Below are 114,701 nucleotides of genomic sequence, written 5' to 3'. Positions count from 1 at the left end.
TTCCGCGGTGCAGCCGGCGAGCCGCAGCACGTGGCGGAGCTGGCGCATGTTGCCGGGGAACGGATAGGCCATCAGCTGCGCCCAGGCGTCGGGCGCGATGCGGTAGTGCGGGGCTTCCTCGTCGGCGATCTGCGCGATCACCTCGCGCTTGTCGGCGCGCTCGCGCAGCGCCGGCAGCCGCACCTCCATGCCGCGCAGCCGGTAATACAGGTCGGCGCGGAAGCTGCCGTCCTCGGCCATCGCTGCGAGGTCGCGATGGGTGGCGCTGATCAGGCGGATGTCGACCGGCACGGGTTTGAGCGCGCCGAGCGGCCACACTTCGCGGTTTTCAAGCACGCGCAACAGCCGCGTCTGCAGCGCCAGCGGCATGTCGCCGATCTCGTCGAGGAACAGCGTGCCGCCGCTCGCCTGCACGATCAGTCCCTTCGAGCCCTCGCGCCGCGCGCCGGTGAAGGCGCCGGCCTCGTAGCCGAACAGCTCGGCATCGATCAGGCTTTCCGGCATCGCCGCGCAGTTCAGCGCGACATAATTGTTGGCGGCGCGGTTGCTGGCGGCGTGGATGGCGCGCGCGAACACGTCCTTACCGGCGCCGGTCTCGCCATGCAGCAGGATCGGCAGATCGAGATTGCCGACCGTCATCAGCCGCTTCACGCCCTTGATCAGCACGGGGTCGTGGCCCGCCAGCCGGTGCAGGCCATCGAACCGTCCCGCCGGCTTGTCGCGCGACGGCGCGGGAGGCGGACGCGGCGATCGTGCGCGCAGCGGCGGCGCCACGCGGCCGTGTCCCCAGGGCGAGCCGTCGGCGCGGCGCAGCGCGACGCGCTCCTCCGAGCTCGGCGCCGCGCGCTCGTCGAGCTGGATCAGCCGCGACAGGTCGATGCCGTCGGATATCATCGCATCGGTCAGGCCGAACGCCGCCCGCGCGCTGCGGCAGGCGCCGACGACGCGGCGGTCGTCGTCATAGGCCAGCATGCCCTGTCCATCGCTGCCGGGCAGGGTGGCGATCCAGGACGCGCGATAACGCCGGCGGAAGAACGATCGTTCGATCCGCCGCGTCGCGTCGGTGGTGACCGCCAGCGCCAGCTCGTGCGCGCCGCGGCCGAGATCGCTACGGCAGGAGGAGATGTTGACGGCACCGGCGAGGCGGCCGGCATGGTCGAACAACGGCGACACCGCGCAGGTGAACATGTGCCACTGCTCGCGAAAATGCTCGTCGCCATGCACGATGATCGGCCGCTGCTCGGCCAGCGCGGTGCCGAGCCCGTTGGTGCCCTCAAAAGTCTCGGCGAAGTTGGAGCCGGTGTAGATCTTCCACTCCAGGAACATCCGCGCGTAGTCGCCTTCCGGCAGGCGGCTCACCAGCATGGTGGCGTTGGGATCGGCGAGATTGACGCAGTAGCCGGAGTCTCGCAGCAGGCGCGCGAGGTCCTCGAGCTCGGGAACCGCGACCTGGATCAATTCCTCCATCGGCTCGGCGACGTGGCGGATTTCGGCCTCGGTCAGCGTCTGCGGCGGCCCGCGCCGCGCCGGATCCAGCTTGTGATTGACCACACAGCGCCGCCACGAGGCCGCAATCCGCGACTCCGCCTCGACGCCGGCCACCTGGCTCGCCGTCGATAAAACACGGGCGACATGATTTGAGGCCGAAAGGTTGGCCATCCAGAGGTCTCCACCCTGTATTTTTGCCGAAGTCTGGCAGCCGGCGAGCGAATGTCAATTGGCCGCCGGGGTCGCGGGGGCAGGCATTTGACACCTCCGACGCGCCGAACGACGATGTCCTCCACAGGTGCAAGCAAGAAGAAGACTGGTCGCGGACGTGGACAAAGCGATGAAACTTGCGGTGATCGGACGTGGTCTGTTCGGGGCGGCGGCGGCACGCCATTTGAGCAAGATGGGCCACGAGGTTGCGCTGATCGGGCCCGATGAGCCGGCGGACTTCGCGCATCACGACGGCGTCTTCGGCAGCCATTACGACGAGGGCCGGATCACGCGCTGGTTCGATCCATACCCGTTCTGGCGGCGGATGAATCGCGCGGCGCTCTCGCGCTATGGCGAGATTGCTGCGGAAAGCGGTGTCGACTTCTATCGGGAGGCCGGCGCGCTTCACGTCGGCCGCAGCGACAGCCGCGACGTCACCTCGGTCGGCGAGATCTGTGCCGCGGACGGCATTCCTTGCGAGGCCTATCAGGATGCGCGGCTGGCGGAGCGATTTCCCTATCTCCGATCGACGGCGGCCATGCTGGGCTATTTCGAGCCGCGCGATGCCGGATACATCTCGCCGCGCCGCCTGGTGCGGGCGCAGACCATCGCGGCGGAGCGCGCCGGGGCGCGCATCATCGCCGAGCCCGCGCTGGGGATTTCGGAAAGCGGCGCCGGCGTGACTATCCGGACGCGGTCGGGCGATGTCGAGGCCGAGCGCGTCCTCGTTGCCGCGGGCGGCCACACCCAATCGCTGCTCGGCCGATCGCTGGGCTTCACCGTCTATGCGCGGACCGTGGCGCTGTTTCGGCTCGATGCGGCGGAGGTGCAGCGCCTCGCCGGCATGCCGTCGATGCGCTGCATCGGACCGAAGGGCGATAATCCCTATATCCTGCCGCCGATCGCCTATCCGGATGGCCAGACCTGGCTCAAGCTCGGCGGCGATCCCGTCGATATTCCGCTCCACAGCGAGGCTGACATCAAGGACTGGTTCAGATCGGGCGGCACGGTTGCCGTGGCTGACCGGCTGCAAGAGCAAATCCTCGCGCGCATTCGCGACCTCAGATTCGAGGAGCGCCGCGTCGTGCCGTGCATGACCACTTTCGGCAACACAGGTCTGCCGTGCATCGGGCCGCTGTCGGCGCGCGTCACCGTCGCGTTCGGCTGCTATGGCAAGAGCGCGAAGTGTTCGGACGAGCTGGGCCGCTTGGGCGGCATGGCGCTGCTCGGCGAGGTCGACGCAGAGCTCGCGCCTTGAGCGCGACGGGCGGCGATCACTTCACCTCGCCGGCCGTGAACAGCAGGAACGAACGGCCCGTCACCTTGCGGATGCTGCCGAATTCGAGCGGAGTGGCCGCCATTTCCTCCGGCGCGCTGGTATCCAGCAGCAGCGACCAGTGCGGACCCGCCGATGTCGGCGGCAGCTTGAAATCGACCTCGCCCTCATAGCTGTTGAGGATCATCAGAACCGTGTCGTCCACGCCCTGGCGCGCGATCGCGGTTTTGCGCGCGCGGCCGTCGAGCAGCACGCCGAAGCATTTGATCCAGCCGGTGGTCCAGTCGGACTGCGTCATCTCGGCGCCCGAGGTGTTGATCCAGACGATGTCGCGAATATCGAGCTGCGCGTCGCGGTCGCCGGAGAGGAAGCGGCTGCGGCGCAGGATCGGATAGTCGCGCCGCAGCTTGATCATGCGTTTGGTGAACGCGAGCTGCTTCTCGGCAGCCTCCGACAAATTCCAGTCGAACCACGAGATCTCGTTGTCCTGGCAATAGGCGTTGTTGTTGCCGCGCTGGGTGCGGCCGAATTCGTCGCCGCCGAGCAGCATCGGCGTGCCCTGCGAGGCCAGCAGCGTCGCCAACATGTTGCGCTTCTGGCGTTCGCGCAGTTTCAGAATCGCGGGATCGTCGGTCGGGCCCTCGGCGCCGCAGTTCCAGGAATGGTTGTCGGACGAGCCGTCGTTGTTGTTCTCGCCGTTGGCCTCGTTGTGCTTGTTGTTGTAGCTCGCCCAGTCGTTCAGCGTGAAGCCGTCGTGGGCGGTCATGAAGTTGACGCTCGCCCAGGTGCGGCGTCCCTCGCGGTTGAATACGTCGTGTGAGCCCAATAGCCGCGGCGCCAGCGCGCCGGGCTGCGCCTCGCCGCGCCAGAAGTCGCGCACCGTGTTGCGATACTTGTCGTTCCACTCCGCCCATCCCGGCGGGAAGCCGCCGACCTGGTAACCGCCGGGGCCGCAATCCCAGGGCTCGGCGATCAGCTTGACGGTGGCGAGCAGCGGGTCCTGGTTCATCGCCTTCAGGAAGCCCGACTGCTCGTCGAAACCATAGACCTCGCGCGCCAGAATGGTGCCGAGGTCGAAGCGAAAACCGTCGACATGCATGTGGCCGGCCCAGTAGCGCAGGCTGTCCATCACCAGCTGGATCACCCGCGGATGCGACAGGTTCACCGTGTTGCCGGTGCCGGTGTCGTTGATGTAGTAGCGCCGCTTGTCGGGCAAGAGCCGGTAGTAGCTCGCATTGTCGATGCCCTTGAACGACAGCGTCGGCCCGCGCTCATTGCCTTCGGCGGTATGGTTGTAGACGACGTCGAGGATCACCTCGAGGCCGGCACCGTGCAGCCGCGACACCATCTCCTTGAACTCGCGCAGGCAGTTCGCAACGTCGGCGGCGTAGCGCGGATCGGCCGCGAAGAAGCCGATCGTGTTGTAGCCCCAATAATTGGTGAGGTGCTTCTCCAGCAGATTGCTGTCGTTGACGAAGGAATGCACCGGCAGCAGCTCGACCGAGGTGATGCCGAGCGCCTTCAGATAGTCGATCGCCACGTTCGAGCCGAGGCCGGCATAGGTGCCGCGCTGGTTCTCGGCGATGCCGGGATGCCGTTTGGTAAAACCCTTGACGTGCGTCTCGTAGACGATGGTCTCGTCCCAGTGCGCTTCCTGCCGTTGCGGCTCCTGGGTCCAGTCGAAATTGGGATCGACCACCACGCATTTCGGCATGAACGGCGCGCTGTCGCGCTCGTCGAACGTCAAGTCGTCGCCGCTCTCCATCCTGTAGCCGAACACCGCCGGATTCCAGATCAACGATCCGACATGGGCACGGGCATAGGGGTCGAGCAGCAGCTTGTTCGGGTTGAAGCGGTGGCCGCCGTCGGGCTGATAGGGCCCATGGACGCGATAGCCGTAGAACGTGCCCGGCTGCACGCCATGGACAAAACCGTGAAACACCTGGTCGGTGTATTCCGGCAGCTCGAAGCGATGCGTCTCGCGCGCGCCGTCGAACAGGCAGAGCTCGACCTTGGTGGCGTTGGCGGAAAACACCGCAAAATTGGTGCCATTGCCGCTCCAGGAGGCGCCCAGCGGATAGGGCAGCCCTTCCTCAATGACGAAATCGGACATCGTGTCCCCCAGCCAGAAAATCGACCTGCAACAAACGCCGCCGCGCGGAAAATGTTGCACGGGGGATGTTAGCGGCAATGGAGCTTGATTTGTATGACGCTCCCCGGCCATCGCGTGGCGAGCGCGCCCAGAACGATTGCGACGAGTGAGGTGAGCACGCCCTTCAGGCTCCCTCCCCCCTTGCGGGGGAGGGTTGGGGAGAGGGGTACCCCACGACGTGCTCTCTCCATTTGCGCGCGAGCCACAGAAGCGATTTTTCGAGACCGATGTTCATGTCACCATCTCGCCCGCGGCCACCCCTCTCCCCACCCTCTCCCGCAAGGGGAGAGGGAGCCCTGGCATTGTGCCCGCTTCACTTGCGTAGGCGCAAAACAACCCGACGGGCAACTCAGGGGCGACCGTCGCCTCACGCCGCGCGGATGTTGGCGAGGAAGCTGTCGACCTTCTGGCGCAGCGCGGTCGCCTGGGTGTTGAGCTGTTCGGCCGAGGTCAGCACCCGGCCGGCGGCGGTGCCGGTTTCGCCGGCGGCGCGGGTGACGACGCCGATATTGCCCGAGACTTCGCTGGTACCGCGCGCGGCCTCCTGCACGTTGCGGGCGATCTCGCGGGTCGCCGAGCCCTGCTCCTCGACCGCAGAGGCGATCGCGACCGTGATCTCGTTGATGCCGCCGATGGTGCCGCCGATATGCTCGATCGCATGCACGGCTTCGGTGGTGGCTTCCTGCATCGCTGCGACCTGCGCCGAAATCTCTTCGGTGGCCTTGGCGGTCTGGCTGGCGAGCGACTTCACCTCGCTCGCCACCACGGCAAAGCCGCGGCCGGCCTCGCCGGCGCGCGCCGCCTCGATCGTGGCGTTGAGCGCCAGGAGGTTGGTCTGGCTGGCGATGTCGCTGATCAGATTGATCACGTCGCCGATCTTCTGCGCCGCGGCGGAGAGGCCCTGCACCGTGGTGTTGGTGCGGTTGGCTTCCTCGACTGCCTTGTACGCGATCTCGGTCGACTGCGCGACCTGGCGGCCGATCTCGGAGACCGACGACGACAGTTCCTCAGTCGCCGCCGCCACCGTCTGCACATTGGCGGAGGCCTGCTGCGCCACCGCGGCGACCGTGGTCGCCTGCCGGCTGGCGTCGTCGGCGGCGGTCGACATGCTGTTGGAGGTCGCGCGAAGCTCGACCGCAGCACCGGCCAGTGCGTCGAGCGAGGCGCGCACGCCGTTCTCGAACTCGTCGGCCATCCGGCCGAGGAAGCCGTGCTTCTCGGTCTCGGAACGCTTCTTCAATTCGTCCTGCTCGCCGCGCAGCCGCACCGCCTCGATCATGCTGTCCTTGAACACCTGGACCGATTGCGCCATCGCGCCGACTTCGTCGCGGCGGTCCTGCGCCGGGATCGAGGTTGCGGTATCGCCGGCGGCGATCTTGCGCATCGCCGCGGTCATGCCGGTGATCGGTCCGACGATGCTGCGTCCGAGCAACAGGCACATCGCGATCACGAGCAGCAGTGCGGCGGCGACCAGCCCGCCGATCCAGCGCGCCTGGGCCCAGAAGATCGCGTCGACGTCGTCGAGATAGATGCCGCCGCCGATGGTCCAGCCATAGGGCTTGAACTCGACCGCGTAGGAGATTTTTGGCAGCGGCTCGGTGCCGCCGGGCTTCTGGAACCGGTAGCTCACGAAACCGCCGCCTTGCGCCGCGCGTTCGATCTGCAGCTTGGTGAACAGCACGCCGTCCGGGTCCGGCGAATTGTAGAGGGTCTGGCCCTCGACCTTGGGATTGGGATGAGACTGCACCAGGCCCTGCGCATTGAAAGCGTAGAAATAGTCGCCCTGGCCGAAGCGCAGCGTGCGCAGCAGCGCGCGGCCGCGCTCGAAGGCATCAGTGTCGGACAGGCCGGCCGCCTTGGAGGCCTGGTAGTTGAGCTCGACGGCTTGCCGCGCCAGGGTCACGAGGTCCTGCAGCTTGGCCTTGCGGTCCTCGAGCAGGCTGGCGCGCAGCGTGGTCAACCCGACGCCCGCGACGGCGACGATGCCGAGCACCGCGACGCCAACCATGATCATGAGCTTGGAGGAGATTCGCAGATTGCCGAACATGAGGATCCTTTTCTGGGAAGGCGGCCGCCGCTTCGGGCGCCGATGGTTCAGAAAGGCCTAACGGCAATTGATAAAGTTCGACCTAACGCGGCAGCCGTTATGGCCGCCCGGCGCACGGCAAAACCCGCGCGGGCCGTGGCAAACGGCCGCGCGAATCAGCAGAACTACGGAGGAGGGTCGCCTATGCGACCAAAGGCTTAAGCGTCGCCGTCTGTCAGTCGCTTCGCGCCGATGTCGAAGCCGAGCCGGCTTGCGCGGTCCTGGCGATCTTCGGCCATCAGCCTCAACTCCCGCTCCAGCGAGCGCGCAACTTCCTCCTGCGATTCTTTGAGACGGGAGCGCTTCGCGGTTTCGGGGTTTGCAGGCTGGGAGGTCACAGGGGAACCCTTGTCATCGTACTGTCACAGGGAGTCTTGGCACGAGTCGATTCAGCCGGACAATCAAAAAGAATTCAGACATGAAAGTTTTGGAAGGTCTCTTACGCCACTGAGTCCGAACTGAGCAGAAGATTCTCTCATGTGCAGATGGCCTGGCTCAAATGCACTGCAATTGGTGAAAATACAGGCGTTCCTCTCTTATCAGGCCTTTTTCGAATTGCCGCGAAATCATTTCTGGATTGCGATGAAGACGTCCTGAAACGGACACGCTCTAGGCTTACGAAAATTCCGGTCGGGGCCGCCCGTTCGGGAAGCCTGAATGTCGTGTGGGGTGACGTTGGAAATGAAGCAGCTGAATGCGATGCCGTATATGTGGGCGGCCGTCTTGATCGCGGTTGCGGTCTGGGGCGCGGTCGGGTCGCCGCAAATGGCACATACCTCGGTCAAGCAGCACTACGCCGGCACCCGCTAAAGCGCGATGAGATTAGGTTGAATCATCATCGCGCTTTAGCGCTTTGTTTGAGCATGATCTCCGCGCAAACGCTTCGCGTTTGTCGCGAGGGAAGACCGCTTCACACTTTTCCGGATCATGCTCTAGGCCCCAGGCAGAGCCAAATACCCGCGATCACACACGCTACAGAGGCGGCCGCGGCGAGCGCTGCATGTCCATCGTATAGGTGTAGCGCCCCTCGGGGTGCGTGGTGATGGTGACCTCGAACAGTTCCTCGCGCTGACCGTAGTAGCGGCGTACCACAGTCAGCGCCGGTGAGCCGGTCTTGACGCCGAGCGCCTTTGCGATCGGTGCCGGCATGCCGCGGACGAAGATTTCCATCTGGGCGTGCTCGGTGACCTGGCCGTAGGTCTTGGCGATCTGCTCGTGCACCGGCGAGCGGCCGTGATCGCTGCGCTTCACGACGTCGGCGAACTTGCGCAGCACATAGATCTCGGCCCAGCCGAGCGGCGCCGCGAACTGGTCGGAACGGCGCACCGCCTCGATCAGGAACCAGCTCTTGCCGGGTTCGCATTTCAGCAGCGCGGCGAGCTTGCGGTCGGCGACGATGTCGCCGCTGCTCACCACATCGCGATAGGTTTCGTTGGAATAGCGCAGCCATTCTCCGAGCGATTTGACGCTGTGGGTGAACAGCACCGGCGGCTCGGAGGCGATCACCACCGAACCGAGGCCGGCGCGGCGCACGATCAGGCCCTGGTCGATCAGGATGCGCAGCGCCTCGCGCACGGTCTGGCGGCTCGCCTTGTAGCTGGCCATCAGCTCGGTTTCGGTCGGCAGCAGGCCACCGACGGCGTAGCTGCCGAGCCGGATGTCTTTCTGCAAACCGGTAGCGATGTCGCGGTAGCGGGACGATCTCGCCTTGCCCGGGTTGTCAGACATGCGGGGCTACTGGCATGCCAAATGGCAGTTGACCGGATGCCCTATCTGCATCGACTGCAGCGCGGCCTCGAACGCGGCCAGTGTCGCCAGCACGTCGGCTTCCGGCATCGGGAAGGGCCGCCGGCCCTCGACCGCGTCGGCGAAGGCGGACAGTTCCGCGGTGAGCGTATCGACCGCCGGATACCGCATCGTCGCGGGGGCCTCGCCGGATTTCCGCAGCACCATCGTCACCTCGTCGAGCACCTCGGCCGATCCCTTCGTTCCGAACAGATGAACCCGCCAATAGAACGGTGTTGCGCGGATCGTCGCAAGTGTGCCGCTGACGCCATTCACAAATTCAATCGCCAAGGTTGCAGTATCGAGCGGCGGCGGCCCGGCCTCGCGTGTATTCAACCGGGCATAGACCTGCCGCGCCGGGCCGAGCAGGCTGACAAAGCCGTCGAGCACGTGAAGGCCGGCGCCGGTGAGCCCACCGCCCGGCGATTCCTCTGATGACAGCCGCCAGCCCTGCGTGACGGCTTGCGAGTTCTCGTTGCTGTTGTGACCCTCGACATGAAGGATAGTGCCGAGCTCGCCGCCGGCGACGACCGCGCGCAGCGCCTGCATTGACGGCCAGAACCGTCGGTTATGCCCGACTGCGAGCACCACGCCGGCGCTGCGGCAGGCCGCAAACATCTCCGCTGCATCGTCGCGCCGAAGCGCCAGCGGCTTCTCGCAAAACACCTGCTTGCCGGCAGCGGCGGCGGCGATCACCTGGGTCTTGTGCAGCGAATGCGGTGTCGCCAGCAGCACGGCGTCGACGGCGGGATCGGCGAGCACGGCGTCGAGACTGGCGGTGGGTGCAAGACCGTGCGTCGCGCGAAAGCGCTCCGCACTGGCGATGTCGGGTTCCACCGCCGCGACGATCCTGAGCCGCGGCTCATTGCTGATAGCCTCGACCAGCGCGCGGCCCCATCGGCCGAGGCCCGCGATTGCGCAATTGATCATGGACCTTCCTCGTTCAGGCGGCGCCCGGCACGGATCGCCTCGATCACCGCGGCACTGTCGCAGGCCGGGCCGTGCAGCGCGATCGTCGTGCGCAGCAGATCGGCCTGCACGGAGGTCATCGGCAGCGACAGCCCCTGCCGGCCGGCTTCACGCAGGATCAGTTCGGCATCCTTCAAGGTCTGCGCAATGTGCGATTGCGGCGAAAAGTCCTGCGCCAGCATTTTTGGTCCCTTGCTGTCCATGACGGCGGAATATGCCGCCGAGTGCCGCGCGCTCGCAAGGAAGCTCAGGCCGTCGAGGCCGAGGCTCTCGGCAAAGACGATACCCTCGGCCAGCGCCGCGCGGTTGCTCTGCAGGATCAGATTGATGGCAAGCTTGGTGCGGCTGGCATTGCCGATCGCGCCGACATTGACTCGCCACGGGCAGAGGATGTCGAGCGTCTCCGCCGCGGCCTCGATGGTGTCGGGCTCGCCGGCGACCAGCGCGGTGGCGGTGCCGGCGCGCACCTCGGCGCTGGTGCCCGAAATAGGCGCCTCGATGAAGGTGAGATGCGATCGCGCGGCGAATTCGGCGATCGCAGTGATCTCGTCAGGCGCGCAGGTGGTGGTGCAGATCAGCAGCGGCGGTGCGGTCGCGTTGGCGAGGTCGGGCAGCAATGCCATGATCTGGGCGGCGTCATACACCGCAATGACGATGGTGCGGCAGCGCGCCGCCACGTCGGCGGCAAAGGCGGCGAATTCAGCGCCGCGGGCGCTCAACCCTTCCTTCCTGGCCGCGTCGATATCGTACCCGATCACCCCGACGCCGGCATCGCTGAGTCGGGCCGCCAGCGCCGATCCCATCAAGCCCAGCCCGATCACGCCGACTTGTGTTGTGCTCTCCATGGCGCGGCCTCGCCACCTCGCTTCATTGCGGCTGGATGCCGGCGGCCTTCACCTCCGCCGACCAGCGCACCACCTCGCTTTTCACGAAGCCGCCGAACTCGGCCGGCGTCAGCGGCGCCACGATCACGCCGACATCGGCGAGCTTCTTCCGGGTCTCCGGCATCGCCAGGAACTTTGCGCATTCGGCGTAGATCCGGTCGACGACCGGCGCGGGCGTCCCGGCCGGAGCGAACAGCCCGTACCAGATCGTGGCCTCGAAGCCCGGCATCGCTTCGGCGAGCGCCGGCAGGCCGGGCGTGAGCTCGTTGCGCCCCGCCGACGTCACGCCGATGCCGCGCAGCGTGCCGCCCTGCATCTGCGGGATCGCGACCGAGAAATCGCCGAAGGTGAGATCGATCACCCCGGCCATCACGTCGGTCATGGCCTGCGGCACGCCGCGATAGGAGGCTGCAACCAGCGACAGGCCGCCGCGCGACTGCAACTGCGCGACCGAGATCTGCGAGGCGCCCGAACCGTAGCCCGCGGTCAGGTTCGGATGCGCCTTGGCGAAATCGAGGAACTGCGCCAGGTCCTTGGGCGCAGATTTCGGGTTGATCAGCAGCACCATCGCCGTCGTCGTGGTGCGGATGACGGGGACAAAATCCTTCACCGGGTCGTAGGACAGGCTCTTGAAGGTCGCGACGTTGCTGGCATGCGTCGTGTTCGTGCCCATCAACAGCGTGTAGCCGTCGGGCGCACTGCGTGCGACCTCCTGGGCGCCGATGCTGCCGAGCGCGCCGGCGCGATTCTCGATCAGCACGGTCTGGCCGAATGCATCCTGCAGATATTGGCCGATCAGCCGCGCCACATTGTCGGGGCCGGCGCCGGCCGGAAACGGCACGATGATCTTGATCTGCCGCTGCGGGAAGTCATCGGCGGCCGGGGCAGACTGCGCCGCGAAGCCGGAGAGGAGCAGGACGACAAGCAAGCCCAGGCGCAACTTCATCCCGATTCCTCCGCCGGTCGGTTTTCGACCATGTCTGTTTTGACAGATTTATACGGACAAATGGACGATGAAGGCAAGCCTTCCGCGTGTAGAGTGGTTGAGGTTAGGCATATTTGTCCGTATAATTATTCCAAACACGGAGCCAGACGATGGTTGATGTCAGCGACCTCCATGAGCGCGGCCTGCGCCGGCGCCAGAAGATGTTCGGCGATGCCGATGTCGCCACACGGATGGCCGCGGCGGGCGAGTTCGGCGCGCCGTTGCAGAACATCATCAACGCCTATGTGTATGGCGACGTCTGGGAGCGCAGCGGCCTGTCCGACCAGGTCCGCAGCCTGGTCATGCTCGGCATTACCGCGGCGAGCGGCAAGGCGACCGAATTCCGCGTCCACGCCAAGGGCGCGCGGGCCAATGGCTGCACCGCCGCGCAGGTGCAGGACGTGCTGCTGCTGGTCGCGATGTATTGCGGCATTCCCGCCGCGATCGAGACCAGCAAAATCGCAGCCGAGGTGTTCGGCGAGGTGCCGGCCGAGGGGTAGGGCGTCGGCAAGCGGCATGATAGGCAAATTGCCGAGCTGCGATCGGCCACAGGATTTGCCCATGCCCGCGTTCCCGACCTCGACCACGGTTCTCGACTCCGTGCTGTTCCGCGATGCCTTCGGCACCCAGGCGATGCGCGAGGTGTTTTCCGACCTGCGCCTGATCGCGCGCTATGCCGAGGTCGAGGTCGCGCTGGCCAAGGCCGAGGCGCGCTGCGGCGTGATCCCGGCCGCGGCGGCCGAGGAGATTGCAAAACGCACCGACGTGGCTGCGCTCGATTTCGACCTGCTGCGACAGGAGACCGACGTCGTCGGCTACCCGATCCTGCCGCTGGTGCATCAGATGGCGAAGCAATGCGGCGAGGCCGGGCGCTACGTCCATTGGGGCGCCACCACCCAGGACATCATGGATACCGCCGTGGTGCTGCAACTACGCGACGGCCTTAAAATCATCGAGGATGACATCACCGCGCTGCGCGGCATCCTCGCCGATCTTGCCAAGCGTCATCGCGATACGCCGATGGCGGGCCGCACCCATCTGCAGCAGGCGCTGCCAATCACCTTCGGCTACAAGATCGCGATCTGGCTGGCGGCGTTCGACCGTCACGCCGAACGGCTGGCGCAGCTCAAGCCGCGCGTGCTGGTCGGTCAGTTCGCCGGCGCTGCCGGCACGCTGGCCTCGCTCGGCGACAAGGGATTTGCGGTGCAGCAGGCGCTGTGCGAGGAGCTCGGCCTCGGCGTTCCCGTCTCGACCTGGCACGTCGCGCGCGATGGGCTGGCAGAGGCGGTGAATTTTCTCGCGCTGATCACGGGGACGCTCGGCAAGATCGCGCTCGACATCATGATCATGGCGTCGACCGAATTCGCCGAGGTCTATGAACCCTTCGTCAAGGGCCGCGGCGCGTCCTCGACCATGCCGCAGAAGCGCAACCCGATTTCGTCGGAGCTGATGCTGGCGGCCTCGAAGGCGGTGCGCCAGCATGCCGGTTTGATGCTGGATGCGATGATGCAGGATTTCGAGCGCGCCACCGGCCCGTGGCACGCCGAATGGATGGCGCTCCCGGAAAGCTTCGTGCTAACCGCGGGCGCGCTGCATCAGGCGAAGTTCGCGCTCGGCGGCCTGATCGTCGACGAGAAGCGAATGGCCGACAATCTCGACATCAGCCGCGGGCTGATCGTCGCCGAAGCCGTGATGATGGGCCTTGCGCCGGCGATCGGCCGGCAGGAGGCGCATGACGTCGTCTATGACGCCTGCCGCGTCGCCAACGAGAAGGGCCTGACCTTGGCCGACGCGCTGGCGGCGGATCAGCGGGTGGCGAGCCGGATCGATCGCGCGACGATCGACCGTCTCACCGCGCCCAGGAACTATCTCGGGCTTGCGCCCGAGATGGTGGATCGGGTGCTGGCCTCGGTGAGGCGGTAATTTTGCCGCGGCCGCTCGCCGTCGCGTGATCGGAGAAGGCGGCGGGAACCTTGCGGATACAGCTCGAATTGGACTACGACTCCATCAATCCTCAACCGACATCGCTGGACGTTTCATGACCGCACATCAACGCGCCCTTTCCGCCTCGATCGATCCCGTCAAGCTCGATCGCCTTGCCGAAGTCGCGGTCAAGGTCGGGCTGCAGCTGCGGCCGGGCCAGGACCTGCTGCTGACCGCGCCCGCGGTCGCGATGCCGCTGGTGCGGCGGATTGCCGAGCACGCCTACAAGGCCGGCGCCGCTCTGGTGACGCCGTTCTTCTCGGACGAAGAGCTGACGCTGGCGCGCTACCGCTACGGTCATGATGCGAGCTTCGACCGTGCCGCGAGCTGGCTCTACGAGGGTATGGCGAAGGCGTTTGGCGACAACACCGCGCGGCTTGCGATCGTCGGCGACAACCCGATGCTGCTGTCGGGCGAAGACCCGGCCAAGGTGGCGCGCGCCAGCAAGGCCAATTCGATCGCCTACCAGCCTGCGCTGGAGAAGATCGTCAATTTCGACACCAACTGGAACATCATCGCCTATCCGAGCGCATCCTGGGCCAGGCAGGTTTTCCCTGACGATGCCGAGGACGTCGCGGTGGCAAAACTTGCGGATGCGATCTTCTCCGCCTCGCGCGTCGACCAGGACGGCGCCGTCGCGGCCTGGGAGAAGCACAATGCAAAACTGCGCGAGCGTACCGAGTGGCTCAACGGCCAGCGCTTCCACGCGCTGAAATATTCCGGCCCGGGCATGGACCTCACGATCGGGCTGGCTGACGGCCATGAATGGGAAGGCGGCGCCTCGACCGCCAAGAACGGCATCGTCTGCAACGCCAACATTCCGACCGAGGAGGTCTTCACCACGCCGCACTGCCGGCGCGTCAGCGGCCATGTCGTGAGTTCGAAACCGCTGTCCTATCAGGGCACGCTGATCGACAACATTTCGGTCAAATTCGAGGACGGCCGCATCGTCGAGGCCAAGGCGTCGCGCGGCGAGGAAGTTTTGAAGAAGGTGCTCGACACCGACGAGGGCGCGCGCCGGCTCGGCGAAGTCGCGCTGGTGCCGCACTCCTCGCCGATCTCCAAGAGCGGGCTGCTGTTCTTCAACACGCTGTTCGACGAAAACGCGGCCTCGCACATCGCGCTCGGCCAGTGCTACTCGAAGTGTTTCGTTGGTGGCGACAAGCTGACGCCGCAGCAGATCGCCGAGCAGGGCGGCAACAAGAGCCTGATCCATATCGACTGGATGATCGGCTCCGCGCACACCGACATCGACGGCATCCATGCCGACGGCCGCAGCGTGCCGGTGTTCCGGAAAGGCGAGTGGGCGTGAGGGCCTGTTGAGGAGCGATCGGAGCGGTTGCTCACCTCTCCCCGAAGGGGAGAGGTCGATTTGCGTAAGCAAATCGGGTGAGGGGCCGCAACTCCAACGAGGGTCCGTCAACCCTCACCCGGCGCTTCGCGCCGACCTCTCCCAAGGGAGAGGTGAACACCGCCGCGGGCGGCGCCGGCTCAACGTCGATTCGCGATGCCTCAGTGGAATCTTCGCGCACGCGAGGCGAGCAGGTCGCCGCGCGGGGCGCTGAAGCGGCAGGTTTCGTGCTGCGGCCGGAAGCCGAGCCGGCGATAGATTTTCAGCGCGGCGGCATTGCGGCTCGAGACGTTGAGCCAGCAGGGATGCTCGACCGAGACGTCGTGCGCGGTCAGCACGCGATAGAGCAGGAGCTGGCCGAGCCCGCGTCCCTGGCGCGCCGGCTCGACCGCCATCGATTCGATCCACATCGAGTTCTGTTCGGGCTCGGTCAGGCAGAAGCCCGACATCTGCCCGTCCTCGGACGCGATCCAGATTTCGCTCTCGGTCAAAAGCTGCGCCATCTCCTCCGGCGAATACAGCCGGAAGGCGGCGTCCGAGGCGTAGGCGGCATTGTGGATGCGCGCGACCTCGGCTGCGTAGGTCGAGACGTCGCCGATCCGTTCGATCGAGGCGCGCGCGGCGGCAAGCGTGCGGGCCGGCTGCAGCGGTTCCACGCACTTCATCCCGATTTCGGAGCCGACATGAACGAAGCCGAACGCGGCGACGAAGGCCATGCCGGCCGGCCAGTCGGGGCTGACCTGGGTCTGCACGGTGAGATCGGCGTCGGTGTCGATCGCCAGCACGTCGTCGAACAGCGAAAGCCCGATGTGGCGGCGCCGCGCCTCCGGCGCGACCACGATCTTGAGAAACCGAGATTGCGGCGCGCCGTGACCGCGCAGCGAGGATTCGGCGAGCCCGACCAGGCGATCGCCTCGTTCGGCAACCCGAAAGTCGCGCCCGCCGCGGTTCTGCGGCAGCTTCAGAAACTGGTCCCATTGCGGCAGCGAGACCGGGCCGAGCCGCGGTTCCACCGCCGCAGCCTTGGAATAGAGCGCGACAACCGCTTCCGCATCAGTCTCCCGGAGCGGCCGGATGGTGATGCCGTCATCCATGGTGCGCGAGCCTACCCGATATCGAGCCGATAAACATCCTTAGCCGTCTGCAAGAACAGGGCCGTCTTCTCGACTTCGCTATATTGTGAAGCAAGCCGCTTGAAGGCGTTGAAGATCACCTGATAGCTGCACTGACCCTTATCAGGTGGGAAGTTGCTCTCGAACATGCAACGGCTGGGGCCGAACGCCTCGATGCAGGTCTCGACATAAGGCCGCCATGCGGCGGCGAGTTCCTCCGACGACGGCGGCTTGGGGCGAAGGTGGAAGTCATAGCCGAGCAGGCACATTGCCAGCCCGCCGAGCTTGACGACGACGTTCTGGCATTTGGCGATCTCCTGGATCGACGCCTTCCAGACCGGAAAGGCCTCGGCGCGCTTGCCGGCAAAGCGGCCGATGCCGACCGGCCCGCCGCAATGGTCGAGCACGATCCTGGTGTCGGGAAAGGCGCGGGCGAGGTCGGCAAGCTCGCCGATCTGCGGATGGAACAACCAGGCGTCGAAGCTGAGGCCGAGCGGCCCAAGGCAGGCAAATCCCTTGCGGAAGGTCGAATCGAGCAAAATGCCCTTCGGCCGGTTCGCGTACATGTGGGCGACGTTGGGGTCCTCGTCCCAGGCCGAGGAGTGGCGGATGCCGCGGAACCGGCCGTTACCGGCTGATATCTCCGCCTCCAGCACCGCCTTGGCCTGGTCGCCGATCAAAAGGTTAACGTGGCTGACGATGCCGGCGCAGATCCTGGCCTTGCCGTAGCCGCCGCTCGCCGACATCGCGGCAACGCCGTTGGCGAACTCGACCTCGCCGACCGGCTTGAAGGCTTCCGGGCCGTCGGCGCGGTACATCGAGCGGCAATCGACATAGACGGTGGCCACGATGTTGTGACCGGAGGCGATGTCGTCGCGCATGTCCTCGATCAGGTAGCGCAGCCCGCCGCGGTCCCAGAGATGGTGGTGCGGATCGACGATCGGCCTGGCGGGATCGATGATGTCTTCGGTGTATTGGGCGAGCCAGTCTTCGCGCGGATTGGCATAGAGCCCGCTCGCAGAGGCGGGCAGAGTGCTGGCCATGGATGATGCTCCCTGTTCTTGCTCTTGTCGGCCGCCGATACGATGTCGGCTACGGGAGGATAACGAGCGGCGTATCAGCGCGTCAAATGGGTCTGACGCCTTCGCGCTGTGTCATCATCCATGCGATGGCGGCGCCGCTGAACTGCACGAGGCTGCCAATCATCATCGACAACAACAATCCCTGCGTCCCACCGCCGGCGGCTGAATAGCACGCGCCGAGGACCGCGACCCCGATCGTCGCGCCGCTGATCCGCGCGACGTTGATCAGCGCGGCCGCCATGCCGGCGCGCGCCGCGGCGACGTGGCCGACGGCCATCGCCGAGAGCGGCCCCGACCCAAGGCCGAGCCCGAGGCCGGTGATCGCCAGTCCGAACTCGGCGGGTGCGATGTTCCGCTGCAGGCCGCCGGCGCCGATCAGCAGCAGGCCGATGCCCATCAGCGTCACGCCGCCGGAGGTCGCGACGCGAATGCCGAGCCGCTCCGACAGCGCGCCGGAGAATGGCGCGACCAAGATGAACACCAGCGACATCGGCAGCAGGGCCGCGGCGCTCGCGGCGGCATCGAGCCGTCCGCTGGCCTGCCAGGCCAGCGCCAGCACGAACACCATCCCGTATCCGCCAAAGGTCATGCCCAAAGTGGCGGCCATCGCGCCGCGGAACTCGGGCACCGCAAGGATGTCAGGCGAGAGCAGCGCCTCGGCGCCGCGCTTGCGTTCGATCGCGACGAACAGCGCCGCCGACAGCATCGCGATCATCAGGGCCGCGATCATCGCATGCGGCGAGGAGTGAGCACTGATGGCGGCATAGGTCAGGCTGCCGAGCGCCAGCGCGCCGAACAATTGCGCCGCCGCGTTGGCCGGGCGCGGCCGGGGATCCGACGATTCAGGGATCGCGTACCCGGCCAGGATCAGCGCCAGCACCGCGAACGGCACCACGACCAGGAAGATGCTGCGCCAGCCGAACCACGGCAGCAGCAATCCGCCGAGGCTCGGCCCCAGCGCCATCGCGACACCGTTGCAGGCGGCCCAGACACCGAGCGCGCGGGCGCGTTCGCCCGGCTGATCCCAGACCACCCGGATGATGGCGAGCGAGGCCGGAATCATCAGCGCGCCGCCGGCGCCGGTGAGCGCGCGTCCGAGGATCAGCACCGGCGCGGTCGGCGCGGCCGCGCATACAAGCGAAGCGGCGGTGAAGATCAGTCCGCCGACCAACAGGATCCGGCGCCGGCCATGAATGTCGGCGAGCATGCCGCCGGTCAGCAGCGACACCGCATAGACGAGGTTGTAGCTGTCGACGATCCATTGCAGTTCGCCCATGCTGGCGTCGAAATGCTCGCCGATCGCGCGTGCGCCGAGATTGACGATGAAAGTATCGATCTGCGCGATCATCACCACGAGGCACAGTGTCAGCAGCGTCAGCCGATGCGACGCGCGCGTGACCATCCGATTACGCCGAAGCATATCGTCCATGGCAGATCCTGTTGTCTGGTTAGGCGGGGCGCTCAGGCCTTGCTGTTCAAGCCTTGGCCGCAGCGCGCTTGGCGCGGGCGCGCTGCTGCGGCGAGACCGTGGGCCGCGTGCCGCCGGCGACCCATTCGTCGTAGAACTCGATCTTGGCGTCGACCAGCGCCAGCGCTTCGGTCCATTTGGCGATCATGGCCTTGACGCGGCGCTGGTGCTCGGCGAGCAGGGCGCGGCGCTTGCGCAAGGTCGTGCTGCCCTGCTTCACCAGCGCGGTGTATTCGCGCAGCTGCCGGATCGACATGCCGGTCAGGCGCAGCCGCTCCATCAGTTCGAGCCAGCCGATGTGATAGTCGCTGTAGACGCGGCGGCGGCCGCGGTCGCGGGTCACGCCGGGCATCAGGCCCTGCGCCTCGTACCAGCGGATGGTGTGCACGCTGCGGCCGGTGCGGCGCGCGATGTCGCCGATATAGAGCGCGCCCGGCACGGCTTGCGGATGCGGCGTCCGGGCGTCCATCAGAGACAGACCGCCTTCATCGCGCCGGCCGGATAGCGCTCGCCGGCCGCAGCGCCGGGCGGGATCGCCGCGGAAATCTGCGCCAGCTCGGTCGGCGACAGCGTCACGGCGAGCGCGCCGATGTTCTCGTCCAGCCGCGTCAGCTGCTTGGTGCCGGGGATCGGCACGATGTCCTGTCCCTGCGCCAGCAGCCAGGCCAGCACCAGCTGCGCCGGCGTGCAGGTCTTGGTGCGCGCGATCGCGACGATCTGGCCGACCAGGTCGCGGTTGCGGGCAAAATTGTCGCCGGCAAAACGCGGATGGTCGCCGCGGCGATCGCCGGCAATGTCGGCCTGCGACTGGATCTGCCCGGTCAGGAAGCCGCGGCCGAGCGGCGAATAGGCGACGAAGGCGATGCCGAGCGCGCGCGTCGCGTCGAGGGTCTCCTCGGCCTCGCTGCGGTAGAGCAGGGAATATTCGGTCTGCACCGCCGCAAGCCTGTGGACCTTGTGGGCGCGACGGATGGTTTCGGGACGCGCCTCGCACAGGCAGAGGTGGCGGACCTTGCCCTGCTCGACCAGACGCGCCATCGCGCCGACAGTCTCCTCGATCGGCACATTCGGATCGACGCGGTGCTGGTAATAGAGGTCGATGGTCTCGATGCCGAGCCGCTTCAGGCTCGCCTCGCAGGCCTGCTGAACATAGGCCGGCCGGCCGTCGACGCCCATTCCGGTCGCGGTCTTCACCTGGCCGAACTTGGTCGCGATCACGACCTTGTCGCGCAGGCCCTTCAGCGAGCGGCCGAGCAGCTCCTCATTGTGACCGAAGCCATAGAGGTCGGCGCTATCGAGGAAGTTGATCCCCTTGTCGATGGCCGCGCGGATGAAGTCGGGCGTCGCGGCATCGTCATTGGCGCCATAGACGCCGGACAGCGACATGCAGCCGAGCCCGATGGCGGAAACCTGGGGGCCGTCATTGCCGAGCTTGCGGTGCGGGAGAGTGCTGGTTGCTGCCATGGGACTGATCCTTGTTGCGGTGGTCTGCGGACCGTTCCAAGTCAACATGCTAGAGCATGCTCTAGGTCAAGCGTGAAAATCGCCGGCTAACGCAATCGTGCGTGTCGGCAACGCGCCCGCGCCGACCGTCAGCCGGCCGCAGGAGCGGTCGCGGTACCGGCAATGATCGATCGGGCTCGGTCGACGAAGGCGTCGCCTGCTCGGCCCGCCAGGTGGCGATGACCGAGGCGATCACCAGCAGCCCGCCGAACAGCATCGAGGCCGAAAACGGCTCGCCCAGCACCAGCGTTCCGAGCAGCACCGCGATAATCGGATTGACGAAGATGTAGGTCGAAACCATCGATGTCGAGACGTTGCCGAGCAGCCAGCGAAATGCCGCGAAGCCGATCACGCTGCCGGCGATGGCGAGGTAAGCGACGGCTGCGAGCGACACCGGCGAAGCATTGTGCAACGAGAATTCGCCGAACTCACCGGATGTAAGGCTGACCGCAAACAGCACTGCGCCGCCGATCGATAATTGCATCCCCGCGGATAGCGTCGAGGATTCATGGTTCGACGTTCGGCGCGACAGCACGGTGCCGGCTGCCCAAGATAGTGACGCGCCGAGCAGCAGGATGATCGGCAGCACGCTGACGTTGCTGTGACCGGCCGATTGCCAGGCCACGATCGCGACCCCGGCCAGGCCTGGCAGCAGGGCGGCCAGCGTCATTGCCTTGGGGCGGCGGGTTTGCGGAAACAGGAAATCGATCAGCAGGATCCAGAACGGGATCGTGGCCAGCAGGATGGCCGCGATTCCCGAGGGAACCGATTGCTGGGCATAGGCGAGAACGCCGTGACAGCCGACGAAGAATAACACGCCACAGGTCGCCGCATTGACCCAGCTCGACAGCGACGTGTGCATCACGCCGCGGCCGTTCAGCGCCACCAGGATCAGGCCGCCGCCGAGCGAGCGCAGCGCCATCAAAAGGAACGGCGGGATCGACTTCAGGCCGAGTGCGATCGCGAAATAGGTGGAACCCCAGAGCAGATAAATCGCCGCGAATGCGCCGAGGATCAGAACGCGCTTGGACATGGCAAGCTCCCGCGCTAGATTGCACGCAACCCCTTATGAGGTTATATCTAGCCTAACCCCTTAAGGGGTTGCAAGTTCCGAAGGGAGCCGGCGGATCATGTCGCATATGACCTCGGCCGAAGCATCGGCCCGGCAAGAGCTCAGCATCCGATTCGTCAATACCGTCGCGTGGCGGCGGCGCGACCTGGTCGAGGAGCGGATCGCCACGCCGGACGCGGCGCTGAAATGGCTTGTCGATGTGGAACTGGCGGATCGCCAGTTGGTCACGCAGCTCAAGGCGCGATGGAAGTCTGCGCCGCGGGAGGCGGAAGCCTTTCTGGCGACGATGCATGCGCTCCGCGAGGCGATCTACCAGATTTTCGCGGCCCAGATCGGCGGCGGCAAGGTCGATGCGGCAGCGCTGGCCGCGCTCAACCGGTGGCTCGGAACCCCGTTCGGCGGGCTTGCACTCGGTCCCGCCGGAAGCGGGCTGCGATGGCAGCCGACCACGGAGAAGGTCGTGCCCGAGATGCTGCTGAAGCCGATCGCATGGTCGGCGGTCAGCCTTCTGACCGGTCCGCGCGCGCAGAAGATCAAGCAGTGCCAGGACGAGCGCGGCTGCGGATCGCTGTTCGTCGACGAGAGCCGCGCGCAGAACCGGCGTTGGTGCTCGATGGGCGATTGCGGCAATCTCGCCAAATCACGCCGGCATTACCTGCGTGCGCAGGCGGAAGATTAAGCGTCACACGCCGTCGAGGATGATCACCGTCGGCGTCGCCGGCAGCGAGTCGCGCGATATCCTCAAGGTGCGCTCGCCGCCGCGCCGGTCGATCTCGAATTGCTGGCCGATCAGGCGCATGAATTCGTCGAGCGGGGTCGAGAAGCGGTGCATCGGCAGCACCACCGAAGCGCGCAGCCGTTTGGTGATTTCCGAGACGCCGTCGAGCGACATCGTATAGGTGCCGTCGATCGGCACCATCAAGATGTCGAGCCGGCCGATCGCCGCGAAATGACTGTCGTCGAGCTTGTGATGCAGATGGCCGAGATGGCCGATGCAGAGCCCGGCGACCTCGAAGATGAAGATCGAATTGCCGTCCTTGATCATCTCGCCGCCGGAGCCTTCGCCCCAGTAGCGGCGGATGTCGGTGGTGACGTTGCGGATGTAGACGTCGCCGATCCGCTCCGCGTAGTGCGCGGCCTGCCCCTTCTCGCCCCAGCCGTGCATCACATGGGGAATCTTCGGATCCGGAAACAGCGTGTAGTGGGTCTCGTGCGCGCGGTTCATGGTGACGACGTCGGGCAGCCGTCCGGTGCGATAGGCGCCGTTGTAGTCGGTCGCGATGCGGATGCCGCCCGGCGTGTCGATGTAATAGGTCGAGTGGCCGCCATAGGTGATCGCGACCTCGTCGGCCTTTGCCGCGACGCGCCGGTAGCTCACCGGGACCGCCCGCGGCGGCGCATTCGCCATCGCCAGGCATTCGCTGCGCTGGGCGTCCTGCGCCCAGGCCTGACTGACAAGCGATCCCAACAAGGCGAGCACGGCAAGCAATCGCGGCATGACACGGTCCGTCTTCGGAGACATCGGCGGCCGCTAGCCTATCGCGCAATTGGCCAGCCGTCATGATGAGACAGGCGCATCGCTCCATGGCGCGCGCTGCAAGGCGACTTTAGTGATTGGGCGCGCCGGACGAGCTATCATCCCAGCCAACGACCACGATCAGGGAGTTCGCCGTGACCGACGATGTTTCGATACCGCGCGCGCCTTCGACAAAACGGCTGGAGCCGCTGCGTCATGTCGATGCCGGCGTGCTCAACATCGGCTATTACGAGGCCGGCCCCGCCGATGGCCCGGCCGTGATGCTGATGCACGGTTTTCCCTACGACATCCATTCCTATGTCGACGTCGCGCCGCTGCTGGCGGCACAGGGTTGTCGCGTGATCGTCCCCTATCTGCGCGGCTACGGACCGACGACATTCCGCGACAAGGCGACGCCGCGCTCCGGCGAGCAGGCGGCGGTCGGTGCCGATATGATGGCGCTGATGGATGCGCTTGGCATCAGCCGCGCGGTGTTCGCCGGCTATGACTGGGGCGGCCGCGCCGCGTGCGTCGGCGCCGCGCTGTGGCCGGATCGCTGCATCGGGCTCGTCAGCGTCAACAGCTACCTGATCCAGGACATCGCCAACGCGATGGCGCCGATGCGGCCGGAGCGCGAGGCGGCTTACTGGTATCAGTACTATTTCCAGATCGAGCGCGGCCGCGCCGGGCTCGCCGCCAACCGCCGCGGCATCGCAAAACTGTTATGGTCGCAGTGGTCGCCGAACTGGGCATTCGACGATGCTTGCTTCGAGCGCACCGCTGCGGCGTTCGACAACCCTGATTATGTCGACGTGGTGGTCCACAGCTATCGCCATCGCTACGGGCTCGCCGAGGGCGATCCACGCTATGCCGAACTGCAGCGCCGCCTCGCCGCACTGCCTGACATCACCGTGCCCACCATCACGCTTGATGGCGCCGGTGACGGCGTCGCGCCCGCGACCGACGGCAGCGCCAGCGCGGGCCGGTTCACCGGCCGCCGGGTGCATCGCGTGATCCCGAGCGCCGGCCACAACCTGCCGCAAGAGGCGCCCGAGGCATTCGCTGCGGCTGTGATCGAACTGATCAAGGACTAGGCAGGTCCGAACGGATCGGCGTCAGCGTCGCTTGGCCGCTTGCGCCGTGCCTTGCCGCACGACCGCTTCGGCCCTATTGATGATGCTCATATGATTTCAAGCGACGAATTTCAGCATCTGACAGATTCGATTTACGAGGCTGCGGTCGTGCCCGAGTTGTGGCCGACCGTGTTGGGCCGGCTGTCGGGCCTCATCGACGGTGCCGGCGGCGTGCTGTTCACCACCAATCTCGACCGGATGCGTTGGGAAGCCTCGCCCGACATTCACGACACGATGGTGGAATTTCTCCGCGACGGCTGGGCCGAGAAGAATCCGCGCCCGACGCGGATGCGGGAGAGCGCGCTGCTCGGATTCGCGTGTGACCATGATCACTTCTCGCCGGAAGAACTCGCCAGCGATCCGGTCTACGAGTTCTATCGCAGGCGCGGCCTCGGCTGGGCGGTCGGAACCATGTTCGACGTGCCGAGCGGCGATACCATCATCTTCTCGTTCGAGCGACGTCATGAGATCGGCCCGGTCGACCGCAGCATGATCGGGTTCTTCGATTCGCTTCGGCCGCATCTTGCGCGCGCCGCTCTGCTCGGCGCACGCCGTGGGCTGGAGAAGGCGCGCGCGATGGCTCACGTGCTCGCCGAAGTCGGCTTGCCCGCGGCGGTTCTGCGCGGACCGGGTCGGTTGTACGCCGCCAATCCGCTGTTCGAGGCGCTGGTGCCGGAGGTCTGCCGCGACCGGCTCGAACGGCTGGCGTTTACCGACCCGGCGGTCGACCGCCTGTTCGCCGACGGGCTGGAGATGCTTGCGCAGGCGCGGCTCCAGCCCGATGCGCGTAGCGTCTGTTCGATTCCGATCCCGGCCCAGAACGACAAGGTGCCGATGATCGTCCATGTGCTGCCGGTGCGGCGGACCGCGCAGGACTTCTTCTCGCTGGCGTCGGCATTGGTGGTGATCACGCCGGTCGATCGCACGGTGGTGCCGAACGCAGAGCTGCTCACCGGCCTGTTCGATCTGACCCCGGCCGAGGCCCGCGTCGCGCGCGGCATCGCCGCCGGCCTGACACTTGATGTCATCGGCAAGGACGTCGGTGTCGCGCGCGATACCGTGCGCAACCAGCTCAAGGCGGTCTTTGCCAAGACCGGGCTCAATCGCCAGGCCGATCTGGTTGCCTTGCTTGGCGGGCTCACGCTTCCAGGGGCCGATTGATCCCGCGCCGGCGGCTCAGGCGGTCGAGAGCCGGTCGAGCAGCGCCAGCATGACCGGCGCGTCGGGGATCGGCAGCACGGCATCGATTCGTTCGATCAGGCGCGACTGCAGCAGGCTGTTGCGCGCCTTGCCAATGGTGCCGAGCGGGCCGCGAAAGCCGTGCTCCTCCCAGGCGAGCTCGAGCAGGCTTTCGCTGATCAGCGCATCGATCAGCTCGTCGGCGCTGCGATCGACGCTGATCAGGGGGTGGGCGGAGAAGGCGGTCGGCTTGGGGTAGAGGATCACCGGTTTCGAAGGTGCGTTGGCCTCGACCCGCTTCCAGCGGTCGGCATCCTGCAGCACCCACTCGATCAGCTGGTTCTCGTAGCCGACGATCATCGGCTGGGCGCCGGCGCCGCCGGCGATGTAATCGTCGAACAGTTTTCCCGACGACGGTGGCTTGTAGCCCATGCGGCGGAACACGGTCGCGACGTCGCCGTCGATCTTGCCGAGCGAGTCGAGCGCGATGACGTCGCCGCTCAACAGGCTCGCGGTCAGCCCGGCGAACATGAACCCGGAATTCGACTTGTTGGGATCGGTCGAGACCACGCGGGCGCGGCCGAACAGGCCGCTCACGCCGATCGCCTCCCAGCTCTCGCCGGCGATGATCGCCTTCAGCACCTTGAGCAGGTCGACCGTGTAGCGCGGGCCGCCGGCGGGCTCGGCGAAGCCGGCCTTGACCAGGCCGTCGGCGATGCGATCCCAGGAATACAGCACGATCGGCGAATTGAAGATCACCTGGTCGCGCGAGATCTTGACGCCGGAGCTGCGCGCAACGTCGACCAGCACGGAGGAGGACGGCCACAGAAATTGCGGCTTCTGGTCGAGCAGCGTGCGCTCGCGCACCATCTCCACCGAGCCGGCGCGGCGCGCGTCGAGGATCAGCCCGAATCGCCGCTCCAGCACGCTGCGGACGCGCGCATTGGCCAGAAAGCCTTCCTTCTCGCCGCCGGCGAATCCAAACAGCCGCTTCGGCTCGCCGAACCGGCCCGCGATCTCCGGATGCTGCCGCAGATAGACATAGCCACCCGTGCCGGCAGCGCTCGCGGCCAAAAGTCCAATGCCAAAAGCCCGACGGGAAATGGCCATCAGGCTCTCCTCTTGCTCGGATCCGACGGTGCAGGAAGGGCCGAGGTCCCGAGATCCTCATCGAGCGAGCTCTTCAACAGTTTTAGCTCGATGTCGAGATTGTCGAGGTCGGCCTCCTGCAGGTTGGCCGCATAGTGCGTGAAGGCGGTGTCGAGGCGGTCGATCAGATCGCTGGTCGAGACCAGCCGCGTAGTGTCGCGGTTGCCGCTCTTCTCGAGCACGGCATAGGCCTCGGCGAGATCAGCGGCGCGCGGCAAGTAATAGGTCAGGAAGCGGCGCACCCGGTCGACGCGCAGCGGGTCTTCCTCGATGCCGGCGAAGATCTCGCGCGAGGTCCGCGCCAAATGGCGGACGCGCTCGGCGACCTTCTTGGTCTGGATCGTGCTGACCGCGACCTCGAGCCGGATCGCCAGCGGCTCGGCGTCGGTCAGGAGCTCGCGCGCGAATTCGATCTTGCCGCGCGCCGCGCCACTGTTGTCGAGCCCCTCGAACATTTTGCGCGGCGCGAGCAGTGCCACCACGCCGCCGCCGGCGATGACGCTGATCAGACCGGCGGCCCAGAACGGCATACCGACGCCGACCGCGAGCAGCGGCAACAGCACGGCGGCGCCGGCGCCGCCCGCGATCCAGTTCATGCCTGACCACGCCGATGGCATTCAGTTGTATCCCCGCACGGCACGAAACGCCTGGGTCAGGCTCTTGGTGCCGTCAAACACCCGGCCGCCGGTCAGGGTCGCCAGATTGTCGAGCTGGCTGCGGTCGGCGCTGTCGCCGAAGGTCACGCCGAACACCGGCACCCGGTGTCCGTCCGACCGCCATGGCATCTCGAAGGTCGACATGGCGCCCTGGCTCTTGCCGTCGGTCATGATGACAATAGCAGGCAGGTGTTGCTCACGGTCAAGAAACGGTTTCATGGCGGCCAGCGCCCGCGCGGCGCAGGTGTAGAAGTCGGTTCCGCCATCGGCGCGCAGCTTCAGCGTTTTGCCCAGCAGATCGGCCTGCGCCGCATCGTCGCCGCCGGCGGTCGCCGTCCACAACACGTGGTCGCTGAACGGCAGCACGATGATCTGATCTTCCCGCGACCACTGCACCAGCACCTCGCGGGTCCGCGCCGGCGTGAACAGAAACCGCATTGCATCGAGCAGTTGGGATTCGCCGTTGCCCTGCATGCTGCCGGAGACGTCGAGGCACAGCGCGGTCAGTGACGGCCGCCGCAAGGCCTCCTGATAAAGCGCCAGCGCTTTCTGGATCACGGCGGGTTCCGGCGGCCGCACCACCGTGAGCGGCCGGCCAGGATCGAGATTGGTAGCCGGGTCGGCCTTGAGCGGGGCCGCGCGTCCCAGCTCGACGCGACGCCCGGTCGCTGCGATCCGCGCCTGGGTTTCGTTCTTGAGCAGGAAGGCCTGCAGGTCGTTGAAGAAGGCCTCGACCTCCTTGCCGCGGCCGCGATCGACAAAGCCGAGCGGAGAATCGCCGACCGAGACGCCGTCCTCGGGATAGATCGCGTAAAGCGGCTCCTGGTGATTGGCGATCAGCTTGTCGTTGGTCTCCTTGATCACCGCCTCGTAGTTCCACATCGCGTCGTACTTCGCGCCGGTCCGCTCGCCCTCGCGATAGAGATCGGCGAGCCAGCCGCTGGAGCCCGACGAACGCTGCACGCCGCGCAAGAGGCCGCGCACGGTGGCGAGCACCTCGGGCTTGTCGAGGTCGCCGGATTCGATCAGATCGGGCTTGCCGATTCCGGCCGCCAGCATCGCGAGATAGGCGGCGGCGCCGGAGTTCGACTGCGTCGCCGACGTCATCAGGAAGCGCAGCTTGCCGCTTTCCACCGCGCCGAGGATGTCCTTGGTCTTCACCTTGGCGCCGATCCAGCCCAGCGCCTGCGCTTCCGAGCGCCGCACGCCGAGGATCACCGGCATCTGCGCGATCGACTTCACCGACTTGACCCGCCGTGCGGTGTCGTACATGTCGATCCAGATCGACGCCGCCGGCCAGACCGCGTCGGCGTCGGGATCGCCGCCGGGCTTGAGCGCCAGTGCGATATCCAGCGAGCCCTGGTAGCGCACCGTGCAGGTCGCTTGGCGCGACGCGCAGAACTCCTGCACCATCGGCGCCAGCACGTCGTTCTCGGAGCCGGACAGGATGGTGAATTGCGGACCCGGCGCCGAACAGGCGGCGAGACCGAGCGCGAGCAACAGGCCGGCCACGAACTTCGCAGCGGACCTTGGGACGGCGAGGCTCATGTGGGCGACTTGGACAGCGCGGTTTTGAGCTGGTCGGTCAGTTGCGCCATCCGCTGCTCGATCTCGGCCCGCTTCTTGCGGCCCTCTTCCTGGACGTTGAGCACGCCCGAGATCGTGTCGAGCAGATCGCGATTGGTCTTTTCCAGCGTCTCGATATCGACAATGCCGCGTTGCGACTGCTTCTCGATGTCGATCGCCTGCGTCTTCATCATTTCCGACGCCTGCCGCATCATCTCGTTGGTCGCGTCTGTGACCGTCTTCTGCAGGTCGAGCGCCGATTTCTGCCTGGACAGGCCGAGCAGCAGGATCATCTTCTGCTTCCACACCGGGATGGTGAGCTCGGTGGTGGCCTGCAGGTTCTCGATCAGCGTCTCGTCGCCGGACTGCACGATGCGGATCTGCGGCAATTGCTGGATGCCGATCTGGCGCGCCTGCTGCAAATAGAAGATGCGCTTCTCGAGCCGGTCGAGCGCCTGCGCGGCGTCCTGGAAGGTCTGGGCCGCCAGCAACGCGTCGCTACCTTGGCCGGCCGCCTTCGCGGCCTGCTCCAGCTCGACCAGCTTGCCGCGGCGGAAATCCTCGACAAAGGCCTTGCCGGCCGCGATATGCGAATCGAGGTCGACCAGCGAGTCCTTGGTCTGCTCATGCAACTCGTCCAGCACCGCGATGTCGCGGCGCAGGGTTTCCTTGTTGCGGTCGAGCTCGACGCAGACCCGGTCGATCTGCGAGGAGACGGTGCCGAACTGCTCGGTGAAGCGGCGCAGCCGCGCCTCCATCGAGGAGAACAGGCGGGTGAGGAAGTTGCCATCCCTGAGCGCGGCCGGATCGAGGTTGCGCGCCTTGGCGAGGATGTCCGACAGCAGCTTGCCGGTGGTGCCGAGCTCGCGGTTCTGGGTCTGGGCGAGGATGCGGTCGGCGAACTCGACCGCTGAACGCTGGGCGCGATCGCCGAAGGTGACGATACGCGAGCGGTCGGCGATGTCGATCTCCGACCTGATACGTGCGACTGCGGACGCATCGACCACCACCGCCGGGACATTGATGGTTTCGCTCATCCGCTTCCTCTCCTGTGCTTTTTGCCCTCGGGCAAGACATGGTATCGGGTCAAGACCCCAGCAAGATAACGATCGCACTCGAACGATTCGATGACAGCGCAGGGGCTGTCCCTGTTATCCAAGTCGCGGGAAATCCGTTTCTGGTTCAACGGGATAGGGAAATATCCGAGGACCAGAGGTGGGTCATCCGCGCCGCGGGCTAAGCTTCCAGGCGGTGGCGAGCGTGATCAGCGTCAGAATGCCGCTGACAATCGCGGCAAGGGGGATCGTCAGGGCCAGCGCCGCGGTTGCGGCCCAGCCGATCGAGCAGAACGCCTCGGCGAAGGTCGCGACCCGCGACGAGGTTTGGCGCCGGCGGAATTGGCTGCGCTTGGCTTGCGCGCGGAACCAGAGCTGGATCGCGGCAGCCGACGCGGTCGCGATGATGACTGCCGTGGTGGTGACCGCGGCCTGCGCGAGCGAGGCAAAGGCCAGCGCGATGATCATCGGCGCAAACACGGCGGCGATCGCAATCAAGACCACCTCGATCTTGGCACGGGTCACCCGCGACGGCGGCAGCGGCGCGGTCGCCACCAGATCGTGGGCATCCTCGCCCGAAATCGTCAGCCAGGCGAGCCCGCCGGCGAGCTGGCCTGCGGCCATCACCACGACCGGCGTGATCAGGATGATCGCAGTCGAAGAGTCGGAGAAGCTGCGCCACAGCATCAAGGCCGGCGGCACCAGATAGAGCATCTGCATCAGGCTCTGCGACAGCAGCCAGGGATCGCGGCGCAGCAGCAGAAATTCCTTCCGGCGCAGCGCGTGCTGGCGTGAGCCGACGCGGAAGCTGCGGGAGCGCCCGCGCGTGGTGACGGCCGGATTGGCCGCCACGCTTGCGACCGTGTCGGCGAAGCGCGGCGCGAACACCGCCATGACGACGCCGAGCATCACGAGCCCGCCGGCGATCAGCAGCATCGTCATGCCGACATCGCCCAGTGCGGCGCGGGCCGGCCACCACACGATATTGTCGGGGCCGGGAGCAATGCGCGCCGCGGTGTCGGAGCTGAGGAACGCAAAGCGCGACAGCGTGCCGTAGGACAACACGGCGACGACCTGCAGCGCGATGACGAAGCCGGCGCCGATGATGGCGGAGACGATCTGCGCCACCAGCCGCGTCCGGCTCGGGCCGATCAGGCGGAACAGCCACACGGTGACGGCGATCGCGGTGGCGGTCGCCGACAGCCCGATCGCGATAACGACGCCGAAGCCGGCGAGCCAGTGCGCGCCGCCGAGATACGCCAGCACGTCGATGAACGGCACCGACAGCAGCAGCGCCATGCTGCTCACCGTCAGCGCGATCGCGGCGATGCGCACCGAGAAGATGTTGGTGAGCTTGGCCGGCGACGACATGATCAGGTCGAGATCGGCGCGGGCGTAGAACACGCGCGTCACCGATTCGATCGCCTGCGACAGCATCAGGGCCCACGACAGGAAGATGGTTCCGCTCAGCACGATCAGCGCCGACGGATCGAGCGGAAATTGCAGCTCGGCGAAGCGGCCGACCACGGCATAGGCCGGCAAGTGCAGGATCGCGGCGAAGACGATCAATCCGATCACCGCGCGATTGCGGCGGCGCCGGCCGCCGGTCATCATCGCCAGCCATTCGCGCCAGGCGAGGCGGAATTCGTGGCGGGCGAACCAGCCGATGTGGGCGGCCGAGCTCACGCCGCCGCCGCTTCGGTATCAACCAGCGCGATGAACATATCTTCCAGGCTGGTGTCGTTGCGGCCGTTCTGTTGGCGCAGCTCGGCCAGCGTGCCCTCGGCAATCAGCCGGCCGGCGGCGATCACACCGATCCGGTCGGCCATGCGCTCGGCGACCTCGAGAATATGGGTGGTCATGATCACGGTGCAGCCGGCGCGCACGCGTTGCTGCAGCAGTCCCTTGACGTGACGGGCCGACAGCGCGTCGAGGCCGGTCAGCGGCTCGTCGAGAATGATCAGGCGGGGATCGTGCACCAGCGCGCCGGCCAGCGCCACCTTCTGGCGCATGCCCTTGGAAAAGCCTTCGCAGCGCTCGTTGAGGTGCGCCTCGAGCCCGAGCGAGATCAAGAGGTCGCGCGCCGAGGTTTCCGATTGCCTGGGATCGATGCCCCAGAGGCCGGCGACGAATTCGAGATATTCCAGCGGCGTCAGCTTGTCGTAGATCATCGGCTCGTCCGACACCCAGGCCATGATCTGCTTGGCGACGACCGGATCGGACAGCGCATCGATGCCGAGGATCGAGACCGTGCCGGCATCGGGCCGCAACAGCCCCGCCACCATGCGCAGCGTCGTGGTTTTGCCGGCGCCGTTCGGCCCGAGCAGCGCGTAGAACTCGCCGACGCGCACCGTGAGATCGAGCGCATCGACCGCCGGGCGGTCAAAACGCTTCGTTAACCCTCGCACGGCGAGTGCGGACAGTTCTGATGTCATGATTGGTCGCGATCCCGGACTTCGCTCATCGGTTGCGCACCTTGGAGAAAAACCGTTTCGGCGCGGTGAATCGTGGCAGGCAAATCGCGTGCGATACCCGTAATAGTCCGTACTGCGGCATTTCTCCGCAAATGTAATGAGCCAATACGGCCAGCGGTTTGTTGACAGGAACCGGGCCTTTTGGCTCAATCCCGGCAAGGGACATACGGCTTTCAGCGCTTGCGACACAAGGGCGCGAAGGCGGGATGCTCCAGGCGATCGGGAAGAATCGCCGGGGCATCGGGGAGGGAAACGATGCTGGACTTCGTTCAGCAGCTCGTCAGCGGCATCGCGCTCGGCTGCGTTTACGGCCTGATCGCGCTCGGCTTCGTGCTGGTCTACAAGGCAACCGAGGTCGTCAATTTCGCCCAAGGCGATTTGATGATGCTCGGCGGCTTCTTCGCCTTCACCTTCATCGGCATCCTCGGGCTGAATTACTGGATCGGCTTTGCCGGCGCCGTGATCTGCATGGCGCTGTTCGGCATGCTGGCCGAGCGGCTGGTGGTGCGCCCGATCCTCGGCTATCCGCAATTCTCCATCATCATGGCGACCATCGGGCTCGGCTATTTCCTGCGCTCGATCTCCGGCATGATCTGGGGCACCGACGATTTCAAGATCGAGACGCCGTTCAGCCAGGGCGTGCTGCGGATCGGCAGCCTGGTGCTGGCCTATGACAAGCTGTCGGTGATCGCCGCGACCGTCATTCTGTGCGCGCTGCTCTATCTGTTCTTCAACCGGACCACGCTCGGCACCGCGATGCGTGCGAGTTCCGAGAATATGCTGGCTGCCTATTACATGGGCATTCCGGTCAAGCGCGTGGTGTCGATCGTCTGGGCGATCTCGGCGGCGGTCGCGACCTGCGCCGGCGTGCTGCTGGCGCCGATCACCTTCATCCACTCCAATGTCGGACTGGTGCTCGGGCTGAAGGCGTTTCCCGCCGCGGTGCTCGGCGGCTTCGGCTCGATCCCTGGCGCCGTCGTCGGCGGCGTCCTGATCGGCGTGATCGAGAGCATGGCCGGCTTCTATCTGCCGCAGGGCTGGAAGGACGTCGCGCCGTACCTCGTGCTGCTCGCGGTGCTCTTGCTGAAGCCCGAGGGCCTGTTCGGCCTCCACGTGCGCAAGAAAGTCTGAGCATGCGATTCCTCTTCAAGACCGACTACGAGGACGACATCAAGCTGTTCCCGCATTCGGGCTACGTCTGGTCATACGGCCTGCTGCTCGCGGTGCTGCTGATCGCGCCGTATTTGCTGTCCAGCTATCTGATGAGCCAGCTCGTCTTTGTCTGCATCTATGCGACGGTCGGCGTCGGGCTGCTGATCCTGACCGGTTTTACCGGGCAGGCCTCGCTTGGCCACGCCGCGTTCCTGGCGATCGGCGCCTACACCGCGGCCTATCTGCAGCAATTCAACGTGCCGTTTCCGGTCTATTTCCTCGCGGCGGGACTGCTGACCGGCGTGGTCGGCGCGCTGGTCGGCTTTCCGGCGCTGCGGCTGCAGGGCATCTATCTCGTGATCGCGACGATTTCGTTTGCCTTCATCGTCGAGGAGATTTTGGCGCGCTGGGAGAGCGTGACCCATGGCAACGAGGGCATGCGGGTCAAGACCATCGAGCTGCTCGGCACCACCGTGTCGCGCGATGGTCCGACCTTCTATTACCTTTGTCTCGCGGTGCTGGTCCTCACCATCGTCGGCACGCTCAATCTGCTGCGCTCGCCGACCGGCCGCGCCTTTGTCGCGATCCGCGACAGCGAGACCGCGGCGCGCAGCATGGGTATCAATGTCGCGCTCTACAAGGTGAAGTCGTTCGCGATCTCGGCGGCGATCACCGGGTTTGCCGGGGTGCTGTTCGCGCACAAGCTCTCCTTCATCTCGCCGGAGATGTTCACGCTGCAGCTCTCGATCGAGTTCATCATCGTGATCCTGATCGGCGGCACCTTCAGCCTGCATGGCGCGGTGCTCGGCGCGATCTTCCTGGTCATGATCGATCCGTTCCTCACCTATCTGAAGGACGACATGCCCGGCGTGATCGCCGGCGTTGCCGCGACGCTGGGCGCCGGCAAGGAGCGCGCCGGCCATATCCAGGATGCGGCCGCCGCCTTCGCCTCCGCCAACGGATTGAAGGGCGCGATCTACGGCGTCATCATCGTGTTGTTCGTGCTCTTTGAACCTTTGGGGCTCTATGGCCGCTGGCTCAAGATCAAGCTCTTCTTCCAGCTGTTCCCGCTGTACAAGCGCGCGACCTTCAAGCGGCAGAAGATCTATGTGAAATCGGAGCGGAACAGATGAGCTATTTCCGCGCCGAGAACCTGTCCCTGCATTTCGGCGGCCTGAAAGCGGTCGATGCCGTCAGCTTCGCGGTCGAGAAGGGCGAGATCCTCTCGATCATCGGGCCCAACGGCGCCGGCAAGAGCTCGATCTTCAACCTGATCTCGCGGATCTATCCGCCGACCTCGGGCCGGATCTTCTTCGAGGATCAGGACATCACCCAAGAGCCGCCTTACGACATCGCAAGGCTCGGCATCGCCCGCACCTTCCAGAACATCGAGCTGTTCGAGAATGCGACCGTGTTGAGCAATCTGCTGGTCGGCCGCCACCGCCATTCCACGACGCAGCTGTGGCAGGAATTGCTGTATTTGCCGAGCGTGCGCGCCGGCGAGAAGCTGCACCGCCGCAGGGTCGAGCAGGTGATCGAATTCCTCGACCTCGAACCCTACCGCGACAAGCTGATCTCGGGCCTGCCCTATGGCGTGCGCAAGGTGATCGAGCTGGCGCGGGCGCTGTGCTCGGAGCCGAAGCTGATCCTGCTCGACGAGCCGTCCTCCGGCCTCAATGTCGAGGAGACCGACGACATGTCGTTCTGGATCCGCGACATGAAGAGCGAGCTCGGCATCACCGTGCTGATGGTCGAGCACGACATGACGCTGGTCAACCGGGTCTCCGACCGGGTGATCGCGCTGAACTACGGCCGCGTGCTGGCGATGGGCTCGCCGTCGGAGGTGCAGCACCATCCCGACGTCGTCGCGGCCTATCTGGGCACATGAGGATGATGCCATGAGCGCACCGGACATCATCCTCAAGCTCAGCAATATCGAGAGCTATTACGGGCCGATCATGGCGATCCGCGGCATCAGCCTCGAAGTGCCGCGCGGCCAAATCGTGACGCTGCTCGGGGCCAACGGCGCCGGCAAGACCACGGTGCTGAAGACGATCTCCGGCATCCTCGACCCGCAAAAGGGCTCGATCGAATTTCTGGGCAAGCCGATCCAGCGCATGGAGGCCGACAAGATCGTGCGGCTGGGCCTCAGCCACGTGCCGGAGGGGCGCGAGGTGTTTCCGTTCCTGTCGGTGCGCGAGAACCTGATGATGGGCGCCTATCCGCGCAAGGACCGCGACGGCGTGGCGCAGGACCTCGAGCGGGTTTACGGCTATTTTCCACGGCTGAAGGAGCGGCTGGGCCAGCCGGCCGGACAGCTTTCCGGCGGCGAGCAGCAGATGCTCGCGATCGGGCGCGCGCTGATGAACCGCCCGGCCTTGCTGCTGCTCGACGAGCCGTCGCTGGGCCTGTCGCCGATCCTGGTGAAGGAGATCTTCACCATCATCCGCCGCGTCAACGAGGAGCAGGGCATGTCGATCCTGCTGGTCGAACAGAATGCCAAGATCGCGCTGGAGACGGCGCATTACGGCTATGTGCTGGAAATCGGCCGCGTCGTCATGAACGACACCTGCGAGCGGCTGATGAATTCACCTGACATCCAGGAGTTCTATCTCGGCGCCAAGGAAGCCGGCGCGCGGGGCGAACGGCGCTGGAAAAAGAAGAAGACCTGGCGCTAGAAGACCTGGCGTTAGCAGATTTGACGATAGCGCCGCGCCGGGCTGGCGTAGAGGAAGATTGGCGTTGCGAGGGACTTGGAGCTAGATTTCAGGCCGGTTTCGCGAACAAGAGGGCAGCAAGACCCGGCGCGAGGCAAGCGGCAGAGGAGGGACGCGCATGGCAGGACCGGCGGTGCTGACGGTGGCCGACACGATCGCGAGGAGCTTTCTGCTCGCGGTGCAGACGCGTGGCGACAGGCCCGCGATCCGCGAGAAGAAGTTCGGCATCTGGCAGCCGACCAGCTGGCGCGAATGGCTGCAGATTTCAAAGGACATCGCCCACGGCCTGCATGCGAGCGGTTTCCGTCCCGGCGACGTCGCGTCGATCATTGCCAACGCGGTGCCGGAATGGGTCTATGCCGACATGGGCATCCTGTGCGCGGGCGGGGTGTCCTCGGGCATCTATCCGACCGACTCGACGGCGCAGGTCGAATATCTCGTCAACGATTCCCGCACCAAAATCGTGTTCGTCGAGGACGAGGAGCAGCTCGACAAGGTGCTGGCCTGCCGGGCGCGCTGTCCGACGCTGGAAAAGATCGTCGTGTTCGACATGGAGGGCCTGAGCGGCTTCTCCGATCCGATGGTGCTGTCGTTTGCCGAGTTCGCGGCGCTCGGCCGCAACCACGCCCATGGCAACGCGGCCTTGTGGGACGAGATGACCGGCAGCCGCACCGCGTCCGACCTTGCGATCCTGGTCTACACCTCGGGCACGACAGGCCCGCCCAAGGGCGCGATGCATTCCAACCGCAGCGTGACGCACCAGATGCGCCACGCCAACGATCTGTTCCCGTCGACCGACAGCGAGGAGCGGCTGGTGTTCCTGCCGCTCTGCCATGTCGCCGAGCGGGTCGGCGGCTACTACATCTCGATCGCGCTGGGTTCGGTGATGAATTTCGCCGAGAGCCCGGAGACCGTGCCCGACAACCTGCGCGAGGTGCAGCCGACCGCGTTCCTCGCGGTGCCCAGGGTTTGGGAGAAGTTCTATTCGGGCATCACCATAGCGCTGAAGGACGCGACCCCGTTCCAGAACTGGATGTATGGCCGCGCGCTCGCGATCGGCAACCGCATGACCGAGTGCCGGCTCGAGGGCGAGACGCCGCCATTGTCGCTGCGGCTCGCCAACCGCGCCGCCTACTGGCTGGTGTTCCGCAATATCCGCCGCATGCTCGGGCTCGACCGCTGCCGGATCGCGCTCACCGGCGCGGCTCCGATCTCGCCCGACCTGATCCGCTGGTATCTCGCGCTCGGCCTCGACATGCGCGAGGTCTATGGCCAGACCGAGAATTGCGGCGTCGCCACCATCATGCCGACGGAGCGGATCAAGCTCGGCTCGGTCGGCAAGGCCGCGCCGTGGGGCGAGGTGATGATCTGCCCCAAGGGCGAGATCCTGATCAAGGGCGACTTCCTGTTCATGGGCTATCTCAATCAGCCGGAGAGAACCGCCGAGACCATCGACGCCAAGGGCTGGCTGCACACCGGCGATGTCGGCACGATCGACAATGAGGGCTATGTCAGGATCACCGACCGGATGAAGGACATCATCATCACATCGGGCGGCAAGAACGTCACTCCGTCGGAGATCGAGAACCAGCTCAAGTTCTCGCCCTACGTCTCGGACGCGGTCGTGATCGGCGACAAGCGGCCCTATCTCACCTGCCTGATCATGATCGACCAGGAGAACGTTGAGAAGTTCGCCCAGGACCACGACATCCCCTTCACCAATTACGCGAGCTTGTGCCGCGCCCGCGAAATCCAGGACCTGATCCAGCGCGAGGTCGAGGCGGTCAACGTCAAATTCGCGCGCGTCGAGACCATCAAGAAGTTCTATCTGATCGAGCGCCAGCTCACGCCGGAGGACGAGGAGCTGACGCCGACCATGAAGCTGAAGCGCAGCTTCGTGAACAAGCGCTACGCGGCCGAGATCGACGCCATGTATGGGGCGCGCGCGGTCGCCTAGAGCATGATCCGGACCCGGAGGGCCGCGTTAGCGCAAAGTGCGCAGCGGTTTTCCGAGAGGATCACGCTCAAACAAAACGAGGCGCGATGAATAGCAACATCGCGCTCGCGGAAAACGGCGAAGGTCTGAGAGGGCCCGACCCTTCGCTCAACAAGGGCCACTGAAGGAGGAGACTGCAATGTCGAAATCGCTGAAAGCGCTGGGCCTTGCGGTGAGCGCTCTGGCGCTGACCTGCCTGCCGGCCACTGCCCAGACCAAGGTGACCAATGAGGGCATCTCGCCGACCGAGATCGTGATCGGCACCCATCAGGACCTTTCGGGCCCGATCAAGGTCTGGGGCGTCCCGGTGTCCAACGGCATGAAGATGGCGGTGGAGGAGATCAATGCGAGCGGCGGCATCAACGGCCGCAAGATGAAGATGATCCTCGAAGACAACGGCTATGATCCGAAGAAGGCCGTGCTGGCGTCGCAGAAGATGGTCGAGCGCGACAAGATCTTCGCGATGATCGGCCCGATGGGCTCGCCGACCGTGCTCGCCGCGCAGGACGTGCTGTTCGACGCCGGCGTCTTGCAGCTGTTCCCGCTCACCGCCGCGGAGTTCACTTTCAAGTTCGACCCCAGCAAGCCGCAGGAGCGGCTCAAGTTCAACAACCTGCTGCCCTATGTCGAGAGCACCCGCGCCGCGCTCAAATACATGATGGATTGGAAGAACTTCAAGAAGCCCTGCATCATGCATCAGGACGACGAGTACGGGAAGAACGTGCTCGACGGCTTCACCCAGCAGCTCACGGCGATGAAGGTGCAGCCGGCTTCGGTCACGAGCTACAAGCGCGGCGCCTCCGATTTCTCGGCGCAGGTCGCCAAGATGAAGGCCGATGGCTGCGATCTGGTCGTGCTCGGCACCGTGATCCGCGAGACCATCGGCGCGATGAGCGAGGCGAAGAAGCTCGGCTGGGACGTGACCTTCCTCGGCGCCACGCCGACCAACGTGCTCGAGGTGCCGGCGCTGGGCAAGGAAGCCGTCGAAGGGCTGTACGCCGCGTCAGGGTTCGAGATTCCCTACGAGGATACGGCCAAGGGCAAGGTGAAGGACTGGCTCACCAACTACAAGAAGATGTTCAACAGCGACGCAAATACCCAGGCGATCATCGGCTACAACGCGGTGATGACCTTTGCCTTCTACGCGCAGAAGGCGGGCAAGGACCTCTCCGGCCAGAAGATGCTCGATGCGCTGGAGTCGGGTGACAAGTTCCTCGACATCTTCAACTCGCCGCCGACCAAGTTCTCCAAGACCGACCACCTCGCCAACACCATCACCCAGGTGCAGCAGGTCAAGGGCGGCCGCTGGGTTCTGGTGAAGGACAATCTGATGTTCTGAGCGATTGGCTCACGGCATCCACGCCGTCATTGCGAGCCAACGGGTGCGAGCCAACGGGTCGCGCGAATGCGCCCCCGATGACAGGCTCCGCGAAGCAATCCATCCCGCCACCTGCGGATAGGTGGATTGCTTCCGCCTTCGCCAAGGGCTTCGGCGGGCAAGTCGTCGCTTAGACTAGCTCCTCGCAATGACGGAGCGTATCGCGGTCGCCTTTGTCCTTTAATTCACCCGCGCCGGCCGCAGCGCGGCCTCGGCGATAACAGGCGCGGTATCGATGAATTTGCTGACGCCGTGCTGATCGATCACGAAGGTCGGCCGAAGGCCCCGGACGTCGGAATCCTCGATCATCGCCATGCGGCGGTTGTCGAGCGTCAGCCAGCGGCCGTCCAGCCGCGCAGTGACGACGGCGTGATCCTCACCACTGATGATGTCATGCATCACGACGATCCGCAGATCCTCGGGCGCGACCCCCGCTTTGCGCAGCGCGACGAATTTCGCGATCGCATAGTCCTCGCAGTCGCCACTGCCGAGCGCGAGGGTGGCGAGCGGCGAGGTCCAGACGTCGGCCTCGCCATGGAGCGCAAGGTCGCTGCCCGGACGGATCGCGAGGTTGATGGCGCGGTTGATCACGCCCAGCCTGGCGCGGCCGTCACGCGCCCGCCCCGCATCGATGATCGCAAGGAAGCGCAGCGCTTCCGGCGACGCGCACCCTTCGCGGTCGCCGTCGCAGATCGCAAGCTGCACCAGCTCGTCGGCGAGCCGGTACTGCACGCCGAGCCATTTGTCGTGCAGCCCGCCATCGGCGAGCAGGGCGGTCGGCAGCCCGAACGGCTCGGCCGATTTCCTCATCAGCGCCGCCGGACCAGGCGACAGCAGCGACGCGGCGTTGAGCTCGGTAGCCGCCGCAAGCCACGCTGATCCGCAGGCCAGCATGGCAACACCCAGCGTCCGAAAGTGAACCCAGATTCCCATATGACACCCCTGCCCGGGCATCGGCGGGCGAATTCTGCACCGCGCACGTGACCGGATCGTTTCAATGCCGCCAGGATGGCAGAAGGCGATTTGAATCCGCTTAAGATGTGGGGAAAGCAGGAGAGACGCTAAAGGCCTTCTGGTCGGGGTCTCGAAAACTTTATCGGTTTTGTGAACGCGGAATCGAACCTTTTGCCGCTTGGCTCCGCCTCAAGCTTGCTTTCTGGTTAACACGACCAAGCCGCGCGGGAACTTTACGATTTGTAAGCTAAGTCACAGCTTTAGCCGGAAAATTGGGTTCTAATCCCGCCACGAGGCCGAGGGGAAATAAAGGTAAGTAGAAAAATGCCAATCAATACCACGAATACGTGGATCAATACGTGTCTTGGCTTCAACATCCACCCTCAGTTACCTGCAAACTACGTAAAACGGAAAGAGAATGACAGGGGCCGGCGCTCAATCGCAGGTTATGTGAGCGCGTCACGCAAGCACTGAATGGGTTTCGACTCGCGCAATACGATGATATGCAAGCATAGTCGTTTGCATATTCTTTCTTTGAAATTGGAATTGAAATTGGGGTGCGGTGACCCGCGGTGAACTTTGTCGATAAATTTGGCGGGTCTTTGCCGAAGCTGGACGCTCATGGTGGAGCAGTCCATGTTGAAAGCATTTCCACGCATGCGCCAGCCGGCGCGATCGTCGTTGAAGACGGTCATTTCCTATTCACCGCGGACTTCAAGCGCGCCGGTCTCGACCTGGTTCTGTCGAACGCCGACCGCGAGCTGGTGCTGCATGACTACTTCAAGGGTGAAAAGCGCGCGGCGCTAGCTTCGCCCGACGGCGCGCACCTGACCGGCGATCTCGTCAACGCGCTCACTGGATATACCCAGTATGCCCAGGCCGGCGGCGCCGCGGATCCGCCCAAGGTCATCGGCCACGTCACCAAGCTGACCGGCAGCGCCACTGCAGTTCGCAATGGCGTGCCGGTGGTGCTGAACCAGGGCGACAATGTCTACAAGGGCGACGTGGTGCAATCCGGCGCCGACTCGACGCTCGGTATCACCTTCATCGACGGCACCGTGTTCGGCCTCGGGTCGAACGCGAAGATGGTGCTGAACGAAATGGTCTACGACCCGAACGGGTCGAGCAATGCCTCGTTCATGAGCCTGGTCCAGGGCACGATCTCGTTCGTCGCCGGCGCGACTGCCAAGCATGGCGACATGAAGGTCGATACGCCGGTTGCGACCATGGGCATTCGCGGCACCGCGGTGCTGGTCGAGATCGACTTCGACGTGCAGGGCACGGGCGCCGTGCCGCCGGCCAAATTCCAGGTGCTGGTCGAGCCGGACGGCACCACCGGCTCCTACATCCTGTTCGACAAGACGACGCTCAATCCGATCGCGACCGTCAATCAGGCCGGTACCCAGACCATCGTCAACAGCCAGGGCACGGTCAGCTTCCTGTCGTCGCCGCAACTGTCGGCCGATGCGCAGAAGCTGATCTCCGACGTGTTCGCGCTGAAGTTCACCGACAACACCAATCCGAACACCAAGCTGACGACGAACTTCACCGACACGGTCGTCCCGATGACGACCGGCTTCAAGTTCGCCAGCGGCGACATCGTCGCGCAAGCGGTCTTCGTGGTGACCTCCGGCAACGCCAGTCCGGAGGCGATCGGCAACCGAGGGATCGACCACGTCCCCGGTCCGCCGGAAACCGTGACGTTCAACGCGGCGTTTACCGAGCGGGCCGGGCAGACTCATGGCACGCAGCTCGACACGGCATCGAATGTGATCCGATGGGCGGATCCCAATCCCGGCGATGTTCCGAGCGCGATGGTGAGCTTCACCTCGTTCACCTACCAGAACGCCCAGAATGACGACGTCACCTCGTCGCTGACGGCCACACAGCTTGCGGCCATCCATGCGGTCGAAATCCCGCTGCTGCTCGAGCACAATCCGGCGAACCGGAACTTCGGTTCGGCGACCTGGACCTATAGCCTTCCCGACGGCGCGTTCGACTTCCTGGCGGCCGGCGAAACCCTGACGCTGACCTACACGGCGCGTGTCGACAACAATTTCGCGCCGAGCAACGAGACCGCGTTCAAGACTTTCACCATCACGATCACCGGCACCAATGATGCGCCGGTGGTGACCTCGGCGGTACAGACGGCCGGGATCACGGAGATCGCGGAGACGACGCACTCGAGCGACCCGGACACGGCGAGCGGCACGATCACCTTCAGCGATACCGACCTGACCGATACCCACACGGTCGTCATCGCCGGCGTCACCGAGTCCGGCGTCACCACGGGCATTGCCGACCATGCGACCGTGCTGGGCTGGCTGTCGCTGGGCAACCTGACCGATTCGACCGACGGCGTGACGGGATCGAGGTCCTGGACGTTCTCGGCTGCCGACAACACCTTCGATTATCTCGCCGCCGGCGAGACGCTGACGCTCACCTACACCGTCGAGATCGACGACCATCAGGGTGGCGTGGTCACCCTGCCGGTCACGATCACGATCACCGGCACCGACGATACGCCGGTCATTACCTCGTCGACCCAGTCGGCCGCACTCACCGAAGCCGATGCGGCGACCGGCTCGGCGGACCCCGATACGGCATCCGGCACGGTGACTTTCACCGACGTCGATCTGAGCGACACCCACAGCGTCACGATATCAGGCGTGACCGAAACCGGCGTCACCAGCGGGCTTCCCGATGAGGCGACGGTGCTGAGCTGGCTGTCGCTCGGCGCGCTGTCCGATTCGACCGGCGGCGTAACCGGGTCACGCGACTGGACGTTTTCCGCCGCCGACAACAGTTTCGACTATCTCGCCGTCGGCGAGACGCTGACGCTGACCTACACGATTGAGGTCGACGACCATCACGGCGGTGTCGTGACGCAGCCGGTGACGATCACGATCACCGGCACCAACGACACGCCCGTCATCACGTCTGCGCCGCAGGCCGCAGTGATCCCCGAAGCCAGCGCGACGACCGGTTCGGATCAGCCGGACGTCGCCTCGGGTACGGTGACGTTCGCCGATGTCGACCGCAGCGACACCCACAGCCTGACCATCACCGGCGTTTCCGAATCGGGCGCGACCGGCGGCCTTGCCGACGCGGCGACGGTGCTGAGCTGGCTGTCGCTGGGCGCGCTGACCGATTCGACCGGCGGGGTCGCCGGATCGAACGGCTGGACCTTCTCGGCGCCGGACAAGAATTTTGACTATCTCGCCGAGGGCGAGACGCTGACTCTGACCTATACGGTCCAGCTGGTCGACCATCACGGCGGGGTGGTCACCGCGCCGATCACCATCACGATCAACGGCTCCAACGACGCGCCGACGCTGGGTGACGTCAACGCCGGCACGCTCACCGACACCGCCGATAATGACAGCTTCGGCGCGCTCGCCGGCACCCTGCAGGGGCACGACGTCGACGATGGCGAGACCGCGACCCTGACCTATGCCGCGCTCGACGCCGACCATCTTCCGGTCAACACCGCGGTCGCGGGTCTCTACGGCTCGCTCACGGTGAACGCGGACGGCACCTATAGCTACGTTCCCAACGCGGCGGCGATCAACGCGCTGGCCGCGGGCAGCTATGCCGATACGTTCACCGTCGAGACCATCGATGCGCATGGCGCGGTCGGGACGGCGACGCTGACGATCGACGTGACCGGCGCCAACGATGCGCCGATCACGACCGTCGACGCGGTTTCGATCGCCGGCAACACCGGCAGCGTGACGGCCAACCTGCTGGCCAATGACAGCGACGCCGAGCACGATGTGCTCTCGATTGCCGGTGTCGGAACCGACAATGCGACGCCCGGGCAGTTCACGGTCGAGGGCATCTATGGCGAGCTCGTCGTCGATCCCGTGACGGGCACCTATACCTATACGCTCGGCGTCACCGCAGCGCAGGCTGCGGCGGTCGCCGCCTTGCCGGAGGGCGACAGCGGGCTGGAGCAGTTCACCTACACGGCGTCCGACGGCGCGCTCGGAACCTACGGGCACCTCACGGTCGCGGTTACCGGCATCAATGATGCGCCGACATTCACCGGCCACGACCTCGCGTCCAGCTACCAGAGCGGCAGCGGCCCGGTTGCGCTGGCCGACGGCATCACGGTGCAGGATGTCGACAGCGCCAATTACGACGGCGGGTCGCTGACGGCGACGGTGACGAGCGGTGGTCACGACGGCGATACGCTGACGATCGTGGGCAACCCCTATATCTCGGTCGATGCCGACAACAACGTGATGTTCGATGCCGATGGAGACGGCAGCGGCGCCGCCGTCTCGATCGGCACGCTGATCGACGGTGTCGGCGGCCTGACGATCAATCTCAACGACCACGCCGATGATGCGGCGGTCGCCGCACTGGCGCAGGCGATCGAATTCGAGAGCAGCAATACGACGCTGGAAGCCGGCACGCGCGTCGTTACCTTCACGCTGCATGACGGCGGCGGCACCAACGGACACGACTCGAGCTCCTTCACCGCATCGGTCAACGTCTCGGGCAACCACGCCGCGACGATCGAAGGCAAGAGCACTGGCGTCGTGTACGAGGATGATCATGTGGTCATCCCCAGCGGCCAGACCATCGCGAACGATGTCGACAGCGGCACGCTGACCGTGCAGGACCCCGACGCAGGCGAAAGCTATTTCCTGCCCGTCGACCCGGCAAACCTGACCGGGACCTATGGGGATTTCACCTTCGATCCGGACAGCGGCCAGTGGACCTATACCCTGGTTCACGAGCGGGTGGATCAGTTGGCCGCCGGCCAGATCGAGCACGACACGCTGACGGTGACGACCGCCGACGGCACGACGCAGGACATCACGATCGAGGTCAACGGCACCAACGATGCGCCCATCGTGAGTGCCAAGGATCTGGCGCCGATCTATGCGCCGGACGCGGGCGCGGTACCACTCGTCAACGACGTCACGGTCAGCGACATCGACAGCAGCGACTTCAACGGCGGATCGCTGTCGGCATCGATCGTCGATGGCCGGCACGACGGCGATTTCCTCACGATCGCCGGCGACCAGTACATCTCGGTGTCCGGCACAACAGTGATGTTCGACGCCGATGGCGATGGTTCGGGCGAGGCGGTCGCGATCGGCACGCTGAGTGACAGCATTGACCCGGCGATCGACTTGAACGGAAACGCCACCAGCGACGCCGTCGCGCATCTGATCCAGGCGATCCGCTTCCAGAGCATCGACGCCAATCCGGTGGCCGGCCAGCGCACCATCGAGTTCACGCTTAACGACGGCGACGGCGTCGATCACAATGGCCATGATACGGGCTCAGCGTATGCGACCGTGAATGTCGATCAGGCGCCGCTGATCCTGACCGACAATCTGCAGATCTTCGAGGAAGGCCAGACCATCACGATCGGCGGATTGTCGGTTTCCGACGCCGATGCCGGGCCCACGGAATCCTTTACGTTCGACGCGGAATCCGCCGGCGGCTTCGTGACGCCCTCGAATGAGACGGGCTCGCTGGATGACATCAACGGCACGCTGAATAGCGGCCTGACTTACGCGCCGGGCCCCAACCTGCCGCTCAGCGACAAGATTGCGCTGACCGTCACCGACGGCTTCGGCGCCAAGGACACCGTGAATCTCATCTTTAACGTGACGGGCGAGGGCGATGTCACGCTGCAGGGTACCGACGGCAAGGACGTGATCATTGCGACCGGCTACACCGATACGCTGTCAGGCGGCGCGGGCGCGGACCAATTCGTGTTCAGGGCCGGCACCGGCAATGACACCATCACCGATTTCACGCCCGGTCAGGACAAGATCGATCTGTTCGACAACACGCCGTTCACCGCAGGCGATACCGAATCCTTCAATGCGTGGATCAACGACAATTCTGCGGTCGAGCAGGTGGGCAGCGACACGCTGATCCATCTCGATATCGGCGACTCGATCAGGCTTTCGAACGTCGATCGAACGAACCTGCACATCAACGACTTCATCCTGCATCCCGGCGTGATTACCTGATGTCAGGGCAGCCGCGGTATGCCGAGGCGGTCGACCTCGGCGAGCACCGCGGCGAGGTTCTGATGGCCGGCGCCGAAGTGCCCCTTGCGCTCGGCGAGCGGCAGCGTGTGCACGCCCTCTAGCCGGTAATGCCTGTCGTGGACCAGGCAGCGGCTGCGGATCAGCGGCCACAGCATCAGGCCGAGCATGCGCTGGTCGTGGCCGTATTTTGCGGTCGGACCGAACTGGAAGTAGCGCCGCATCAGCTCGACGATGTCGAGCCCGCAATCGGTGCGGCCGGCCCAGGTGCACCCGATCATCAGCTCGTTGTGCATGACGTGATCGCGCACGGCGTGGAACGGATAGCCGCTCTCGATCCATTGCCGGACCAGCTCGGCCTCCGCCGTGGACAGCCGCGCGTCGCAGTCGCGCACCAGGAAGCGCCCGACCGCGCGATCGTTCATGACCAGGAAGCGCTGGAACAGGCCGACATGCGGATATTCGTCCTCGATGTTGCGGACGTCGCCGCCGTTGCCCTGCAGGAACGCGACACAGGCCGGCGGAACGGTGGCGTCGACATAGAACCGGCAGATCCAGCCGGGGTAAACCGTGCGGCTGAGCACCAGGTTGATCATGGCGCCGTAGGTGTAGAACGGCGCGGCTCCCCACAACGAGAACGAGATGACGTTGGCACCCGACGGCGGGCCGTCGGGCTCGTTCAGCGCAAATGGCGGCGGATTGCGGCAGGCCTCGGCGTCGCGCAGGTCGAGCGCGCGCTGCCCATAGCGGATCGCCTCGGTGGTCTTGCCGGTGAAGAAGCTCGCGACCTTCAACGTATCGAGCACGGTGAGATCGTCGCCGTGGCGCGCGAGATAGCGCGTCGCCTGCGCGATCGTCTCGTCGTAGCGCTTCAGATTGGTCAGCGTCGCAATCCGCGCCTTTTCCAGCCGCGCATTGTCGGGCTGACGCCAGCTCAGCTCCTCGGCCAGCGCCAGCGCCGGCTGCCAGTCGCGCTTCTGAAAGAACGCGTCGAACAGCAATTCCTTGGCGACCAGATCGTCGGGACGGCTGACGGTCATCGCGCACAATTGCACGATCGCTTCGTCGTCCTTGCCGGCCCGCAGCAGCGCACGAATGTTGTCGTAGCGCCCGGCAGGAGGCGGAAGGGTGCCGCTCAGGGGGGTGGACATCGGTGCCCGTGGTCCAGGTTTGGCACCATGTCATAGACGAAGCGGCCCCGGTGGTGAATAGTGGCGGTCATTACGCGATGCTTGCCCGGAGGGCCGGCCTTATTCTGGTTCGGATAATTGACGATGGTTCTTGGAAACCGGTGCCGCAATCCGGCATGGCGTGATATCCAGACGTCATGAAGCGGCTAAGGGCAGTACGAAGGTGGTTCGGGCGGCGCTTCGGCTACGCGCGGCTGGCCTGCGTGGTGCTGCTGATCGGTCTCGCCGCGCTGCGCGTCGTCGATCCGGGGCCGGTCAACGAATTGCGGGTCCGGGTCTTCGACACCTTCCAGCGCTTCGATCCCCGCAAGAAGACCATCCGTCCGGTCACCATTGTCGATATTGACGAGAAGAGCCTGGCAAAGCTCGGCCAGTGGCCGTGGCCGCGGACCACCATCGCCGACATTATCATCAACCTGACCAGTCTCGGCGCGGTCGCGATCGGTTTCGACGTGGTGTTCTCGGAGCCGGACCGCCTCAACCCGGACAGGGTTGCGGGGCAGATGCGCTTCATCGACGAGGTCACCAGGACACGGCTGCGCGAGCTGCCGACCAACGACCAGATTCTGTCCGACGCGATCCGCCGGTCGCGCGTGGTACTGGGCGAGACCGGGCTCGCGCACGTGCAGTCGGAGCTCGACGAGACCCTGCCGACGACGGGGTTTGCGACGCTGGGCAAGGAAGCCGAGCCGTTCCTGTACCAGTTTCCCGGCTTGCTGCGAAACGTGCCGGTGCTGGAGCGCGCCGCGGCCGGGCGCGGCCTGTTCACGATCAGGACCGAACGGGACGGCCTCATCCGGCGGGTCCCGATGGTGATGCTGGCGCAGGGCAAGCTGATGCCATCGCTCAGCCTCGAAATGCTGCGGGTCGTTTCCACGACGCCGACGGTGCTGATCAAGACCGACGATGCCGGGGTCAAGAGCATCGCGCTGCGGGGGCTGGAGATCCCGACCGATCGCAACGGGCGGCTCTGGGTGCATTTCGCGCGCCAGGATCCGTCGATCTACGTGTCGGCTGCCGATGTGATCGACGGCAAGGTGCCGGCCAACAAGATTTCCGGCAAGCTTGTGCTGATCGGGACCTCGGCGGTCGGATTGAACGACATCAAGGCCACGCCCGCGTCATCCGACATGCCCGGTGTGGAGATCCACGCCCAGCTGCTGGAGAGCGCACTGACCGGGGGCGTGGTGCAGCAGCCGGGCTACGGCATCGTGCTGGAATTCCTCGGCGCGATCATCATGGGCCTGCTGGTGATCGCGTTCGCGCCGCGCTTCGGCCCGGTGACGCTGGTGGCCGTCGGCGGCCTGTTCGCGTCGATCCTGGTCGGCACGTCCTGGTTCTTCTACATCAATTACCGGCTGCTGGTCGATTTCACCTATCCGCTGCTGTCGACGACGGCGATCTACCTCACGCTGATCTTCGCGAGCTTCGTGCGCGAGCAGCAGCAGCGCCGGCAGATCCGTACGCAATTCGTGCGATACATGTCACCGGCGCTGGTCGAGCAGCTGGCGCAATCGCCGGAGCGGCTCGTGCTCGGCGGCGAGGAGCGCGAGATGACCATCATGTTCTCGGACATGCGCGGCTTCACCTCGATCTCGGAGACCTACAAGAGCGATCCGCAGGGCCTCACCGCGCTGATGAACCGGTTTCTGACGCCGCTCTCCAACGCGATCCTCGCCCGCAAGGGCACGATCGACAAGTATATGGGCGACGCCATCATGGCGTTCTGGAATGCGCCGCTCGACGACAAGGAGCACCACATCAACGCCTGCGAGGCCGCGCTCGACATGCTGGAGCGGGTCGATACGCTCAACCGCGAGCGCGAGGAGGAAGCGCAGGAGGGCGGCCACGTCTACGTGCCGCTCAACATCGGCGTCGGCCTCAACACCGGCACCTGCGTGGTCGGCAACATGGGCTCCGACGTGCGCTTCGACTATTCGGTGTTCGGCGACAGCGTCAATCTGGCGTCGCGGCTGGAGGGGCAGTCCAAGGAATACGGCTTTCCGATCATCGTCGGATCGAACACCGCGCTCGCGGTCAAGGACAAGTTCGCGATCCTCGAGCTCGACTTCATCATGGTCAAGGGCAAGAAGGAGCCCGAGGTGATCTATGCGATCGCCGGCCGTGAAGATGTCGCCAATTCCGGCCGCTTCCAGCGGCTGCGCAACCTGACCATCGAGATGCTCGCCTGTTACCGCAGCCGCGACTGGGACGGCGCGCTGGCCGCGATCGAGCGCGGCCGCAAGACGGACGAAGCGCAGACGCTGAAATATCTCTATCAGCTCTACGAGGCGCGCATCCTCAACTTCCAGAAAAATCCGCCGCCCGAGGATTGGGACGGCGCGTATGCGCTGCTGACGAAGTAGCCGACACTGCTGCACCGCTGACAAACCCGTCATCCCCGCGCAAAGGCTTCGCCTTTGTCGCTGGAGGTGCGAGCCTTTTCGGCGAGCCTCGAAGGATGCATCGGCCACCAGCCGGGCCGTCGACCCTTCGAGGGCCGCTGAAGAAGCGGCCACCTCAGGGTGACGGTGATAGAATATTGAGGCACAGCCGCTCCACGGTCGTCCCGGCCTAGTGCGCAATTGCGCACGGGGGGCCGGGACGACGGTGGGGAGGTGGCTGAAATCTACTCCAGCCCGATCTGCGTCAGATCCTGGAACCAGTGCTGCGCCTGCACGAAGCTTTTCACCTTTGGCGACAGCGCGTGCGGATTGGTGTCGTGCACCACCCACACCAGCACCGCGTCGTCGACGATCAGCGCGTGCGCTTGCGCCAGCAGCGCGTCCTGCTTTTCCGTATCGAAGGTCTGCTTGGCCTCGTCGATCAGCGCGTCGACCTTCGGGTTCTTGTAGCCGCCCCAGTTGACGCCGACCGGCGCCACCTGGCCGGAGTGGAAGAAGCGCACGATGGCGTAGAGCGGGTCCGACGTGACATAGGCGATGTTGTTGGCGGTGATGCCGGCATTCATCTCGTCGGCCGCGCCCTTGCGCCAGTGCGTATATAATGTCTCGAGCTCGACGACCTTGAAGTCGATATCGATGCCGATTTCCTTGAAGCTTTGCTGCAGGAACTCGTTCATCGGCAGCGACAGCATCTGCCCGGTGCCGCCCTGCGCGATGATGAAGGTCGCCTTCAGTGGCTTGTCCTTTGAATAGCCGGCTTCCTCCACCAGCTTCTTCGCCGCCGCGACGTCGTATTTCAGCTCAAAGCTGGGCTTGCCGAACCATGGGCTCGAGGGATCGACCTGGCCCTTGGCGGGCTTGGCCAGTCCGTTCATCAGCCCCACCACCGCGTCGCGGTCGATCGCGAGGTTGAGCGCCTTGCGCAGGCGAATGTCGGTCCAGGGCGAGCCTGGCAGCACGCTGAGGTGATAATTCCAGACATGCGGCGTCACGTTGTCGACGATCTTCATGCCGGCGGCCTTGAGCTGCGGCACGGCGTCGGGCGCCGGCGTCTCGATCAAATCGACCTGACCTGCCAATAGCGCGTTGGTGCGGGTCAGCGCTTCCGGCATCGGGATCAGGATCAGCTTGTCGGTCTTTGCGATCCGCTTCTTGTCCCAATAGTCCGGATTCTTCGAGAGCTCCGCGAGCTCGCGCGGCACCAGCTTCGTCAGCTTGAACGGGCCGGTGCCGGAGGGCTGGCTGGCGAACTTGTCCCAGTCCCTCCCCAGCTTTTCATATTGCGCGGGGCTGGAGACCAGGAACCAGAGCATCTGGTAGGGAAAGAAGGAGTCGACCGTTTTTGTCGTGATCTCGACGGTGAAGTCGTCGATCTTGGCGTAGCTCGCGACCGAGGGCAGGCGGGTCTTGACCTGCGCGCTCTGCCGCTTGTCGAATTGCGGTGCCTTGTCGTTGAGCACCTTGTTGAGATTCCAGATCACGGCATCGGCATTGAACTCGCTGCCGTCGTGGAATTTCACGCCTCTGCGCAACGTGAAGCGCCACTTGGTCTTGTCGTTGTCATCAACCTTCCACTCGGTGGCAAGGCCCGGCACCAACTTGCCCGGCCGGTCGGCGACGTCCATCTCCCAGGCGACCAGCGGATCGTAGATCGTGTAGGCCGTGAACTGATAGGCGCCGGCGCCGCGGTCGGGCTGACCCGTGGTCAGCGGGATGTCGGCCATCGAGATTCCGTAGCGCACAACGGATTCCGCTTGCGCCGGCCTGGCTGGCCAGCCCGCGGCGAGGGCAAGCGCCATTGCCGCCATCAGGATCGAATTGCGCGCACGCATACAGAAGCTCCGTTGCTGGGAAGTCGGAGCCAAAGCTTGCAAGCCTGATGCCAGAATAGGCACCATCGCGCCGTCCAGGCGCGAGGTGGGAAGAATTGACGCGCCCGGCGGTTATTTGGTGACAAACTATTTCCCTTGGCACACGCATTGCATACGCTTGCCCAAGAAATAATCACCCAAACGGGGTCATAAGAAGGGGTTGCTCAGATGCGTAACAGGAAGACCAATGCGACAGCGATGATGCTGGCGTTTGCGCTGGCCAGCGGCGTGCCGGCGATCGCCGGCGCCGAGACCGTGCTGCGTATTGGCATGACGGCTGCCGATATTCCGCGCACGCTCGGCCAGCCCGATCAGGGTTTTGAGGGCAATCGCTTCACCGGCCTTACAATGTACGACGGGTTGACGATGTGGGACCTCTCCTCGGCCGACAAGGCGAGCGCGATGATCCCGGGCCTCGCCACCGAATGGAAGGTCGACGATGCCGACAAGACCAAATGGGTGTTCAAGCTGCGTCCCGGCGTCACCTTTCACGACGGCTCGCCGTTCAACGCCGACGCCGTGGTCTGGAACGTCGAAAAGGTTCTGAAGCAGGACGCGCCGCAGTTCGATCCGAGCCAGGTCGGCGTCACCGCCTCGCGCATGCCGACATTGGTCTCGGCGCGCAAGATCGACGACATGACCGTGGAGCTGACCACCAAGGAGCCGGACAGCTTTCTGCCGATCAACCTCACCAACCTGTTCATGGCGAGCCCGGCCAAGTGGCAGCAGTTCTATGACAAGGCCGAAGGCGCCGACGCCAAGGCGAAGTCGCAGGCCGCGTGGGCGGCGTTTGCCAAGGACGCCTCGGGCACCGGCCCCTGGAAGATGTCGAGCTTCACCCCGCGCGAACGGCTCGAGCTGGTGAAGAACGACAAGTATTGGGACAAGGCGCGGGTGCCGAAGACCGACAAGATGGTGCTGCTGCCGATGCCGGAAGCCAATGCGCGCACCGCGGCGCTGCTGTCGGGGCAGGTCAATTGGGTCGAGGCGCCGGCGCCGGATGCGCTGCCCGAGATCAAGCAGCGTGGCTTCGCGCTCTATTCGAACGAGGAGCCGCATGTCTGGCCCTGGCAGTTCTCGCGCGTCGAGGGCTCGCCGTGGAACGACATCCGCGTGCGCAAGGCCGCCAACCTCTGCGTCGATCGCGAAGGATTGCGCGATGGCCTGCTCGCAGGGCTGATGGTGCCGGCCACCGGCACCTTCGAGCCCGGCCATCCCTGGCGCGGCAACCCGACCTTCCAGATCAAGTATGACAAGCCGGCCGCGCAGAAGCTGATGCAGGAGGCAGGCTTTGGTCCGAGCAAGAAGCTGACGGTCAAGATCCAGACCTCGGCGTCGGGCTCGGGCCAGATGCTGCCGCTGCCGATGAACGAATATCTGCAGCAGGCTTTGGCCGAGTGCTACTTCGATGTGCAGCTCGACGTCATCGAGTGGAACACGCTGTTCACCAACTGGCGGCGCGGCGTCAAGGATCCGTCGGCCAACGGCTCGAACGCGACCAACGTCACCTACGCGGCGATGGATCCGTTCTTCGCACTGGTGCGCTTCCTGCAATCGGGCATGGCGCCGCCAGTCTCGAACAACTGGGGTTTCATCAACAATCCGAAGTTCGACGAACTGGTGAAGAAGGCGCGCCAGACCTTCGACCCCGCCGCGCGCGACGCCGCGCTTGCCGAGCTGCACGCCGCCTCCGTCGACGACGCGGCCTTCCTCTACGTCGCACACGACGTCGCACCGCGCGCGATGAGCCCGAAGATCAGGGGCTTTGTGCAGCCGAAGAGCTGGTTCGTCGACTTCTCGCCGGTCACGGTCGCGCCGTGAGGTGCTAGCCACGTGATCGGTGCACCCTCTCCCCTTGTGGGAGAGGGTGGCTTCGCGAGAGCGAAGCCGGGTGAGGGGTTGTCTCCGCGGACACACCTCTCGCATGTTAAAATGACTTTGTCCGCGGATAGAACCCCTCATCCGGCGCGCTGAAGCGCGCCACCTTCTCCCACAAGAGGAGAAGGAAGAAAGAGCGCACCGTGTTCGCCTACACTGCCAGACGGATCGTCTACGTCATTCCGATCGTACTCAGCGTTGCGCTGGTGTGCTTCCTGCTGGTCCACATCACGCCCGGCGATCCCCTGGTTGCGGTGCTGCCGGCGGATGCCTCGCAGGAGCTCGCCGCGCAGTTGCGCGCGGCCTACGGGTTCGATCGCCCGCTGCCGGTTCAGTTCGGGTTATGGCTGTGGCGCGCAGCGCAGGGCGATCTCGGCAGTTCGATTGCGACCGGCCGCCCGGTGCTGTCGGAAGTGATGCGCGCCGTCGGCAACACCGTAATGCTGGCGGTCGCGGCGGCGATGATCGGCTTCACGCTCGGCCTGCTGTTCGGGCTGATCGCCGGCTATTTCCGCGACACCTGGGTCGACAAGGTGGCGACGTCGGTTGCGATCGCCGGCGTCTCGCTGCCGCATTACTGGCTCGGCATGGTCTTGGTCATCATCTTCTCGGTGCAGCTTAACTGGCTGCCCGCGGTCGGCGCCGGGCCTGGCGGCTCCGGCGCCTGGGCCTGGGACTGGGAGCATCTGCGCTATCTGGTGCTGCCGGCGATCACCACGTCGGTGATCCCGATGGGCATCATTACGCGCACGGTGCGGGCGCTGACCGGCGACATCCTGAGCCAGGATTTTGTCGAGGCACTACGCGCAAAAGGCCTGCGCGAGACCTACGTGTTCCGCCACGTCGTCAAGAACGCGGCGCCGACCGCGCTCGCGGTGATGGGGCTTCAGCTCGGCTATATGCTCGGCGGCTCGATCCTGATCGAGACGGTGTTTTCCTGGCCTGGCTCGGGCCTGCTGCTGAACTCTGCGATCTTCCAGCGCGATCTGCCGCTGCTGCAGGGCACGATCCTGGTGCTGGCGCTGTTCTTCGTGCTGCTCAATCTCCTGGTCGACATCGCGCAAGCCGCGATCGATCCGCGCATCAAGCGGAGCTAACCATGAGCACGATGACAGATGCCGCTCTGCAGGCCGCTCCCGCGACAAAGGCGCGTGGCTACTGGGCGACGGTGGCCCGCCGCATCACACGCGACAAGGTCAGCATGGCCTGCGCCTTCATCCTGGTGCTGATCTTTGCGTCGGCACTGCTGGCGCCGTGGCTCGGCCTCGCCGATCCCTATCAGGGCTCGATGATCCGCCGCCTCCGCCACATCGGCACGCCCGGCTATCCGCTTGGTACCGACGAGCTCGGCCGCGACATGCTGGCCCGCCTGATCTATGGCGGCCGGCTGTCGCTGATCGTCGGCATCCTGCCGGTGATTCTCGCCTTCGTGATCGGTACCTCGCTCGGCCTTGTCGCCGGGTATGTCGGCGGCCGGCTCAACACCGCAATCATGCGTACCGTCGACGTGTTCTACGCGTTTCCATCAGTGTTGCTGGCGATCGCGATCTCCGGCGCACTGGGCGCCGGCATCGTCAACTCGATCGTGTCGCTGACCATCGTGTTCGTGCCGCAGATCACCCGCGTCGCCGAAAGCGTCACCACCGGCGTGCGCAACATGGATTTCGTCGAGGCGGCGCGCGCCTCCGGCGCCGGCCCCTTCACCATCATGCGCGTGCACATGCTCGGCAATGTGCTCGGCCCGATCTTCGTCTACGCCACCGGCCTGATCTCGGTGTCGATGATCCTGGCCGCCGGCCTGTCCTTCCTCGGCCTCGGCACCAAGCCGCCGGAGCCGGAATGGGGCCTGATGCTGAACACGCTGCGCACCGCGATCTACGTCAATCCCTGGGTCGCGGCGCTGCCGGGCGCGATGATCTTCGCGGTCTCGATCTGTTTCAATCTGCTCAGCGACGGCATGCGCAGCGCCATGGACATCAGGAACTAGATATGAGCGACACCAATCTCGTAGCCGACATGCTGGAGCCGGTCGCCGACATCGGCGGCGCCGCGCAACCGCTGCTGCAGGTCAAGGGGCTGACCAAGCACTTTCCGGTGCGCGGCGGGCTGTTCAGCCCGCGCAAGACGGTGCGCGCCGTCGATGACGTCACTTTCGCGGTGATGAAGGGCGAAACCGTCGGCATTGTCGGCGAGTCCGGTTGCGGCAAGTCGACCACGGCGCGGTTGTTGATGCATCTGATGGCGCGCGATAGTGGCGACATCGTCTATGACGGGCTGCAGGTCGGCCCGTCGCTGTCGTTGCGCGAACTGCGGCGCGGCATGCAGATGGTGTTCCAGGACAGCTACGCCTCGCTCAACCCGCGCCTCACCATCGAGGAATCGATCGCCTTCGGGCCCAAGGTCCACGGCATGGCCGATAGCGCCGCGCGCACGCTGGCGCGCGGGCTGCTCGGCAAGGTGGGTCTGCGGCCGGAGACCTTCGCCAACCGCTATCCGCACGAGATCTCCGGCGGCCAGCGCCAGCGCGTCAACATCGCCCGCGCGCTGGCGCTGTCGCCGCGGCTGGTGATCCTCGACGAGGCGGTCTCGGCGCTCGACAAGTCGGTCGAGGCGCAGGTGCTCAATCTGCTCGCCGATCTCAAGCGCGAGTTCGGGCTGACTTATCTGTTCATCAGCCACGATCTCAACGTGGTCCGTTACATCTCCGACCGCGTGCTGGTGATGTATCTCGGCGAGGTCGTCGAGCTCGGCCCGGTCGATGCGGTCTGGGACGCGCCGGCGCATCCCTATACCCGCGCGCTGCTGGCGGCGATGCCGTCATCCGATCCGGACAAGCGCACGGAAGTCCCGCCGATCTCGGGCGATCCGCCCAATCCGATCGATCCGCCGTCCGGCTGCCGGTTTCACACCCGTTGCCCGTTTGCGGAGCCGCTCTGCGCAAACGACACGCCAAAGCTCAGCGATCTCGATACAATGGGCCATCAGGCGGCGTGCTACATGGCCATTCCAGGCTCGGGGCACAGCCGCGCGCCGGCAAAAGCAAAGGGAGAAAACGCGGCATGACCAGACCCACGCCCAAGGATGTCAAGGTGATCGCGCACGTCGCCGACGTGCCCGCCAACGACGAGGTCGCCAATCGCATCGCCAATTCGATCGGCCCCGCCTTCGACGGCTTTGCGCCGATCTCCGGCACGCTGCCGCTCGATCTCGAACCCGCGAGCTTCCTGCTGGCGCAGATCGCAAAGGTGTCGAAATGAGCACCGAACCCCCCCTGATGACGCTGACCGCAGTCGCCAAGGCGATTGCCGAGAAGAAACTGTCCTCGCACGAGGTGACGCGCGCCGTGCTGCATCGGATCGCAGAGTGGCAGCCGCGGCTGAATGCCTATATGGCGATCGAGTCGGAGCAGGCGCTGGCCGCTGCGACGGAGGCCGATGCCGAACTCGCCAAAGGCAAGAGCCGAGGTCCGCTGCATGGCGTGCCGATGGCGCACAAGGACATGTATTACGACGCCGGCAAGGTCGTGACCTGCGGCTCGCTGATCCGCCGCGACTTCGTGCCGAAGACGACCGCAACCGCATTGCAGCGGCTGAAGGATGCCGGCCAGGTCCGGCTCGGCTCGCTGCAGATGGTCGAGTTCGCCTATGGGCCGACCGGCCACAATGTGCATTACGGCGCGGTGCATAATCCCTGGCATGTCGATCACATCACCGGTGGCTCGTCGTCGGGCTCGGGCTCGGCGGTCGCCGCGCGCCTGACCTTTGCCGCGCTCGGCTCCGACACCGGCGGCTCGATCCGGATGCCGGCGCATTTCTGCGGCGTCACCGGACTGAAGACCACGGTCGGCCGGGTCAGCCGCGCCGGTGCGATGCCGCTGTCGCAGTCGCTCGATACTGTCGGTCCGTTGGCGCAAACCGCGGAGGACTGTGCGCTGCTGCTCGGCCTGATGGCCGGCGCCGATCCTGAGGATCCGACCACGTCGACCCAGCCGGTGCCGGATTACATGGCCGCGACGACGGGATCGCTGAAGGGCCTGAAGATCGGCGTGCCGACGGCGTTCTATGTCGACGACCTCGATCCCGAGGTCGCCCGCATTCTCGACGAGACGGTTGCAACCCTGAAGAAGGAGGGCGCCGAGATCGTCAAGGTCGAGCTGCCCGACCAGCGCCAGCTCTCTTCGGCCTCGCAACTGGTGCTGGCCGCCGAGGCGACGGCCTACCACAAGCGCTGGATGATCGAGCGGCCGCAGGATTACGGCGCGCAGGTCCTGATGCGGCTGCAGAACGGTCTGACGATTCCGGCGGTGACGTATCTGGAGGCGATGCGCTGGCGCGGCCCGGCGCTGGCCGCACATCATGCGGCGGTGAGCGGCATCGATGCCGTCATCGCGCCGTCAGCCCCGGTTCCTGCACCGACCATCGCCGAGAGCGATGTCGGCAACGGCCCGGGCGCGGAGGCGGTGATCCAGCGGCTGACGCGGTTCACTCGGCCAGTGAACTATCTCGGCCTGCCGTCGCTCTCGATCCCGTCTGGCTTCACCAGGGCAGGCCTGCCGGTCGGCATGCAGCTGATCGGCCGCGCCTTCGAGGAAGCCGTGCTGCTCCGGATCGGCGCCGCGTTCCAGCGCGCGACCGATTTCCACGCCAGGGTGCCAAGGCTCGTATAAAGGCTCGCATGACCAATCTCGTCGAGATCGACAACCTCAACATCCGCTTCACCGGCGATCGCACGGTCCATGCCGTGAACGATCTCAGCCTGTCGCTCGGCGAGGGCGAGGTGTTGGGGCTGCTCGGCGAGTCCGGCTCCGGCAAGAGCGTGACGCTGCGGGCCTTGATGCGGCTATTGCCGAAGAAGCGGACGCAGATCTCCGGCAGCGTCAAGGTGCTGGGCCAGGAGGTACTGGCGATGGACGACGAGGCGCTGTCCGCATTCCGCGGCCAGACCGTCTCGATGATCTTCCAGGAGCCGGCGCTGGCACTCGATCCGGTCTACACCATCGGCCGGCAGATCGCGGAAACCGTGATGCGCCACGAGGGCAAGAGCGAGCGCGAGGCCACTGCACGCGCGCTCGAGATGCTCGAAGTGGTGCGGATTCCGTCCGCCAAGCGGCGGCTGGAGTCCTATCCGCACGAGATGTCGGGCGGCATGCGCCAGCGCGCGATGATTGCGCTGGCGCTGGCCTGCAAGCCAAAGATCCTGCTGGCGGACGAGCCGACCACGGCGCTCGACGCCACCGTGCAGATCCAGATCCTGCTGCTGCTGCGCGAGCTGCAGCGTGAATTCGGCATGTCCGTCATCTTCGTCACCCATGACATCGGCGTCGCCATCGAAATCTGCGACCGCGTCGCGGTGATGTATGCCGGCCAGATCGTCGAGCAGGGCGCGCTGCGCGACATCGTGCGAACGCCGGTTCATCCCTATGCCAGGGGGCTGTTGGCCTCGACCATTCATGGCGCCAAGCGCGGTGCGCGGCTCGAGACCATTCCGGGAACGCCGCCTTCGCTCGATCGCGCCCCGGCCAGTTGTTCCTTTGCGCCGCGCTGCAGTCTCGCCCAGCCGCGCTGCAGCGAAAGCCTGCCGCCCAACGTTCCGGTTACGCCCGATCACCAGGCGCGCTGCATTCTGGCGGACCCGGCGGTGGCCGCGACCTAACCTGTCCCAGGGTGGATCACTCCCGCAACCCAGCGTTGTGCGAGGCCGTTCCTCCGAGGCGTCGGCGGCCAGGCGCCTTCCCGATGCCTCCCTGGCGTGGTTCCCGGTAAGCCTTTGGTTGCAATTGCCGTATTGAGCTCGATTTAGCTCCCCCCGGGATAGTCCGGGTGGTTCGACGGCGAATGACCATTATTATTCCGTCAACTGTCTACACGAAAGCCGCGAACCATCTCCAGATTAACGCGACTTAAATGGACGGTGGTCACAAACGTCGATACAACGTGACCATCACGTAACCCTTTACTGCAGAGATCGGTTTTAATGGCACCCGTTCCCGCTGCGCGGCGATCCGAACTGGACGAGGCGCTGCGCGCATGCCGCAGCGCCTTTGTCGGCGTTGGTCTCATGAGCTGCATGATCAACCTGCTGTACCTGACAGGTTCCATGTTCATGCTGCAGGTCTACGACCGGGTGCTGCCGAGTCGTAGCATCCCGACCCTGGTCGGCCTCGTGGTGATCGCCGCCGGTCTTTACATCGCGCAGGGTTTTCTCGACCTGCTGCGCGGACGGATCCTCGGCCGCATCGGCACCTCGCTCGACGAGGCCCTCAATGCGCGGGTGTTCGACACCATCATCCGCCTCCCGCTGACGGTCGGCAATCGCAGCGAGGGCCTGCAGCCGCTGCGCGACCTCGACAATGTGCGGTCCTTCCTCGGCAGCATGGGACCCGGCGCGTTCTTCGACCTGCCCTGGCTGCCGTTCTACATGGCGATCTGCTTCGCGTTCCATTGGCTGCTCGGCGTCACGGCGCTGGTCGGCGCCATCATCCTGGTGACGCTGACGCTGATCACCGAATACCTTTCGCGGACGCCCGCCAAGGAAGCGATGACGCTCGCGGCGCGGCGCAACGATCTCGCCGCCTCCAGCCGCCGCAATGCCGAGGTGCTGGTGGCGATGGGCATGGCCGGGCGGATGAACAAGCGCTGGAACGGCGCCAACGAGGACTATCTCGCCGGCAACCAGCACGCGAGCGACGTCGCCGGCGGCCTCGGCGCGGTCGCCAAGGTGCTGCGCATGATGCTGCAGTCCGCCGTGCTCGCGGTCGGTGCCTATCTCGTGATTCAGCAGGAGGCGACGGGCGGCATCATCATCGCCGGCTCGATCCTGAGCGCGCGGGCGCTAGCACCGGTCGATCTCGCGATCGCGCACTGGAAGGGCTTTGTCGCCGCGCGCCAGAGCTGGCAGCGCCTCAACCGCCTGCTGCAGCAGATGCCGGCGCGGGCCGAGCAGACCCTGCTGCAGGCACCGACCAAGAAGCTCTCGGTCGAGGGCGTCGCCATGGTCGCGCCGGGCGACCAGCGCCTCATCGTGCAGGACGTCAGCTTCACCGTCGAGGCCGGCACCGGCGTCGGCGTGATCGGCCCGAGCGGTTCCGGCAAGTCGTCGCTGATCCGCGCGCTGGTCGGCGTCTGGACGCCGGCACGCGGCAAGGTACGGCTCGACGGCGCCGCGCTCGATCAATGGTCGTCCGACGTGCTCGGGCGCTATATCGGCTATTTGCCGCAGGACGTCGAACTGTTCGCGGGCACGGTGGCGCAGAACATCTGCCGCTTCGATCCCGAGGCCAAATCCGACGGCATCATCGCCGCCGCCAAGGAAGCCGGCGTGCACGAGATGATCATCAAGATGCGCGAGGGCTACGACACCCAGGTCGGCGAGCAGGGCACGGCGCTGTCCGCCGGCCAGGCCCAGCGCGTCGCGCTGGCGCGCGCGCTCTACGGCAATCCGTTCCTGATCGTGCTGGACGAGCCGAACTCCAATCTCGACAGCGAGGGCGACGAGGCGCTGACCCGCGCGGTGCGCGGCGCTCGCGAGCGCGGCGCCGTCGTCATCGTGGTCGCGCACCGGCCGATCGGCATCGAAGGCGTCGATCAGCTGCTGGTGCTGAAGGACGGCCGCATGCAGACCTTCGGGCCGAAGGAGACCGTGCTCGCGCAGGTGCTGCAGCGCGTCGCGCCGCCCGTGCCCACGCCGATCAAGATCGTCGCCGATGCGGGGGCCAAGTCATGACCGAACAACCGCGCGACGCGAAGAGCTCGATCCGCAAACATCTGATTGTCGGCCTCGCCGTGGTCCTCATTCTCGGCGGCGGCGTCGGCGGCTGGGCCGCCGCGGTGCCGATCTCGGGCGCGCTGATCGCGCCGGGTTCGGTAGTGGTCGATTCCAACGTCAAGAAGGTGCAGCATCCGACCGGCGGCGTGGTCGGCGAGGTCCGGGTGCGCGACGGTGACGTCGTCAAGGCGGGCGACATTGTCGTGCGGCTCGACGAGACCGTGGTCAAGGCGAGCCTTGCGATCGTGGTCAAGACGCTGAACGGTCTCTACGCGCGCCAGGCCCGGCTCGAGGCCGAGCAGCAGGGCCGCGACAAGATCGTGTTTCCGAAGCAGCTGACCGATCAGGCCAATGATCCCGATGTCCGCGACATCATCACCAACGAAACCAAGCTGTTCGAAGTTCGCGTCAACGGCCGCACCGGCCAAAAGGCGCAGCTGCGCGAGCGTGTCACCCAGCTCAACGAGGAAATCTCCGGACTGCAGGCGCAGGAAAAGGCCAAGGACAAGGAGATCGAGCTGGTGAAGACCGAGCTGGTCGGCGTTCGCCAGCTCTATGAGCAGCATCTGGTGCAGATCACCCGCCTGACCACGCTGGAGCGCGACTCGGCGCGGCTGTCCGGCGAGCGCGCGCAGTACATCGCCTCGCGCGCCCAGGCCAAGGGCAAGATCACCGAAACCGAGCTGCAGATCATCCAGGTCGACAAGGACATGCTGGCGGAGGTCTCCAAGGACCTGCGCGAGACCAACGACAAGATCGGCGAGTTCGTCGAGCGCAAGGTCACCGCCGAAGACCAGCTGCGCCGCATCGACATCCGCGCGCCGCAGGATGGCGTGGTGCTGCAGTCGACCGTGCACACGGTCGGCGGCGTCATCACCGCCGGCGACGCCATCATGATGATCGTGCCGAAGGCCGACGATCTCTCGGTCGAGGCCAAGGTCAATCCGGCGGACATCGACAAGCTGCAGGTCGGCCAGAAGACCGTGCTGCGGCTCTCCGCCTTCAACCAGCGCACCACGCCGGAGCTGAACGGCATCGTCACCCGCGTCTCCGCCGACGTCACCACCGACCAGCGCACCGGGCAGAGCTACTACACGATCCGCGTCTCGATGCCGCCGGAGGAAGTCGCGCGCCTCGGCAGCGAGGTCAAGATCATCCCGGGCATGCCGGTGGAAGCGTTCGTCCAGACCGGCGACCGCACCATGATGTCCTACCTGATGAAGCCGATGCACGATCAGTTCATGCGCTCGTTCCGCGAGAAGTGAGGCTGGCGAGATTTCTCTCCCACGTCGTCCCGGCGAAGGCGCCTGTAGCCCGGATGCAGTGAAGCGAAATCCGGGACCGTGCTGCACCGCTGTTCAACCCGTCATCCCCGCGCAAAGGCGAAGTCCTTTGTCGCTGGAGGCGCGAGCCCTTGCGAGCCTCGAAGGATCGACGGCCACCAGCGGGGCCGATTCATCCTTCGAGGCTCGCAAGAGCTCGCACCTCAGGATGACGGTACTTGGATTGGCTCAGCTTGCTCGGTGTCATCACCCGGCTTGACCGGGTGATCCAGTATTCCAGAGACGCCAGTGATAGAAGCGAGAGGCCGCGGCGTACTGGATCGCCCGGTCAAGCCGGGCGATGACAACGGTAGATGAGGACAAAGCTTCACAAGCTCTCAGGATGACGGGGATAGATTCGTACGACCTGCTGCGCCGGGACGACGAGGGAAACTATCGCGCCAGGTTCTTCAGCAGCAGCTCCAGCGCCGCCGTTGCGAACGCCTGCATGTTCGCCGGCCGGTCGTTGCTAGCGGTCTCCAGCGTGATCACCTCGTGCTGCGGGCCGGCCACCGCCATGCAGCTATGGCCGGCGGCATCGCCGTAGCGGTTGCCGGTCGGCCCGGCGGCGCCGGTTTCCGACAGTCCCCAGTCGGTCGCAAGGCGCGCGCGGATCTGGCGTGCGAGCAGCTGCGCATAGGGTTCCGATGCCGAGCGGATCCCCTTCATTGCGTCATCCGGAATATCCATCAGCGCGCGGCGGGCATCGCGGGTGTAGATCACGCCGCCGCCGAGGAAATAGGCCGATGCGCCGGGCACCGCCAGCAGCGACGCCGAGATCAGGCCGCCGGTCGAGGACTCCGCGACCGCGATCGTCTGCTTGTTTGCGATCAGTCTTGCGGCGACCTGCGCGGCGATGGATGTGAGCGCGTTCATCGGCGGCCTTTCTTGTTGTGTGCCATGAAATTCCCGTGGGGGCGTTCTGCCTTCCTAGCACACCCCACCGACCCCTGCCGAGTTGCGGCGCAGGGGCGGGCCTGCTTGAATGCGTGACAACAAGCCAAGCGGCGCGAACGACGGCAAGCGACGCTCTTGTTTGAGCATGATCTTTTCGGAAAACCGCTTCGCACTTTTCCGGATCAGGCTCTCGCGGAGGAAACACCATGACGTCGCCGATCGCGGGTGGCGTGGATTGCGATCTGCATCCCGCAGTGCCTCATCTCACCAGCCTGCTGCCCTACATGAGCGACTACTGGCGCGACCAGGTGACGACGCGCGGCATGACCGACCTGGTCTCGCAATCCTACCCGACCAATTCGCCGATCTCGGCGCGGCCGGATTGGCGTCCGGCGCAGGGCAAGCCGGGTTCCAGCCTCGCCGATCTGCAGCGCCAGGCACTCGACCCGTTCGGCACCGCCTACGGCATCTGCAATCCGCTCTATGGCGTGCAGATGGTGTTTTCCGAGGACATGGCCAATGCCTTCTGCCGTGCGCTGAACGACTGGCTGGTCAAGGAGTGGCTGGACAAGGACGATCGCCTGCGCGGCTCGATCGTGATCCCCGCGCAGAGCATCGAGAAGGCGGTCGCCGAGATCGAGCGTTGCGCCGCGGACAAGCGCTTCGTGCAGGTGCTGATGCTTGTCATGGGCGACATGCCGCTCGGCAAGCGCCACTATTGGCCGATCTACGCCGCGGCCGAGCGTCTCGGGCTGCCGATCGGCATTCATGCCGGCAGCGCCTATCATAACCCGCCGACCTCGGTCGGCTGGGGGTCCTATCACATCGAGGACTATGTCGCGCAGGCGCAGGCGTTCCAGACCCAGCTCACCAGCCTGATCGTCGAGGGCGTGTTCGCGCGCCATCCGAACCTGAAAATGGTGATGCTGGAGAGTGGCTTCACCTGGCTGCCGCCGTTCCTGTGGCGGCTACACAAGTTCTGGCGCGGTGTGCGCATGGAAACCCCGTGGGTCGACCGCGCGCCGCTCGAGATTGTGCGCAGCAACATCCGGTTTTCGCTGCAGCCGGTCGACGCGCCGCCGGAGGGCGACACGCTGAACAGGCTGTTCGACCATATGCAGTCGGACGAATTGATCCTATTCTCGACCGACTATCCGCATTGGCAGTTCGACGGTGACGAGGTGCTGCCCAACGGATTGTCGACCGATCTCGTCCGCAAGATCATGATCGACAATCCGCACGCGACCTACCCGCGCTTGACAGTGAAGGAGACGACGCCATGAACGTTCAGCTTCGCGATCGCCCGCAAGCCGCTGCGTCCACCGGCATCAAGACCGCGATCGCCGATTGCGACATCCATCCGGCGCGCGCCACCAACGACGAGCTCCATCCGTTCCTGGCCAAGCGCTGGCACGCCCATCTCGAAACCTTCGGCGTCCATCCCTATCAGGGCATGATGGGCGGCCCGCCATACCCGAAGGCACAACCGAACGCATCGCGCCGCGACGCCTATCCTCCTGAAGGCGGGCCGCAGGGCTCGTCGCTGTCGTTCATGCAGAAGCAGCTGCTCGATCCCAACAATGTCGCGCTCGGCGTGCTCAATCCGCTCAACACCGGGCAGGGCATCCGCAACCAGGATCTCGCGGCCGCGATCTGCTCGGCGATCAACGATTGGCAGATCGAGAAATGGACCAGCAAGGATTCGCGGTTGAAGGGCTCGGTGGTCGTCGCCAATGAGGATGGTGTCTCGGCCGCCGCGGAAATCCGCAGGCGCGCCGGCGACAAAAATTTCGTCCAGGTGCTGCTGCTCAGCCGCAATGTCGAGCCGCTCGGCCAGCGCCGCTACTGGCCGATCTATGAGGCCGCGCAGGAGGCCGGGCTTCCGGTCGGCGTCCACGCGTTCGGCTTCGGCGGCAACCCGATCACCGCGTCGGGCTGGCCGAGCTATTACATCGAGGAGATGGTCGGCCACTCGCAGTGCCAGCAGAGCGCGCTGGCGAGCCTCGTGCTGGAAGGCGTGTTCGCGCGCTTCCCGAAATTGAAGATGGTGATGGTCGAGGCCGGCTTCGGCTGGGCGCCGTCGCTGGCCTGGCGGCTCGACAAGGTGTTTTCCAAGCTGCATGCCGAGGTACCGCACCTCAAGCGCAAGCCGTCGGAATACATCCGCGACCACATCTGGTGGACCACGCAGCCGATGGAGGATCCGGAGAGCCGCGACCACCTGTTCCAGGTGATCGAATGGATCGGCTGGGACAAGCTGCTGTTCGCGACCGACTACCCGCATTGGGATTACGACGAGCCGTCGCGCGTGCTGCCGGCCGGCGTCAGCGACGCCAACCGCCAGGCGTTCTATCTCGACAATGCGAAGCAGCTGTACGGCATCGGTTGATGGCAAGGCATGTGATCGCTCCGGTGGATGAACTGCCGCCGGGCTCGCGGAAATTCCTCGAGATCGACGGACGGCCGATCGCGATCTTCAACGTCAAGGGCGAGTTCTTCGGCCTGTTGAACCGCTGCCCGCATCAGGGCGCGGCGCTGTGCGAGGGTCCGCTGATCGGGCTCGCCTCGTCCTCCGATCCCGGCGAGATCGAGTATACAAAGCTCGGCGAGATCTTGCGCTGTCCCTGGCATGGCTGGGAGTTCGACATCCGCACCGGCCAGTCCTATTGCGATCCGCGCCGCTTCCGCGTCCGCGCCTATCCAGTCAATGTCGAGCCGGGCACCAATCTCGTGAAGGGCCCGTATGTCGCCGAGACCATCAAGGTCGCGGTGGAGAGTGATTACGTGGTGGTGGAGCTCTAACCGTTCCCGTCATTGCGAGGAGCGATCGCGACGAAGCAATCCATATCTCCGCATGTGGCGCGATGGATTACTTCGTGAAGCCTGTCATCGGGCGCGCGTTCGCGCGACCCGTTGGCTCGCAATGACTGGGAAGGGCGTCGGATGCCGTAGGGTGGGTTAGCGCAGCGTAAACCACCGTCTCGCGCCGCGGACAAGCGCGGTGGGTTACGCTGCGCTAACCCACCCTGCCGTTCACTCCGCCATCATCTGCCGCTCCCGCGCGTAGCGTACCAGCGCGACGAAGCGGTAGATGCCGTGCACGAATTTTCCATAGGGCATGGTGATGAACAGCGCGAACACCACACCGAGATGCAGCGCCAGCAGCGGGCCCATCGCGCTACTCTCGCGCCAGAGCAGCAGCGCCAGCCCGGTGATGCTGGTCAGGAACAGCATCACGATGAACGCGGTGTCCATGCCCATGTGCTGCTCGTCGACCAGCACGCGGTCGCGCCTCCATTTCTCCGCGAGCAGGCCGATCGGGCCGATCACGAGCCCGATGCCGCCGAGCGTGCCGAGCACGACCGGCAAATCCCACCACGCGTAAGGCGCCTCGCGCGCCAGCAGATAATGGTACAGCGTGCCGACGCAGGTTGCCGCAAAGCACAGTGCAAAGCCGTAGAAGGTAAGGTGGTGATAGAGCTTGCGGCGATCGGTGGGCTGGTCGTCCTCGTTGAAGCAGCCAACGCCGCCGCCGTCGAGGTAGCGCAGCTCGCCGGCGTCGCGGATTGCCTGCAGCAGCGATTTTGCGTTCGTCGTCATGCCGACGGGTTCGCCGATGTCGCGCCAGAACGCGCGCACGCCCATCACCAGTGCGAGGATCGCGTAGAGCAGGGCCGCGCCGAACAGCAGCGCCATCGCATTGTGCGGCATCAATTTGTAGAACGCGCCGGGCCCGGTATGGATGCCAGTGAGCACGCCGCGGTCGTTGACCGCGGCAAAGCCGAAGATGAAGCCGGCGACGCTGAGCGCCGCGATCAGGCTGATGACGAGGCCGTTGCGAGCGAACGCGCCGGCAAAGGCCCGCGGCCAGGCATAGGCGGCATAGGACTCGGCGCGCGCTACCGCCAGCGTCTTCGGCACATTGACGTTGAACTCGTGCGGCGGCGAGAACTGGCAGTCGGTGTAGCAAGCGCCGCAGGCATGGCAGAGATTGGCGAGATAATTGAGGTCGCCGTCGGAGAAGGCGCGGCGCATCTCCATCGCGGGAAACACCGCGCACAGGCCCTCGCAATAGCGGCAGGAATTGCACACCGTCATCAGACGGTCGGCTTCCTGCAAGATCCTCGTCCCGTGCATCGCCCTATGTATCCTGCTATTTTTTGGTCAGTCCCTTGCCTTCCAGCCACGTCTGGATCAGGCCGGCGACCTCGGCATTGTTCTTGTCCATCATGATCATGTGCGAATTGCCCTTGATGCCGGCCTTCGGCAGGTCGACGATGTCGACGCTGCCGCCGGCAGCGCGGATCGCATCGGCAAAGGCGACGCCGGTGGCGCGAATCTTCGGCCAGCGCGAGTCGCGCTCGATGTAGTCGCCATAGACCATCAGCGTCGGGATGTTCTTCAAGCTTTCGACCTTGGCGGGATCGCCGACACCGGCCGGTTCGATCGCGATCAGCGCCTTCACCTTGTCGGGGCGCGCCTGTGCCACCTTGAAGCCGAAGCTGCCGGCCTGGCTCTGGAACAGGATGATGCAGGGGCCGACGCGGTCGATCTCGGCGATGTAGGCGGCGATCGCCGCGTCATCGGTCGTGGTCCAGCGCGGCACGTTCTGCTTGACGAAATTCTCGTAGCCTTCGTTCGGGAACTGGCTGCCGGGCATCAGCCGGCGCTTTGCCGGATCGGGATCGTAGGAGCCGGGGCCATCGCCGATGCGAAAGCGCTCGAACGGATTGGCGGTGGTGAGGAATACCGGCTCGCCCTTGAAGATGTCGGGGTATTGCGCCCAGCCGGCGCGGCCGCGCTCGACGGCGTCGGAATTGTAGACGCTCCAGCCCTTGCGCAAAAAATAGGTCAGCCAGCCCTCGCGGCCATCAGGCGTCGTCTCATAAGTGACGCCGGTCAGCCCGCCGCCGTGCCACAGCAGCAGCGGATAGGCGCCCTTCTCGTTCTGCGGCAGGAAGTACTGCACGTACATCTGCTCGACCTGGTAGGTGCCGTTCGGATCGACCTTGGCCGGCACACCGCCCGGCGTGAAGGTGACCTCCTTCACCGGCTTGCCCGTGATCTCGACGAGGCGGCCGCCGACATGGAACGAGCCCATGTCGCGCAGCGCGATCGGTTCGGCGGCGTGGGCGCACGTCGAAGCCATCAGAGCGGCCGCCGCAGCAGCAAGTGTCATTCGCGACATCTATCCTCCGATCTTCCCCTTCTCCCCGCGTGCGGGGACGAGACGAGCGAAGCTCGCTCTGAGAAGGGTCGGGATGAGGGGAGCTCTCCGAGCACCGTGCTCTTGGAGACTCCCCCTCACCCGGATCGCATCTGCGATGCGATCCGACCTCTCCCCGCATCCGCCTTCGCCCGAAGGCGGGCTTCGGCGGACAAGAGCGGGGCGAGGTGAAAAGTCCGCGGTGCTAGTTCCGCGCATTCTTCGCCGCTTCCCGCCCGGCGACGCGGCCGAACACGCTGCCGATGGTCATGCCCATGCCGGCGGCGTAGCCCTTGCCGAGCACGTTGCCGGCCATGATCTCACCGGCGGCGAACATGTTGGCGGAGGGCTTGCCGTCCTTCATCAGCATCCGCGCCTCTCTGTTCACGCGGGTGCCGAGATAGGTGAAGGTGATGCCGGGCCGCACCGGGTAGGCGAGGTAGGGCGGTGTGTCGATCTTGCGCGCCCAATGCGTCTTCGGCGGCGTGATGCCTTGGGTCGCGCAGTCGTCGAGGATGGTGTGATCGAACGTACCCGGCTGCACCGCGGCATTGAATTCGGTGATGGTCTTTTCCAGCGCGCCTGCATCGAGCTCGAGCTTGCCGGCCAGCTCGGCGATCGTTGCACCGGCGATCGGCGGAAACAGCGTCGGCATGAAGCTGGTCACGACGGTGGAATCGAAGATGATATAGGCGATCTGGTCCGGCTGCGCCGCGACCAGGCGGCCCCAGATCGCGTAGCGCTTCGGCCAGATGTCCTCGCCCTCGTCGTAGAAGCGCTCGGCGTGCTTGTTGACGACGATGCCGAACACGACGGAGTCATGGCGCGTGATGATGCCGCCGTCGAATTTCGGCGCGCGGGCGTCGATCGCCACCGCATGGCACTGCGTGGGGTCGCCGATCTCCTGCACGCCCTTGGCGAGCAGCATCTTGAGGATCGCGCCGCGGTTATAGGGCGTGCCGCGGATCAGGAAATTGTCGGCGGCCTCGCCCCAATATTGCTTCAGCCACTCGATGTTGGCCTCGAAGCCGCCGGCGGCCGCAACCAGCGTCGAGGCGCGCACCTCGGTCTTGCCGCCGACCGGCTGCTTCAGCGCAGCCGAAAGGAACATGCCGTCCTCGATCTTGAGATCGATCACCTCGGCATCGTAGAGCACATCGACGCCGAGCTCCTCCGCCGTGCGGTACAGCGCGTTCAACATCGCCCGGCCGCCGCCGAGGAAGAACGAGTTGGTGCGGCCGAGGCTCAGCGTGCCGCCGAGCGAGGGCTGCCAGCGCACGCCCTGCTCGACGATCCAGTTCAAAATGTCCTTGGATTCGTGGATCATGAAGCGGGCCAGTTCCTCGTCGGTCTGGCCGCCGGTCACCAGCAGCAAATCCTTCCAGAACTCCTCCTCGGTGTAGGGGCCGGTGAGGATCTCGGTCGCTGCATCATGGGCGCAGCGCATGTTGCGCGTATGTCGGGTATTGCCGCCGCGGTAGAACTTTGGCGCGCCTTCCAGCACCAGCACCGAGGCGCCGGCGCGGCGCGCAGAGATCGCAGCGCAAAGGGCGGCGTTGCCGCCGCCGATCACCAGCACGTCGAACCTGCGCGTCAGATCAACCATGCGCTCTTGTTATCGTTGTTGGCATGGAAAGCAACATGCCGGGGCAGGCGGTCGGCCTGCCCCGATTGCAATGCAGACGATCAGGCCGCAACCGGCTCGCGCTGCTCGATGGTCTGGCCGCCGCGATAGACGATCAGCGCCGCGGCGATGCCGAGCGCGGCGCCGAACATCAGCCAGTAGCAGGGCGAAGCCTTGTCGCCGGTGTGCTGGATCAGCCAGGTCGAGGCGAACGGCGTGAAGGTGCCGAACAGCCCGGCCGCCAGCGCAAAGGCCAGCGAGAAGCTGGTGGTGCGGACATGCGCCGGCACGATTTCGACCAGGCAGCCCAGCATGGTGCCGCTGTAGACGCCGAAATAGAACGAGAACATCATCTCGACCGCCAGCATCTTGCCGAAGCTCGGATTGGTCACCAGCCAGTGCAGCGCCGGATAGGCCGTCACGAAGGACAGGCCCGCGATCGCCAGCAGAACCGGCTTGCGGCCGAGCCGGTCGGAGACCGCGCCGCCGACCGGATTCCAGATGAAGTTGGTGACCGCGACCAGCAGCGTCACCAGCAGCGCATCCTGTGTCGACAGCTTCAACACGGTCTTGCCGAAGGTCGGCGTATACACCGTGACGAAGTAGAATGTCGTCGTGGTGAGCACCGCGATCATCATGCCCAGGATGATGATCCGCCAGTTCGCCAGCGCCGAAGCGAACGCCTCGCTTGCGGTCGGATGCTTCTTCATCGCCAGGAACGCCGGGGTCTCCTCCAGCGTGCGGCGCAGGAAGAAGATCACCGGGATGATCAGGCAGCCGACGAAGAACGGGATGCGCCAGCCCCAGGCCGCGACGGTTTCGGCCGGCATGCTCTCGCTCAGCACGAAGCCGAGGATCGAGGCGACGAAGATCGCGACCTGCTGGCTCGCCGACTGGAACGAGGTGTAGAAGCCGCGGTTGCCGGGCGTCGCGATCTCCGCGAGATAGACCGAGACGCCGCCGAGCTCGACGCCGGCGGAGAAGCCCTGCAGCAGCCGGGCGATCAACACGATGATCGGCGCGGCAATGCCGATCGTCGCATAGGTCGGACAGATCGCGATCACCACGGTGCCGACAGCCATGATCGACAGCGTCACGATGAGGCCCTTGCGGCGGCCGATCTTGTCGATGTAGGCGCCGAGCACGACGGCGCCGACCGGGCGCATCAGGGCGCCGAGCCAGAACACGCCGAACGCGTTGAGCAGCGCTGCGGTCTCGTTCTCTGAGGGGAAGAACGCCTTGGCAATCAGCGGCGCATAGAAGCCGAACAGGAAGAAGTCGAATTGCTCGAGGAAATTGCCGCTGGTCGCGCGCAGGATGGCGCCGAGGCGCGATTTGATTTGCGGTGTTTGCGATGAACTCGACTGCGGCATAACGTCAATTCCTCCCCGTGGCGCAATGGCCGGCGGAAATTGTCTCGCCGGCCAAGGCAGTTAGCCTGCCATGTGCGACAATTTGGCACGCCTGTCCGGCGCCACCAACCCGAAACTGGGCCGGAGCCATGCGAAAAACGCCGTAGGAGAAAGTCGCGCCGCGGCAGCCTGCGCCGCGCCCGGATCAGGACGTCGCGTGCGCCGCGTTGCCGAGCCAGCCGCGGAATGCCGCAAGTTTCGGCGAATCCGCCCGTCCCTGGGGTGAGACCAGATAGAAGCCGGCGTCGGCCGGCATCGTGATCTTGAAGGGAACCACGAGACGGCCCTTGGCGATGTCGTCCTGCACATAGGAGGTGCGGCCCATCGCGATGCCGATTCCGTCGATCGCGGCCTGAATGGTCACGAACTGCAGGTCGAAGGTGACGCCGGGCTGCTTGGAAATGTCGGCGGGCAGTCCGGCCGCGGTCAGCCACAGCCGCCAGTCGTCGCTGTTGGCGCCACTGGTATGCAGTAGCACATGGTCTCGCAGGTCCTGCGGGGTCTGCAGCGGCTTGCTTCCCTGCAGCAGCGACGGGCTGCACACCGGAAATAGCTCATCCGCCATCAGCCAGTCGGCACGCAGGCCGGCCCACTGGCCGCGGCCGTAGCGGATCGCGGCGTCGACCTTGTCGCGCTGGAAATCGACCAGGGTGGTCGAGGTGGTGATGCGGACATCGATGCCGGGATGCGCCTCCTGGAAGGCGGCCAGCCGCGGCAGCAGCCATTTGGCCGCGAGCGAGGCCAGCGTCGACACCGTCAGCACGTGATCGTCGTCCCGGCGCAGCAGGCGGTCGGTCGCCAGCCGCAAATCGTTGAACGCGGCGCGGACGCCGGGAAGGTATTCGGCGGCCTCCGGCGTCAGGCTCAGCGAGCGGTTCTGGCGCACGAACAGCCGCACGCCGAGTTCTTCCTCCAGCCGGCGGATCTGATGGCTGATCGCGGTCTGCGTCACGTTCAGCTCGGACGCCGCCAGCGTAAAGCTCATGTGCCGCGCGGCGGCCTCGAACGCCCGCAGGCCGTTCAGCGAAGGCAGTCGGCTGGTCATTTCCAGGGGACCTAATTCATGATTTTAATTCATGCGAAACGGTACAAAGTGTCGTTTGTGGAAAGCGCTGGCCAGGCAGATATTACAGCCAACAGGTTACCGACAGGAGCCGCAAATGTCCATTTTCACGCATGAATCGATGACAAATCATCATGCCCCTCATGTTCATGTCTCGGGTCTTTTGAACCAGGTCAGCGACACCCTGCACGTCTGGTGGGAGCGCTATGAGCGCCGCCGCGAGCTGTCGCAGTGGTCGGACCGCGACCTGCACGACATCGGGGTGTCCCGGAGCGACGTGGCTTTCGAAACCGAAAAGCCGTTCTGGCGGGCCTGATGGGCCGCCACTGCCGGCGCCGCCTCGATCGAGGGGCGCCGGTCAATTTTCACCCGAGGAGCGTGTCATGACTGCGCTGCATCTCGACGATCTCAAGCAATATTCCGACGTGCTGCGCGCCAGGGACGGCCGCGAGATCCGGGTGCGTTTCGTCGAGCCGCGCGACCGCGAGGAGCTGCAGAACTACATCCGCTCGCTCTCCGCGGGGTCCCGATACAGCCGCTTCCTGGGCGCGCTGAGCGAGCTGCCGAAGTCGGAGCTCGAGCGTTTTCTCCATGTCGGCGAGGCTGACCGGTTCACGGTGGTCGCGACGATGCTGGTCGATGGTTTCGAGACCATCGTCGGCGAAGCCCGCTATGCCTTCCATGCCGATACGTCGAGCGTCGAGTTCGGCCTGTCGATCGATGACCGGTGGCAAGGCCTCGGCATTGGCAAGGCGCTGCTGAACAATCTCGAATGCCGCGCGGCGTCCCTCGGAGCCGAGCGCATGTTTGGCGACACGCTGCGTTCCAACGCGACCATGATAGGCCTTGCCCGCAAGTCCGGCTACGCCTTCACCGCGAGCCCCGGCGACTGGAAGCTGGTGCGCTTTGCAAAAGAGATCCACGTCGAACCGCAAGACATTCCCTGTGCCAGCTGGCGGCTTGCCGCCGTATCCCGCTCGGCCGCGATGTCCTCGCTTGCGGTTTGACTTGACTGGCCCGGTTCTGGCCTCCCCAGAACCGGGCCTTTTTCTTTGCTAACTTCAGTCCCGTAGCCCGGATGAAGCGAAGCGCAATCCGGGATCAGTCTCTCCGCTGAAGCAGTTTCCCGGATTACGCTGCGCTCCATCCGGGCTACAGAACGTCATGCGCGGGCTTGACCCGCGCATCCATCAAGCAAGAATTCCTTTGCATTGCCGGGTCAAGCCCGGCAATGACGATTGTGTGTGCGGAGGCTCAATTACCCCGGAACACCGGCTTGCGCTTGTCGATGAACGCCTGCACCGCTTCTTTGTGATCGGCGGTCGTGGTGAGGCGGACCAGCCGCTCGGCCTCGTGGTCGCGCGCGGTGGCGAAGTCGAACTGCAAGGCCTCGTCGAGATTGTCCTTCATGTAGCGCAGCGCCAACGTCGGGCCCTCGGCGATCGATTTGGCCAGCGCAAACGCCTCGTCCTGCAGCGTCTCGTCCGGCACCACGCGGTTGACGAGGCCGATCTGCTCGCATCTTGCGGCATCGACCTTCTCGGAGGTGAACATCAGTTCACGGGCGCGCGAGGTGCCGACCAGCCGCGTCAGCAGCCAGGCGATGCCGTAGTCGCCGCTCAGCGCCACGCGCAGGTAGCCGGTCGAGATGAAGGCGGATTGCGCCGCGATCCTGATGTCGCAGGCCATCGCGATCGCAAGGCCGGCGCCGACCGCGGGGCCGGGCAGCGCGGCGATGGTCGGCTTGCGCACCGAGGCCAGCGCGCCGGTGAGCAGGCGCTGGCGCTCCTGCAGGTCCGCGACCTTGTCCTCGTAGGACATCTCCAGCTTCTTCGGGTCGCGATGCGCGCCCATGCCCTTGACGTTGCCGCCGGCACAGAACGCCTTGCCGGCACCGGTGAGCAGCAGCACGCCGACCTCGGGGTTCTCGCCGCAGGTCCTGATCATCGTCCGCAGCGCCGGCGTCAGCGTATCCGACAGCGAGTTGCGGGCGTCGGGGCGGTTCAGCGTGATGATGGCGACGCGGTCGCGGATCACGCAGAGCAGTTCGTCGGTGCCGGTTTCGATCTTGATTTCGTTGGTCATGTTTTCTCCCCATGCCGGTTCTTGCCGTCATTGCGAGGAGCGGAGCGACGAAGCAATCCATATCTCCGCTTGTGGAGACATGGATTGCTTCGCTCCGCTCGCAATGACGGACGCGGCGGATTCAGTTTTCAAGTCTAAGCTTATGCATGATCCTCGTCATCTCAAAACTTCTCGACCCAAGGCCGCAGCTCCAGCTCCCAGGTCCAGGCGCTGCGCGGCTGCTGCAGCACGTTCCAGTAGCTCAGCGCGATCGCATCGGGATCGAGCATCGAATCCGGCCGGTCGGCGGGCTCGGTGCGCGCCGCGCTGCGGATGCCGCCGTCGATCACGAAATGCGCGACATGAATGCCTTGCGGCGATAATTCGCGCGCCATGCTCTGCGCCAGCCCGCGCAGCGCGAACTTGCCCATCGCGAACGGCGCCGACTGCGCATAGCCCTTCACGCTGGCGGAGGCGCCGGTGAGCAGGATCGCGCCCTTCTTGCTGGGCAGCATGCGCTTCGCCGCCTCCTGCGCCACCAGGAAGCCGCCGAACGCCGACACCGCGATCGCCCGCTCAACCTCCGACGGCACCAGCTCGACGAACGGCCCGCGCGAGCGGCCGCTGGCGTTGTACACCACGACATCGGGCGTCCCGATCTCGCGCTCGACGAGGCCGAACAGGCGCTCGACATCGTCAGCCTTGGTGGCATCGCAGGCATAGGCGCGCGCGTCGGTCTCGGTGCAGAGCGCGCCGAGCTTCTCGATGCTGCGCGCAGCCAGCGCCACACGAATTCCCTCCCGCGAAAATAGCCGCGCCAGCGAGGCGCTCAGCCCTTCGCCGGCGCCGACGATCAGGGCGATCTTGTATTTTGGGATGTCCATTGGGCTTTCCTTTGCTCAGCCGGGGGAGGATAGTCTTGTCTGAAAACATGAGGAACGCAGCCGGGAATTCAATGCAGCCACTCAAGCAAGATTTTTCATCTTCGGCCAGCCAGCCGGGATTGTTGGCCCCCGATACGACGGGAATGAACTTCTATCGGGCTGATCCGGCGCTGACCGATCTGCTGAAGCTGCATCTGCCCGACGCCTTGTTCCGCCATATCGAGCCGCATCTCGACCGGCTCGGTGGCCTCGCCGGCGGCTATCTCGACGAATGCGCGCGGCTTGCCGATCGCCACACGCCGGTCCTGCACCAGCGCGACAAGTTCGGCCGCGACGTCCAGCACATCGAATACCATCCGGCCTATCGCGAGATCGAGAAGGCGGCGTTCGGCGAGTTCGGCATTCACGCGCTGTCGATCCGCAAGGGCATCATGGGCTGGCCGGACAAATATCCCGTGGTTGCGAAACACGCCTTCACCTTCCTGTTCAACCAGACCGAATTCGGCATGGGCTGTCCGATCAACGTCACCGACGGCTGCGCAAAGCTGCTGGCGAATTTCGGCAGCGAGGCGCTGAAGGCAAAATATCTCGACGGCCTGACCCAGACCGACATGAGCAAGCTGACGCAGGGCGGCCAGTTCATGACCGAGAAGGAAGGCGGCTCCGACGTCGGCACGCTGACCACGCGCGCGGTGCGGGAGGGCGACCACTGGCGGCTCTACGGCGAAAAGTGGTTCTGCTCGAATGCCGACGCCAAGGTGGTGATGCTGCTGGCGCGCCCCGAGGGCGCGGGTCCGGGCACAAGCGGCGTCGGCCTGTTCCTGATGCCGCGCTTTCTCGACGATGGTTCGCAGAACCACTACCGGATCGTGCGGCTGAAGGACAAGCTCGGCACCCGCTCGATGGCCTCGGGCGAGATCAAGCTCGACGGCGCGATCGCCTATGCCGTCGGCAAGCTCGACCGCGGCTTTGTCCAGATGGCCGAAATGGTGAACTCATCGCGGCTGTCCAACGGCGTGAAGTCGACCGCGCTGATGCGCCGCGCCTGGCATGATGCGATCACGGTGGCGCGAAATCGCGTGGTGTTCGGTCAGCGCATCATCGATCTGCCGCTGGCGCGGCGGCAGCTGATGAAGATCCTGCTGCCGACCGAGCAGGCGCTGTCGATGAGCTTTCTCACCGCCGATGCGCTCGACCGCGCCGAGGCCGGCAGCCAGGATGCCGCGGCGCTGCTCCGCATCCTGACCCCGACCTTGAAATTCCGCGCCACCCGCGACGCCCGCAAGGTCTGCGGCGATGCGATGGAGATGCGCGGCGGCATCGGCTACATCGAGGAATTCGTCACGCCGCGGCTGTTGCGCGATGCGCATCTCGGCTCGATCTGGGAAGGTACCGGCAACATCGTCGCGATCGATGCGCTGAAGCGCGCGGTCGGCCGCCACGGCGCCGACGCTGCGCTCGCCGCCGACCTGCATGCGCGGCTCGACGACAGCGCCAATGTGCCCGAGGTGTGGCGCAACAGGTTGCGCGATCTCAGCGACCGCGCCGTTACCTTCGCGCGCGAAGTCGCAAGCCGTATCGACAATGAGGGTGACGCGCGGCACGCCACCAGCCTGCTCTACAATGTCGCAAGCGCAGTGGCGCTCGCCTGGGAGGCCGGCCGCATCCACGAGATGCGCGGCGATGCGCGCCGGCTGCTGCTGTCGCGGATGGTGATCGACCACCGCGTGATGCCGGGCGATCCGTTCCAGCTCACGGAAAATTCCGTTCAGCGCACGATGACCGAGCATCTGCTCGGCGATCGCGCCGTCGGCATGGCCGAGGTTGGCGAATTGCTCGTCGCAGCGTAGGCTGATCTCGAGCCGCTTGCGCAATCTCACCTCTCCCAAGGGGAGAGGTCGGATCGCGCTAGCGATCCGGGTGAGGGGTTGCGCCCTATCGATAGACCTAACCCCCTCACCCGGACCGCATCTTCGATGCGCTCCGACCTCTCCCTCCGGGAGAGGTGGAGAGCGTGCACAATAATAAACCCGAGAGGAAACCCGATGAAGGCCGCCGTCCTGCATGAAGTCAACAAGCCGCTGATGATCGAGGATGTCAGCCTGCCCAATCCGGGGCCGCGCGAGGTCCTGATCCGCACCGCGGTCGCCGGCCTCTGCCACTCCGATCTGCACTTCATGGAAGGGCTGTATCCGCACCCGCTGCCGGCCGTGCTCGGCCATGAATCGGCCGGCGTGGTCGAGAAGGTCGGCTCCGACGTCAACTATGTGAAGCCCGGCGATCACGTCGTCACTTGTCTCTCGGTGTTCTGCGGCACTTGCGACAATTGCACCACCGGCCGCACCGTGCTGTGCACCGACACCACGGTGAAGATGCTGCCGGGCGCCTCCAACCGCATGTCCTGGAACAGGTCGGAGAAGCTGCATCAGTTCCTCAATTTGTCGTCCTTCGCCGAGCAGATGCTGGTGCACGAGAATGCCATCGTGAAGATCAAGAAGGAGATGCCGCTCGACCTCGCCGCGCTGATCGGCTGCGGCGTCATCACTGGCTATGGCGCGGTGGTCAACACCGCGAAGGTCACCGCCGGCGAGACCGTGGCGGTGATCGGCTGCGGCGGCGTCGGCATGGCCGCTATCAACGGCGCGCAGATCGCCGGCGCCGGCCGCATCATCGCGATCGACACCAACCCGGCCAAGCTGCAGCTCGCCACCAAGTTAGGGGCCACCGACATCGTCGACCCCGCGCGCGGCGACGTCGTGCAGCAGGTGCGCGAGCTCACCGGCGGCGGCGTGCAGCATTCCTTCGAGGTGCTGGGACGCAAGGACACCGCCGAGCAGGCGTTCGGCATGCTGGCGCCGGGCGGCACCGCGACCATCGTCGGCATGATCCCGTTCGGCCAGAAGATCGAGCTGCACGGCTTCGACTTCCTGCGCGAGCGCAGGATTCAGGGCTCGTCGATGGGCTCCAACCACTTCCGCGTCGACATGCCGCGCCTGGTCGATTTCTACATGCGCGGCAAGCTGCATCTGGAAGACTGGATCTCGGCCAAGCTGAAACTGTCCGAGATCAACGAAGGTTTTGCCAACATGAAAGCCGGCAAGACCCTGCGCAGCGTGATCATGTTCGACAGCTGACGTTCCTTCACCTCTCCCCGCGCTTTGCGGGGAGAGGTCGGATCGCCCCGGCAATGCGCAGCATTGTCCGGCGCGATCCGGGGGAGGGGCGAGGCACGATCTTGCCGCGTTAAATATCGCTCCGACTCACACGATTCGGACAGTTCGCATCCGCGGGGGCATCTCGCCTTGCCCCTCACCCGCCGCCTGCGCTGCGCTCCGGCGTTGACCTCTCCCCGCAAAGCGCGGGGAGAGGTGAAGGCCTCACCGCGCGACGTGCGCCGACACCGCCAGCCATTTGCCGTCCTGCCTGGCCCAGCAATCGGTGTAGCGGCCATAGGCCTGCTCGCCGTCGGCGTTGAGATAGCTGGTCTTGGCGTGGATGATGGCGAAATCGCCGAGGATGCGGATCTTGACGTCCTCGGCCTTCAGGTTCTTGATCTTCACCGGGATCGCGGTCTGCTTCAGGAACGCCGCGCGGTCGACCAGGCTCTTGTCGGGATTGCTGCAATAAAAATCCTGCGCCAAAATTTCGTCGAAGCGCTTGACGTCGCAGTTCTGCACCGAGTCGACGTAATCCTTGTTGAGTTTTGTCAGCTCCTCGAGGTCTTTGCTCATTGGTTTCTCCCTGTCTCTCCTCGCGTCATTGCGAGCGCAGCGAAGCAATCCATGGTACCGCATATTGGATGGATGGATTGCTTCGCTTCGCTCGCAATGACGGTGCTACCCTCATTCAATCATCAAACATCTTCGGCGGCACGAATCCGCCAAACTCGCGCTCGATCAGCTCGGCGAGTTTTAGCGGTGTGCGGTCCTCCAGCCACGGCCCGACGATCTGCACGCCCACCGGCAATCCATCCGGCGCAAAGCCGGTCGGGATTGCGGTTGCGGGCAGGCCGGGCAGGGTGGCGATGCCGGGCCACGCCAGCTGGTCGGTATAGATGTGCGGTTCGCCGTCGATCAGGATTCTCCGCTGCTCCTGGTCGGGCGCATGATCGTGCGGATAGGCCGGTGTCGGCATGAGCGGGCAGATCACCGCGTCGAAGGAGTTGAAGAACTCTCGCCATTGCGCGCGCAGCCGCGAACGTGCGAACGTCGCCTGCACCCAGTCGCGATGGCTCAGCGCAATGCCGCGCAGCCGCTCGGCCTGCAGGCTGGTGTCAGTAGCCGGCAGCAAGGCAGCCGCCGCGCAGGCGCCGGCATAGACGTCAGGCGGAAACGTGGCGGCGAGAAACGACAGCAGCATCCGCATATAGAGCCGCGACGACGCCGCGAAATCCGGCAACAGCGGGCTCGTGCGCGAGATTTTCGCGCCGGCCTTGTCGAGATGGCTGGCGAGCTTGTCGATGGTGCCGCGCACCGCCTTGTCGGTCGGCAGCACCGGATCGGTGTCGATGACGAGAATGCGGAAATCCTTCAGGCTGGCGTGGCGCGGCGCCGGCAGTTCGAGCTTGAAGGCCTTGCCCATATCGAGCGGATCGGGACCGGCCATCACGTCGAGCAGCAGCGACAGGTCGGCCGCGCCGCGCGCCATCGGGCCGATCACCGCGAGGTCGCGCTCGTAGATGATCGGGACCGCCGGCGGCGCGGTGTGGCCGCGCGACGCCACGAGGCCGAAGGTCGGCTTGTGCGCATAGACGCCGCAATGAAACGCCGGCACGCGCAATGAGCCGCCGATGTCGGAGCCGAGCGACAGCGCGCCGTAGCCCGCGGCCAGCGCCGCCGACGAGCCGCCGGAGGAGCCGCCCGGCGTGCGGCCGAGATCGTAGGGGTTGTTGGTGGTGCCGTAGATCTCGTTGTAGCTCTGCCAGTCGGCGAGCCCGACCGGCACGTTGGTCTTGCCGATGATCACGCCGCCGGCGTCCTTCACCCGCGTCACCGGCAGCGAGTCCTCGGTCGGCGTAAAATCCTTGTGCGGCGGGAAGCCCCAGGTCGTCGGCAGTCCCGCAATGTTGTAGGATTCCTTCACCGTGATGGGAATGCCGGTGAGCGGCCTGTGCTCGCCGCGCGCGATCGCGGCGTCGGCTGCGCGTGCCGCGGCGAGGCCGCGCTCGAAATCGCGCGCGCAGATCGCGTTGACCTTGCCGTCGTGACGCTCGATCCGGCCGATCGCATCTTCCGCGAGCTCGACCGCCGAAACCTGCTTGTTGCGCAGCGCCTCCGACAGTTCGACGGCGGTCTTGAAACTCCATTGCGATCTGGCCACGGCGTGCTCCCGGTTTGTTGTTGGCATGATGATGCGCAGTTTTGTCTGTTGCCCGCAAGCGTTGCGCGTGCAGGCGGTCGCGGTTGTAGTCGCAACAAGGAGGCCGCGTTTGATCGGAATTGCTTTTCGCAAGCGGCGCACGCTTACCTCGCCCCGCCTGCGGGGAGAGGTCGGATCGCATGCAGCGAAGCGGAATGTGATCCGGGTGAGGGGGACTCACCGCGAGTCTGCTGCGTGGAGAGAGCCCCTCACCCCAACCCTCTCCCCGTAAGAACGGGGAGAGGGGGAAGTGTCACGCCGCGCCGATCAGAATCCCGACGCCGAGCACGATCGCGCCGCCGAGCACGATCTGGAACACCGCCTGCAAAAACGGCGTATCCATGTAGCGCGCGCGGATGAAGGCGATCGCCCACAATTCGAAGAACACGACGACGCCGGCGATCGCGGTCGCGATCCAGAACGCATTCGGCCAGGCATCGGGCACGAGATACGGAATGGTGTGGCCCAAGCCGCCCAGCGTCGTCATCAATCCGCAGGTCAGGCCGCGCAGCCAAGGCGAGCCGCGCCCGGTCAGCGAGCCGTCGTCGGACAGCGCCTCGGCAAAGCCCATGCTGATGCCGGCGCCGATCGAGGCGGCAAGGCCAACGAGAAACGTCTGCCAGTTCTGATGCGTGGCGAAGGCAGCCGCGAACAACGGCGCCAGCGTCGAGACCGAACCGTCCATCAGGCCGGCGAGGCCGGGCTGCACGTATTGCAGCACGAACATCCGCCGCCGCGTGCGGTCTTCCTCAGCGCGCACATCGGGCTTGAGGATGTCGCCGGTGAGTTTCACCGCGAGGTTCTCGTGGTGCTTCTCCTCTTCGGCGAGATCGCCGAGCAGCCGGCGCACACCGACATCCTCGGCCTTCTCGGCGGCCTTGGCGTAGAACCGCTCGGCCTCCAGCTCCATGGTCTCGACTTCCTTGCGGATGGTGTCGAGCGGCAGGTTTTTGGTCAGCCAGATCGGGCGCCGGCGCAAGAAACCCTTCACGTCCTCGCGCCGGATCGGCGGCAGGTGCGGGCCGAAGCGCTGTTCATAGAGGGCGAGCAGCCGGTGACGATGGCCGCGCTCCTCTTCGGCCATTTCCTCGAAGATCTTTGCGGTATCCGGATAGCGTGCCGCGAGGTCCTCGGCGAAACTCATGTAGATGCGGCTGTCCTCCTCCTCGGAGGCAATCGCGACCGCGAGCACCTCGCGCTCGGTCAGATCGGCAAAATTCTTCACGGCTGGCGCCTTCGGCAGTCTAGTTTAGAATTAGAATAGTTCTAAACTATAGGCCGCCCGCTCGTAAGAATCAATTCGTCCCGGCTTCGCGCAGGAATTTGAGCAGCAGGCGGCTGACCTCGGCCGGCTGCTCCTGTTGCACCCAATGGCCGGCGCCGTCGACCAGATGGCAGCCGATCATTTTGGTGCACGCCTTGGTCTGCATCGCCTCGAACACGCCGGGGCGCTGATAGGTGCCCCAATCCTGCTTGCCGGAGGTGAAGGCGGACGGCTGATCGATGGTGCGGCCGCCCCAGGTCTGCAATTCGGGCACGAACGCGCCCGAAGTGCCGCAGCGATACCATTGCAGCCCGCCCTGAAAACCGGTGCGCTGATACTCGGCGCTGTAATAGGCAAGCTCATGATCCGGCAGCCAAGTGTTGGCGGCGATCGCCTCGCGTGACGGCATCTCCTCGGCGACGGTCGCCGCCATGTCCTTGGCGAGATCCATCACGTAGTAGGTCGGCAGTTTTGCCAGCTCGCCCGCCGACCATGACTGCAGCGGATATGGCTTGTTGTTCGCCCAGTCCGCACTCTTATGGTGATAGTAGGCGCGCAGAAAATCGTGCACGCCCTGCGGCGCGCGATGCATATCGGCATTGGCCGGGCGCGTCGAATAGTACCATTGGTAATGCTTGCGCGGCCGCGGCAGCGCCGCGAGCTCGCGATGCACGGGATCTTCGGACCTTGGCTTCCTCGGCTCGTTCGCCGTGTTGAACGGCAGCGGCGGCGGTCCTGCGAACGGCGCGCTCATCATCGCCACCGCACGGAACACGTCGGGCCGGATCAGCGCGCACCACGCCGCGACCGACGAGCCGGCATCGTGCCCGATCACCGCATCGACATGCCGGTAGCCGAACGCCGCCACCAGCCCGAGCGCGTCGCGGACCATGTTGGGCAGGCGGAATGGCGTGAGATCGCCGTCATAGTCGGCGTTCCATCCCGTCGTGCGGCCATAGCCGCGCTGGTCCGGCGCGATCACGTGATAGCCGGCAGCGGCCAACGCCGGCATCACCTTGCGCCAGGAAAACGCCAGCTCCGGAAAGCCGTGCAGCAGCAACAGGCAGGGCCGGCCCGCCGTCTCGAAACCCGCCTCCAGCACATGCATGCGCAGGCCGTTGATGCCGTCGACATAACGCGAGCGGATGGTTGCGGGGAGCGGGACGTCGGGAAGCGTTTCCATCATAACCACCTGATTCAACATCATCGCAGATGCCGCGCAGTTGACTGAAAACGCGCGGCGCCCGGATGTACCTATGCCAGCCTTGTCGCGACGGACAAGCCGGAGCACGTTCGAGCGGCTCCAATCTTATCGAATGACGATAGCAACTTTGTTCACGGGATACATGCCGATGCGCCACGCCATGTTCGCAAACCTGATCTTGCGCCTCGGTCTGGCGATCGCGGCTGCAAGCCTGTTGCTGATCCCGGCCGTCCAAGCCGCCGACCTCAAGGACCTCACCGAAAGGCTGCCGCGCGCCTATATCGGCGAGTTCCTGTGGGATGGCGACAACACGGTGCAGAACGTCGTCGTGACCTTCGATCAGGTGCGCGCCCGCAACGAGCAGACCGCGGAAGCGTTCGGCTGCGGCGCGTATCAGGTCGGCCGTCACGTCACCAAGATCAAGGTGCGGATGTTCGTCAGGCAGCCCGATCTGCAGGTCGAGATCTTCGAAATGTCGCCGGAAGGTAACGGATCATTCGAGACCGGCGGCAGCCATCGCGGCAACCTGTCGGATGATCTGCAAAACATCGATGCGCAGTGGACCACCACCGCCTCCGGCCAGCGCGGCCAATTGCATCTGCACGCAGCGGCATCGGCCGCGTGCGAGCCGGCGGCGTCGCTATAGCGCTGGACACATGAGGAAGCGCGGCCTGCAGACCCTCCCTTGGGCATGCGCAATTTCGGAATATTGGAAGAATACTGGTGAGTTGCCCGACGTGTCAAGCGGCCTGATCGGACAGCTGCCTCGTCGAACGCCGGCCGCGCCGGCTACTTTGCATGGGGTTGTTTTTCGGCATTTTGGCCGCACACCCCTTTCAGGGGTGGGCGGGCAGCTAGGCTTTGGCGGGAGCCTTCGGCCAATAGCGGTCGCGCAAGTGCCGCTTCACCAGTTTCCCGGTCGGTGTCCGCGGCAGTTCGGCCTCGAAGTCGATGCTCTTCGGGCACTTGATCGGCGACAGATGCTGTCGGCAGAACGCGATCAGCTCGGCCTCGAGGTCCCGGCCGGCCTTGGCCATGTCGTGCGGCTGCACCACGGCCTTGACCTCCTCGCCCATCTCCTCGTTCGGTACGCCGAACACCGCGACGTCGGCGACCGTGGGATGCGTGATCAGCACGTCCTCGGTCTCCTGCGGATAGATGTTCACGCCGCCGGAGATGATCATGTAGCTCTTGCGGTCGGTGAGGTAGAGAAAGCCCTCGTCGTCGAGATAGCCGACGTCGCCGAGCGTCGACCAGCCTTTTGCGTTATAGGCCTTCTCGGTCTTCTCCGGATCGTTGTGATAGGCGAAAACAGGTGCGTCGGCGAAATAGACCTGGCCGATCTGTCCCGTCGGCGCCTCCTCGTCGTTCTCGTCCAAAATCTTGACCTTCCCGACCACGGCGCGGCCGACGGTGCCGCGATGCGCCAGCCACTGCTGCGAGGTCGAAACCGTGACGCCGTTGCCTTCGGAGCCGGCGTAATACTCGATCAGGATCGGTCCCCACCACTCGATCATCTTCGCCTTGACGTCGACCGGGCAGGGCGCCGCGGCGTGGATCGCCCCCTTCAGCGAGGAGACGTCGTAGCGGGTCCGCACCTCGTCGGGCAGCTTCAGCATGCGCACGAACATGGTCGGCACCAGCTGCGACTGCGTCACCTTGCGCTGCTCGACCTGCTTTAAAAATTCCTCGGCGTCGAAATGCTCCATGATGATGGAGGTGCCGCCGAGCACGGTGGCCATCATGTTGAAGCGCAGCGGAGCCGCGTGATAGAGCGGCGCCGGCGACAGATAGATCGTGTCGGCATTCATCCCGCACATGTCGGCGCACAGCACCCGCAGGAATGGGTTCGGCACGTCGATCCTGTTGCCCTCGAACTGCCTCTTGATGCCCTTGGGCCGCCCGGTGGTGCCTGAGGAGTACAGCATGTCGTAGCCGGCGACCTCGTCGGCGATCGGCGTTGTCGGCTGCGCAGCCGCTTCCTTGTCGTAGGAGCGAAAGCCGGGCTCGGGCTCGTCCATCATGTAGAACAGCGGCTCGCCTAGTTCGCCCTTGATCAGCCCCTTCACCTTGTCGGCGCAGTGCGGCGTGGTGATGAACACCTTCGCGCCGCAGTCCTTGACGATGTAGGCGATCTCATCCTCGGTCAGATAACGGCTGATCGCGGTGTAATAGAGCCCCGAGCGCTGCGCCGCCCAGCACAGCTCCATGAAGGCGAGGCGGTTTTCCATCAGCAGCGCAATGTGGTCGCCGGCCTTCAGGCCGAGCGAGCGGAACAAATGCGCGCCCTGGTTCGAGAGCTCGTCGAGTTCGCGATAGGTGATGGCCTTGCCGGTGCCCGCCATCTGGTAGGCGATCTTGTCGGGCGTGGTGCGGGCGTGGATGGACGGATGGGTCATCGGGCTCTCCGCACGCGAATAGCGAGTAGCGAATGGCGAATAGGGACATCTTCCGTGTTCCTCTATTCGCCACCCGCTACTCGCTGTCCGCGGCTCCTTGTTGCTTCCTCTATTCGCTATTCGCCAGTCGCTATTCGCGCGACTTTACAGCCGCTCGACGATGGTCACATTGGCCATGCCGCCGCCTTCGCACATGGTCTGCAGGCCGTAGCGCTTGTTGCGCTGTTTCAATGCGTTGAGCAGCGTCGTCATCAGCTTGGTGCCGCTGCCGCCGAGCGGATGGCCGAGCGCGATCGCGCCGCCATTGACGTTGAGCTTGGCCGGATCGGCGCCGGTGGTCTTCAGCCACGCGGTCGGCACCGAGGCGAAGGCTTCGTTGACCTCGAACAGGTCGATGTCGTCGATCGACATGCCGGCCTTCTTCAGCGCGCGTTCGGTGGCGGGCAGCGGGGCTTCGAGCATGATCACGGGATCATGGCCGATCATGGTCATGTGATGGATCCGCGCCATCGGCTTGACGCCGAGCGCCTTGAGGCCCTTCTCGTTGACCACCATCACGCCGGAGGCGCCGTCGCAGATCTGGCTGGCGCTCGCCGCGGTCAGCTTGCCGTTCTCGGCGATCAGCTTGACGCCCTTGATGCCGTCGAGGCTGGCGTCGAAGCGGATGCCTTCGTCGATGTAGTGGGTGTCGGTCGAGCCGTCGGCGCGGGTGATCTGCACCGGCACGATCTCGTCCTTGAAGTGGCCGGCTTGCGTGGCCGCGATCGCGCGCTGATGGCTCTGGTAGGAATATTCGTCGAGCTCATCCTTCGACAGGCCATACTTCTCGGCCATCATCTCGGCGCCGGTGAACTGGCTGAAGATGATGTTGGGGTATTTCGCCTCGATTCCCGGGCTCTTGTAATGGCCAAAACCGTTCTTGGCGGGGAGCTGCGAGGCGAGGCCCATCGGCACGCGGGTCATCGATTCCACGCCGGCGGCGATCACGCAGTCCATGGTGCCGGACATCACCGCTTGCGCCGCGAAGTGCAGCGCCTGCTGCGAGGAGCCGCACTGGCGGTCGATCGAGGTCGCGGGCACGCTCTCCGGCAGTTTCGAGGCCATCACCGCGTTGCGCGCGATGTTGGTGGACTGCTCGCCGGTCTGCATCACGCAGCCCATGATCACGTCCTCGATCTGCGCGGGGTCGGCGCCGGAGCGTTCGACCAGCGAATCCAGCACGGTCGCGGCCAGGTCGGCCGGATGCCAGCCGGCGAGACGCCCTCCCTTGCGCCCGCCCGCGGTGCGAGCGGCGGCGACGATATATGCCTCGGCCATGTCTGATCTCCCTGGATGTTCTGGATTGGGGTTTTGCAAGTTGGGCCGGATTTAAGGGACGGCCCCGCATTTAGTCAATCAATCAATTAACTCTTGAGTGCAGCCCCGCCATGGGCTTATGTGCGGCCTCGCATTCGAGCCTGGGACCAGAGCGCAGTTGAATACCAGCGTACCGACGAGACTTCAGGCGAGTAAAAACGCCACTGCCGACAAGCTGTTGGTCGCGGCAAGCGGCCTGATGATCGAGCGCGCCTCGATCGAGGTGTCGCTGTCCGACATCGCGCAGAAGTCCGGGGTCAACGCCGCGCTGGTGAAATACCATTTCGGCAACAAGGACGGGCTGTTGCTGGCGCTCTTGGCGCGCGATGCCGCCACCGAGATGTCGCAGCTGGAATATCTGCTGGCGCAGCCGATCACGCCGAGCGCGAAGCTGCGCCTGCATATCGGCGGCATCATCCGCGCCTATCACCAGTTCCCCTACATGAACCGGCTGATCCACTATTTGCTGCACGAGAGCTCGCCGCAGGCCGCGGACGAGGTGTCGAAATTCTTCGTCGCGCCGCTGCTGGATTTTCATCGCCGCCTGCTCGCCGAAGGCATCAAGGCCGGCGAGTTCCGCAAGATCGATCCGGTACTGTTCTACACCAGCCTGATCGGCGCCTGCGATCATCTGTTCTTCGGCCGCCACGCGATGTCGCGCGCGGTCGGCGTCGGTCCGGTCACCGACGAGGTCTGCCGCGACTACATCAAGCACATGGAAGCGCTGATCTTCGGCGGTGTGCTTGAAGTGAAGGAATTGCGAATGGTGAGTAGCGAATAGCGAATGGGGGTCACCTCTTCTACTCGCCATTCGCTACTCACCATTCGCCACAACCAAGTCTAGAGAAGAAACGCCCAAGGAAAGGTATCTCTCATGCAGTTGAAAGACGTTGCCGTTCTCATCACCGGCGGTGGCTCCGGCCTCGGCGCCGCGACCGCGCGCGCCATGGCGGCCAAGGGCGCCAGGATCGGCGTGCTCGACCAGAACAAGGAAAATGCCGATAAGGTCGCGGCCGAGGTGAAGGGCGTCGCGCTGCACGCCGACGTCACCAGCGAGGAGCAGATGAAGGCCGCGATCGCCAAGGCGGAAGCCGCCCACGGCGTCGCGCGCGTGCTGATGAACTGCGCCGGCATCGGCGGCTCGCAGCGCGTGGTCGGCAAGGACGGCGTCTATCCGCTGGAAAAGTTCGTCCGCATCATCAATGTCAATCTGATCGGCACCTTCAACGCGCTGCGCCTGTTCGCGGAGCGCGCCGCCACCATCGAGACCATCGGTGAGGAGCGCGGCGTCGTGATCAACACCGCATCCGTCGCCGCCTATGAAGGCCAGATCGGTCAGATCGCCTACTCCGCCTCGAAGGGCGGCATCGTCGGCCTCACGCTGCCGGCGGCGCGCGACCTCGCCAGCCTGAAGATCCGCGTCAACACCATCGCGCCGGGCATTTTCTTCACGCCGCTCTTGATGGGTCTGAACGAAGAGGCCCGCAAGAGCTTGGGGGCTCAGGTGCCGCACCCGGCTCGCCTCGGCGAGCCCGACGAATACGGCGCACTCGCCGTGCACATCGTCGAGAATGCGATGCTCAACGGCGAAACCATCCGCCTCGACGGCGCGATTCGCATGGCGCCTCGTTAGTACCTTCTCCCCTTGTGGGAGAAGGTGGCGCGAAGCGCCGGATGAGGGGTTCTCTCCGCGGAGACAGACCCCTCACCGAAGCGAGCACGCGGCACGGCCGCACATGCCCTCTCCCACAAGGGGAGAGGGCGCAGTAACGGGCACCGCATCCGCAGATGCAGGAGAGTGACGCGTGTCTCAACCGCTGCTGATCGAACATCACGACGGGGTCGATTGGGTCACGCTCAATCGCCCGGACAGCCTCAACGCACTCGATCCGTCGCTGATCGATGCACTCAATGTTTATTTCCAGGGCCTGCAGCGCAACCGCGACACCCGCGTCGTGGTGCTGAGGGGCGCCGGTGCCAATTTCTGTGCCGGGCTCGACCTCAAGCACGCGATGGCGCGCCGCGGCACCCAGACCGAGCCGCCCGGGGTCACCGAGTCGCTGGACTCGCAGCGCCGCATTGCCGACATCGTGATGCTGATGCGGCGCGCTCCGCAGCCGATCATCGCGCTGGTGCAGGGCGCGGCGGCCGGCGGCGGCTTTGCGCTGGCGCTCGCCGCCGACATCCGGATTGCCGCGAAGGGCGCGCGGATGAACTGCGCCTTCATCAAGCTCGGGCTCGGCGGCTGCGACATCGGCACCAGCTATTTTCTGCCGCGCCTCGTCGGCGTCTCCGTCGCTTCCGAATTGATTCTCACCGGCCGCTTCATCAATGCGGATCGCGCGCTTGCCGTCGGCCTCGTGTCGGAGGTGGTCGAGGTCGCTGATCTCGACGCCGCGGCCAATCCTTACGTCGACGCGATGATGACGGCCTCGCCGGTCGGTCTCCGCCTCTCGAAGGAATGCATCAACATGAGCGTCGATGCCGGCTCGATCGAGGCGGTGATTGCGATGGAGGATCGCAATCAGGTGCTGTGCAGCCGCTCGGAGGATTTCCAGGAAGGCATCAGGGCCTTCCTTGAGAAACGAAAGCCTGTCTATATCAGGCGCTGAGAACAGATCCTCAAAAGGACAAGAATTCCGGGAGACGCAAAATGGATGGGGACGCGGCGATGCTGACGAGGCCGGCCTTTCGCAAGGTGGATTGGCTCGCACGCGACATCGCGGTGGAGCGGCGCGCCGATGGCACGGTGGTGCTGAAGTCGCGAATTCCGCTGCAGGCCTATGCGACGCATATTCCGGCTTCCCTCGCCAAATGGGCTGACGAGGCGCCGGAGCGAATCTGGCTCGCGCAGCGCGGCGGCCCCGAGCGGCAATGGCGCAAGGTGTCCTACGGTGAGGCCAAGCGCACGGTCGATGCACTGACGCAGGGCCTGCTCGATCTCGGTCTCGACGAAGGCCGACCGGTCGCAATCCTCTCCGGCAATTCGATCGAACATGCGCTGCTGACGCAGGCCGCGATGCAGGCGCGGCTGCCGGCCGCGCCGGTGTCGCCGGCCTACTCGCTGATGAGCCAGGACCATCTTAAGCTCAAATACCTGTTCAACCTGATCAAGCCCGCCGTCGTGATGGTGCAGGACGGCCCGACCTTCGAGAAGGCGCTCAGAGCGATCGATCTCACCGGCATCACGGTTATCCACGTGCTGCGGCCCTGCGACGGCATCGCGAGCGTATCCTTTGCCGAGCTCGCGGCGACTCCGGTGACGCCCGCGGTCGAGCAGTCGATTGCGAAGATCACGCCAAAGACCGTAGGCAAGCTGCTGTTCACGTCGGGCTCGACCGGCATGCCCAAGGCCGTCATCAACACCCAGGAAATGATGTGCGCCAACGCGGCGATGATGACGCAGGTGCGGCCGCGTGAGCCGGGTGGCCCGATCTCGACGGTGCTCGACTGGATGCCGTGGAATCACACCATGGGCGGCAATGCCGCGTTCAATCCGGTGCTGGTCGACGGCGGGACGCTCTATATCGACGACGGCCGGCCGATGCCGGGCCAGTTCGAGGAGACCATCAAGAACCTGCACGAGGTGTCGCCGACCTATTACGCCAACGTGCCGGCCGGTTATGCCGCGCTCGCCGCGGCGATGGAGAAGGATGAGGCGCTGTGCCGGAGTTTCTTCAAGAACCTCTCGATCATGGCCTATGGCGGCGCGCGGCTGCCGGACGATCTCTACGACCGCATGCAGGCGCTGGCGGTGAAAACGACAGGCGAGCGCGTCGTGTTCTACACCGGCTGGGGCTCGACCGAGACCGCGCCGACCTCGACCGGCACCTATTGGGATACCGAGCGCGTCGGCTTGATCGGCCTGCCGTTCCCCGGCGTCGAATTGAAGATGGTGCCGTGCGGCTCGAAATACGAATTGCGGCTGCGCGGCGTCAATGTCACGCCGGGCTATTTCGGCCAGCCCGACCTCACCGCAAAAATGTTCGACGAGGAGGGGTTTTATTGCATCGGCGATGCCGGCGTGTTCGTCGACCCCGAGGACCCGCTGCAGGGCATCATCTTCGCCGGCCGCGTGGTCGAGGATTTCAAGCTGACCACGGGCACCTTCGTTCACGTCGGCTCGCTGCGCACCGACGCGATCGCGGCCGCGACGCCGGTGGTGCACGACGCGCTGGTGGCGGGCCAGGACCGCTGCTCGATCGGCCTGTTGTGCTGGCCCGATTTGCATGCCTGCCGCCAGCTCGTCGGCAACGCCAATGCGACCTATGAGGACGTGATCCGGCATCCGGCCGTGATCGACTGCCTCAAAAAGGGCCTGCAGGCCCACAATGCGTCCGCGACCGGCAGCAGCATGCGCATCGCGCGCGCGATGTTGATGGTCGAGCCGCCGTCGATCGACGGCAACGAGCTCACCGACAAGGGCTACATCAACCAGCGCGCCGGCCTCGAGCGCCGCGCCGACCTGGTCGAGAAGCTCTACGCGGATGCGCCCTGCGACGAGGTGATCGTGCTGTGACAAAGCAACGTCATTCCGGGGCGCGCGAAGCGCGAACCCGGAATCCAGAGGTTAGTTACATCGAGATTCCGGGTTCGATGCTGCGCATCGCCCCGGAATGACAGCAAGAAAAAGGTAGCCGCCATGAATTTCGATTTCTCCGACGAACAGAAGCAGATGCGCGACGAGGCGCGGAAATTCCTGAGCGAACACTGCCCGCCGAAGGCGGTGCGCGAGGTGCTCGACGGCAAGGCGCCCTACGACAAGGCGCTGTGGAAGGGCCTCGCCGAGATGGGCTTTCTCGGCGTCGCCATCCCGGAAAAATTCGGCGGTGCGGGCGCAGGTCATCTCGAGCTCTGCGTGATCGCCGAGGAAATGGGCCGCGCGCTGGCGCCGGTGCCGTTCTCGTCGACCGTCTACCTCGCCGCCGAAGCGATCCTGATCGCCGGCAGTGACGCGCAGAAGCAGAAGTGGCTGCCGAAGATCGCCGCGGGCGATGCGATCGGCACGCTGGCGCTGTTCGAGGGCAAGGGCAATCCGTCGCCGAAGGCGATCAATGTCACCGCCAATGGCGGCGTGCTCAACGGCGTCAAGAAGCCGGTCGCCGACGGCGCCATCGCCGACTTCGCCGTGGTTGCCGCGCGCACCGGCTCCAGCGGCCGCGAATCCGACATCTCGCTGTTCATCGTCGACCTCAAGGGGAGCGGCGTCGAGGTCAAGCCGCTGACCAATATCGACCTGACCCGCGGCCAGGCCGAGATCAGCTTCAAGGACGCCAAGGCCGAGCCGCTCGGTGCGGCCGGCGAGGGCTGGGGCGTCATCACCCAGGTGCTGGATCGCGCCGCGGTGTTGATGGCGTTCGAGCAGGTCGGCGGCGCCGACCGCGCGCTGGAGATGGGCCGCGACTACGCGCTCGACCGTATCGCGTTCGGCCGCCCGATCGGCTCGTTCCAGGCGATCAAGCACATGCTCGCCGACATGTACGTCTCGGCGACGCTGGCGCGCTCCAACTGCTACTACGGCGCCTGGGCGCTCTCGACCAATGCCGGCGAACTGCCGGAAGCCGCCGCCGCCGCGCGCATCAGCGCGACGCAGGCATTCCAGCACTGCGCCAAGAACAACATCCAGGTTCACGGCGGCATGGGTTTTACCTGGGAGTTCGACTGCCACATGTACTACCGCCGTGCCAACGCGGTGGCGGTCGGCCTCGGCAGCCTGTCTTATTGGGAAGACGCGCTGATCGACCGCATGCGCAAGAAGAACGCGGCGTAGTCCCACGAGTCGTCATTCCGGGGCGCGCGCAGCGCGAACCCGGAATCTCGAGATGAGTAAGTAACCTCTAGATTCCGGGTTCTCGCTTCGCGAGCCCCGGAATGACGGAAGAGAGAGACCATGAATTTCGACGACACCCCGCAAGAGGCCGCATTCCGCGCCGAGGCAAAAGCCTGGATCGCGGCGAATGCGCCGAAGCAGTATGAGGACGAGCTGCGCAAGGCCTCGCTGGGCCGCGTCCAGCTCAAGGGCGCCAACATTCTCGAGGTCGCAAAGGCCTGGCAGAAGAAGAAGGCCGATGCCGGTTGGGCCTGCCTGCACTGGCCGAAGGAGTATGGCGGCCGCGGCGCGTCTCCCATCGAGCGCGTGATCTGGCAGCAGGAGGAGGGCCCGTTCGGCCGCCTCAGCGCGATGTTCATCATCGGCCACGGCATGTGCGGCCCGACCATGATGGCGTTCGCCGGCGAGGAGCAGAAGCGCAGCTATTTGCCGCCGCTGGCGTCCGGCGAGAAGATCTGGTGCCAGCTGTTCTCCGAGCCGGCCGGCGGCTCCGACGTCGCCGGCCTGCGCACCCGCGCGGAGAAGCGCGGTGACGAGTGGGTGATCAACGGCCAGAAGATCTGGACCTCGGGCGCGCATTATTCCGATTACGGCATTCTGCTCACCCGCACCGATCCGACCGTGCCCAAGCACAAGGGCCTCACCATGTTCTTCCTGGACATGAAGAGCCCGGGTGTCGAGGTGCGCCCGATCAAGCAGGCCAGCGGCGCCTCCGATTTCAACGAGGTCTATTTCACCGACGTGCGCATTCCGGATTCGCAGCGGCTCGGCAATGTCAATGACGGCTGGAACGTCTCGCTGACCACGCTGATGAACGAGCGTATGTCGATCGGCGCCGGCGTCTCGACCGGTTTTCCGGAGCTGTTCGAGTATTGCAACAATCTGATGCTGGAAGACGGCCCGGCGATCGAGAACCGCGCGGTGCGTTCGAAGCTGGCGAACTGGGCGGTGAAGGCGAGCGGGTTGAAATACACCAGCATGCGCGCGATCTCGGCGCTGTCGAAGGGTGAGCGCCCGGGGCCGGAGAATTCGATCGGCAAGCTGGTCGCGGGATCGATGATCCAGGACGTCGCGGCCTATGCGCTCGACCTGCAGGGCGCCGCCGGCGCGCTGAACGGTCCTGAGGATGCCGAGGCCGCCGGCAAATTCCAGGCAATGCTGCTGCGTGCGCCGGGCACCCGTGTCGAGGGCGGCACCGACGAGATCATGCGCAACATCATCGCCGAACGCGTGCTCGGCCTGCCCGGCGATATCAGGGTCGACAAGGACGTGCCGTTCAACCAGATCCCGACCAAGGGCCGCGCGTGAGCGCGGAAGAATAGCAAAGAGGCTCGCCATGAATTTCGACGACACGCCGCAGGAAGCCGAGTTTCGCGCCACCGCCCGCAAATGGGTCGAGGCCAACGCGCCGAAGGAGTTCGAGGCGGAGCTGTCAAAGTCCTCGCTCGGCCGCATCAGGCTTGCGAAGCACGACATGGTCGAGGTCGGCAAGGCCTGGCAGAAGAAGAAGGCCGAGGGCGGCTGGGCCTGCCTGCACTGGCCGAAGGAGTATGGCGGCCGCGGCGCCACGCCGATCGAACGCGTGATCTGGCAGCAGGAGGAGGGCGTCTACGGCAAGCTGACCCAGCCGTTCCAGATCGGCGAGGGCATGTGCGGCCCGACCGTGATGGCGTGGGGCAGCGAAGAGGCAAAACGCCGCTATCTGCCGAAGCTCGCGTCGGGCGAAGAGATCTGGTGCCAGCTGTTCTCCGAACCGTCGGCCGGCTCCGACGTCGCCGGCCTGCGCACCCGCGCCGAGAAGAAGGGCGACAACTGGGTCGTCAACGGCCAGAAGATCTGGACCTCGGGCGCGCATTACTCCGACTACGGCCTGTTGATCGCGCGCACCGATCCGAATGTGCCCAAGCACAAGGGCCTCACGATGTTCTTCCTCGACATGAAGAGCCCCGGCGTCGAGGTGCGGCCGATCAAGCAGGCCAACGGCATGCAGGAGTTCAACGAGGTCTATTTCACCGATGTGGTGATTCCGGACAGCCAGCGTCTCGGCGCCGTCGGCGAGGGCTGGAACGTGTCGCTGACCACGCTGATGAACGAGCGCATGTCGATCGGTTCGCGGCTTGCGACCGGCGTGCCTGAAATGTTCGAGTTCTGCTCGAACCTGATGCTCGACGATGGCCTCGCGATCGACGATCCCGCGGTGCGCTCAAAACTCGCGAGCTGGGCGGTGAAGTCGAGCGGGCTGAAATACACCAGCTACCGCGCGATCTCGGCGCTGTCGAAGGGCGAGCGTCCGGGACCGGAAAACTCCATCGGCAAGCTGGTCTCCGGCATGATGCTGCAGGATATCGCAACCTACGCGATGGACCTGCAGGGCGCCTCGGGCGGGTTGACCGGAGAGAGCGAGGAGCTGGTGCACGGCCAGTTCCAGCAGATGCTGCTATCGTCGCCCTCGATGCGCATCGCCGGCGGCACCGACGAGATCTTGCGCAACATCATCGCCGAGCGCGTGCTCGGCCTGCCCGGTGATATCAGGGTCGACAAGGACGTGCCCTACAACAAGATCCCGACCAAGGGGCGCAGCTAACGTCATTCCGGGGCACGCGAAGCGTGAACCCGGAATCTCGAGATTCCGGGTTCGATGCTGCGCATCGCCCCGGAATGACGAAAAAGGGAAATACCATGGACGCGAAAACACCTGGCCCGCGCTATTCGAGCGAAGACCGCATCGGCGCGCTCGAAAGCCTGCTCAACGAGCGCTATTCGGTACGCGCCTTCCTGCCGCGCGAGGTGCCGCGCGGGACCATCGAGCACGTCCTCGCCACGGCGCAGCGCACCGCGTCCTGGTGCAACAGCCAGCCCTGGCAGGTGCTGATCGTCTCCGGCGCGGCCAAGGAGAGCTTTCGCAAGGCGATCTATGCCGAGGCGTCGCGCGGCCTCGGCGAGGATTACGATTTCACCCCGCCGCGGGAATATGTCGGTGTCTATCTGGAGCGCCGCCGCGAAAGCGGATTTCAGCTCTACAACACGCTCGGCATCGCCAGGGGCGACAAGGCGGCGTATGCAAAACAGGCGCTGGAAAACTACAATTTCTTCGGCGCGCCGCACGTCGCCGTGATTCATACCAACGAGCCGCTCGGCATATACGGCGCGATCGATTGCGGCGCCTATGTCTCGAACTTCATCCTGGCGGCGCAGGCGCTCGGACTCGGCACCATCCCGCAGGCGGCACTAGCCCGCCACTCCAGCCTGATCCGGCGCCACTTCAATCTGGCCGAGGACCGCCGCGTCGTCTGCGGCATCTCGTTCGGCTATGCCGATCACGCCCACAAGGTGAACAGCTATCGGACGTCGCGCGCGGCGCTGGCGGATACCGCGACGTTCGTCGACGAATAGCGGGCTGTGTCTCATCCTCCCCTGGAGGGGGAGGATCGACGCGAATGAAATGAGCGGCGAGGTGGGGTGACAGTCCCTCCACGTCAGCGCTGCCCGTGTTGAGAGATCACCCCACCCCGTCTCGCATTCCGCTGCGCTGCATGCGATCCGACCCTCCCCCTCCAGGGGAGGGTGAAGAGTGTTAGGCTCTCCGTGCCGTCGTCACCCATCGCCGCGTTGAAGTCCCGGCTGCTCGGCGCGCCCATCCTCCCCTGGAGGGGGAGGATCGACGCGAATGAAATGAGCGGCGAGGTGGGGTGGCAGTCCCTCCACGTCAGCGCTGCCCGTGTTGAGAGATCACCCCACCCCGGATCGCATTGCGCTGCGCTTCATGCGCAACGACCCTCCCCCTCCAGGGGAGGGTGAAGAGTTTCATGCTCTCCGCGCCACCTGCCGCGGCGGCGCCTCCGCATAGCGCTCGGCCATCGCAGCCGTCATCTCGGCCATCTTCTCGCGCAGCTCGCGCGGCTCCAGCACCTCGGCCTCGGTGCCGAGCCGCAGCAGCTCGGTCGCGGCGTGCCACACCGTCTTGCCGACCGGCATGGTGGCGATCCGCCAGCCGTCGGCGTCGGTGGTCTCGGCCAGCCGCATGCGCGCCCTGACGTAGGGATGCGCCAGCACCTCGAACAGCTTTAACCCGAGCGGCGACAGCCGCACGGTGGCGTGGTTCGGATGCAGTTCGGCCTCGAGCCGTTCGGTGGAGGCGCGCCAATAGGCGGCGAGGTCGAAATCGGCCGGCCGGGCGAACGCCTCGTCCAGCGCCACGCATTCGAGCACGCGCGCGACGCGATAGCTGCGGACGCTGCCGTCGACGAGACCCGCGAGGTACCAGCTGCCGCCCTTCAGCACCAGGCCGAGCGGCGCGACGCGGCGGCGCTTCTCGGCCTTCCAGCTCTGGTAGCGAATCTCGATCAGGTTTTCGCGCAGCACCGCGCCGGCGATGGCGCGCAGGTGCTTTGGCTCCTCGGACTCGCCGAACCAGCCCGGCGCATCGAGATGGAAGAGCTGCCGTACCCGGTTGGCGTTGGGGCGCAGGTTCGCCGGCAGTGCCGCCATCAGCTTGGTCTGCGCCGCCGCCATCGCAGGCTCGAGGCCGAGCGCGGCGGCGGGTCCCGGCAGCCCCGCCATGAACAGCGCCTCGGCCTCGCACTGCGAGAAGCCGTTCAGTCGCACCCGGTAGCCGTCGAGCAGGCGATAGCCGCCCTCGGCGCCGCGGTCGGCATAAACGGGGACGCCGGCGGCGGCGAGCGCATCGATGTCGCGATAGATCGTCCGCACCGAGACCTCGCAGGCCTCCGCCAGCTCGGGCGCGGTGACTTGGCCCCGCGCCTGCAGGGTGGTGAGGATCGAAAGTAGCCGGCTTGCGCGCATGTGCCGATGATACCTGACACAGGGTGTCAGGTATAGGCGCGCATAAGGAGAGCGCGACCCTGATGGCGCAAAGGAGCCACCCCATGACCACCACCGACCGCATCACGCTGTATTACTCGCCGCAGACCCGCGCCACCGGCGCGCGGGTGCTGCTGGAGGAACTGGGCGCGCCCTATGACCTCCACGTCCTCAACGCGAAGGCCGGCGAGCAGCGTCGGGACGCCTATCTCGCCGTCAATCCGCTCGGCAAGGTGCCGGCGATCCGCCACGGCGAGGCGCTGGTGACCGAGCAGGTCGCGATCTACATCTACCTGTCCGATCTGTTCCCGCAGGCCGGCCTGACGCCCGCGCTGGGCGACCCGCGCCGGGGTCCCTATCTGCGCTGGATCGCCTATTACGGTTGCTCGTTCGAGCCGGCCGTGATTGACCACTTCATGAAGCGCGAGCCGGCGCCGATCACGATGTCGCCCTATGCCGATTACGACACCATGCTGGGTGCGCTCGAAGCGCAGCTCGCCAAGGGACCCTATCTGTTCGGCGACCAGATCACGGCGGCCGATATCCTTTGGGGCATCGCCTTCAACTGGACCATGACCTTCGGCATCGTGCCGAAGCGGGATGTCTTCGTCCGTCACGCCGAAAGGATCACGTCGCGCCCGGCCTACCAGCGTGTGACGGCCGCGGACCAGGAGATAGCTGCGGCGCATGCCGCGGCAGCCGGCGTGTGATAAGACGGCGCAATGGCGAAAGCGCTCCACAGCACCAATGTCGTCAACACCCTGATCCGCGTCGCGGAGGATTGCCCCGCGCGCAGCGGTGAAGCGCCGCAGCCGCGCGGCGGCCAGCCGACCGTCGCGACGCTGCAATACGCGATGCTCGCAGGCGCGCCGTACAAGTACACCTCCGACGACGTGGTGTTCGCGACGTCGGCGGTCGGCCGTGCGCTCGATGCGAAGGCGACGAAGCAGGAGCGCAGCCTGGCGCGCGAGGCATTCTTCGCGAAGGGCCAAGCCTGCATGCGTGCCTCGCCGCTCGGCAAGCGCTTTGGCTGGGGCGTTCACGCCGACGCGAAAGGCCGCATCGCGATCTACGCCGTCGACAGCAAGCGCTACCAGGCGCTGGCCGCGGACCCGGAGATCGCGCAAACGCGCGCGATGCGAAGCAAGCGGGGGTGAGGTCCGCGAAACAGGGTACGCACTTGTTAGTCCCGTCATCCCCGCGCAAAGGCTTCGCCTTTGTCGCTGGAGGTGCGAGCCTCTTCGGCGAGCCTCGAAGGATGCACGGCCACGATGCCTCCGCGAGGGGAAAGCCGGGCCGTCGACCCTTCGAGGGCCGCTGAAGAAGCGGCCACCTCAGGATGACGGGACTGAGTGGGTGCGGAGCGCCGAACTAAAACCTTGGCGCGCGCTTCTCGGCGAACGCCTTGATGCCTTCCTTGATCTCGTCGCCGCGCATGCTGTCGCGGTGGCGGGCGTCGGCGGCGGTCTCGTCCAGAGCGCCGCGGGCGAATTCGTTGACGGCGCGCTTCATGCCGGCCATGGCTTTCGGCGCATTGCCGGCCAGGATCGCCGCGAGCTTGTCGACTTCCTCGTCCAGCATTTCGAGCGGCACCATGGCGGTGAGGTAGCCGATCCGCAGCATCTCCGGCGCGGTGATCTTCTGCGCAGTCAGAAACAGCATCTTGGCGTTGTCGACGCCGAGCCGCGTCACGTAGCGCTTGATGCCGCTGGTGTAGTAATGCAGCCCGAGCCGCGCCGCCGGCATGAACATTTCGGCGGTGTCGACGCCGATCCGGAAATCGCAGGCCAGCGCCAGGTCGGTCGAGCCGCCATAGACGCCGCCATTGAGCCGGCAGATCGTCGGCACCGCGAGATCCTCGAGCCGGTTGACCACGACCTCGAACGCCGAGCCCGCGCTCTGCTGCTCGTTCGCGCTCACCGCCCGCTCGGCCACCGAGTTGAGGTCGTAGCCGGCCGAGAACGCGCGCCCGGTCCCGGTCAGCACCAGCACGCGGATCGCGGGATCAGCCTCGATCCGCTCGAACAGTTTGACCAGCCCGCCGAGATCCTCGGCCTGCAGGCGGTTGAGATGCTTGGGCCGGTTGAGGCGGATGGTGGCGCGCGCTCCCGCGATCTCGAGCACGGGTCCGCTTCCGGTGTCGGCCGCGTCGGCCATTGTGGTCTCCATCATTGATTTTCGCGTTCGCGCCGCTTCGCCTCGGCGTCGATGGTCTCGGCGAGCTCGGGATGCCGTGCCATCAACAGGCGGAAATCGACGAGGTCAAGCACCAACAGCCGCGTCACCTTGGTGGTGGCGACGCTGGCGGCGCGCTTGGCGTTGCCGAGCAGCGCCATCTCGCCGAAGAACGAGCCTTCGCCGAGCGGCACCTTGCGGCCGGGCAGGTCGACCTCGACCTCGCCGGCGGCGACGAAATACATGCAGTCGCCGTTGGTGTCCTTGCGGATGATCATGGTGCGCGGCGGCAGGTCCATGGTCCGCAGCACCTGGGTGACATCGGCGATCGCGGCAGGCCCGAGATGGGCGAAGAACGGCACCTTGCTGACGGTCTCCCAGGTTTTCAGAAAGTTGTCGCGGCGGGTCTCCGCGGCAAACCCGGTGGCGAGAATGCCGGTCCACAGTCCGAACACGCCGAGCCCCGAGATCATCACCATTGCCGCGACGATGCGGCCGAGCGGGGTGATCGGCACCACGTCGCCATAGCCGGTCGTGGTCAGCGTCACCACCGCCCACCACAGCGCCGCCGGCACGCTGCCGAAGGTTTGCGGCTGCACGTCGCGCTCCAGATAGTATTCGGCGACCGAGGCGAGGAACACCACCATCAGGAAGATCACCAGCACGCTGGCGAGCGGGCCTGACTCGACCACCAGCACGCGGCGCAACTGGCGCAGGCCGGGAATGCCCGGCACCACCTTGAGCACCCAGAGCACGCCGAGCAGCCACGCCGTCTTCGGCGCGATGCCGGCGAGCAGGGCGACCGGCACCGCCAGCGCGCCGATCGCATCGACTATGCCGGCGCTCGACAGCGCGTAGAACCAGAACTTGCCCTGCCGCCCCATATGGCGCAGCCGCACCAGCCATTCGAACACGAAATAGAACAGGCACGCCCACAGCAGCGCGTCGACCCAGCGCCCCACGGCGTCATAGGCCGGCTCGACCGTCAGCAGCACCATCATGGTGACGCCGACGGCCACGGCCACATACGCCGCCGTGGTCATGTTGCGGCCGGCAGTGGCCGACACGAAACGCGTCAGAGCCGGAACAACGAGCGGCTTGGACATCGGAGCTGGATTGCCTGCCTGGGTTTGATGCGCTGTTTGTAAGGGAGGCCCTGCAGGAGGCGGGGCCGCTGCCACAACGTGCCTGCCTCGGCTGAGGCCGTCAACGCGCAGGCGTTCGCGGCATGACATCGAACCGTTGGACGAATGGCCTAGGCATCTTGTCCCAATTTTGCCCCGGCAAATGTGAGAAATCAGACAAATCGTCGCGTTTTCCCCGTATATCAGCAATGCTGTCCAGCCGATGCGACCTCGACCGCACTGCAGCGACTAATAAGGTGGTCTGTTCACTTCTTGAGAATTGGTTGGTTTCCGATGGATACCTCACATCTCGCGGAGCACGCCGGAGCAGCCGGCAGTCTGTTCGCATCGATCTTCGTGGTCGCCACGCTGTCGATGCGCACCATGATCCCGCTGCGCGTCTTCGCCATCCTGACCAACATCATCCTGATCGCGACCGCGATCCCGACCCACAATTACGCGGTGCTGATCCTGCATGCCGTGCTGCTGCCGGTGAACACCTATCGCCTGCACCAGATGCTGCAGCTGGTCCGCAGCGTGAAGAAATCGGTCAATAGCGATCTGTCGATGGACTGGCTGCGGCCGTTCACGACCGAGCGGAAATTCAACGTCGGCGATGTCCTGTTCTACAAGGACGAGAAGGCCGACAGCATTTTCTACATCGTCAGCGGCCGCTACCGCCTGGTCGAGTCGGGCATCGAGCTGCCGGTCGGCGCCCTCGTCGGCGAGTTCGGCATGCTGTCGCCGTCGAACACCCGCACCCAAACGCTGGAATGCGTCGAGAGCGGCACCGTGCTGTCGGTGACCTACGACCAGGTCGAGCAGCTCTACGTGCAGAACCCGGCGTTCGGTTTCTACTTCCTGCGGCTTGCCAGCGCCCGCCTGTTCCAGAACATTTCGACGCTGGAGCAGCAGCTGGCGCAGTACACCACACCGAAGGTCGCGGAGCCGAAGCCGGCATGAGCGCGTTGTGAGCAGTTCTGGAGGCGCCGCAGTGCCGGATGACGACGGTCTCCTGGCTTCGCTCCGTTACCTGTTCGCCGACATCATCGGCGACGAGGACGAGGGGCCGCCGGTGCTGCCCGACGCCTGCCCGGCGCATCTCGGCCCCGCGGTGAGCGGCGCGATCCACCTGATGATCGAATATCAGAGCACGAGCTACGCCCAGCTCTATGTCGACCGGCTCAACCGCTTCGTCGGCCGGCGCGGCGTCGACGACGCGATGCTCGCCGACATCGCGCAGCTGCTGGCGCAGCGCATGGCCTATGAGGACCCGATCCGGATCGCGCAGCTCAAGCTCGGCGAGGTCAATGCCGCCGGCGGGTTGACGGCGCGCTCTGCCGACGACATCAAGAAATTCCGGCTCGACGAACTGATCGATGCGCTGCCGGCGGTGATCGCCGATCCGATTCTCGGCATGCTCGACTGGTTCGGCTGGCGGCACCGCCGGGTCTCGATCCGCTTTTCCGCCAACAGCCGCTTCAGCGTCCGTCGGCTGCGGATCGAGGCGGGCCTGAAGCGCTGGCGGCTGTTCTCGATCCGCTATGCCAAGGAACGGGTCTGGGTCGAGCGCTGGCTGCACATGATCGACCGCAGCCTGACCAAGCAGCCGGCGGCGGCGACGGCCGTGATCCAGACCGCGACCATGATCAGCGGCTACGGCGATCGCTATCGCCAGGGCATCGCGGACTGGCACGCGATCATCGACGGGCTCGCCAAGCCGACCTTCGACGGCGTGCTTGCGCTGCCCGATCTCGCTGCCGCCATCACCGAAGCCCGCGCCGCCATCATGCCCGACCCGCGCCAGGCCGCGCTGAAGCGCAAGATCGCGGAGATCCGCGCCCGGGTGCCGCAGGCTGCGTCGTAGCGACGTGAGATCAGATCTATCCCCGTCATCCTGAGGAGCGCGCTCTTGCGCGCGTCTCGAAGGATCGACGGCCCGGCTGGTGGCCGATTCATCCTTCGAGGCTCGCAAGGGCTCGCACCTCAGGATGACGGGTCTGAGGGCGGAGCGCGCTATGTCTCCGCTCGCTACCGCTCGATATGCGGCGGTTCGTCGTAGCCGCGGCGGCTGGAATAGAACAGCAGGCCCATCAAGCCGACGCCGACAACGACCATCAGCGCAAGTCCGACCGTGAACAGGATGATGCCATTGGTTGGCACCGGTGCGTCCGGGATCATCAGGCCCTGATAGGCGTAGGCGCCGACCGCGAGCAGAAGGGCCAGCAGGCCGACGCTGATTGCGATGCGCATGCGTGTCTGCCTCTGCTGAAGGCCGAGAGCCGCAGGCGCTCCGTGCGATGGCTATTCCGCCGCGGTGGTCGCCTTGGCCAGCGCCTGTTGCCCGGCCCGGGTCAACTCGGTGAGCGTCGTCCTGCCGCTCCTCGCGCACTTGATGATGTATCGGGCAACGCGCCTGCGGGTGGGGTGTTCCTCGCCGTGCGGGGTTCCATCGCAGACGCGGTCGAGCGCCACATTCATGTTGGCGAGCGTACGTGAGTCAAACCTCTCCTCGATCATCGCGGCTCTCCCTGTCGGGCTCAGCGACGTGGCTATTTACGGGGTACCAGCCACTCGCTGACCTCCATCACCGTCTCGGTCTGTCTGGCTTTCTTCATCAACGCGTCGCGTTCCCGCCCGGGGGGCAATTTGCGCGCTGCAATGCGGGCATCCTCGGCAAACTTCCCAAGCCGGTCCTCGAACGATCCTGCAGGCCGGCCTCTGTTGCGCTTCTTCTTGCTCATCTGTCTCCACCCTGGAACCAAACCTTAGGGCAGGTTCCTGAAGGGCGTCGTTAACCCATGACATCCGGCGGATCGAAAAAATGCGCCCCGAAAACCAGGAACGATCTCGCGGGCCATGCGTAAGCCCGGTGCGTTCGCTGCTTTGCTCCCCGAGAGCAGTGGACCATTCCGGTGACGGGCCTCGGCGAATTTCATCGCCGGGGCCCGCATGACTTTTAGAGATTAGGCTTCAAGGAGCTCGACAAATGGCACATTCCAACCAGGGCATCGTCAGGGACGCCAAGGGTCAGGAGCAGCCTGCCGACAAGCAGCGCGCTCAGACCGCGCACAAGACCAAGGCCGGGTCATCGCATCAGCGCGAAGCGACGCGCGATCCGAAATTGAACGACGCCGACAAGACGCCGGGATCGGGCATGGCGCCCGACGACAAGGGCGACGCGCCGACCGGCTGAGCGCGCGACATTGTCGCGGGAACGGCGATCTCTATCGGGGTTGCCGATACAAGGATTGAACGGAGCAACGCATGACAGTCGATGACAAGGAAATCGGAAATCTGATCGGCAGCGACAAGGTCGAGGGCACCGCGGTCTATGGCGCCGATGAGCGGAAGATCGGCTCGATCGAGCGCGTCATGATCGACAAGAAGAGCGGGCGCGTCTCCTATGCCGTGCTCGGCTTCGGCGGAATTTTGGGACTTGGCAATGACCACTATCCGCTGCCCTGGCAATCGCTGAAATACGATACGCGGCTCGGCGGCTACGTCACCGGCGTGACCGAGGCCCAGCTGCGCGGCGCGCCGAAATACGGCAGCGAGCGCGATTGGAATTGGGCCGACATCGGCACCACGCGCGCGGTCAACGACTATTACGGCGTGCCGTTCGTGTAAGCAGACACCGGCCCGTCTCGCGGCGCGGCCGCGTGTCCGCCGCGAGACATCGTGGCCGGCGCCGCCAAAATCAGTTGGCGTGAATGTACACAAGTGAACATTCGCCAATACCTGTGCAATGTAACATACGTTATTGAAACCGACCCGGCGGTTACCCGATGAACATGCGGGGGACCTCTGTCGTTGGCATCGCTGATCCGGAAATTGGAGCACTTCGTACGCCTCTCGCCGGCGGAGCATGCCATCCTCGATCGCGCGGCCACCGAGCGGGTGCGCAAGCTCGGTCCGCGCGTCGACCTCGTCCGCGAGGGCGAGAAGCCGAGGGACGTGCATCTGATCCTGTCCGGCTGGGCCTGCCGCTACAAGCAGCTCGAGGACGGCCGGCGGCAGGTGGTGTCGTTCCTCCTGCCGGGCGACATCTGCGACGTCAACGGCTTCATCCTGCGCGAGATGGATCATTCGATCGGCAGCATCACGCAGGTCACGATCGCCGATCTCTCCCGCGAGTTCTTCGATGAGGTCGGCGCGCGGCATCCGCGCATCGCCACGGCATTCTGGTGGGAGACCCTGGTCAACGCCGCGATCCAGCGCGAATGGACGATGAACCTCGGCCAGCGCACCGCCCTGGAGCGTACCGCGCATTTGCTCTGCGAGATCTGGCTGCGCTTAAGCATGGCCGAGCTGACCAGGGGCGATAACTGCGATTTTCCGCTGACCCAGGCCGATCTCGCCGACGCCACCGGTCTCTCCAAGGTGCACGTCAACCGCATATTGCAGGAGCTGCGTGCCGCGGGCCTGATCGTGCTCAAGAGCAAGACCCTTGCCGTGCCCGATCTCGCACGCCTGATGCGCGCAGGCCTGTTCAACCCGAACTACCTGCATATGGATCGCGAAGGACGGCAGCTCGATGCCGGGAGCGCGGACATCGCGGCCGGATAACGGCTGCCCGGCGCGGGCGACCTGATGTCTTGACCTTCCTTGCCGGATTCACACTATGCTCCCCGCGGTCGGCGGCGGCGCTCGTCGCGCCGGCCGGTCAGCGCCCGGCGCGCGCGGGCAGGACGCGGCTGAACCCGCTGACGCGTCCCGCTCGTCAAACTCCACAGGTATCGGCAAATGAAAACCATCTTCGGCCTCGATATTCCCCAAACCCTTGACGAGATCTGCAGCCCCCAGCGCATGGCGCTGGTGGTCTACGACATGCAGATCGGCATCCTGAAGCAGATCAAGAATCCCGAGGCTGTGGTGGCGAAGGTGGCGCGCGTGCTCGACGCCGCCCGCGCCGCCGGCGTCAGAATCTTCTTCATGCGGCACATGTCGCTGCCGCGGGAGCTGATGGGCGCGTTCTGCTACCGGATGGCGATGGCCTGGCAGCGCACCGACGATCCGGAACAGGTTAGTCCGTGGTTTCTGCGTGACTCGCCGGGCTTCCAGATCACGCCGGAGCTGGCGCCGCGGCCGAGCGAGGCGATCTTCGACAAGCTGACGATGTCGGCACTGGAGGGCACGCCGCTCGCGATCGCGCTGCGCGATTGCGGCATCACCTCGATGGCGCTGGTCGGCGTCGCGATGGAGATCGGGATCGAGCCGACGGCGCGGCACGCCGCCGATCTCGGCATCGTCCCTGTCATCGTGGACGACGCCTGCGGCAGCGGACACGCCGAGGCGGCGCAGCGCTCCGTCGAGTCGCTGAAATTCGCCGGCGACGCGGTGTTCACCGATGTGGAGACCTTCTGCCGGACGCTGCAGCGCACCTGCGGATGAGCGATTTCGCACGATCCGTCAGTGCGGCGCTGTCGCTGATCGCCGATGCGGATGCCGAGCTGCTCGGCATCGTCATGCTGTCGTTGCGCGTCAGCCTGATGGCGAGCATCCTTGCCTTGCTGATCGGGGCGCCGATCGGCGCCTGGCTCGCCATTGCAAAATTTCGCGGCCGCCAAGTCGTCATCGTGCTGACCAATGCACTGCTCGGTCTTCCCCCGGTGGTGGTTGGTCTCGCGCTCTATCTGCTGCTGTCGCGCTCCGGACCGCTGGGTCCGGCCGGCCTGCTGTTCACGCCGGCCGCCATGGTGATTGCCCAGACGCTGCTTGCCACCCCGATCGTGGTTGCGCTGGTGCATCGGCCGTCATCGCTGCTGTGGATGGAATATCGCGATCTGGCGCGGACCGACGGGCTGTCCTATGTGCGCAGCATCGCCCTGCTGTTCGCGCTGGGACGCGCGTCGCTGTTGACCGCCTTTCTCGCTGCCTTCGGCCGCGCCATCGCCGAGGTCGGCGCCATCATCATCGTCGGCGGCAATATTCGCGGCTATACGCGGACCATGACGACGGCGATCGCGCTCGAGACCAGCAAGGGCGAGCTGCCCTTGGCGCTCGGGCTTGGGCTGATCCTGCTGGCCCTGAGTGTGGCCGTCTCGACCGTCGCGTTCCTACTCGTGGGTCGCGTTGGGGAAAAATAGCTGCTCGCTGCCGACCTTGTAGCCGGCGATGGCTTGCTGTCCGGCCGGCGAGATCAGCCAGTCGATGAAGGCCTGCCCGTCCTGTGCCTTGACGTTCGGATGGTTGGCCGGGTTGACCAGCATCACGCCATATTGGTTGAACAGCCGCTTGTCGCCTTCAGTCAGGATCGTGAGATCGCCGCGATTCTTGAACGACAGCCAGGTGCCGCGATCCGACAGCACATAGCCGCCGGTCGACGCTGCCATGTTGAGCGCCGGCCCCATGCCCTGTCCGATTTCGCGATACCAGTCGCCTTTCACCGCCGCGAGGTCGATGCCGGCATCCTTCCAGAGCCGCAGCTCCGCCTGGTGCGTTCCGGAGCGGTCGCCGCGCGAGATGAAGGGCGCCTTCGCCGCCGCGATCTTGCGCAGCGCCGCAGCAACGTCCTTGTCGCCGGCGATGTGCGCCGGGTCAGCCTTTGGTCCGACGATGACGAAATCGTTGTACATGACGTCAAAGCGCTTCACGCCCTGGCCCTCGGACATGAATTTGTCCTCGGCCGGCTTGTCGTGAACGAACACCACGTCGGCATCGCCCCGTCGTCCGATATCGAGGGCCTGACCGGTGCCGACGGCGACGACCCTGACTCCGATTCCCGATGCCTTGGTGAATTGCGGCAGCAGATGGCCGAACAGGCCCGATTGCTCCGTCGACGTCGTCGAAGCCACGGTGATGGTTCGCTCCTGCGCTGCTGCCGGCGCGCACCAGGCCAGCATGCCCACAAGGGCGATGAAGAATTTTCGCATTTGTCTTCTCCCCGACGTCGCCGTCAGTGTAGCCCTTGCAACACGGGCGTGAAATCCATCTGATGCCGTCCGCGACATTTTCGCCGGCAAACAGCGTGGGCAAGGTCAATGATGACAGTCGAGCAACCAGTGGGCCGCGCCGCCGAGGTGTTTCGCGTGTTTCTGCGGCTTGGCCTGACCTCGTTCGGCGGGCCGATCGCCCATATCGGCTACTTCCGGCATGAATTCGTCGAGCGCCGCAAATGGCTCGACGAACAGGCCTACGCCGATCTCGTGGCGTTGTGCCAATTCCTGCCGGGTCCGGCGAGCAGCCAGGTCGGCTTTTCGCTCGGCCTGATGCGCGCGGGTTATCCCGGCGCGCTGGCGGCGTGGACCGGATTCACGCTGCCGTCGGCGATCGTGCTGGTGCTGTTTGCCTATGGCGCCAGCGCGCTCTCGGGTCCCGTCGGCAGCGGCCTGGTGCACGGGCTGAAACTCGTCGCGGTCGCGATCGTCGCGCAGGCGGTGTGGGGCATGGCGCGCACGCTGTGCCCGGATCGGACCCGCGCCTCGATCGCGGTCCTCGCCGCGCTGCTGATCCTGTTCAGCACGTCGCCGGTCGTCCAGGTCGGCGCCATCCTGCTCAGCGGCCTCGCCGGCCTTGTGCTGTGCCGCGCCGGGCAGGGCGGCGGCGCCACCCACTTCGCCGTGCCGGTGTCGCGGCGCGTCGGGCTTGCCGCGCTGGCCGCCTTTTCGATCCTGCTGATCGGTCTGCCGGTGCTGGCGCGGCTGTCGGGCGATGGCGGCATCGCGCTGTTCGAGGCGTTCTACCGTTCCGGCGCGCTGGTGTTCGGCGGCGGCCATGTGGTGCTGCCGCTGCTGCGCGAGGCCGTGGTCACTCCGGGGTGGGTCAATGACAGCGCGTTCCTCACCGGCTACGGCGCCGCGCAAGCGGTGCCCGGCCCGCTGTTCACCTTCGCAGCCTATCTCGGTGCGGTGGTCGGTATCGCGCCGCATGGCGTTGCCGGGGCGATCATCGGATTGCTCGGCATCTTCCTGCCCGGCGTCCTGATCCTGCTGGCGGCGCTGCCGTTCTGGGACGAGTTTCGCAAGCGCGCCGGCGCCCAGGCGATGATGCGCGGCGTCAACGCGGCGGTGGTCGGCATTCTCGGCGCGGCGCTGTATCAGCCGGTGTGGACCAGTACGGTGCTTGGGCCGCGCGATTTCGGCATCGCGCTGGTCGGCTTCGTGCTGCTCACGGTCTGGCGCGCGCCGCCGCTCGTGGTGGTGGTGTTCAGCGCGATCGCCGGCGTGCTGGCTGCTTCAGGCTGAGGCAGCTCTCCTCAGGCTTTGACCGCCGCGTCAATCGGCGGCCGCCACAGCACGCGCGCGACCGGGATCGCGAGGCAGGCGCCGGCAAGCTGGGCGGCAATGAACGGCACAACCCCGTCGGGCGCGATACCGGCAAAAGTGTTGGATAGCGCGCGGGCGATGGTCACGGCGGGATTGGCGAACGATGTCGAGGCCGTGAACCAGTAGGCCGAGGTGATGTAGAGCCCGACCGCATAGGCCGTCGCCTGCGGCGTTCGCGCCGCGACCCCGAAGATCGTCGTCAGCAGGCCGAACGTCGCTACGGTTTCGGCGATCCACTGCCCGGTCCCGGTGCGCGCGGTCGTCGACACCTGCCAGACCTCAAGATCGAACATCAGATGCGCGATCCACACTCCGGCAATTGCGCCCGCGATTTGCGCGGCGACGTAGACTGCGGTGTCGGTCCAGCGTGCCTGCTGACGGATCGCGAAGGCGAACGAGACCGCGGGATTGAAATGCGCGCCCGAGACCGGGCCGAACGCCAGGATCAGCACCACCAGAATGGCGCCGGTCGGGATCGTGTTGCAGAGCAGGGCCAGCGCCGCGTTGCCGCCGGCGAGCCGTTCGGCCATGATTCCGGAGCCGACCACGGCCGCCAGCAGGAAGGCCGTTCCGAGCCACTCGGCGAAGGCGCGCTGCGCGAGCGGCCGCATCACGCGCCGCGGTCCAGCCGCACCCGTTCGCCATCCTCCTTGACGAACTCGCCGCGCTGCGGCGGAAGCAGCTCCAGCACCGTCTCGGACGGCCGGCACAGCCGCACGCCGTTCGGCGTCACGACGATCGGCCGGTTGATCAGGATCGGATGGGCCAGCATCGCATCGAACAGTTCGTCGTCGGTCAGGACCGTGTTGGCGAGCCCGAGTTCGGCGTATGGCGTGCCCTTTTCGCGCAGCAGATCGCGCACCGCGATCCCCATGCGCGCGACCAGCTGCTGCAGCATGGCGCGGGCCGGCGGCGTCTTCAGATACTCGACGACATGCGGCTCGATGCCGGCGTGGCGGATTATCGCCAGCGTGTTGCGCGACGTGCCGCAGTCCGGATTATGGTAGATGATCACATCCATCTTCATGCGCCTCAGCAGCACGCTGACGACGGCTTCGCCGCCGCCTGCGGGGCGCAGCAGGCGCTCGGCTTTTCCTGCGCAATTTGCTTTTCCTGCGCGACGCGGGCGCGGTTCTCGCCGCTGCCGTCGCCATAGTCGGTGCTTTCGCCGGTGGTGTGAAAGGTCTCCCAGGCGATCCCGGCGGGATCGTCGATCCAGGATTTTTCCGACTTGGCATAGCAGCAGGTGGTCTGGCCCTGCTCGATGATCTCGCCGCCGGCCTGGCGTAGCCGGTCATAGACCTCATGCAGCTCGTCCGCGCTCTCGACCTGGATGCCGAGGTGATCGAGGCCCACCTGCCGGCCACGGGTCGAGATCGCAAAGTTCACGCGGGGATCGTCGAGCATCCATTTCGCGTAGTCCGCCTTCACCACCGCAGGCTGCGCCGCGAACAGCGCCGAGTAGAAGCCGATCGAGCGGGACAGGTCTTCGACGGAGACGTGAACATGCATGCGCTTCATGGTCTGTCCTTTCAGGCGATCTCGCTCTTCCGCTTGCGCGCGGGCTTGCACTCGGCCGCGGGCGCGCATGAAACGCCCCCGCAGCAGTTTTCAGTGAGGAAGGCGAGCAGCGCGTTCATCTGCTCGTATTGCGCCGTGTAGATCATCGAGCGTCCGTCGCGGCGCACCGCGATCAGCCCGGCGGCGCGCAGCCTGTCGAAATGGAAGGTCAGGCTATTGGGGGCAAGTCCTAATGCCTCGGCCACCGCGCCGGCTGACAGCCCGTCGGGGCCGGCCTGCACCAGCAGGCGGAACACGTCCAGCCGATTGTCCTGCGCCAGCGCGCCAAGCGCGCTGACGGCGTCTGTCTTTTCCATATTTCAACGAATATTGAAATAAGGGCCGGCCGTCAAGGCGCATTCGGCATTGCCGCGAGCACAATGCGTCACCGTCACCCTGAGGTGCGAGCTCTTGCGAGCCTCGAAGGGTCGACGGCCACCGGCCGGGCCGATTCATCCTTCGAGACGCGCGCAAGTGCGCGCTCCTCCAGCGACAAAGGCGGAGCCTTTGCGCGGGGATGACGGTTCACAGCAAACGGCCGTTCACGCGTTCGCCGCCTTCACCACCACGACGTTGTCGTCCTGCGCCGGCGGGTGGCGCTTGAAGTGGTCGCGGCGCAGCGCGATTTCGTCGCGCACCAGCTCGTAGCCGAGCTTGAAGGTGTCGAGCCCGTCGCTGGAGACGCTGCCGTCGCGCAAGCCGACCACGGCGCGGCGCAGGATCGCCTCGAGCTCGTCCTGCAGCTGGTCGAGATGGTCGATGCAGGTGGCGTGCTGCATCCGCTCGCCGATCTCGAGGATCGCCGCCGCAAGCTCGCTGGCTTTCCTCGGCGCGACGCGGGTGACCTTGGTGTAGATCGCGGCGAAGATCGAGCCGATGACGCTGAGCGCGGCGGCGGCGAGATACAGCACGTCGCTGTAGCGATCCATGAACGATTTGGTGTCGTCATTGATGTATTCTGCGGCGCCCTGATGGGCAACGATGAAGGCATCCTTGTCGGTTTCCGCCGGCTCGATCTTGGAGGCGAAGCCGTCGGCGAGCACGAGCTCGGACTTGTTCTCGTAGATCAGGCGCGCCAGCTCGGCCGCCGTCGTGCTCGACATCCGCGATTGCGCGACCAGCAGCCACTCTAGCCCGATGGTATCGACGTCGTCGTCGGGAATCGCCGGCGAGGCCGACAGCATGCCCTTGGAGACCGTCTCCTCGGAGATCGCCGGATATTTGCGGGCGAGCGCCTTGGCGGCATCGATCGCGTTCAGCGTGAAGCCGCTGCGCCGCGCAAATTGCTCGTAGCTCTTGTCCTTGATGAACTTGGAGGCGTGTTCGATCGCGATCACGGCGCCGAAGCCGGATGCGAACAGCCGGTCGATCGGCGTGCCCGGCGGCGCCGGCTGCACCCGCTGCGCCGCATCGGGGTTGTCGGCAATCTCGAGCGCGCTGCGTACGAAGTTGACGCTGTTGTCGCCGTCGCCGACCACGGCGATCCGCTTTTTCTTCAGCTCGGCGAACGACTTGATCTTCTTGTCGCCGGGGCTCAGCACCAGCACCACGTCATGCTCGAGGATGGCGAGCGCGCGGGCGCGCGGCGGCACCTTGGCGTCGGTGCGCAGGATCGCGAGGTTGGCGTCGCGGCGGTCGAACTGCGCCAGCGCCTTGGCGTTGTCGGGGTTGGTTGCGATCTTCAGGCGCAGCCGCGACGAGTTGTTCTTCAGCACCGTCGCCAGCTTGGCGGCGAACTTCGCCTCGGGGCCGTTTTGGTCGCCGACCGCGAACACCAGGGTCTCCGAATTGCGCAGCCAGACCTGGCCGCCCCACACCGTCGCCGCGGTCAGCAGCAGGGTCAGGGCGGAAAAGATCACGATCTGGGCGCGGTTGTTCTTCACAACCGTGGCGCGAGCCGGCGGCAAGGCCGGCGCAGGCGAGGGAGCTTCAGCACTCATGGCCCAAGCACTCTTGGCTCATCACCCATCCGGGAATGCGGTATGCCATAGCCGAACCGGCGCTGCCCGGCGAACTTGTAAATGGCTACAAAAGAAAGAAAATTTCGCACGTTCCGTGACGATATACCTCCCTTGGGGGAATGCAAACCGGCGGCCGGCCGTAACCTTAACCGGCGGACCTGCGCCGCGATGCCGCATGACGATCGCCACTATCGGGGGGCGAACACACATGTGATTTTCAGCGCATCGCTGGTGCAATCCGCCGCCGGAGATGTCATAAATGAGACAAGCTTTGGTTTGCGAGATTGTGCTGACGGCCTGACCCGGATTTCCTGCGATCACATTCATTCACGTCAAAGGGCGTCAGCTTGTTGTTTCCCTCCCTGTCATCGTCGGTGTCGGTTGGTGCCCTGGTCGGATGGATGCTGCTGCTCACGGCCAAGCACATCATCGCCGACTTCATGCTGCAGAACGCCTGGATGGCGATCGGCAAGGACCAGAAGACCGGCTGGGGCCTCCCGCTGCTCGCGCACTGCCTGGTGCATCTCGCGGTTGCATTGGTGCTGATTCTCCTGGTGGCGCCGCGCTTCTGGTACGTCGCCTTCGTCGATTTCGTGATCCACATCATCGTCGACCGCGCCAAGGGCATCTGCGCCTCGCATTTCCACGTCACGCTGGAGTCCGGCCATCCCTGGTTCTGGACGCTGATCGGCGTCGACCAGGCGCTGCACCATCTCACCGGCTTTGCACTCTCGATCTACATGGCCGCGAACTGAGCCTGTCCACGGACGTCGCTCTCTGCTGAGAGGCCGGACCCCTCCACCCGTCATTGCGAGCGAAGCGAAGCAATCCACCTGTCCGCAAGCGCGGGGGGATGGATTGCTTCGTCGCGGAGCCTGTCATCGGGCGCGCGTTCGCGCGACCCGTTGGCTCCTCGCAAAGATGGGGTGGACGGCCCCCAACGGCATCAGTGTGCCAGACTGGTGATGTTGATTCGACCAGACAAGGGGACCGTCCATGACGAAGATTAGCACGATTGGTTTGGACTTGGCGAAGAACGTGTTTCAAGTTCACGGGGTTGATGCGGCGGGAGCTGTGGTGCTGAGGCGGCAACTTCGGCGGGCCGCCGTGGAGAAGTTTTTTGCGCAGTTGCCGCCGTGCCTGGTGGGCATGGAGGCCTGTGGCAGCGCGCATCATTGGGCACGGGTGATCGGGAAGTACGGCCACGAAGTCAAGCTGATGCCGCCGGCCTATGTGAAGCCTTATGTGAAGCGCAACAAGAACGATGGCCGGGACGCGGAGGCGATCTGCGAGGCGGTGAGCCGGCCGACGATGCGCTTTGTGGCGGTGAAGAGCGTCGCGCAGCAGGCGGCGCTGGCGGTTCACGGCACCCGCGCGCTGCTGGTTCGGCAGCGGACGATGGCCGCGAACGCGCTGCGGGCGGCGCTGAGCGAGCTCGGGATCGTGGCGGC

103 protein-coding genes (1 of these 103 running past the window's edge) are annotated in these 114,701 nt (G+C 65.5%); 53 read left to right on the top strand and 50 right to left on the bottom strand.

From position 1 onward, the window contains the following. On the bottom strand, positions 1–1,659 hold the 5' portion of the coding sequence (locus tag CI41S_RS09330; protein WP_139858689.1) for a sigma-54-dependent Fis family transcriptional regulator. Its footprint begins 207 nt before the window's first position; the window shows 1,659 of its 1,866 coding nt (coding positions 1–1,659); it begins with the start codon at positions 1,657–1,659; the stop codon falls past the left edge of the window. 169 nt (positions 1,660–1,828) lie between these two features. Between CI41S_RS09330 and CI41S_RS09325 the strand changes: the two genes are divergently transcribed. Beyond that, positions 1,829–2,956: an NAD(P)/FAD-dependent oxidoreductase gene (locus tag CI41S_RS09325; RefSeq protein ID WP_139858688.1), complete on the top strand. Its 1,128-nt coding sequence runs from the start codon at positions 1,829–1,831 to the stop codon at positions 2,954–2,956. 16 nt (positions 2,957–2,972) lie between these two features. Here CI41S_RS09325 and glgX read toward each other — a convergent pair whose 3' ends face one another. The 3 genes from glgX to CI41S_RS09310 all read right to left on the bottom strand — a co-directional run bounded on the left by glgX (position 2,973) and on the right by CI41S_RS09310 (position 7,550). Then, positions 2,973–5,087 (bottom strand): glycogen debranching protein GlgX, encoded by a 2,115-nt coding sequence (gene glgX / locus CI41S_RS09320; RefSeq protein ID WP_139858687.1) that lies wholly within the window; start codon positions 5,085–5,087, stop codon positions 2,973–2,975. Positions 5,088–5,493: 406 nt separating this feature from the next. Further along, on the bottom strand, positions 5,494–7,173 hold the full coding sequence (locus CI41S_RS09315; protein WP_139858686.1) for a methyl-accepting chemotaxis protein: 1,680 nt from the start codon (positions 7,171–7,173) through the stop codon (positions 5,494–5,496). Between the two features lie 197 nt (positions 7,174–7,370). Continuing rightward, entirely contained in the window at positions 7,371–7,550 is a 180-nt protein-coding gene (locus CI41S_RS09310) for a hypothetical protein (RefSeq protein ID WP_139487183.1), read from the bottom strand. Between the two features lie 343 nt (positions 7,551–7,893). On the opposite strand from CI41S_RS09310, the gene CI41S_RS44940 reads away from it, so the two are divergent. Further along, positions 7,894–8,022: a hypothetical protein gene (locus tag CI41S_RS44940; RefSeq protein WP_256436593.1), complete on the top strand. Its 129-nt coding sequence runs from the start codon at positions 7,894–7,896 to the stop codon at positions 8,020–8,022. Between the two features lie 162 nt (positions 8,023–8,184). On the opposite strand, the gene CI41S_RS09305 is transcribed toward CI41S_RS44940, so the two are convergent. From CI41S_RS09305 to CI41S_RS09290, 4 genes are read right to left on the bottom strand one after another with little or no spacing between them, the layout of a single operon-like run. Next, positions 8,185–8,940, bottom strand: a complete 756-nt coding sequence (locus CI41S_RS09305) for a GntR family transcriptional regulator (RefSeq protein WP_139487184.1) — start codon at positions 8,938–8,940, stop codon at positions 8,185–8,187. 6 nt (positions 8,941–8,946) lie between these two features. Next, positions 8,947–9,927, bottom strand: coding sequence for a Gfo/Idh/MocA family protein (locus CI41S_RS09300; protein ID WP_139858685.1), 981 nt, complete (start codon positions 9,925–9,927; stop codon positions 8,947–8,949). Continuing rightward, on the bottom strand, positions 9,924–10,811 hold the full coding sequence (locus CI41S_RS09295; RefSeq protein ID WP_139858684.1) for an NAD(P)-dependent oxidoreductase: 888 nt from the start codon (positions 10,809–10,811) through the stop codon (positions 9,924–9,926). Before CI41S_RS09295 ends, CI41S_RS09300 begins: the two co-directional genes overlap by 4 nt. A 22-nt stretch (positions 10,812–10,833) precedes the next feature. Beyond that, complete coding sequence (locus CI41S_RS09290) at positions 10,834–11,796, bottom strand: Bug family tripartite tricarboxylate transporter substrate binding protein (RefSeq protein WP_139858683.1); 963 nt, start codon at positions 11,794–11,796, stop codon at positions 10,834–10,836. Between the two features lie 149 nt (positions 11,797–11,945). Between CI41S_RS09290 and CI41S_RS09285 the strand changes: the two genes are divergently transcribed. The 3 genes from CI41S_RS09285 to CI41S_RS09275 all read left to right on the top strand — a co-directional run bounded on the left by CI41S_RS09285 (position 11,946) and on the right by CI41S_RS09275 (position 15,130). Further along, a complete protein-coding gene (locus CI41S_RS09285) occupies positions 11,946–12,335 on the top strand; it encodes a carboxymuconolactone decarboxylase family protein (protein WP_139858682.1) in 390 nt (129 codons plus the stop codon). A 61-nt stretch (positions 12,336–12,396) separates the two neighbouring features. After that, the gene (pcaB, locus tag CI41S_RS09280; RefSeq protein WP_139858681.1) at positions 12,397–13,758 is read left to right on the top strand and encodes a 3-carboxy-cis,cis-muconate cycloisomerase; all 1,362 of its coding nucleotides are present in this window, start codon (positions 12,397–12,399) and stop codon (positions 13,756–13,758) included. Between the two features lie 115 nt (positions 13,759–13,873). Then, positions 13,874–15,130: an aminopeptidase gene (locus CI41S_RS09275; RefSeq protein ID WP_139858680.1), complete on the top strand. Its 1,257-nt coding sequence runs from the start codon at positions 13,874–13,876 to the stop codon at positions 15,128–15,130. Positions 15,131–15,330: 200 nt separating this feature from the next. On the opposite strand, the gene CI41S_RS09270 is transcribed toward CI41S_RS09275, so the two are convergent. The 6 genes from CI41S_RS09270 to CI41S_RS09245 form a co-directional block, all read right to left on the bottom strand. Next, entirely contained in the window at positions 15,331–16,263 is a 933-nt protein-coding gene (locus tag CI41S_RS09270; RefSeq protein ID WP_139858679.1) for a GNAT family N-acetyltransferase, read from the bottom strand. 11 nt (positions 16,264–16,274) lie between these two features. Continuing rightward, positions 16,275–17,324 (bottom strand): amidohydrolase family protein, encoded by a 1,050-nt coding sequence (locus CI41S_RS09265; RefSeq protein ID WP_139858678.1) that lies wholly within the window; start codon positions 17,322–17,324, stop codon positions 16,275–16,277. An 82-nt stretch (positions 17,325–17,406) separates the two neighbouring features. After that, positions 17,407–18,792 carry an MFS transporter gene (locus CI41S_RS09260; protein ID WP_139858677.1) on the bottom strand — a complete coding sequence of 462 codons (1,386 nt, stop codon included), beginning with the start codon at positions 18,790–18,792 and terminating at the stop codon, positions 17,407–17,409. A 46-nt stretch (positions 18,793–18,838) separates the two neighbouring features. After that, entirely contained in the window at positions 18,839–19,300 is a 462-nt protein-coding gene (locus tag CI41S_RS09255) for a MerR family transcriptional regulator (RefSeq protein ID WP_139858676.1), read from the bottom strand. After that, complete coding sequence (locus CI41S_RS09250; protein ID WP_139858675.1) at positions 19,300–20,295, bottom strand: aldo/keto reductase; 996 nt, start codon at positions 20,293–20,295, stop codon at positions 19,300–19,302. The genes CI41S_RS09255 and CI41S_RS09250 overlap by 1 nt, the downstream gene beginning before the upstream one ends. 61 nt (positions 20,296–20,356) lie before the next feature. Further along, a complete protein-coding gene (locus tag CI41S_RS09245) occupies positions 20,357–21,367 on the bottom strand; it encodes an EamA family transporter (protein ID WP_139858674.1) in 1,011 nt (336 codons plus the stop codon). Positions 21,368–21,464: 97 nt separating this feature from the next. Between CI41S_RS09245 and CI41S_RS09240 the strand changes: the two genes are divergently transcribed. Beyond that, on the top strand, positions 21,465–22,085 hold the full coding sequence (locus CI41S_RS09240; RefSeq protein WP_139858673.1) for a CGNR zinc finger domain-containing protein: 621 nt from the start codon (positions 21,465–21,467) through the stop codon (positions 22,083–22,085). A gap of 3 nt (positions 22,086–22,088) precedes the next feature. On the opposite strand, the gene CI41S_RS09235 is transcribed toward CI41S_RS09240, so the two are convergent. Next, complete coding sequence (locus tag CI41S_RS09235) at positions 22,089–22,904, bottom strand: MBL fold metallo-hydrolase (protein ID WP_139858672.1); 816 nt, start codon at positions 22,902–22,904, stop codon at positions 22,089–22,091. Positions 22,905–23,077: 173 nt separating this feature from the next. Here CI41S_RS09235 and CI41S_RS09230 point away from each other — a divergent pair, with 173 nt between their 5' ends. Both CI41S_RS09230 and CI41S_RS09225 read left to right on the top strand, forming a co-directional pair. After that, positions 23,078–24,016, top strand: a complete 939-nt coding sequence (locus CI41S_RS09230) for an alpha/beta fold hydrolase (protein ID WP_244622545.1) — start codon at positions 23,078–23,080, stop codon at positions 24,014–24,016. Positions 24,017–24,106: 90 nt separating this feature from the next. Then, positions 24,107–25,216, top strand: a complete 1,110-nt coding sequence (locus tag CI41S_RS09225) for a helix-turn-helix transcriptional regulator (RefSeq protein ID WP_139858671.1) — start codon at positions 24,107–24,109, stop codon at positions 25,214–25,216. A 15-nt stretch (positions 25,217–25,231) separates the two neighbouring features. Here CI41S_RS09225 and CI41S_RS09220 read toward each other — a convergent pair whose 3' ends face one another. The 6 genes from CI41S_RS09220 to CI41S_RS09195 form a co-directional block, all read right to left on the bottom strand. Further along, positions 25,232–26,344: a hypothetical protein gene (locus CI41S_RS09220; RefSeq protein ID WP_139858670.1), complete on the bottom strand. Its 1,113-nt coding sequence runs from the start codon at positions 26,342–26,344 to the stop codon at positions 25,232–25,234. Further along, positions 26,344–27,000, bottom strand: a complete 657-nt coding sequence (locus CI41S_RS09215) for a 5-bromo-4-chloroindolyl phosphate hydrolysis family protein (protein ID WP_139858669.1) — start codon at positions 26,998–27,000, stop codon at positions 26,344–26,346. The genes CI41S_RS09220 and CI41S_RS09215 overlap by 1 nt, the downstream gene beginning before the upstream one ends. After that, positions 27,001–28,587, bottom strand: coding sequence for a substrate-binding domain-containing protein (locus CI41S_RS09210; protein WP_139858668.1), 1,587 nt, complete (start codon positions 28,585–28,587; stop codon positions 27,001–27,003). After that, entirely contained in the window at positions 28,584–29,642 is a 1,059-nt protein-coding gene (locus tag CI41S_RS09205; RefSeq protein ID WP_139858667.1) for a toxic anion resistance protein, read from the bottom strand. Before CI41S_RS09205 ends, CI41S_RS09210 begins: the two co-directional genes overlap by 4 nt. A gap of 183 nt (positions 29,643–29,825) precedes the next feature. After that, entirely contained in the window at positions 29,826–31,346 is a 1,521-nt protein-coding gene (locus tag CI41S_RS09200; RefSeq protein WP_139858666.1) for a permease, read from the bottom strand. Continuing rightward, positions 31,343–32,095 carry an ABC transporter ATP-binding protein gene (locus tag CI41S_RS09195; protein WP_139858665.1) on the bottom strand — a complete coding sequence of 251 codons (753 nt, stop codon included), beginning with the start codon at positions 32,093–32,095 and terminating at the stop codon, positions 31,343–31,345. The genes CI41S_RS09200 and CI41S_RS09195 overlap by 4 nt, the downstream gene beginning before the upstream one ends. Positions 32,096–32,389: 294 nt before the next feature. Between CI41S_RS09195 and CI41S_RS09190 the strand changes: the two genes are divergently transcribed. From CI41S_RS09190 to CI41S_RS09165, 6 genes are all read left to right on the top strand, one after another. Further along, positions 32,390–33,265 (top strand): branched-chain amino acid ABC transporter permease, encoded by an 876-nt coding sequence (locus CI41S_RS09190; protein ID WP_139487206.1) that lies wholly within the window; start codon positions 32,390–32,392, stop codon positions 33,263–33,265. A 2-nt stretch (positions 33,266–33,267) separates the two neighbouring features. Next, the gene (locus CI41S_RS09185; RefSeq protein WP_139487207.1) at positions 33,268–34,419 is read left to right on the top strand and encodes a branched-chain amino acid ABC transporter permease; all 1,152 of its coding nucleotides are present in this window, start codon (positions 33,268–33,270) and stop codon (positions 34,417–34,419) included. Then, positions 34,416–35,174, top strand: a complete 759-nt coding sequence (locus CI41S_RS09180) for an ABC transporter ATP-binding protein (RefSeq protein ID WP_139858664.1) — start codon at positions 34,416–34,418, stop codon at positions 35,172–35,174. The genes CI41S_RS09185 and CI41S_RS09180 overlap by 4 nt, the downstream gene beginning before the upstream one ends. 10 nt (positions 35,175–35,184) lie before the next feature. After that, positions 35,185–35,964, top strand: a complete 780-nt coding sequence (locus CI41S_RS09175; RefSeq protein WP_139487209.1) for an ABC transporter ATP-binding protein — start codon at positions 35,185–35,187, stop codon at positions 35,962–35,964. A gap of 157 nt (positions 35,965–36,121) precedes the next feature. After that, complete coding sequence (locus CI41S_RS09170; RefSeq protein ID WP_139858663.1) at positions 36,122–37,960, top strand: AMP-dependent synthetase/ligase; 1,839 nt, start codon at positions 36,122–36,124, stop codon at positions 37,958–37,960. A 178-nt stretch (positions 37,961–38,138) separates the two neighbouring features. Then, positions 38,139–39,338, top strand: a complete 1,200-nt coding sequence (locus tag CI41S_RS09165; RefSeq protein WP_139487211.1) for an ABC transporter substrate-binding protein — start codon at positions 38,139–38,141, stop codon at positions 39,336–39,338. Positions 39,339–39,557: 219 nt separating this feature from the next. Here the strand turns inward: CI41S_RS09165 and CI41S_RS09160 are convergent, their stop codons facing one another. Continuing rightward, the gene (locus CI41S_RS09160; RefSeq protein WP_139858662.1) at positions 39,558–40,310 is read right to left on the bottom strand and encodes a transglutaminase-like cysteine peptidase; all 753 of its coding nucleotides are present in this window, start codon (positions 40,308–40,310) and stop codon (positions 39,558–39,560) included. Between the two features lie 593 nt (positions 40,311–40,903). On the opposite strand from CI41S_RS09160, the gene CI41S_RS09155 reads away from it, so the two are divergent. Further along, positions 40,904–46,333: a VCBS domain-containing protein gene (locus CI41S_RS09155; protein ID WP_139858661.1), complete on the top strand. Its 5,430-nt coding sequence runs from the start codon at positions 40,904–40,906 to the stop codon at positions 46,331–46,333. A gap of 2 nt (positions 46,334–46,335) precedes the next feature. Here CI41S_RS09155 and CI41S_RS09150 read toward each other — a convergent pair whose 3' ends face one another. Continuing rightward, positions 46,336–47,502, bottom strand: a complete 1,167-nt coding sequence (locus CI41S_RS09150) for a tetratricopeptide repeat protein (RefSeq protein WP_139858660.1) — start codon at positions 47,500–47,502, stop codon at positions 46,336–46,338. 176 nt (positions 47,503–47,678) lie between these two features. On the opposite strand from CI41S_RS09150, the gene CI41S_RS09145 reads away from it, so the two are divergent. Then, the gene (locus CI41S_RS09145) at positions 47,679–49,907 is read left to right on the top strand and encodes a CHASE2 domain-containing protein (RefSeq protein ID WP_139858659.1); all 2,229 of its coding nucleotides are present in this window, start codon (positions 47,679–47,681) and stop codon (positions 49,905–49,907) included. 263 nt (positions 49,908–50,170) lie between these two features. Here CI41S_RS09145 and CI41S_RS09140 read toward each other — a convergent pair whose 3' ends face one another. Beyond that, on the bottom strand, positions 50,171–51,778 hold the full coding sequence (locus CI41S_RS09140; RefSeq protein WP_139858658.1) for an ABC transporter substrate-binding protein: 1,608 nt from the start codon (positions 51,776–51,778) through the stop codon (positions 50,171–50,173). Positions 51,779–52,015: 237 nt separating this feature from the next. Here CI41S_RS09140 and CI41S_RS09135 point away from each other — a divergent pair, with 237 nt between their 5' ends. The 9 genes from CI41S_RS09135 to CI41S_RS09095 all read left to right on the top strand — a co-directional run bounded on the left by CI41S_RS09135 (position 52,016) and on the right by CI41S_RS09095 (position 62,724). Further along, on the top strand, positions 52,016–53,638 hold the full coding sequence (locus tag CI41S_RS09135) for an ABC transporter substrate-binding protein (RefSeq protein WP_244626461.1): 1,623 nt from the start codon (positions 52,016–52,018) through the stop codon (positions 53,636–53,638). Positions 53,639–53,838: 200 nt separating this feature from the next. Then, positions 53,839–54,792 (top strand): ABC transporter permease, encoded by a 954-nt coding sequence (locus CI41S_RS09130; protein ID WP_139858656.1) that lies wholly within the window; start codon positions 53,839–53,841, stop codon positions 54,790–54,792. Positions 54,793–54,803: 11 nt separating this feature from the next. After that, positions 54,804–55,682, top strand: a complete 879-nt coding sequence (locus CI41S_RS09125) for an ABC transporter permease (protein WP_139858800.1) — start codon at positions 54,804–54,806, stop codon at positions 55,680–55,682. 2 nt (positions 55,683–55,684) lie between these two features. After that, positions 55,685–56,758, top strand: coding sequence for an ABC transporter ATP-binding protein (locus CI41S_RS09120; protein WP_172627969.1), 1,074 nt, complete (start codon positions 55,685–55,687; stop codon positions 56,756–56,758). Further along, positions 56,755–56,952 carry a hypothetical protein gene (locus CI41S_RS09115; protein ID WP_139858655.1) on the top strand — a complete coding sequence of 66 codons (198 nt, stop codon included), beginning with the start codon at positions 56,755–56,757 and terminating at the stop codon, positions 56,950–56,952. Before CI41S_RS09120 ends, CI41S_RS09115 begins: the two co-directional genes overlap by 4 nt. After that, positions 56,949–58,361: an amidase gene (locus CI41S_RS09110; protein WP_139858654.1), complete on the top strand. Its 1,413-nt coding sequence runs from the start codon at positions 56,949–56,951 to the stop codon at positions 58,359–58,361. The genes CI41S_RS09115 and CI41S_RS09110 overlap by 4 nt, the downstream gene beginning before the upstream one ends. An 8-nt stretch (positions 58,362–58,369) precedes the next feature. Continuing rightward, entirely contained in the window at positions 58,370–59,347 is a 978-nt protein-coding gene (locus tag CI41S_RS09105) for an ABC transporter ATP-binding protein (RefSeq protein ID WP_139858653.1), read from the top strand. Positions 59,348–59,668: 321 nt separating this feature from the next. Then, positions 59,669–61,417, top strand: coding sequence for a type I secretion system permease/ATPase (locus CI41S_RS09100; RefSeq protein WP_139487092.1), 1,749 nt, complete (start codon positions 59,669–59,671; stop codon positions 61,415–61,417). After that, on the top strand, positions 61,414–62,724 hold the full coding sequence (locus tag CI41S_RS09095; RefSeq protein ID WP_139487091.1) for an HlyD family type I secretion periplasmic adaptor subunit: 1,311 nt from the start codon (positions 61,414–61,416) through the stop codon (positions 62,722–62,724). Before CI41S_RS09100 ends, CI41S_RS09095 begins: the two co-directional genes overlap by 4 nt. 450 nt (positions 62,725–63,174) lie before the next feature. On the opposite strand, the gene CI41S_RS09090 is transcribed toward CI41S_RS09095, so the two are convergent. Next, positions 63,175–63,657: a CinA family protein gene (locus CI41S_RS09090; protein WP_139858652.1), complete on the bottom strand. Its 483-nt coding sequence runs from the start codon at positions 63,655–63,657 to the stop codon at positions 63,175–63,177. Between the two features lie 227 nt (positions 63,658–63,884). Here CI41S_RS09090 and CI41S_RS09085 point away from each other — a divergent pair, with 227 nt between their 5' ends. Genes CI41S_RS09085 through CI41S_RS09075 form a run of 3 tightly spaced genes read left to right on the top strand, consistent with a single transcriptional unit; the run spans position 63,885 to position 66,480 of the window. Continuing rightward, complete coding sequence (locus CI41S_RS09085) at positions 63,885–64,961, top strand: amidohydrolase family protein (protein WP_139858651.1); 1,077 nt, start codon at positions 63,885–63,887, stop codon at positions 64,959–64,961. Continuing rightward, complete coding sequence (locus tag CI41S_RS09080) at positions 64,958–66,067, top strand: amidohydrolase family protein (protein ID WP_139858650.1); 1,110 nt, start codon at positions 64,958–64,960, stop codon at positions 66,065–66,067. Before CI41S_RS09085 ends, CI41S_RS09080 begins: the two co-directional genes overlap by 4 nt. Next, positions 66,067–66,480, top strand: a complete 414-nt coding sequence (locus CI41S_RS09075) for a Rieske (2Fe-2S) protein (protein WP_139858649.1) — start codon at positions 66,067–66,069, stop codon at positions 66,478–66,480. Before CI41S_RS09080 ends, CI41S_RS09075 begins: the two co-directional genes overlap by 1 nt. 231 nt (positions 66,481–66,711) lie before the next feature. Here the strand turns inward: CI41S_RS09075 and tcuB are convergent, their stop codons facing one another. The 5 genes from tcuB to CI41S_RS09050 all read right to left on the bottom strand — a co-directional run bounded on the left by tcuB (position 66,712) and on the right by CI41S_RS09050 (position 72,965). Further along, entirely contained in the window at positions 66,712–67,815 is a 1,104-nt protein-coding gene (tcuB, locus tag CI41S_RS09070; protein WP_139858648.1) for a tricarballylate utilization 4Fe-4S protein TcuB, read from the bottom strand. A gap of 16 nt (positions 67,816–67,831) precedes the next feature. Next, a complete protein-coding gene (locus CI41S_RS09065) occupies positions 67,832–68,857 on the bottom strand; it encodes an alpha/beta hydrolase (protein ID WP_430650012.1) in 1,026 nt (341 codons plus the stop codon). Between the two features lie 232 nt (positions 68,858–69,089). Then, positions 69,090–70,490 carry an FAD-dependent tricarballylate dehydrogenase TcuA gene (gene tcuA / locus CI41S_RS09060; protein ID WP_172627968.1) on the bottom strand — a complete coding sequence of 467 codons (1,401 nt, stop codon included), beginning with the start codon at positions 70,488–70,490 and terminating at the stop codon, positions 69,090–69,092. Positions 70,491–70,570: 80 nt separating this feature from the next. After that, the gene (tcuC, locus tag CI41S_RS09055; RefSeq protein ID WP_139858646.1) at positions 70,571–71,881 is read right to left on the bottom strand and encodes an MFS transporter; all 1,311 of its coding nucleotides are present in this window, start codon (positions 71,879–71,881) and stop codon (positions 70,571–70,573) included. Between the two features lie 184 nt (positions 71,882–72,065). Next, on the bottom strand, positions 72,066–72,965 hold the full coding sequence (locus tag CI41S_RS09050; protein ID WP_139858645.1) for a transcriptional regulator GcvA: 900 nt from the start codon (positions 72,963–72,965) through the stop codon (positions 72,066–72,068). A gap of 115 nt (positions 72,966–73,080) precedes the next feature. Between CI41S_RS09050 and CI41S_RS09045 the strand changes: the two genes are divergently transcribed. Beyond that, complete coding sequence (locus CI41S_RS09045) at positions 73,081–73,299, top strand: DUF1127 domain-containing protein (protein WP_172627194.1); 219 nt, start codon at positions 73,081–73,083, stop codon at positions 73,297–73,299. 67 nt (positions 73,300–73,366) lie between these two features. Beyond that, on the top strand, positions 73,367–73,990 hold the full coding sequence (locus CI41S_RS09040) for a GNAT family N-acetyltransferase (protein WP_139858644.1): 624 nt from the start codon (positions 73,367–73,369) through the stop codon (positions 73,988–73,990). 247 nt (positions 73,991–74,237) lie between these two features. On the opposite strand, the gene CI41S_RS09035 is transcribed toward CI41S_RS09040, so the two are convergent. Both CI41S_RS09035 and CI41S_RS09030 read right to left on the bottom strand, forming a co-directional pair. After that, complete coding sequence (locus CI41S_RS09035) at positions 74,238–75,068, bottom strand: enoyl-CoA hydratase (RefSeq protein ID WP_139858643.1); 831 nt, start codon at positions 75,066–75,068, stop codon at positions 74,238–74,240. Between the two features lie 161 nt (positions 75,069–75,229). Continuing rightward, positions 75,230–75,931, bottom strand: coding sequence for an SDR family NAD(P)-dependent oxidoreductase (locus CI41S_RS09030; protein ID WP_139858642.1), 702 nt, complete (start codon positions 75,929–75,931; stop codon positions 75,230–75,232). Between the two features lie 71 nt (positions 75,932–76,002). On the opposite strand from CI41S_RS09030, the gene CI41S_RS09025 reads away from it, so the two are divergent. Both CI41S_RS09025 and CI41S_RS09020 read left to right on the top strand, forming a co-directional pair. Then, the gene (locus CI41S_RS09025) at positions 76,003–77,781 is read left to right on the top strand and encodes an acyl-CoA dehydrogenase family protein (RefSeq protein ID WP_139858641.1); all 1,779 of its coding nucleotides are present in this window, start codon (positions 76,003–76,005) and stop codon (positions 77,779–77,781) included. Positions 77,782–77,976: 195 nt separating this feature from the next. Continuing rightward, positions 77,977–79,065, top strand: a complete 1,089-nt coding sequence (locus CI41S_RS09020; RefSeq protein ID WP_139487078.1) for a Zn-dependent alcohol dehydrogenase — start codon at positions 77,977–77,979, stop codon at positions 79,063–79,065. Positions 79,066–79,308: 243 nt separating this feature from the next. Here CI41S_RS09020 and CI41S_RS09015 read toward each other — a convergent pair whose 3' ends face one another. The 4 genes from CI41S_RS09015 to CI41S_RS09000 all read right to left on the bottom strand — a co-directional run bounded on the left by CI41S_RS09015 (position 79,309) and on the right by CI41S_RS09000 (position 83,736). Next, positions 79,309–79,662 carry a nuclear transport factor 2 family protein gene (locus tag CI41S_RS09015; RefSeq protein WP_139858640.1) on the bottom strand — a complete coding sequence of 118 codons (354 nt, stop codon included), beginning with the start codon at positions 79,660–79,662 and terminating at the stop codon, positions 79,309–79,311. A 115-nt stretch (positions 79,663–79,777) separates the two neighbouring features. Beyond that, on the bottom strand, positions 79,778–81,250 hold the full coding sequence (locus tag CI41S_RS09010; protein ID WP_139858639.1) for an amidase: 1,473 nt from the start codon (positions 81,248–81,250) through the stop codon (positions 79,778–79,780). Positions 81,251–81,542: 292 nt separating this feature from the next. After that, complete coding sequence (gene mbfA, locus CI41S_RS09005; protein ID WP_139858638.1) at positions 81,543–82,514, bottom strand: iron exporter MbfA; 972 nt, start codon at positions 82,512–82,514, stop codon at positions 81,543–81,545. Between the two features lie 70 nt (positions 82,515–82,584). Continuing rightward, complete coding sequence (locus CI41S_RS09000; protein WP_139858637.1) at positions 82,585–83,736, bottom strand: alpha/beta fold hydrolase; 1,152 nt, start codon at positions 83,734–83,736, stop codon at positions 82,585–82,587. A 169-nt stretch (positions 83,737–83,905) separates the two neighbouring features. On the opposite strand from CI41S_RS09000, the gene CI41S_RS08995 reads away from it, so the two are divergent. Beyond that, positions 83,906–84,403, top strand: coding sequence for a hypothetical protein (locus CI41S_RS08995; protein WP_139858636.1), 498 nt, complete (start codon positions 83,906–83,908; stop codon positions 84,401–84,403). 208 nt (positions 84,404–84,611) lie between these two features. On the opposite strand, the gene CI41S_RS08990 is transcribed toward CI41S_RS08995, so the two are convergent. Both CI41S_RS08990 and CI41S_RS08985 read right to left on the bottom strand, forming a co-directional pair. Further along, positions 84,612–86,156 (bottom strand): acyl-CoA synthetase, encoded by a 1,545-nt coding sequence (locus tag CI41S_RS08990; RefSeq protein ID WP_139858635.1) that lies wholly within the window; start codon positions 86,154–86,156, stop codon positions 84,612–84,614. A 144-nt stretch (positions 86,157–86,300) separates the two neighbouring features. Continuing rightward, the gene (locus tag CI41S_RS08985) at positions 86,301–87,473 is read right to left on the bottom strand and encodes an acetyl-CoA C-acetyltransferase (RefSeq protein WP_139858634.1); all 1,173 of its coding nucleotides are present in this window, start codon (positions 87,471–87,473) and stop codon (positions 86,301–86,303) included. Between the two features lie 157 nt (positions 87,474–87,630). On the opposite strand from CI41S_RS08985, the gene CI41S_RS08980 reads away from it, so the two are divergent. The 8 genes from CI41S_RS08980 to CI41S_RS08945 all read left to right on the top strand — a co-directional run bounded on the left by CI41S_RS08980 (position 87,631) and on the right by CI41S_RS08945 (position 96,735). Continuing rightward, positions 87,631–88,293, top strand: coding sequence for a TetR family transcriptional regulator (locus CI41S_RS08980; RefSeq protein WP_139487070.1), 663 nt, complete (start codon positions 87,631–87,633; stop codon positions 88,291–88,293). A 93-nt stretch (positions 88,294–88,386) separates the two neighbouring features. Then, positions 88,387–89,145 carry an SDR family NAD(P)-dependent oxidoreductase gene (locus CI41S_RS08975; RefSeq protein WP_139858632.1) on the top strand — a complete coding sequence of 253 codons (759 nt, stop codon included), beginning with the start codon at positions 88,387–88,389 and terminating at the stop codon, positions 89,143–89,145. A 172-nt stretch (positions 89,146–89,317) separates the two neighbouring features. Continuing rightward, a complete protein-coding gene (locus tag CI41S_RS08970; protein WP_139858631.1) occupies positions 89,318–90,124 on the top strand; it encodes an enoyl-CoA hydratase/isomerase family protein in 807 nt (268 codons plus the stop codon). 41 nt (positions 90,125–90,165) lie between these two features. Continuing rightward, positions 90,166–92,031 carry an AMP-binding protein gene (locus CI41S_RS08965; protein WP_139858630.1) on the top strand — a complete coding sequence of 622 codons (1,866 nt, stop codon included), beginning with the start codon at positions 90,166–90,168 and terminating at the stop codon, positions 92,029–92,031. Positions 92,032–92,154: 123 nt separating this feature from the next. Beyond that, complete coding sequence (locus CI41S_RS08960) at positions 92,155–93,282, top strand: acyl-CoA dehydrogenase family protein (protein ID WP_139858629.1); 1,128 nt, start codon at positions 92,155–92,157, stop codon at positions 93,280–93,282. Between the two features lie 120 nt (positions 93,283–93,402). Next, positions 93,403–94,650 (top strand): acyl-CoA dehydrogenase, encoded by a 1,248-nt coding sequence (locus CI41S_RS08955; RefSeq protein WP_139858628.1) that lies wholly within the window; start codon positions 93,403–93,405, stop codon positions 94,648–94,650. A 28-nt stretch (positions 94,651–94,678) separates the two neighbouring features. Further along, a complete protein-coding gene (locus CI41S_RS08950; protein WP_139858627.1) occupies positions 94,679–95,926 on the top strand; it encodes an acyl-CoA dehydrogenase in 1,248 nt (415 codons plus the stop codon). A gap of 95 nt (positions 95,927–96,021) precedes the next feature. Beyond that, positions 96,022–96,735, top strand: coding sequence for a nitroreductase (locus CI41S_RS08945; protein ID WP_139858626.1), 714 nt, complete (start codon positions 96,022–96,024; stop codon positions 96,733–96,735). A 411-nt stretch (positions 96,736–97,146) separates the two neighbouring features. Here CI41S_RS08945 and CI41S_RS08935 read toward each other — a convergent pair whose 3' ends face one another. Then, positions 97,147–98,145 (bottom strand): helix-turn-helix transcriptional regulator, encoded by a 999-nt coding sequence (locus tag CI41S_RS08935; protein WP_139858624.1) that lies wholly within the window; start codon positions 98,143–98,145, stop codon positions 97,147–97,149. An 83-nt stretch (positions 98,146–98,228) separates the two neighbouring features. On the opposite strand from CI41S_RS08935, the gene CI41S_RS08930 reads away from it, so the two are divergent. Further along, complete coding sequence (locus CI41S_RS08930; RefSeq protein ID WP_139858623.1) at positions 98,229–98,873, top strand: glutathione S-transferase family protein; 645 nt, start codon at positions 98,229–98,231, stop codon at positions 98,871–98,873. Between the two features lie 12 nt (positions 98,874–98,885). Beyond that, complete coding sequence (locus CI41S_RS08925) at positions 98,886–99,320, top strand: DUF6157 family protein (protein WP_139858622.1); 435 nt, start codon at positions 98,886–98,888, stop codon at positions 99,318–99,320. Positions 99,321–99,534: 214 nt separating this feature from the next. Here CI41S_RS08925 and CI41S_RS08920 read toward each other — a convergent pair whose 3' ends face one another. Further along, positions 99,535–100,320 (bottom strand): enoyl-CoA hydratase/isomerase family protein, encoded by a 786-nt coding sequence (locus CI41S_RS08920; protein ID WP_139858621.1) that lies wholly within the window; start codon positions 100,318–100,320, stop codon positions 99,535–99,537. An 11-nt stretch (positions 100,321–100,331) separates the two neighbouring features. After that, complete coding sequence (locus tag CI41S_RS08915; RefSeq protein WP_139487058.1) at positions 100,332–101,444, bottom strand: cyclic nucleotide-gated ion channel; 1,113 nt, start codon at positions 101,442–101,444, stop codon at positions 100,332–100,334. 312 nt (positions 101,445–101,756) lie between these two features. Here CI41S_RS08915 and CI41S_RS08910 point away from each other — a divergent pair, with 312 nt between their 5' ends. Together CI41S_RS08910 and CI41S_RS08905 are read left to right on the top strand one after the other, a co-directional pair. Next, complete coding sequence (locus CI41S_RS08910) at positions 101,757–102,425, top strand: Crp/Fnr family transcriptional regulator (RefSeq protein WP_139858620.1); 669 nt, start codon at positions 101,757–101,759, stop codon at positions 102,423–102,425. Between the two features lie 31 nt (positions 102,426–102,456). Continuing rightward, complete coding sequence (locus tag CI41S_RS08905; protein ID WP_139858797.1) at positions 102,457–103,329, top strand: DUF6537 domain-containing protein; 873 nt, start codon at positions 102,457–102,459, stop codon at positions 103,327–103,329. 164 nt (positions 103,330–103,493) lie between these two features. Here CI41S_RS08905 and CI41S_RS08900 read toward each other — a convergent pair whose 3' ends face one another. From CI41S_RS08900 to CI41S_RS08890, 3 genes are read right to left on the bottom strand one after another with little or no spacing between them, the layout of a single operon-like run. Further along, entirely contained in the window at positions 103,494–103,715 is a 222-nt protein-coding gene (locus CI41S_RS08900) for a hypothetical protein (protein ID WP_139858619.1), read from the bottom strand. Positions 103,716–103,766: 51 nt separating this feature from the next. Continuing rightward, the gene (locus CI41S_RS08895) at positions 103,767–103,982 is read right to left on the bottom strand and encodes a hypothetical protein (protein WP_139487055.1); all 216 of its coding nucleotides are present in this window, start codon (positions 103,980–103,982) and stop codon (positions 103,767–103,769) included. Positions 103,983–104,014: 32 nt separating this feature from the next. Further along, positions 104,015–104,206 carry a hypothetical protein gene (locus CI41S_RS08890; RefSeq protein WP_139858618.1) on the bottom strand — a complete coding sequence of 64 codons (192 nt, stop codon included), beginning with the start codon at positions 104,204–104,206 and terminating at the stop codon, positions 104,015–104,017. Between the two features lie 245 nt (positions 104,207–104,451). Here CI41S_RS08890 and CI41S_RS08885 point away from each other — a divergent pair, with 245 nt between their 5' ends. The 5 genes from CI41S_RS08885 to CI41S_RS08865 all read left to right on the top strand — a co-directional run bounded on the left by CI41S_RS08885 (position 104,452) and on the right by CI41S_RS08865 (position 107,551). After that, positions 104,452–104,658, top strand: a complete 207-nt coding sequence (locus CI41S_RS08885; protein ID WP_139858617.1) for a hypothetical protein — start codon at positions 104,452–104,454, stop codon at positions 104,656–104,658. Between the two features lie 71 nt (positions 104,659–104,729). Beyond that, complete coding sequence (locus tag CI41S_RS08880) at positions 104,730–105,092, top strand: PRC-barrel domain-containing protein (RefSeq protein WP_139487052.1); 363 nt, start codon at positions 104,730–104,732, stop codon at positions 105,090–105,092. 183 nt (positions 105,093–105,275) lie between these two features. Then, positions 105,276–106,031 carry a Crp/Fnr family transcriptional regulator gene (locus CI41S_RS08875; RefSeq protein WP_172627967.1) on the top strand — a complete coding sequence of 252 codons (756 nt, stop codon included), beginning with the start codon at positions 105,276–105,278 and terminating at the stop codon, positions 106,029–106,031. A gap of 177 nt (positions 106,032–106,208) precedes the next feature. Next, positions 106,209–106,856, top strand: a complete 648-nt coding sequence (locus tag CI41S_RS08870) for a cysteine hydrolase family protein (protein ID WP_139858616.1) — start codon at positions 106,209–106,211, stop codon at positions 106,854–106,856. Beyond that, a complete protein-coding gene (locus CI41S_RS08865) occupies positions 106,853–107,551 on the top strand; it encodes an ABC transporter permease (protein WP_139487050.1) in 699 nt (232 codons plus the stop codon). Before CI41S_RS08870 ends, CI41S_RS08865 begins: the two co-directional genes overlap by 4 nt. On the opposite strand, the gene CI41S_RS08860 is transcribed toward CI41S_RS08865, so the two are convergent. Further along, a complete protein-coding gene (locus CI41S_RS08860) occupies positions 107,522–108,337 on the bottom strand; it encodes an ABC transporter substrate-binding protein (RefSeq protein ID WP_229177432.1) in 816 nt (271 codons plus the stop codon). The genes CI41S_RS08865 and CI41S_RS08860 overlap by 30 nt on opposite strands. A 111-nt stretch (positions 108,338–108,448) precedes the next feature. On the opposite strand from CI41S_RS08860, the gene chrA reads away from it, so the two are divergent. After that, positions 108,449–109,648 carry a chromate efflux transporter gene (gene chrA / locus CI41S_RS08855; protein WP_244626450.1) on the top strand — a complete coding sequence of 400 codons (1,200 nt, stop codon included), beginning with the start codon at positions 108,449–108,451 and terminating at the stop codon, positions 109,646–109,648. 11 nt (positions 109,649–109,659) lie between these two features. On the opposite strand, the gene CI41S_RS08850 is transcribed toward chrA, so the two are convergent. From CI41S_RS08850 to CI41S_RS08830, 5 genes are all read right to left on the bottom strand, one after another. Continuing rightward, entirely contained in the window at positions 109,660–110,340 is a 681-nt protein-coding gene (locus CI41S_RS08850) for an aquaporin (RefSeq protein WP_139858794.1), read from the bottom strand. Further along, on the bottom strand, positions 110,340–110,750 hold the full coding sequence (gene arsC / locus CI41S_RS08845) for an arsenate reductase (glutaredoxin) (RefSeq protein ID WP_139858614.1): 411 nt from the start codon (positions 110,748–110,750) through the stop codon (positions 110,340–110,342). Before arsC ends, CI41S_RS08850 begins: the two co-directional genes overlap by 1 nt. An 11-nt stretch (positions 110,751–110,761) precedes the next feature. After that, entirely contained in the window at positions 110,762–111,250 is a 489-nt protein-coding gene (locus CI41S_RS08840) for an ArsI/CadI family heavy metal resistance metalloenzyme (RefSeq protein ID WP_139858613.1), read from the bottom strand. A gap of 11 nt (positions 111,251–111,261) precedes the next feature. Beyond that, positions 111,262–111,606 carry an ArsR/SmtB family transcription factor gene (locus CI41S_RS08835; RefSeq protein WP_139858612.1) on the bottom strand — a complete coding sequence of 115 codons (345 nt, stop codon included), beginning with the start codon at positions 111,604–111,606 and terminating at the stop codon, positions 111,262–111,264. 225 nt (positions 111,607–111,831) lie between these two features. Then, complete coding sequence (locus CI41S_RS08830) at positions 111,832–113,229, bottom strand: TAXI family TRAP transporter solute-binding subunit (RefSeq protein ID WP_139858611.1); 1,398 nt, start codon at positions 113,227–113,229, stop codon at positions 111,832–111,834. Between the two features lie 422 nt (positions 113,230–113,651). Between CI41S_RS08830 and CI41S_RS08825 the strand changes: the two genes are divergently transcribed. Then, positions 113,652–114,005, top strand: coding sequence for a DUF3307 domain-containing protein (locus tag CI41S_RS08825; protein WP_172627191.1), 354 nt, complete (start codon positions 113,652–113,654; stop codon positions 114,003–114,005). A 241-nt stretch (positions 114,006–114,246) separates the two neighbouring features. Then, a partial coding sequence (locus tag CI41S_RS08820) for an IS110 family RNA-guided transposase (protein WP_139858610.1) occupies positions 114,247–114,701 on the top strand: 455 nt, incomplete at its 3' end.

The sequence above is a fragment of the Bradyrhizobium ivorense genome (assembly GCF_900696085.1).
In the GTDB taxonomy this organism is placed as follows: Bacteria; Pseudomonadota; Alphaproteobacteria; order Rhizobiales; family Xanthobacteraceae; genus Bradyrhizobium; species Bradyrhizobium ivorense.
Note: the sequence above shows the minus strand (reverse complement) of the source record. Positions and strands in the feature narration are given on the sequence as shown.

Coding starts and splice junctions, on each gene's coding strand:
- CI41S_RS09325 (WP_139858688.1), top strand. CDS start 1,829: ATGAAACTTGCGGTGATCGGACGTGGTCTGTTCGGGGCGGCGGCGGCA.
- glgX (WP_139858687.1), bottom strand. CDS start 5,087: ATGTCCGATTTCGTCATTGAGGAAGGGCTGCCCTATCCGCTGGGCGCC.
- CI41S_RS09315 (WP_139858686.1), bottom strand. CDS start 7,173: ATGTTCGGCAATCTGCGAATCTCCTCCAAGCTCATGATCATGGTTGGC.
- CI41S_RS44940 (WP_256436593.1), top strand. CDS start 7,894: ATGAAGCAGCTGAATGCGATGCCGTATATGTGGGCGGCCGTCTTGATC.
- CI41S_RS09305 (WP_139487184.1), bottom strand. CDS start 8,940: ATGTCTGACAACCCGGGCAAGGCGAGATCGTCCCGCTACCGCGACATC.
- CI41S_RS09300 (WP_139858685.1), bottom strand. CDS start 9,927: ATGATCAATTGCGCAATCGCGGGCCTCGGCCGATGGGGCCGCGCGCTG.
- CI41S_RS09295 (WP_139858684.1), bottom strand. CDS start 10,811: ATGGAGAGCACAACACAAGTCGGCGTGATCGGGCTGGGCTTGATGGGA.
- CI41S_RS09290 (WP_139858683.1), bottom strand. CDS start 11,796: ATGAAGTTGCGCCTGGGCTTGCTTGTCGTCCTGCTCCTCTCCGGCTTC.
- CI41S_RS09285 (WP_139858682.1), top strand. CDS start 11,946: ATGGTTGATGTCAGCGACCTCCATGAGCGCGGCCTGCGCCGGCGCCAG.
- pcaB (WP_139858681.1), top strand. CDS start 12,397: ATGCCCGCGTTCCCGACCTCGACCACGGTTCTCGACTCCGTGCTGTTC.
- CI41S_RS09275 (WP_139858680.1), top strand. CDS start 13,874: ATGACCGCACATCAACGCGCCCTTTCCGCCTCGATCGATCCCGTCAAG.
- CI41S_RS09270 (WP_139858679.1), bottom strand. CDS start 16,263: ATGGATGACGGCATCACCATCCGGCCGCTCCGGGAGACTGATGCGGAA.
- CI41S_RS09265 (WP_139858678.1), bottom strand. CDS start 17,324: ATGGCCAGCACTCTGCCCGCCTCTGCGAGCGGGCTCTATGCCAATCCG.
- CI41S_RS09260 (WP_139858677.1), bottom strand. CDS start 18,792: ATGGACGATATGCTTCGGCGTAATCGGATGGTCACGCGCGCGTCGCAT.
- CI41S_RS09255 (WP_139858676.1), bottom strand. CDS start 19,300: ATGGACGCCCGGACGCCGCATCCGCAAGCCGTGCCGGGCGCGCTCTAT.
- CI41S_RS09250 (WP_139858675.1), bottom strand. CDS start 20,295: ATGGCAGCAACCAGCACTCTCCCGCACCGCAAGCTCGGCAATGACGGC.
- CI41S_RS09245 (WP_139858674.1), bottom strand. CDS start 21,367: ATGTCCAAGCGCGTTCTGATCCTCGGCGCATTCGCGGCGATTTATCTG.
- CI41S_RS09240 (WP_139858673.1), top strand. CDS start 21,465: ATGTCGCATATGACCTCGGCCGAAGCATCGGCCCGGCAAGAGCTCAGC.
- CI41S_RS09235 (WP_139858672.1), bottom strand. CDS start 22,904: ATGCCGCGATTGCTTGCCGTGCTCGCCTTGTTGGGATCGCTTGTCAGT.
- CI41S_RS09225 (WP_139858671.1), top strand. CDS start 24,107: ATGATTTCAAGCGACGAATTTCAGCATCTGACAGATTCGATTTACGAG.
- CI41S_RS09220 (WP_139858670.1), bottom strand. CDS start 26,344: ATGGCCATTTCCCGTCGGGCTTTTGGCATTGGACTTTTGGCCGCGAGC.
- CI41S_RS09215 (WP_139858669.1), bottom strand. CDS start 27,000: ATGCCATCGGCGTGGTCAGGCATGAACTGGATCGCGGGCGGCGCCGGC.
- CI41S_RS09210 (WP_139858668.1), bottom strand. CDS start 28,587: ATGAGCCTCGCCGTCCCAAGGTCCGCTGCGAAGTTCGTGGCCGGCCTG.
- CI41S_RS09205 (WP_139858667.1), bottom strand. CDS start 29,642: ATGAGCGAAACCATCAATGTCCCGGCGGTGGTGGTCGATGCGTCCGCA.
- CI41S_RS09195 (WP_139858665.1), bottom strand. CDS start 32,095: ATGACATCAGAACTGTCCGCACTCGCCGTGCGAGGGTTAACGAAGCGT.
- CI41S_RS09190 (WP_139487206.1), top strand. CDS start 32,390: ATGCTGGACTTCGTTCAGCAGCTCGTCAGCGGCATCGCGCTCGGCTGC.
- CI41S_RS09185 (WP_139487207.1), top strand. CDS start 33,268: ATGCGATTCCTCTTCAAGACCGACTACGAGGACGACATCAAGCTGTTC.
- CI41S_RS09180 (WP_139858664.1), top strand. CDS start 34,416: ATGAGCTATTTCCGCGCCGAGAACCTGTCCCTGCATTTCGGCGGCCTG.
- CI41S_RS09175 (WP_139487209.1), top strand. CDS start 35,185: ATGAGCGCACCGGACATCATCCTCAAGCTCAGCAATATCGAGAGCTAT.
- CI41S_RS09170 (WP_139858663.1), top strand. CDS start 36,122: ATGGCAGGACCGGCGGTGCTGACGGTGGCCGACACGATCGCGAGGAGC.
- CI41S_RS09165 (WP_139487211.1), top strand. CDS start 38,139: ATGTCGAAATCGCTGAAAGCGCTGGGCCTTGCGGTGAGCGCTCTGGCG.
- CI41S_RS09160 (WP_139858662.1), bottom strand. CDS start 40,310: ATGGGAATCTGGGTTCACTTTCGGACGCTGGGTGTTGCCATGCTGGCC.
- CI41S_RS09150 (WP_139858660.1), bottom strand. CDS start 47,502: ATGTCCACCCCCCTGAGCGGCACCCTTCCGCCTCCTGCCGGGCGCTAC.
- CI41S_RS09145 (WP_139858659.1), top strand. CDS start 47,679: ATGAAGCGGCTAAGGGCAGTACGAAGGTGGTTCGGGCGGCGCTTCGGC.
- CI41S_RS09140 (WP_139858658.1), bottom strand. CDS start 51,778: ATGCGTGCGCGCAATTCGATCCTGATGGCGGCAATGGCGCTTGCCCTC.
- CI41S_RS09135 (WP_244626461.1), top strand. CDS start 52,016: ATGATGCTGGCGTTTGCGCTGGCCAGCGGCGTGCCGGCGATCGCCGGC.
- CI41S_RS09125 (WP_139858800.1), top strand. CDS start 54,804: ATGACAGATGCCGCTCTGCAGGCCGCTCCCGCGACAAAGGCGCGTGGC.
- CI41S_RS09120 (WP_172627969.1), top strand. CDS start 55,685: ATGAGCGACACCAATCTCGTAGCCGACATGCTGGAGCCGGTCGCCGAC.
- CI41S_RS09115 (WP_139858655.1), top strand. CDS start 56,755: ATGACCAGACCCACGCCCAAGGATGTCAAGGTGATCGCGCACGTCGCC.
- CI41S_RS09110 (WP_139858654.1), top strand. CDS start 56,949: ATGAGCACCGAACCCCCCCTGATGACGCTGACCGCAGTCGCCAAGGCG.
- CI41S_RS09105 (WP_139858653.1), top strand. CDS start 58,370: ATGACCAATCTCGTCGAGATCGACAACCTCAACATCCGCTTCACCGGC.
- CI41S_RS09100 (WP_139487092.1), top strand. CDS start 59,669: ATGGCACCCGTTCCCGCTGCGCGGCGATCCGAACTGGACGAGGCGCTG.
- CI41S_RS09095 (WP_139487091.1), top strand. CDS start 61,414: ATGACCGAACAACCGCGCGACGCGAAGAGCTCGATCCGCAAACATCTG.
- CI41S_RS09090 (WP_139858652.1), bottom strand. CDS start 63,657: ATGAACGCGCTCACATCCATCGCCGCGCAGGTCGCCGCAAGACTGATC.
- CI41S_RS09085 (WP_139858651.1), top strand. CDS start 63,885: ATGACGTCGCCGATCGCGGGTGGCGTGGATTGCGATCTGCATCCCGCA.
- CI41S_RS09080 (WP_139858650.1), top strand. CDS start 64,958: ATGAACGTTCAGCTTCGCGATCGCCCGCAAGCCGCTGCGTCCACCGGC.
- CI41S_RS09075 (WP_139858649.1), top strand. CDS start 66,067: ATGGCAAGGCATGTGATCGCTCCGGTGGATGAACTGCCGCCGGGCTCG.
- tcuB (WP_139858648.1), bottom strand. CDS start 67,815: ATGCACGGGACGAGGATCTTGCAGGAAGCCGACCGTCTGATGACGGTG.
- CI41S_RS09065 (WP_430650012.1), bottom strand. CDS start 68,857: ATGACACTTGCTGCTGCGGCGGCCGCTCTGATGGCTTCGACGTGCGCC.
- tcuA (WP_172627968.1), bottom strand. CDS start 70,490: ATGGTTGATCTGACGCGCAGGTTCGACGTGCTGGTGATCGGCGGCGGC.
- tcuC (WP_139858646.1), bottom strand. CDS start 71,881: ATGCCGCAGTCGAGTTCATCGCAAACACCGCAAATCAAATCGCGCCTC.
- CI41S_RS09050 (WP_139858645.1), bottom strand. CDS start 72,965: ATGACCAGCCGACTGCCTTCGCTGAACGGCCTGCGGGCGTTCGAGGCC.
- CI41S_RS09045 (WP_172627194.1), top strand. CDS start 73,081: ATGTCCATTTTCACGCATGAATCGATGACAAATCATCATGCCCCTCAT.
- CI41S_RS09040 (WP_139858644.1), top strand. CDS start 73,367: ATGACTGCGCTGCATCTCGACGATCTCAAGCAATATTCCGACGTGCTG.
- CI41S_RS09035 (WP_139858643.1), bottom strand. CDS start 75,068: ATGACCAACGAAATCAAGATCGAAACCGGCACCGACGAACTGCTCTGC.
- CI41S_RS09030 (WP_139858642.1), bottom strand. CDS start 75,931: ATGGACATCCCAAAATACAAGATCGCCCTGATCGTCGGCGCCGGCGAA.
- CI41S_RS09025 (WP_139858641.1), top strand. CDS start 76,003: ATGCAGCCACTCAAGCAAGATTTTTCATCTTCGGCCAGCCAGCCGGGA.
- CI41S_RS09020 (WP_139487078.1), top strand. CDS start 77,977: ATGAAGGCCGCCGTCCTGCATGAAGTCAACAAGCCGCTGATGATCGAG.
- CI41S_RS09015 (WP_139858640.1), bottom strand. CDS start 79,662: ATGAGCAAAGACCTCGAGGAGCTGACAAAACTCAACAAGGATTACGTC.
- CI41S_RS09000 (WP_139858637.1), bottom strand. CDS start 83,736: ATGGAAACGCTTCCCGACGTCCCGCTCCCCGCAACCATCCGCTCGCGT.
- CI41S_RS08995 (WP_139858636.1), top strand. CDS start 83,906: ATGCGCCACGCCATGTTCGCAAACCTGATCTTGCGCCTCGGTCTGGCG.
- CI41S_RS08990 (WP_139858635.1), bottom strand. CDS start 86,156: ATGACCCATCCGTCCATCCACGCCCGCACCACGCCCGACAAGATCGCC.
- CI41S_RS08985 (WP_139858634.1), bottom strand. CDS start 87,473: ATGGCCGAGGCATATATCGTCGCCGCCGCTCGCACCGCGGGCGGGCGC.
- CI41S_RS08975 (WP_139858632.1), top strand. CDS start 88,387: ATGCAGTTGAAAGACGTTGCCGTTCTCATCACCGGCGGTGGCTCCGGC.
- CI41S_RS08965 (WP_139858630.1), top strand. CDS start 90,166: ATGGATGGGGACGCGGCGATGCTGACGAGGCCGGCCTTTCGCAAGGTG.
- CI41S_RS08960 (WP_139858629.1), top strand. CDS start 92,155: ATGAATTTCGATTTCTCCGACGAACAGAAGCAGATGCGCGACGAGGCG.
- CI41S_RS08955 (WP_139858628.1), top strand. CDS start 93,403: ATGAATTTCGACGACACCCCGCAAGAGGCCGCATTCCGCGCCGAGGCA.
- CI41S_RS08950 (WP_139858627.1), top strand. CDS start 94,679: ATGAATTTCGACGACACGCCGCAGGAAGCCGAGTTTCGCGCCACCGCC.
- CI41S_RS08945 (WP_139858626.1), top strand. CDS start 96,022: ATGGACGCGAAAACACCTGGCCCGCGCTATTCGAGCGAAGACCGCATC.
- CI41S_RS08935 (WP_139858624.1), bottom strand. CDS start 98,145: ATGCGCGCAAGCCGGCTACTTTCGATCCTCACCACCCTGCAGGCGCGG.
- CI41S_RS08930 (WP_139858623.1), top strand. CDS start 98,229: ATGACCACCACCGACCGCATCACGCTGTATTACTCGCCGCAGACCCGC.
- CI41S_RS08925 (WP_139858622.1), top strand. CDS start 98,886: ATGGCGAAAGCGCTCCACAGCACCAATGTCGTCAACACCCTGATCCGC.
- CI41S_RS08920 (WP_139858621.1), bottom strand. CDS start 100,320: ATGGCCGACGCGGCCGACACCGGAAGCGGACCCGTGCTCGAGATCGCG.
- CI41S_RS08915 (WP_139487058.1), bottom strand. CDS start 101,444: ATGTCCAAGCCGCTCGTTGTTCCGGCTCTGACGCGTTTCGTGTCGGCC.
- CI41S_RS08910 (WP_139858620.1), top strand. CDS start 101,757: ATGGATACCTCACATCTCGCGGAGCACGCCGGAGCAGCCGGCAGTCTG.
- CI41S_RS08900 (WP_139858619.1), bottom strand. CDS start 103,715: ATGCGCATCGCAATCAGCGTCGGCCTGCTGGCCCTTCTGCTCGCGGTC.
- CI41S_RS08895 (WP_139487055.1), bottom strand. CDS start 103,982: ATGATCGAGGAGAGGTTTGACTCACGTACGCTCGCCAACATGAATGTG.
- CI41S_RS08890 (WP_139858618.1), bottom strand. CDS start 104,206: ATGAGCAAGAAGAAGCGCAACAGAGGCCGGCCTGCAGGATCGTTCGAG.
- CI41S_RS08885 (WP_139858617.1), top strand. CDS start 104,452: ATGGCACATTCCAACCAGGGCATCGTCAGGGACGCCAAGGGTCAGGAG.
- CI41S_RS08880 (WP_139487052.1), top strand. CDS start 104,730: ATGACAGTCGATGACAAGGAAATCGGAAATCTGATCGGCAGCGACAAG.
- CI41S_RS08870 (WP_139858616.1), top strand. CDS start 106,209: ATGAAAACCATCTTCGGCCTCGATATTCCCCAAACCCTTGACGAGATC.
- CI41S_RS08865 (WP_139487050.1), top strand. CDS start 106,853: ATGAGCGATTTCGCACGATCCGTCAGTGCGGCGCTGTCGCTGATCGCC.
- CI41S_RS08860 (WP_229177432.1), bottom strand. CDS start 108,337: ATGCGAAAATTCTTCATCGCCCTTGTGGGCATGCTGGCCTGGTGCGCG.
- chrA (WP_244626450.1), top strand. CDS start 108,449: ATGACAGTCGAGCAACCAGTGGGCCGCGCCGCCGAGGTGTTTCGCGTG.
- CI41S_RS08850 (WP_139858794.1), bottom strand. CDS start 110,340: ATGCGGCCGCTCGCGCAGCGCGCCTTCGCCGAGTGGCTCGGAACGGCC.
- arsC (WP_139858614.1), bottom strand. CDS start 110,750: ATGGATGTGATCATCTACCATAATCCGGACTGCGGCACGTCGCGCAAC.
- CI41S_RS08840 (WP_139858613.1), bottom strand. CDS start 111,250: ATGAAGCGCATGCATGTTCACGTCTCCGTCGAAGACCTGTCCCGCTCG.
- CI41S_RS08835 (WP_139858612.1), bottom strand. CDS start 111,606: ATGGAAAAGACAGACGCCGTCAGCGCGCTTGGCGCGCTGGCGCAGGAC.
- CI41S_RS08830 (WP_139858611.1), bottom strand. CDS start 113,229: ATGAGTGCTGAAGCTCCCTCGCCTGCGCCGGCCTTGCCGCCGGCTCGC.
- CI41S_RS08825 (WP_172627191.1), top strand. CDS start 113,652: ATGCTGCTGCTCACGGCCAAGCACATCATCGCCGACTTCATGCTGCAG.